Source organism: Azospirillum sp. TSH100 (assembly GCF_004923295.1).
Taxonomy (GTDB): Bacteria; Pseudomonadota; Alphaproteobacteria; order Azospirillales; family Azospirillaceae; genus Azospirillum.
This window is the reverse complement of the sequence record NZ_CP039636.1, coordinates 329,913-445,255: the sequence shown is the minus strand read 5'-3', so window position 1 is coordinate 445,255 and position 115,343 is coordinate 329,913. Positions and strand designations below refer to the sequence as shown.

The window sequence follows — 115,343 nt, the reverse complement described above, 5'->3', positions numbered from 1 at the left end:
CGAGCGGCCGCAGCGTGACGACATCACCCTGGTCGGTTTCACCGTTTCCCCGGCAGTCACGTCGGCGTCCACCGCCACGCGGGCGGACGCCGACGCATCCCCATCCCACCCCGTCCACCCGTAAGGCAGGTCGTCAAGGTACGATGAAAGGCAACGAACTCTTCAACCTGCAGGAGCTGCTGTCGCGGCAGAAGCTGCTGATCTGCTTCAGCGGCCCCTTCAGCCACAGCGTCATCGAGGAGCTGGGCAAGGCGGTCCGCAACCATCTGGAAAATGAGCGGATCGAGAAATCGGCGATCATGGATGTCTTCTCCGTCTATGTGGAGCAGGCCCAGAACGTCCGCAACTACACGGCGTCGCGCGAGACGCTGGGCCGGCCGATCCCGGCCAACAGCGGCATCGTGGTGATCGGCAAGGAGGACGATCACTACGTCGTCAGCTCCGGCAATCTGGTGGAGGCGGACGACGTCCCCGGGCTGTCGGCGATGCTGGAGAGGCTGCGCGGACTGGACAAGGCCGGCCTGAAGGCCGCCTACAAGGAGCAGTCGCGCAAACCCCGCGAAGCGGGCGCCAGCGGCGCCGGGCTCGGGCTGATCGACATGGCGCGCAAGGCCACCCAGCCGCTTGACTATTCGCTGCGCGCCGTGGACGACGCCTATTATTTCTTCAGCCTCGAAGTCCAGCTCTAAGAATTTACGGAACACGCATAATGGACAGATTGCGGATCGAAGCATCCTCCTGCTCTCCCCTGATCGATTTCGATCCGGAGGCCGGGCTTCTGCGCATCGACGGCGAATCCTATCCGGAAAATTCCTTCGATTTCTACGCGCCGGTATTCAGCTGGCTGGAGGAGTATCTGAAGGATCCCGCCCCGGCGGTGGTGCTGGATATCGGGCTGAGCTATCTCAACACCAGCAGCATCAAATGCATGATCGACGTGCTGGAGATGCTGGACGGCGCCCACCAGAAGGGTCAGACGGTGTCGGTGCGCTGGCATTACGACAGCGACAACGACCGCGCGCTCGACATGGCGGAGGAGTTCGCCGAGGACGTGTCGCTGCCTTTCGAGATTCTGGCCCACTGATGGCGCACTGAGCACCAGGGATGACGATGCGGTCGCAGGAACAGGAGCTTCGCCAATGGGTTCAGCGGCTGGCCGAGGATCCGGCCAATGCCGAAAACCCGCTGCTGGCGGAATTCCAGATGCTGGCGGAACGGCATGGCAAACTTCTGCGCCAGTTCCGCAAGATCGCCAAGATCAGCGACCGCCTCCAGACCGAGACCAAGGAGATGGCACGCCAGCAGCGTGAGTTCGTTCTGATGGTCAGCCACGAATTCCGCACGCCGCTGGCGATCATCGACAGCGCCTCCCAGCTGCTGGAGCTGGAGCCGAAGCTGCCGGTTTCGGCAAGGCCGCGGGTGGGCAAGATCCGCAACGCGGTCCAGCGGATGCTGCATCTGATCGAACGCTGCCTGACCCACGACCGGCTGGGCGCCGCGGCGGCGCGGCCGACGGCCTTCGACCTCGCCGCGATGCTGACCTCGCTGGTGGGCGAGATGGCGCCGACCGCCTCAGGGCACCGGATCGAGCTGCATGGCGCCGACCGGCCGGTGCCGATCCCCGGCGACCGCGATCTTCTGGCCGTCGTGTTTTCCAACCTGCTGGAAAACGCCGTCAAATATTCGCCGAACGGGGGAACGATCCGCCTCGACCTCTCGGGCGGCGGCGGGGCCGGCGAGGGGGGGGGCGAAGGCCAGGTGACGGTGCGGATCACCGACGAGGGGATCGGTGTCAACGCGGCCGACGCGGCACGGCTGTTCGACAAGTATTTCCGCGCCTCCAACGCCGCCGGAACCACCGGAGCCGGGCTCGGCCTCCATCTTGCCCGCTGCATCGTCGACACGCATGGCGGCGGCATCTCGGTGGCGAGCGAGCCGGGCTGCGGATCGGCCTTCACCGTCCGGCTGCCCGTGGCGCGCGCCGCAGCGCCGGCGGTCGTTCAGGCGGACGCGGTTCCGGTGACGGAGACCTCGTCATGACCGGCGGCAACGGGGACGGCAACGGGAACGACGGCATGGCGCTGACGGGTTTGCCCAGGCGCTGGGCCTTGCGGCGGGGAACGGTGGGCATGATGCTGCAGGAACAGAAGCTTCAGAACTGGCTCGCCCGCCTTGCGTGCCACGAGGACTATGCCGACCATCCGCTGATGGACGAGTTCCGCGCGCTCGCCGACGAACATATGAAGCTGATGCGGCAGCTGACCAAGATCGCCAAGATCAGTGACCGTATGCAGACCGACACCCGCCAGATGGCGCGGGCACTGCACGCCGCGTCGCAGACCGATCCGCTGACCGAGCTGCCCAACCGGCGCCACATGATCGAACGGCTGGAGGCGGAGCTGTGCCGCGTCGGCCGCAGTGGCGGCGGCTTCGCACTGATCATGCTGGACATCGACCATTTCAAGGAAGTGAACGACGCCTTCGGCCACGCCGCCGGCGACGTCGTGCTGGTGGAGACCGCCGGCCTGCTGCGCCGGAATCTGCGTGCCCACGACCTGTGCGCCCGCTGGGGCGGGGAGGAGTTCCTGATCCTGCTGCCCGACACCGATCAGCTCCAGGCCGAGATGGTGGCGGAGAAGCTGCGGCAGATCATCGCCCACCGTCCCATCGCCCATCAGGAACACAGCATATCGGTCACGCTGAGCCTGGGCGTCGCCGCCTATCGCCAGGGCCGGAGCGCCGACGCCTGCATCCAGGCGGCCGACGACGCGCTCTATATCGCCAAGCGCGCCGGCCGCAACCGCTGGGTGGCCGCGGCTTAAGACTGCGCAGAGGCCGTCGCGGAAGCGACCGCCACGCCGATGTTCAGCTCCTCCAGCTGCGCCAGGGCGCCGGCCATGCCGGTGGCGACCAGATCGGCGTCGGTCTCGGCGCTGGCGCGCTCCGGCACTTCGGCCTCCGGATGGGCGCTCCACAGGCAGAGCAGGATCGGAACGCGCGGGCCGAAATGCAGGCGCAGGCGGCGCAGCATCCGCCGGCAATGGCCCAGCGCCGCCGGGTTGAGCGAGGACAGCACGACCGCATCCACCCCGGCGGTGCCAAGGCTGGCGATGGCGCGGGCGGATGCCTTCTCGCATTGAATAACGTCGGCCTGGATGCCATGGCCAGCCAGCAGAAAGGCGAAAAGCCCGGCCGCCGCCTCGTCCAGACTGTTGCGGGCCCCGACGCAAAGCACACGCGGTGCGGCGGCCGCAGGGACGGTCGTCTCCGTCAGTTCGTCCAGCAGGCTTGCCATGCCCTCGGCCACCGCCTGCCGGCCGTCCGGGTTCAGGCTGCCGCGCTGGCGGTCCTGCTCGGCAAGCGAGAGGGCGGGCAGCAGCAGCCCGTCGGCCAGCTCGACCGGGCTCGATTTGCCGAGCCGCTCCTCGGCAAGCTCGGTCGCCTCGGCGGGATCGCGGGCCAGCAGGCGCTGGTAGATTTTCGCCTCGTCGGGCAGGACCGGGCGGTCGCCCAGCATCACCTCCAGGAAATGCAGCTGCGGCACATGGCGGCCGAGCACCACGAGGCAGACGGTCAGCGGCGTCGCCAGCAGCAGGCCGACCGGCCCCCACAGCGTCGTCCACACCACCGCCGCGATGATGATGGCCAGCGAGGACAGGCCGGTCGCCGTGCCGTAGAGCCAGGGCTCCACCACATTGTTGGAGAACAGCTCCACCGCCACGAACAGGGCGATGCACAGCAGCGGCAGGGTCCAGCCGGTGTCGACCGCGAAGGACAGCAGGATCGGAAAGGCCGAGGCGATCACCGGTCCGAGGAAGGGGATGAAGCGCAGCACCGTCGCCAGCAGCCCCCACAGCAGCGGGTTCGGCACGCCGAGCAGCCAGAGCCCGACGCCGATCGGCAGGCCGTAGGTGACGTTGACCACCACCTGCATCAGCAGATAGCGGCTGACCCGCTCGCCGGCGTCGTTCATCGCCTCGGTCGTGCGGCTGAGATCGCCCGAGCCGACCAGCCGGATCAGGCGGTCGCGCAGATCCTCCCGCTGCAACAGCATGAAGATCGTGAAGACCAGCACCATGCCGGCCGTGGCGATCGGCGTCATCGCCGGGCCGAGCACCCGGCTGACGAGATCGAAGACACCGGTGTCGGACTGGTCGATGCGGACGGGCACCGGGTCGCGGTGCGGCGGTGCCGCCGGGCCGGATTGCGGCGCAGGAGCGACGCCGGGCTGCGGACCGGCCGTGGCCGCTGCGGTTGCCCGTTCAAGCTCCTGCTGGAGATCGCGGAAGGCGTCGGTCGCCTGCTTCAGCGCACCACGGTCGCCGGCAGACGCGGTGGCGCCGCGCAGGGACTCGATCTTGCTGTGGATGTTGCGCTGGTAGGCCGGCAGATTGTCGGCGAGATCGCCCAGCTGGCTGCCCACCACCGCGCCGAAGCCGGTGATGGCGAGGAACAGTAGGACCACCACCGCCAGAACCGACGGCACCCGGCCGAGACGCCAGCGCTCCAGCCGGCTGACGATGGGCGTCAGCACGAAGCCGAGCAGCACCGCCAGCGCGATCGGCATCAGGATGTCCGCCGCCACATAGAGCGTCACGACGATCAGCGTGATGATCAGCAGGATGGTCTGGGTGGAGGCGGGCGGAGCGGCCTTCGTCACCGCGATGGGGCGTGCCTGCAGACGGCGGGCGGTGTCCTCGGCCATGATCGTCGGGCTTTCCGGAAAGGAGATTGCCCGACAAGAACACCGACCCTGCCCGCCCGTTCCCTCGCCTGCCCCACAGCGGCGGCACGGTGACGCCAACCGTCAGGGAAGCGGCTGCTGCTGCGTAATGCAGTGGATGCCGCCGCCGCCGCGGACGATGTCCAATGTTGCGATCTGCACCACCTCGCGGTCGGGGAAGGCCTTGCGGACGACGCGGAAAGCCTCGTCGTCGGCCGGATCCTCGAAGGCCGGCATGACGATGCCGCCGTTGGCGATGTAGAGGTTGGTGTAGGAGAGGGTCAGACGCACGCCGTTCACGTCGCGGCGGGCAGGCTGCTGGACGGTGATGACCTCCAGTTCGCGGCCCTTCGCATCGCGGGCGCGCTTCAGACGGTCCAGATTGTCCTGGAAGATCTTGAAGTTCGGATCGCCCGGATCATCGGTGGTGATGGCCATCACCACGCCGGGGCGCACGAACAGCGCGATCTCGTCGATGTGGCCGTCGGTCTCGTCGTCCTGATAGCCCTGGCCCAGCCAGATCACCGTCTCGACGCCGAGATGATCCTTCAGTTGCCGCTCGATCTCCTCCCGCGACAGGCCCGGATTGCGGTTGGGGTTCAGCAGGCATTGTTCGGTGGTGATCAGCGTCCCCTCCCCGTCGACATGGAAGGAGCCGCCCTCCATCACCAGCGGAGCGGAGAAACGGGGGAGCTTGAGATGGTCGAGGATCAGGCGGCCGACCTGCTGATCCTTTTCGCAGCCCTCATAGTTGCCGCCCCAGGCGTTGAACCCCCAATGGACACCGGCCAACCCACCCTTGCCGTCGACGACGAAGCTGGGACCGGTGTCACGAATCCAGGAATCACTGATCGGCAGCGGCAGGATCTGGATGCCCGGCCCGCAGGCCAGCGAGGCCTCCGCGACATCCGCCGGGTCGCACACCATCGTCACCGGCTCGAAGCGGGAGATGGCCTGCGCGACCTCGGCATAGGCGTCGCACGCGGCGTCGAAGGCGCCCTCCGGCCAGGTTTCGGGCCGGCACGGCCACGCCATCCAGCACCCGCTGTGGGGGGCCCATTCACCGGGCATGCGGAAGCCTTGGCCCGTCCCTTCACCCGGCGGCATCGGGGCGTTCGATGTCGTCATGCGTCGATCCCTCTACGCTTTTAAAAGTCCCAGCCTGCCCTTCGCAGCCGCAACACCAAAGAAAGGTCGGCAACCGCGTGGGACCGGGACGTTTTTTATCCCAATCCACCCTAACCACGGGAGCGCGGGTTTGGCAATCGCGTCCACCGCAGCGGGCACTTGGCCTTATGGCAGAGCAGCCTTATGGCAGAGGGACTTTTAAAAAGACGCGGAAGACAGTCGCGTCGGCATGCCGGAAGAGGGAACCGGCATGGGTCCGGGCTAGCGGCCGGACGGCGGGCGCAGGGCGCGGCGGGCGGTGACCGAACGGGTGGTCGAATAAGCAGTGGAAACAGGACTGAAGAATCCGAGTCTCAACAAGGGGAACCACAGGAGCGCGCGCATGGCACGGCCTCTTTCGCTGTTGACGATGGCTTCAACATAGCAAAAGAAACGGGCAATTGCCATCCACGGCGGCAGAGGTCTGCTGCGCGCGGATGGATAGGTCTGCGGACCCGTGGCGGAAAGCTTGCTCGCGCGCCGATCCCGTTAAGGAACTTTTCTGGATGGCCGCTTGACGGAAGATCCGTTTGGCCGGCCTGCGCCACAGCGTCCGTTCGGCACATGTGACAAGCACTGCAAATGCAGAGAAATCCATTCCGAGGATTAGGGTGCGGTGCGCTACGCAAAAACCAATGTCAACCCACCAGAGCAGTGATTGCGACTCACCGCAAAGTCATGCAAAAGAAAAATACACACATCGGTGTGGTATTTATTTGAAAATTTTAAATCAACGTTATCGCGAATATCGTTTGACGACATTAATGTTATCAAAATATCTTTGAAAGAAAAAGAGAAACTATTCCGCAATATCCTTTCGGAACGGAAATCCACCCGATTTCCGAAGGCCGATTACCTATTGACGTCACTTTCTCCCACATGGATCGCAAGGGATAATAGTGTCATGATTGAAAACACCAACCGACCGCGGTGCGACGGCTCGCGGCCCAATATCCTGCTGATCTCCGTCGATCAATACCGCTACCCGCGCTTCTCCTATGGCCCCAAGGGCGGGCTGGCGGAACCGCTGAAGCGGATCCTGGGATTCCGGGGCGAGGCGGATGTGGGCGAGAATGACTATGCTCCGTTCTTTCCCGGCCTGCTCCGGTTGCGCAAGAACGCGGTGGCGCTGCACAACCACACCATCGCGTCCAGCGCCTGCACCCCCAGCCGGGCGGTGATGTTCACCGGCCAGTACGGCAACCGCACCGGCGTGACCCAGACCGACGGCATGTTCAAGGACGGCAACGCGGCGCGCTTCCCGTGGCTGAAGGCCGACGGTCCGCCCACGCTCGGCCATTGGATGCAGGCCATCGGCTATTCGTCCCATTATTTCGGCAAATGGCATGTCAGCGACCCGGCCGGCCATTCGCTGGCCCGTTACGGCTTCTCCGATTGGGAGCTGTCCTATCCCGAACCCCATGGGGCGGCCATCAACAACCTGGGCCTCTACCGCGACGCCGGCTTCGCCGACAATGCCTGTCTGTTCCTGCGCCGCCGCGGGCTGGCGCTGCCCTACAATTACGGGGTTTCGGCGGACGAGGCGCGGCCCGGCCCCGGCACCGCCGCCACCGATGCGGCCGAGCGCCCGTGGTTCGCGGTGGTGTCCTTCACCAACCCCCACGACATCGCGACATATCCCACGGTGATTTCGCAGGCGCTGCCGCCGACCGACCCGCAGAGCACGGCGAAGAGCCAGCCGGTGTTCGGCCCGCTCGACGTCCCCACCCAGGGGCAGCTGTCGCACCCGCCGACCGAAGGCACCATGGCGATGCCGCTCAATCCGCAGGGCTTCCCGCAGGATTGCGCCGGCCCCATCCCGACCTGGGACGAGGATCTGTCGACCAAGCCGTCCTGCCAGTTCGACGCCGCCTACAAGATCGGCCTCGCCCTGTCCGCCAAGGCGAGCCACGGCGCCGTCAGCGCCCTTCCGGGCGGGACCAGTCCCGACGACGACTGGAAGGCCGCGGTGGCGATGGCCCTGAAATTCACCATCCCGTTCCAGCTCTCCGAGGATCCGGAGGGCTACAGCATCCAGCTCCTGCAATTCTATGCCTGGCTGCATTCCCAGGTCGATCCGCAGATCAACCGCGTGCTCCAGGCCTTGGAGGATTCCGGGCAGGCCGACAACACCATCGTCCTCTTCGTGGCCGACCATGGCGAGCTGGGCGCGGCCCACAACATGATGCTGGAGAAGTGGCACGTCGCCTATGAGGAGGCCGTGCATGTGCCGATGGTGGTGCGGTTCCCGACCTCGATGGGCGGCGACGAGGACACGCTGAGGCATGTCGATGCCGTGACCAGCCACGCCGACCTCGTGCCCACCGTGCTGGGCCTGACCGGCGTCGGCGAGAAGGCGCTGGGCGAGGCGGCGGCCAGGCTGGCCGGGCGCCACAGCATGGCGCCGCTGCCCGGAATCGACCTGACCCCGGTGCTGAAGACCCCCGGCACGCCGGTGACCTACCCCAACGGCGAGCCGCGCGAAGGCGTGCTGTTCATGACCGATGACGAGGTGACCCAGCCGATGGACGGCGGCCGGCTCACCCAGCCCGACTATTACGGCGCCTACGAGGTGTACTGCCAGACCGTCGAGGCCGTGCGCGCCGGCGGCTTCAGCGTCAAGAGCGTGCCGGAGCTGGCCCCCGGCCCGGTGCGCCAGCCCAACCACATCCGCTGCGTGCGCACCGAGAACGCCAAGCTGGCCCGCTATTTCGACCCGGCGAACCCGCTCCTGCTGGAATGGGAGATGTATGACCTGACCCGGGATCCGAACGAGGTGACAAATCTCGTGCAGGTGAAGGGGCGGGCCCCAACGGCGCGCACCGACCTGGAGAATCTGCCCGGCTGGTATGACGTGGCGGCGGTCCAGGCCGAAGCCGACCGCCTCGCCGCCCTGCTGGTCGATGTGGAGCGGCGGGCGGGGCTGGACGCGCACCCCTCCGTTACGGTGGAACGGCCGGTGCCGGCATAAGGGGAAGGCGGGGGCCCTGGAAACGAAGGCCCCCGCCCCGTACCGGCCGGACACCCGAAAGGCTGGAGCCCATCGGATGCCTCAGCTGGCATCTGATGGGCTCCAAACCCACAAGGCTGCAATCAGCCGTTCTGGATCGCCATCTGTTCGTCGCGTTTGCGCTGCCGTTCCTGGCGGGCCATGACGATGCTGGCGATGAAGATGCCGGTCGCCACCACCAGAACCATCAGCGTCGCCAGGGCGTTGATCTGCGGGCTGATGCCGAATTTCACGCTGGAGAAGATCACCATCGGAAGCGTCGTCGATCCGGGGCCGGAGACGAAGCTCGCCACCACCACGTCGTCCAGCGACAGGGTGAAGGCCAGCAGCCAGCCGGCGACCAGCGCCGGGGCGATCAGCGGCAGGGTGATGACGAAGAACACCTTGGCCGGCCGGGCGCCCAGATCCATCGCCGCCTCTTCCAGGCTGCCGTCCATGCCGGCCAGCCGCGACTGGATGACCACCGCGACGTAGGACATGGTGAAGGTGGTGTGGGCGATGGTGATGGTGGTGACGCCGCGCCCGTCGGGCCAGCCCAGCCATTGCTCCATCGCCACGAACAGCAGCAGCAGCGACAGGCCGGTGATGACCTCCGGCATGACCAGCGGCGCGGTGATCATGCCGCCGAACAGGGTGCGGCCGCGGAACCGTCCGAAGCGGGTCAGGGCCAGCCCGGCGCAGGTGCCGAGCAGGACCGACAGCGTCGCCGACACCGCCGCCACCTGGAAGGACAGGAAGGCCGCGTCCAGCAGCGCCTCGTTGTGGATCAGCTCGGCATACCATTTGGTCGAAAAGCCGCTCCACACCGTCACCAGCCGCGACTCGTTGAAGCTGAAGACGACCAGCAGCGCGATGGGGACATAGAGGAAGGCATAGCCGAACAGCAGCGCCCAGGACAGGAATCCGATCCGCTTCTTCATCGTCCGGCCTCCGCCTGTTTGCCCTGCACATGCTGGAAGATCATGATAGGGATCACCAGCACCAGCAGCAGCGCGATCGCCACCGCCGAGGCCACCGGCCAGTCCCGGTTGGCGAAGAACTCGTTCCACAGCACGCGGCCGATCATCAGCGTGTCGGGGCCGCCCAGCAGCTCCGGCGTCACGAACTCGCCCACCGCCGGGATGAAGACCAGCAGCGAGCCGGCGATGATGCCGGGAAGCGACAGCGGCAGCGTGATCGACAGGAAGGACCGGAAGGGCCGGGAGCCGAGATCGGCCGCCGCCTCCAGCAGGCTGGGGTCCATCTTCTCCAGCGTCGAATAGAGCGGCAGGACCATGAAGGGCAGATAGCAGTAGGTCATGCCGATATAGACAGCCCAGTCGGAATAGAGGATCTCGACCGGCCCGCTGGTGAGGCCCACCCATTCCAGCAGGTTGCTGATGACACCGTTGCCCTTGAGGATGCCGATCCAGGCATAGATGCGGATCAGGAAGCTGGTCCAGAAGGGCAGGATCACCAGCATCATCAGCGGCCCGCGCCGCGCCGGATCGGCCTTGGCGATGGCATAGGCCATGGGATAGCCGATGGCGAGGCACATCAGCGTGGTCACCGCCGCGATCCGTAGTGAATTCAGGTAGGCGAGAATGTAAAGGTCGTCGCCGCCCAGCCGGAAATAGTTGCTGATGTTCAGCAGGATTTGCAGCTTGGAAGTGCCGGCGTCCTCGTCCCGCAGCCAGTCCACCAGCGACGAATAGGGCGGCTGGGCGATGATCGATTCGGAGAAGCTGATGCCAAAAACGATCAGGAAGGGCACCAGGAAGAACAGCAGCAGCCACAGATAGGGGATGGCGACGACCACGCCGCGCCCCCACAGTCCGATCCGGCTGAGACCGGAAACGAGGACGGAGACGGCCGCGTTCATTGGGTCAGCACCACGCCGGCGAACGGGCGCCAGCTCAGCGTCACCTCGTCCTCCCAGGTGATCGGCATTTCGGTGCGGCGGGTGACGTTGGGGGCGGTGACACGCACCGTCTTGCCGGTCGGCAACTGCACCAGATAGATCGACACGTCGCCGAGATAGGCGATCTCGCGCACGATGCCGGTGGTCTGGTTGCGGCCGTCACCGGCAGCAACCGGCTCCTTCGACAGCGCGATCTTCTCCGGCCGGATGGCGACGGAGACGGGGGAGCCGGCCGGCGCCGGGGTCGCGTGGGCGATCAGCAGTTCGCAGCCCGCCTCCTCCGACGCGACCAGGACCTGATCGCCTTCGGTCGAGACGACGCGGCCGTCGAACATGTTGATCGACCCGATGAACTCGGCGACGAAACGGCTGTGCGGGTATTCGTAAATCTCGGTCGGCGTGCCGACCTGCGCGATGACGCCGTGGTTCATCACGGCGATACGCGAGGACATGGTCATCGCCTCTTCCTGGTCGTGGGTCACGACGATGAAGGTGACGCCCAGCTTTTCCTGGATGTTGACCAGCTCGAACTGGGTTCGCTCGCGCAGCTTCTTGTCGAGCGCGCCCAGCGGCTCGTCCAGCAGCAGCAGCTTCGGCCGCTTGACCAGCGAACGGGCGAGCGCCACGCGCTGGCGCTGGCCGCCGGACAGCTGGTGCGGACGGCGCTTGGCGAAGGCCGACAGCTGGACCATCCCCAGCATCTCGGCCACGCGGTCGCGGATCTCCGCCTTCGCCACCCCGTCCTGTTTCAGGCCGAAGGCGACGTTCTGCTCCACCGTCATGTGCGGGAACAGGGCGTAGGACTGGAACATCATGTTCACCGGCCGCTCATAGGGCGGGATGCCGGCCATATCGACACCGTCGATGTAGATCTTGCCCTCGGTCGGCTGCTCGAACCCCGCCAGCATGCGCAGCAGCGTCGTCTTGCCGGAGCCGGAGCCGCCCAGCAGGGCGAAGAACTCGTTGCGGTAGATCGACAGGCTGACCTCGTCGACCGCGACGAAGTCGCCGAAGGTCTTCGTCACCTTCTCGATGCGGACATAGGGGGTCTGGCCCGCGTCCTGCCACGGTTCCAGGCGGGTGGGCTTGCGAATCGGCTGACCGGCCATCCGGTATCCTCTTTCAAGACAACGCCCCGGCCGCTCCCCATCGCTGGGGGTCGGCCGGGGCGGGCCAGCGCCATGGGTCGGCGCTTCTCAGGGTTCCCGGCTTACTTGCCGGTCTTGACCTTGGTCCACACGCGGGTGCGGGCACGGTCGGTGGCCTGCTTGATCTGCTTCAGCGAGAACAGCTTCAGCTTGCTGTCGGCCGGCAGGAAGATGCCGGGGTTCGACCTGATGTCGTCGGCGACCATCGGCAGCGAGGCCGGCACCGCGTTGGCGTAGCTGACCTTGTTGGAGATGTTCGCCATGTTGGCCGGGTCGAGCACGAAATTGATGTACTCGTACGCGCCGTCCTTGTTCGGCGCATCGGCCGGAACCGCCAGCGTGTCCCACCAGACCTGCACGCCTTCCTTCGGCGTGATGTATTCGACCTTGGCGCTCTTCGCCTCGGCGGCGCGGGCGGCGCCCTGGATGGCGTCGCCGTTGTAGGCCATCACGACGCAGGCGTCCCCACCGGCCAGGATGTTGATGTTCTCGCCGGTGACGAAGCGCTTGATGTAGGGGCGGACCGCCATCAAGGTCTTCTCGACCTTGTCCAGATCCTCCTTCTTCTCGGAGTTCGGGTCGAGGCCGAGATAGTTCAGCACCGACGGGATGACGTCGATGGCCGAATCCATCACGGTGATGCCGCAGGCCGCGACCTTCTTCGCCACTTCCGGCTTGAAGATCAGGTCCCAGCTGTCGAGCGCCACGTCGGGGGCGACGGCCTTGATCTTTTCCGGAATGACGGCGATGCCGACGGTGCCGCCGAGATAGGGCACGGCGTACTTGTTGCCGGGGTCGGAATTCTCCAGCAGCTTCAGGACCTTCGGGTCGATGTTCTTGTAGTTGGGGATCTTCGACTTGTCGAGCGGACCGACCACCTTGGCCTGGATCAGGCGTGACAGGGTCGGCTCGGCGGTCGGCACGATCACGTCATAGCCGGACTTGCCGACGAGCACCTTCTGCTCCAGCAGTTCCAGGCTGTCGTACAGGTCGACCTTCGTCTCAGCGCCGGTGGCCTTGGTGAAGTCGGCGAGGGTCGTTTCACCCAGATAGTCGTTCCAGATGTAGATGTTGACCGGCTTCTTGGCCTGGGCCATCGCCGGGCCGGCGATGGCAACCGCCGCGACCGCGCCGATGAGGCTGAGAGCGAGTTTTTTCATGATTTGCCCCGACCTGTTCGTGAGTGTTGCGGGCGCCGCCACATCCCAACGGCACACCCGGCTCGCGGGCGCTATTGCACCCACGCCCGGGCATGTTGTCAACGGTTTGGGTCGAGGTTCCAATCACCTGCGGGTCGGGCCGGGAAAACAGGGCGCGCGCCGCGCCAGGAGTGGCGACCGGCCGCGCTCCCCAGCGGGTGAAAGACCCGCCTGAAGGGAAGCGCAGCCGGCAAAGGAAATCCTTTCCTGGTCTGAAGCCTTCCGGCCGGCAACCGGGCCACCAATCCTTCAAATTGCATACGCCAGTATTTTAACTCGCGACTATGTCGCCAGTTATAGACCCGGCATTTCTCCGGTCAATGCAGCAATTGTCGCAGTCTGTTTCAATCATGAAAGATGGAGCGGCGAAATTCGTTGCCATACCACAGTACGATCAAAGAAAAGGAAGCGACTCGGTATTTTTGGTTAATATAAGATTACCATTCGTGTTCACTGTATATCGCAACCATTCTCTTACATCTGTCAGGAGGCGGCTGAAATTCTCCACCCCTTCAGCTCTGCGCGGTCAGCACCACCCCCAGCACCACCAGCAGGGTGCCGATCAGACGGGTCAGGCTCATCGTCTCGCCCAGCAGCAGGGCACCGAGCGCCAGCGTGACCAGGAAACCCAGCCCGACGAAGGGATAGGCCATGGTGACGTCGACCTTCGCCAGCACGGCCAGCCAGACCACCATGCCCAGCCCGTAGCAGGCCAAGCCGGTGAGGATGTGCGGCGTGGCGGCGACCGACAGGGCGATCCGCCCGGCCTCCCCCCGCGCGAGCGCGGTCGACACCGCCGGGCTCGACATGCCGATCTTCAGCGAGATCTGGGCGATGGCGGACAGGGTGACGCTCAGCAGGATCAGTCCGACGACGGCGATGGGCATGGGAACTCCGGAAGGATGAGGGGAACGGCGCATCAGGCGCGGCCGAGGGGCGTCACGCCCGACCAAGGATCAGGGCGACGCCGCAGACCAGTCCGATGGCGAGGCTCCACTTGTCGCGGGCGGCGAACACCACAGGGTCGTCATGCATCAGCCCGCGATGGGTCTGCAGCCACACCCGCCCGATCCAGAAGAGCAGCAGCGGGCAGATGATCCACAGCGCCTGCGGCTGGTCATAGACCCGCCCGACCTCCGGGCTGTTGATGTAGAGCGCCATCACCAGCACCGACAGGAAACCTGCCGAAACGCCGATGGATTGCAGCACCGGCATGTCGGCGGTCACATAACCGCGCCCCTCCGCCTGCCCCAGCCCGAGCTTTGCCATGCTGTCCATCTCGGAATAGCGCTTCACCATGGCGAGGCTGAGGAACAGGAACATCGAGAAGGCGAGCAGCCAGAAGGACGGGACGATGGCCGTCGCCGTGGCGCCGCCCAGCACCCGCAGCGAATAGAGCCCGGCCAGCAGCATCACGTCCCAGATCACCCGGTTCTTGGCGAACAGGTTGTAGAACAGCGACGAGGCGGCATAGGTCGCCAGCGCCGCCAGGAACAGCGGCGGCAGCGCCAGCAGCGAGAGGACGAGGCTGGCCAGCAGCAGGCCGGGGATCAGCGACGGGCCGAGGTCGAGCGGCAGGTCGCCGGCGGCGAAGGGACGGCGGCACTTGCGCGGATGGCGCCGGTCGGCCGCGAGGTCGAGCAGATCGTTCAGCACATAGATGCTCGACGCGCACAGCCCGAAAGCGAGGAAGGCGGCGGCGGCCTGCAACGTCGGGCCGACCTCCCCCAGCTTCTGGCCGGCCAGAAGCGGGACGAAGACCAGCAGGTTCTTCAGCCACTGGTGCAGGCGCAGCGCCTTCAGGATCAGCAGCAGGCGCGGCCGGCGCGGGGTGGCGATGGTCTCCAGCGGGCACAGGCTGGCGGCATGGCGCACCACGGCCGCCGACGCATCAACCGCGATGCCGCGGCGGGCGGCGCGCCAGACCGCGTAATCGGCCTCATCGTTGCCGATATAGTCGAAGATGCCGGAGGGAACCTGCGCCCGGATCGCCGCCAGCTTCTGTTCGCTCTTCAGGTTCAGGCCGTCGCTGCTGGCCAGCACCTGATCGAACAGGCCGAGATGGAGTGCGATGGCGTCGGCGTAGCGGTGATGGGCCGCGGTCGCCAGCACCAGCCGCCGACCGCGCCTGCGCTCCGCCTCCAGCCTTTGCAGGACGGCGGGGTTGTATACGAGGCCGGCCGGGTCGATCTCCACCCGCCGCGCCAGTTCCGCCTTCAGCCGCGCCTTGCCGCCGGCCAGCCAGACCGGCACCAGCAGCGCCGCCCAGGGCCGGGCCTTGATCAGGCCGAACAGCGATTCGTAGAGAAGATCGGTCTTCAGCAGCGTGCCGTCGAGGTCGACGAACAGCGGCGGCTCCTCCCCGGCGGCCGGCGGGATGGACGCTCCGGCCACGGTTGCACAGGGGATGGCGACGATGGAGGGCGAGGGGGCGGCAGCGCGCCCGGCCGGCGCGGGGACACCCCAGAGGGCCGCGGCGGCGCGGTCGTGGCGGCCGGCCAGCACGATGGTCAGGCCCAGAAGCATCAGGGTGGCGAAGAACAGGTAGGATTGCAGAATGTTCAGCGGCGTGTCGGCCAGCGCGTTGACCGGCCAGAACAGCACATTGCCGGCCAGGAAATAGGCCGCCGCCAGCAGGCCCGCCGCCCCGGCGGGACGCCGCAGGCCGGGCTCCAGCAGGATCAGGAAGGCCAGCGCAAAGGCCGGCAGCAGGATGCCGAAATGATGCACCCAGGCGACCGGCGACCCCACGGTGAAGCAGATGCCGGCGACGACGAAGGGCAGGATCCGCTCCGCCCCGCGGTCGCGGCGGCGCCACAGCAGGCCGAACCCGACGAAGATAAGGCCGGAGACCTGCGTGGCGATATGGACCACCGGGTGGTAGGGGGCGAAGGCCTCCGCCGACCAGTCGAGGTTGTTTCCGTTGCGCAGCAGGCGGTTGACCAGCCCGTTGACGGTCTGGTTGACGTGATAGCTCTCGCCATGGCGGCCGATGAACAGCAGGACGTCGAGGTAATCGACCATCGGCGCGAAGCCGTAGAACAGGGTCGCCAGCGCCACGCCCGGCACCACCACGGCGGTCCAGCCCGCCGCCATCCGCCAGTCGCCGCGGATGACGGCCCAGACGAGGAACAGCGACATTTGCGGCTTCATCAGGGTCGAGGCACCCAGCAGCGCCCCGCACAGGGCCCGCCGGTCGCGCAGCAGGGCGATGCAGGCGAAGACGAAGGCGGCATTCAGCCAGACCTGCACCTGACCCAGCGAGAAGGCCTTCAGCACCGGGTAGAAGCACAGGGTCGCGACGAAGCCGAAGCCACCCAGCAGCACCTGCGTCAGCCGGTCGTCCCGCGCGCCGGGCAGGCGCAGGCGAGCCGCCATTTCCAAGACCAGGATCGCCATGCCGGCGGCGGTCGCCAGCACGAACATCAGGTTGATCCGCTCGAAGGCCACGAGATCCAGCACCCCCAGCGCCTTCATCGCCTCCAGCGGCAGCAGCGAGGTGACGGGGTACTGGAACTTGATGTGCTGCTTGAAGAACACGCCGTCATAGACATTCTCACCCGGCCGTTCATGCAGCCAGTCGAGTGCCGCGATCATCGGATCCCAGCTGTCGACCGGGATCAGATCCGGGTTTTCCAGAACGAACAGGTTCTGGATGTCGGTCAGGTTGCTGGCATGGCCGCCGCGGTGCAGCGCCAGCCCCAGCAGCCCGGTGGTCAGCACGATGAACATCGACGCGATGAGAAGGATCCGCTGGACCCGGCCGATGCCGTGAAGGCCGGCTCGGCGGGACGGGATCGCGGGGTGCATGCTCATGCCTGGCCATCCCTCGGTTTCGGCGGGACGATGCATCCGACGGGCCCCTGCAACGGTTGGAATACCGTGGCGGCCAAGAGCAGATCGTCGTCCGTGACTGTTGTCCGGAGAAAAAGACCAGATCGGCCGGCGGCGAACGGCCGGCCCGGCACTCACATCACCCCATCTCTTCCCGGACAGGGTCGAAAATACACTGTGGAGTCGCTTTGAAACTCTTCCATTCCGTGTGGAAGACGCCATCAACGGGGGAGAGGCAGCCTTGCGCTTTTACGCCGGGCCCACGCGATCGCGCGGCGCGGTGGTGGCAGGACGAGGCGATCGGCGAACGATCGGACGCGGGAGCGGGCTCTTCGGGGTACGGCGGCCGGAACGGGTCAGCGCTGATAAGCCCGTCCATAGCGGACCTCGAGCCGGCTCTGCACATGCTCGAAGATCAGGGACAGCATCCAATAGACCACCGCGGCGGTCAGCAGCATCTCGACATAGCGGTAACTGGAGCGGCCATAGGACTGCGCCAGGAAATTGATCTCCCACAGGCCGGTGACCGAAACCAGGGACGAATCCTTCAACATCGCGACGAACTGGGCACCGGTCGGCGGAATGACGAAGCGGGTCGCCTGCGGCAGGATCACCGTCCAGGCGATCTGCCGGCGCGTCAGCCCGAGCGCCATCGCCGCCTCGCGCTGGCCGGGAGCGACCGACTGCACGCCCGCCCGGAAAATCTCGCTGAGATAGGCGCCGTAATTCAGCGACAGCGCCAGCACGCCGCAAGGCAGCGCCGCCGGAACCGGTCCCAGCTGCGGCAGGCCCAGATACAGCAGCAGCAGTTGGACCATCAGCGGCGTGCCGCGGAAGAAGGAGCCGTAGAAGGTCGCCACCCCATAGGCGACCGGATTGGCCGACAGCCGTCCCACGGTCGCCAGAGCGCCGATGACGATGCTGAGCGCGATGGACAGCAGGCAGATCAGCAGCGTCAGCGCCGCCCCCTGCAGGAACCCGCCTGGTGTCAGGCGCAGACCGAGCAGGAACGGCAATTTCTCCGCGATCAGCGCGAATTTCAGATCGAAACTCTGGAAGAACGCCAGCAGCAGGAGTGCGAGCGCACCCCAGACGACCGCCACCTTGATCCTGAATCCAGCCTGCCGCCCAGAAGCCGCCGCCGCAACACCGTCCGTCATCCCGTCCATCCGCCTGCGCCCCGGCGGCCCGAGGCCCCGTCGCCGGGACCACGCCGCCAGGGTCCTTCACTCGACCCATCAACCCGTGATGTCGATGCCGATCCATCGCTTGGAGATGGCCGACAGTGTTCCGTCGGCCTTCAGCGCCTCGATGGTCGCCTTCACCTTTGCCGACCATGCCGCATCGCCCTTTTCCACCGCAACCCAATTGGGCTCGGCATAGAGCTTGTCCGACACGATCTTGAACCGGCCAGTGGCGTCGATGCGTTCCTTGGCGGTGATGTAATTGGTGATGACCGCATCCAGCCGCTTGCCGCCGCCGAGTGCCAGATCCTGGAAGGCCACGGTCTCGGTCTCATAGGGCGCGACCGTCACCTTGCCGAAGGGGAAGCTGGGCTGCTGGGCGTCGGGGGCGGTGATCTTCAGCGTCTGCTGGAGATACGCCTCGTAGGAGGCGCCGGACTGCGCCGCCACCGTCTTGCCGGTGATGTCGCCGATGCCCTTGATCCGCGTCTCATCCTTGTGGACCACCAGGACGGCGGGCGACTCATAGTACTTCACCGGGAAATCCAGAACCTCGGCGCGCTCCGCCGTCGGGGTCATCGAGCAGATGCAGATGTCCCAGCGCCCCCGCCAGTTTCCGGCGGCGATCACCTCCCAGGCCGGGGTATCGATCGACAGCTTGACCCCCAGACGCTCGGCGAAGGCCTTGGCGACGTCGATGTCGAATCCGACCAGCTCGTTCTTGTCGTTGATGAAGGAGAAGGGCGGATAGTCGTTCAGCAGGACGAGCTTCACCTCGCCCCGCTTGGTCACGCGGTCCAGGATCTCCCCTGCCCATGCCATCGGGATGGCGGCCTGGATGGCGACGAAGGCGGCCGCCGCGATGGCGAGTCGTTTCAACATGGAATTCCCCGTAAATTATGCGTTATATGACAATCATTCTCCAAGCTATTTATATAGATTGTCAACGCCCTTCACTTTCGATTAGGACAATCTTCGAACGAGACGCCGCTTGCAACGGAGCATGGAATGACTGAGGGAACGATCATACTGGATGGCGGCATGGGCCGGGAGCTTCAACGCATCGGTGCGCCGTTCCGCCAGCCGGAATGGTCGGCGCTGGCCCTGATCGAGTCCCCCGACCATGTCCGGCTGGCGCATGAGTCCTTCGCCCGCGCCGGCGCCGATGTGCTGACCACCAACAGCTACGCCGTGGTGCCCTTCCACATCGGCCGTTCCCGCTTCGACGACCAGGGGCTTGCCCTGGCAGACTGCGCCGGCCGGCTGGCCCGGTCGGTGGCGGACGCCCATGGCGTCAGGGCGGCCGGTTCGCTGCCGCCGGTCTTCGGCTCCTACCGCCCGGACCTGTTCATGCCCGAACAGGTCGACGCGATCCTGCGGGTGCTGGTTGATGGGCTGGCGCCCCATGTCGATGTCTGGCTCGCCGAAACCCAGAGCGCGCTCGACGAGGCGCGGGCGGTGCGCCGCGTCCTGGGCGACGACGCCCGTCCGCTCTGGCTTTCCTTCACGCTCGACGACACCGATGCCGATGCGGTGGCGGAGGGGCGCAGCGCCCCCACCCTGCGCTCGGGCGAGTCGGTGGCGGAGGCGGCGCGGACCGCCGCCGGGCTGGGGGCGCAGGCCCTGCTGTTCAATTGCAGCCAGCCGGAAGTCATGCGGGTTGCCGTCGAGGCGGCGCGGGCCCAGCCGGAGGCTGCCGGGCTGCGGATCGGTGTCTATGCCAACGCCTTCCCGCCCCAGCCGAAGACGGCGGCGGCCAATGACGGGCTGGATCCGATCCGTGATGATCTCGACCCGGCGAGCTACCTGCGCTGGGCCGAAAGCTGGGTGGAGGCGGGAGCCTCCGTCGTCGGCGGCTGCTGCGGCATCGGTCCCGACCATATCGCCGCCCTCGCCGGCCGGCTGAAAGCGGGCGAGTCCCGCGTCGGCTGAGCCGGACCGGATGCCTGCGATGGCCGGACGGGGAGTGCGGCCCCCCGCCCGGCGTCCGCTCAGACGTTCAGCAGCAGGTTCTCCCGCTCCCACGAGCTGATGACGCGGTTGTAAGCCTCATACTCGGCCTGTTTCACACAGGCGACGGCGTCGATGAAGCGTTCGCCGAGGATTTCCTTCAGCGGCTTGCAGGCGTTGAACTTGGTCAGCGCTTCGGACTGGTGGCGCGGCAGGGTGAAGGCGAGGCGGTAGGCCGAGCCCTTGATCGGGTCGTTCGGCTCCAGCCCCTGGGTCATGCCGATATAGCCGCAGGCGAGCGACGCGGCGATGGCGAGATAGGGGTTGGCGTCGGCGCCGGCCACCCTGTTCTCCACCCGGCGGGCGTCGGGCTGGGAAACCGGAACGCGCAGGCCGGTGGTGCGGTTGTCGCGGCCCCAATGCACGTTGATCGGCGCATCGGAGTTCGGCACCAGCCGGCGGTAGCTGTTGACGTTCGGCGCCAGCAGCGGCATCACGTAGGGCAGGTATTTCTGCAACCCGGCAATGTGCGCCATGAACAGGTCGCTGTCGGTGCCGTCCGGGTTGGAAAACAGGTTGCGGCCGCTGTCGGTGTCGACCACCGACTGGTGGATGTGCATGGCGCTGCCGGGTTCACCCTGCATCGGCTTGGCCATGAAGGTGGCGTAGATCTGGTGGCGGATCGCCGCCTCGCGCGCCGTGCGCTTGAACAGGAAGGCCTGGTCGGCCAGCTCCAGCGCGTCGCCATGATTGAAGTTGATCTCGATCTGGGCGGCGCCGGCCTCGTGGGTCAGCGTGTCGATGTCGATGTCCTGCTTCTCGCAGAAATCATAGACCGCCTCGAAGATCGGGTCGAATTCGTTGACGGCGTCGATGCCGAAGGCCTGCCGGCCGCTTTCCATCCGGCCGTTGCGCCCGACGGGCGGCACCAGCGGGTAATCGGGGTCCTTGTTGACCTGGACCAGGAAGAATTCCAGTTCCGGCGCCACCAGCGGCTTCCAGCCGCGTTCCTCGTACAGCGACAGCACGCGCTTCAGAACATGGCGGGGCGACACGTCGACCGGCTTGCCGTCGGCATAGACGCAGTCGGTGATGACCTGGGCCGTCGGCTCGGTGTACCAGGGGACGAAGCGGATCGTGCGTTCGTCCGGGATCATGTAGATGTCGGAATTCTCGTCCGAGGTGATGTCCTCGTCCTCGGGGAATTCACCGGTCACGGTCTGGACGAAGATCGCCTCGGGCAGGCGCAGGCCGCGGTCGCGCAGGATGCGGAGGAATTTTTCGGCGGGAACGATCTTTCCCCGCGCGATGCCCGACATATCGGGCACAAGACATTCGACTTCGGTAATGCGGTTCTTCTTGATGAAGTCTTCCATAAAACCCATGGGTATGGCGGACCGCTCCGGGCGATGGGCAGCCCCCTCCGTGCTGTTGACGACAGCGACACTATGACGCCGTTCCGGCGGACCGCGCCAGAGGGTTCAGCATGATGCTTTGGTGAAACCTCCGCCTTTCCGTTGACCTCCCCGGCCGGCTGGGACTTAACTGCGGCCATGCCGAAAGCGTCATACCTGAACAGCTGGTACGCGGCCTCCGCCGCTCCCCGCGCCGACCACCCGATCCTGGAGGGAGACGCCGCCTGCGACGTCTGCATCGTCGGCGGCGGCTACACCGGCCTGACCGCGGCGCTGGAGCTGGCGGAGCGCGGCTTCGACGTCGTCCTGCTGGAAGCGGAACACTGCGGCTGGGGCGCATCGGGGCGCAACGGCGGGCAGATCATCACCGGCTACAACAAGCCGATGGCGACGATCGAAGGCTGGGTCGGCAAGGACGACGCCCGCCGCCTGTGGGAATTCGGCGAGGAGGCCAAGGCCCAGCTGGCCGAACGGGTGGCGCGCCACGCCATCGCCTGCGACCTGACCTGGGGCTTCGCCTATGCCGCGCTGAAGCCGCGCCACATGCAGGATGTGGCGGCGCTGGAACACGAGATGCGCGACGGCTACGGCTATGACAGGGTGCATCGGCTGGATCGCGCCGGCATCCGCCGCCATGTCGGAAGCGACGCCTATATCGGCGGCCTGCTGGACGAGGGCAGCGGCCATCTGCACCCGCTGAACTACGCGCTCGGCCTCGCCCGCGCTGCCGACGCCGCCGGGGTGCGCATCTTCGAGAACAGCCGCGCGCTGGCCATGGACAGCGGGGCGAAGCCCTGGGTCCGCACCGAACGCGGCCGGGTGACGGCGAAACATCTGATCCTGGCCGGCAACGCCTATCTCGGCGGGCTGGCCCCGGCGCTGGACCGCAAGATCATGCCGGTGGCGACCTACATGATCGCCACCGAACCGCTGGGCGAGGAGCGGGCGCGGACCCTGCTGCCGACCAACATCGCGGTGTCGGACATGAAGTTCTCGCTGGATTATTTCCGCCGCTCCGCCGACCATCGGCTGCTGTTCGGCGGCGGCGTCAGCTATTCGGGAGTCGACGGGCCGGGTCTGAAGCAGGCGATGCGGCTGAAGATGCTGGCGATCTATCCGGAGCTGAAGGACGCCCGCGTCGCGTATTTCTGGGGCGGCCGGGTCGCCATCACCATGAACCGCATGCCACATCTGGGCCGGCTGTCGCCGACGACGCTGTACGCCCACGGCTATTCCGGCCATGGCGTGGCGCTGGCCGGCATGGCGGGCCGGCTGATGGCGGAAACGGTGAGCGGCACCGCCGGGCGATTCGACGTGTTCGCCCGCCTCCCCCACACCCCCTTCCCCGGCGGTCGGCGCTTCCGCACGCCGGCTCTGGTCCTCGCAATGATGTGGTTCCGTCTGCGCGATCTGCTGTAGGCTGGGGAAGCAATCCACGGCCGTCCCCTCCTCTCCCCCGCCGAGTACCGTCCCAGCCCATGACCGACATCTCCAGCAGCGACGAGACGCCCCCCTCCGCGGATAAGGATGCCGCTCCGGACGATGCCATCGCCGAGAAGGCCGCGCAGGAGAATGTCCTGGTCCAGCCGATGCGGGACACCCATTTCGATTTCCAGCACAAGGTCTTCAGCCTGCCGGGCGCCTTCTTCTGCCAGGATCCGAACAGCAAGGACGCGGTGCTGAACATCCTGCTGGGCGATCTGAAGGTGGCGCTGGCCTTCCCCACCCTGATGGAGTCCTTCCAGATCGAGGAGGGCTGCCACGACGCCCGCCTGCTGGAGATCATCGAACAGGGTCTGGCCTTCGTGAAGCAGATCCGGCCGGGCGAGGAAATTCCCGGCGAACTGCTTGACGGCCGGGCCTCCTGGTCGGTGGAGGACAGGCACCGCATCGCCGCCAAAGGGCGGCTGACCATGCAGATCGTCTCGTCCTTCACCGGCAACGAGATCATCGTTTCCGACCAGTCGCAACTGGAACAGCTGCTGGATGATCCGCAGACGCACGAGAAGATGAAGGCGGCCTTCGCCAAGATCGCCGAGCGGCTGAAGCTGACCAACAATGCAGAACAGTACCTGACCGACCGCATCGACGATCTGGCACAGGAGCTGTCCTATATCGAGGCGCTGCGCGACCGCTTCCGGCATATCCGGCGCATCGATCAGGCGATGGGCAAGCTCGCCACCATCTACCGCACCGACCGGACCTTCTGCAGCGAGCTGAACCGGATGCAGGGGTTGATCCGCAAGCCGGTGCGCGAATACGACATGATCTTCGATCAGGCCGACGCCCAGACCGGCGACATCGTCGGCGCGTTGCGCAACTTCCACCCGACCGTGCAGTTCATCCGCAAGATCCGCGACGACCTGCGCGCCAAGCTGCTGGAATGGGAAGACCTGCTCCGCGGCTGGGACGACATCTCGATGGAACGCTCGCCGAAGGTGGAGGCGTTGCAGAAGCAGACCTACCGGTTCCTGGCGAGCCGCTACATCGAGACGACGGTGTGGAAGCGGGGGGGATGAGGGGCTGACTTCGCCCTACCCCCTCACGCCACCCCCCGCAACTCCTCCGCCCGGCTCAGATCGACGCTGACCAGCTGGGACACGCCGCGCTCCACCATCGTCACGCCGAACAGGCGATCGACGCGCGCCATGGTCAGGCGGTGGTGGGTGATGATCAGGAAACGGGTGTCGCCCTGCCGGGCGATGTCCTCGACCAGATCGCAGAAGCGGCCGACATTCGCCTCGTCCAGCGGAGCGTCCACCTCGTCCAGCACGCAGATCGGCGCCGGGTTCGACCGGAAGACGGCGAACAGCAGCGACAGCGCCGTCAGAGCCTGCTCGCCGCCCGACAGCAGCGAGAGCACCTGGAGCTTCTTGCCCGGCGGGCTGGCATAGATCTCCAGCCCGGCATTCAGCGGATCCTCGGCGTTGACCAGCTCCAGATAGGCCTTGCCGCCGCCGAACAGGCGGGTGAACAGCTCCTGGAAGTCGCGGTTGACCACGTCGAAGCTGGCGACCAGACGTTCGCGCGCCTCGCGATTCAGGCTTGAGATGCCCTGGCGCAGGCGGGCGATGGCGGCGGTCAGATCCTCGCGCTCGCCATGCAGGCCGGCGATCTGGGCGTCCAGCTCCTCCGCCTCGATCTCGGCGCGCAGGTTGACCGGCCCCATATTCTCGCGCTCGCGCGTCAGCTTGTCGAGCCGCGACTCCACCGCCGCCGCGTCGGGCATCGGCTCGGCGGGGTCGAGATCCGCGGCGGCGCGGGTGTCCTCCGGCCGGCAGTCCAGCCGTTCGGCGATGCGTTCCGTCAGAGTGCGTTCCTGCTGCTGGGCGGCCGAGACGGCAGCCTCGGCGCGGGCACGCGCCTCGCGGCCATCGGCCAGCGCCGCTTCGGCATCATGCAAAGCCTGCTCGGTCCCGGCCAACCGGGATTCGGCGTCGGCCAGCGCCTCGGCGGCGCGCTTGCGGTCGCGGTCGGCCAGGGCGATGCGGTCGAGGAGATCCTGGCGCTCCGCCGCGATCTCGGCCGGGCGGCCCGACAGGATGGCGATCTCGCCTTCGGCCTCCGCCGAGCGCTGACGCAGTTCGGCGACACGGCCGCCGGCCCCGGCGGAACGGGTGTCCCAGGAAGCGGTTTCCGCCTGGATGGCGGCCAGACGCTGACGCCGGGCCTGCGCCTCGCGGGTCAGGCGGTCGAGCGCATTCTGCCGTTCGGCCAGAACCGCGCGGCGTTCGGCCAGGGCGGCGCGCTGGTCGTTCACCCGTTCCCGCCCCTCGCGCGGGTCGGGCAACGACTCCAGCAGTTCCAGCGCCTCGTCGCGGAGGGCGGCGGCTTCGCCTTCCTCGGCGGCAAGCCGCTCCACCGTCTCCACCAATGCTGCGAGGCGGGAGGACGCGGCGTCGGCCTCGCGCGCCAGCTTGACATGGCGGTCGCGGGCGGCGTTCAGCGCGGCGAAGCCCTCGCGTACCGCGTCGCGGGCGCGGCGGTCGGCCTGGGCAGCAGCCTCCACCGCCAGTTTGGCGGCGTCGAGCGCCTCGCGCGCCAGATCGACCTGTTCCTCGGCAAGCTCCAGCTCGCCACGCAGTTCGGCCAGCCGGTTGCGCTGCTTCAGGCGGATGGCGGCGGCGGTCGGCGCGCCGGCCTGGACGGTCAGCCCGTCCCAGCGCCACGCCCCGCCGTCGCGGCTGACCAGCACCTGCCCCGGCGTCAACGACTGGACCAGCGCCATACCCTGGGCGGCATCGGCGACCACCCCGATATGGGCGAGGGTACGGGCGGCGGCCGTCGGCCCCTGCACATGGTCGGACAGCCGCTCGGCACCCGCCGGCAGCGGCGCCACCGCGTCATAGGCGGGCAACTGGCGCCAGTGCACCGGCGCCGCCTCGTCCAGCGGTGCCGTCAGCGCGTCGCCGAGGGCGGCGGCGAGTGCGCCTTCATAGCCGGGCGACACCGTCACCGCATCGACCAGCGGCGGGAACAGCCCGCCCGCCCCGGCTTGCAACAACTCGGCCAGCGCGCGCTCCTCGGCGCGCAGCTTGGCGCGGGCGCTTTCCGCGGCGGACAGCGCCTCGCGGGCGCGGGACTGCGCCGGTTCGGCCTCCGCCTTCGCCAGTTCGGCGGCCTCGGCGGCGTCGCGGGCCTGCTCCAGCCGCTGCTCGGCCAGCTCGACCGCCAGTTCCGCCTCCGACAGGTCGGCGCGGGCGGCGATTTCGGCTTCGAGCGCAACGCGCTGGGCCTGCTGCTCGGCCAGCCGCTTGGCGAGGCCGGCGGCGCGGGTCTCCAGTTCGGCGGCCTGACGCTGGGTCGCGGCGCGGCGGGCCTCGTCGGTGGCGACCGCTTCGGTCAGCCGGGTCAGTTCGCGGTCGCGGGCATCGACCTGCTCGCGCGCCTCCGCCAGAGCCTCGCCGGCGGCTTCCTCCAGCATCTCCTCGTCGGCCTGGGCCGCGATCAGCCGGTCGCGCTCGGCCTCCAGCCGGGCCAGCGCCTCGCCGGCATCGGCGGCCAGCGCCTCCTCACGGCCGAGATCGCCGGCGATCTGGCGCAACCGGGCCTCCAGCGCGCGCTGCTGGTCGGCGACGCGCTTTTCCTCGGCGTCGAGCTGTTCGCGGGCGATCACCAGCCGTTGCAGGGCGGAAGCGGCGCGCGCCTCGTCCTGGCGCTTCTCCGGCAGGCCGGCGGCGGCCTCGGTGCGGCGGGCGGTCAGCTGGGTGACCGCCAGCATGCGGTCGCGCACCGCGGCCTCGGAGGCTGCAAAGGCGGCATGGGCGCGGGCGCGCTCCTCCTGCGATGCCAGCCAGCGCAGGTGCCACAGCACCGCCTCCGCCTTGCGGATCTGGTCGGACAGGTTGCGGTAGCGGGAAGCCTGCCGCGCCTGCTTCTTCAGGCTTTGCAGCTGGCTGTCCATCGCCCCGATCACGTCGTCGAGGCGGGTCAGGTTGCCCTCCGCCGCCTTCAGCCGCAGTTCGGCCTCGTGCCGGCGGGAATGCAGGCCGGTGATGCCGGCGGCCTCCTCCAGCAGGGCTCGGCGGTCCTGCGGCTTGGCGGAGATGATCTGCGCCACCTTGCCCTGGCTGACCAGGGCCGGCGAAGCGGCGCCCGACGCGTTGTCGGCGAACAGAAGCTGGACGTCGCGCGCCCGCACCAGCTTGCCGTTGATCCGGTAGTCGGAACCGGAGCCGCGCTCGATCCGGCGGGTGATCTCCAGCTCGTCATGATCGTTGAAACCGGCCGGCGCCGTGCGCGACCGGTTGTCGACCGCCAGCGTCACCTCGCCCAGATTGCGGGCCGGACGGCTGGAGGTGCCGCCGAAGATGACGTCGTCCATGTCGTCGCCGCGCATGCGCTTGGCCGAGGTCTCGCCCATCACCCAGCGCAGCGCCTCGACCAGATTGGACTTGCCGCAGCCGTTGGGACCGACGATGCCGGTCATGCCGGGTTCGATGACCAGATCCGTGGCATCGACAAAAGACTTGAAGCCCGACAGGCGGAGACGCGTGAACTGCACTGGGGACGAACCTTTGGTGTACCGGGCTTTGAGGAGGTGCCGCGTTCGGGGCCGACCTAGCCTGGTCCCGAACGCGGCGGCCTCTTACTTCAACAGCTTGTCGATCGCCTTCGAGAACTCCTCGAACGACTGGGCGCCTTCGATGCGGGCCTTGCCGTCGTTGAGGATGAAGGTCGGGGTGGCTTCGACCTTGTACTGGTTCTGGCCGGTCAGGCGGCTGTTCAGGATGGCGTCGGCCAGCTCCTTGTTGGCGAGGCAGGCGTCGATGGTCTCCTGGCTCATGCCGGCCAGCTTGCCGTACTGGCCCAGCGCCTTGGCCGGATCCGACGCGCGGCTCCAGGTCGCCTGGCTCTTGAACAGCACGTCGGTCAGCGGATAGTAGCGCTCGGCCGGGGCGCAATGGGCCAGCATGCTGGCACTCAGCGCCGCCTGATCGAAGGGGAAGTCGCGGAAGATCAGCTTCACCTTGCCGGTGTCGATGTAGGCTTCCTTGATCTTCGGCAGGATGTCGGTGTGGAAATGGGCGCAGTGCGGGCAGGTCATCGACGAATAGTCGAGGATCGTCACCGGCGCCTTCGGGTCGCCCATGACGCGGTCGGCCATCAGCTCCGACACCGGCGGCAGGGTGGCCGCCGCCTGTGCCGCCGTCGGCGCCGCGGTCATGGCGGTGCCGAACGCGGCGGCGAAGCCCATGGCGAGAAAGCCGCTCAGCGCGAAATATCTGCGTCCCAGAATTTTGCGGTTCACTTTGCCCTCGTTGCTACCAGATGTTGACGTATAGACAATGAAGCACCGGTGCGTCCAGCCGGGCGGCTATCGCGCAGCCCGTTTCGGACGGGCCATCAGGGAGCGGCCGAAGCGTTCCAGCGTGGCGCGCAACTCCTCGTCCTCGATGGCCGCGGTAGTGGTGGTGATGCCGATCTCCTCGTCCATCGTCAGCGCGCGCGGGCGCACCACCGGCGACGGGGATGAGGGCAGGGCCGCGTGGATCAGCTTGATCTTGGCGACCGCGCGGTAGCCGAAGAAGCTGTTGATCCGCTCGATGATCTGCGGTTCCAGATGCTGCAACTCCAGCGCGATGGCGCCCATGGCGCGGATGTGCAGGGTCGCCTCCTCCCGCTTGCCGCGGGGGAAGCTGAGCTTGTCCGGGGCGGTGCGCAACGACAGCTGGTGGCCGACGATCGACGGCCAGTCGGTGATCAGCGCACCGAAGGCAAGCCCGCGCTTGCCCAGCACCTTGCCGGCGACCTCCGGAACGGATTGGCCGATGCGACGCGGTCCGGTCATGCTCTGCGATCACTCCTGTGCGGCACCGGCCTTGGCGACCGGTTCCGGGTCATGTGGGTTGGCCGCACCCTAGCGCAAGCGTGAGCCGATGCCCAGCATCCGGCCGGGGATCGACCGGACACTGGGCCTGGAACTGCGCCGGGAACTGGGACGGGCGCCTGCCCACTCCCTTCCCTCGACGCTCCGGACCCTCTATTTCTTCCCATCATGATTCCAGATTCCATAGAGGCCGCCCGGCGGCTGCTGTCCTGGTACGACCGCCACCGCCGCGACCTTCCCTGGCGCGCCAAGCCGGGGGAGACAGCCGATCCCTATCGGGTCTGGCTGTCGGAGATCATGTTGCAGCAGACGACCGTCCCTGCCGCGGCCCCCTATTTCCGCAACTTCACCGAACGCTGGCCGACCGTGCGCGATCTGGCCGACGCGCCGCTGGACGATCTGCTGGTCGCCTGGGCCGGGCTCGGCTACTACGCGCGGGCGCGCAACCTGCACAAATGCGCCCGCGTGGTGGCGGACCGGCATGGCGGCCGGTTCCCGGACAACGAGGCGGCGCTGCTGGAGCTGCCGGGCATCGGCGCCTACACCGCCGCCGCCATCACCGCCATCGCCTTCGGCCGCAGGGCCACCGTGGTGGACGGCAATGTCGAGCGGGTGATCGCCCGCATCTTCGCGGTGGAGGAGCCGCTGCCGAATGCCAAGCCGACCCTGCGCCGGCTGGCCGCCACCCTGACGCCGGACTTCCGCCCCGGCGACTATGCCCAGGCGATGATGGATCTGGGCGCCACCATCTGCACGCCGCGCAAGCCGAAATGCATGCTCTGCCCGTGGGCCGATTACTGCGAGGCACGTGCCGCCGGCATCGCCGAAAGCCTGCCGCGGAAGGTCGCCAAGGCGGAAAAGCCGACCCGGCGCGGCGTCGCCTATTGGCTGCTGAATCCCGATGGCGCCGTCCTGCTGCGCCGCCGGGCGGAGGAAGGGCTGCTGGGCGGCATGGCGGAGGTGCCGTCCACATCCTGGGGACCGGAACTGCCGGGCGAGACGGCGGTGGCGGCGCAGCAGCCGCTGCCCGCGCGCTGGCGCCGGCTCCCCGGTCTGGTCCGCCATACATTCACCCATTTTCACCTGGAGCTTGAAGTGGTCGTGGGCCAGGCTGGCGCCGATTGGCATCAGGCCGACGGCAACTGGGTGGCGGTCGACCGGCTGGGCGATCACGCCCTGCCGTCGGTGATGGTCAAGGTGGTGCGCCACGCCCTCTCGAATGCGTGAGTTGGGCGCGTGAGATGGGCGGGCGTCCGATGGAGTGCCGATAAGAATGCCGCGTGCGATGATCGCCGCCCTGGCCGTCCTGCTCAGCCTATGCGGCGGGGTGCTGGCCGCCCCGCCGGCGGGAAAGGACGGGAAGGCAGGGGTGGCGCTGGTTCTGGCGCTCGACGGATCGGCCTCGATCACCACCGGCGATCTTGAGTTCCAGTTGCAGGGCCATGCCGCCGCCTTCCGCGATCCGGCGGTGGCCGACGCGCTGGCTGCGGCTGGGACGCGGGTGACGCTGGCGGTCTATTCCGGACCAAGCAGCCTGCGGGTGCTGATCCCCTGGACCGCGCTGGACAAGCCGGAGGATGCCGGCCGCTTCGCCGACCGCATCGACGCCCTGCCGCGCGGCTTCCAGGGCGACTCGACGGCCATCGGCAGCGCCATCGTCGAGGCGGCGAAGCTGTTCGACCGGGATGGCAAGGCGCCGCGGCAGGTGATCGACATCGTCTCCAACGGCTTTTCCAACAGTGGGATCGATGCGGCCGATGCCCGTGACCGGGTGACGAAGCGTGGGATCGTCGTCAACGGCCTCGCCATCCTCGACGAATTCCCCTGGCTGGAGGAGTATTTCGAGGAGAACGTGATCGGCGGGCCGGGCAGCTTCGCCAAGAGCGCCATGGACAAGGACAGCTTCGTCGCCGCCTTGCGGCAGAAACTGATCCTTGAAATGGTGACCCTGCCGGATCACATGCCCAGCCGAAGCGTCGCCACGCAGTAGGCGGCCGACAATAATTCCAAGCGTGTGAGGAGCGGGACGAGTGGAGCGCGTCGATTTCCTGGTGGTCGGGGCCGGCATCGCCGGTGCCTCCGCCGCCTATGAGCTGGCGGCACATGGCCGGGTGGTGGTGCTGGAGCGCGAGTCGCAGCCCGGCTATCACTCGACCGGCCGCTCGGCGGCGCTCTACACCCAGACCTACGGCCCGGCGCCGATCCGTGCCCTGACGGTGGCGAGCTGGGATTTCTACACCGGCCCGCCGGCCGGCTTCGCCGAGCATGCCATGCTGACCCCGCGCGGCGTGCTGATCATCGGGCGCGGGCATGAGGCCGACCGACTGGATGCCGAATACGAACAGGGCCGCAGCCTGACGCCCTCGGTGGAGCGGTACGACCGCGAACAGGCGCTGGCCCGCGCGCCCTTCCTGCGCCCGGACTATGTCGCCGGCGGCGTGTGGGAGCCGGATGCCCGCGACATCGACGTGCATGCGCTGCACCAGGGCTATCTGCGCGGGCTGAAGGCGCGCGGCGGCCGGGTGGTGACCGACGCCGAGGTGTGGGCGCTCGCCCGGAAGGACGGGCTGTGGGTGGCGGACACCAGCGCCGGCAGCTTCAAAGCACCGGTGGTGGTGAACGCCGCCGGCGCCTGGGCGGACAGGCTGGCGGCGCTGGCCGGAGTGGCCACCATCGGGCTGGTGCCGAAGCGGCGCACCGCGATCACCTTCGATCCGGTGTTCGAGGATCCGTCCGACAAGACCGGGCTGGACGGTTGGCCGATGGTGTCGGACATAGCCGAGACCTTCTACGTCAAGCCCGACGCCGGCCGTCTGCTGGCCTCCCCCGCCGACCAGACGCCGATCGAGCCCTGCGACGTGCAGCCGGAGGACATCGACGTCGCCATCACGGTGGACCGGCTGGAACAAGCCTCGCGCTTCTCCGTTCGCAGATTGGCCCACCGCTGGGCCGGCCTGCGCAGCTTCGTCGCCGACAAGGTGCCGGTGGTTGGGTTCGCGCCGGACGCGGAAGGATTTTTCTGGCTGGCCGGCCAGGGCGGCTACGGCATCCAGACGGCGCCGGCCATGGGACGGGTGGCGGCCGGGCTGGCGACCGGCCGAGGCCTGCCCGAGGACGTGCGGGTGCTGGGCGTGACCGAGTCGGACCTGTCGCCGGCCAGGAAGCGGTGATCGGCGGTCCCCTGTCAGGGTTTTGGAGGCGTGCGATGCATGTGCGTCGGTCGGTGAAGGGACGGATGGCCGGGCGGGCGCTGGGCGTGTTGGCTCTGGCTGGCGCCGGGGCGCTCGGCGGTTGCGCCAATCCCGCGGCGGACGAGGCGCTGGTGGCGCAGACCGCGCTCGTCGGCATGCCGAAGGAGACGCTGCTGTCCTGCGCCGGGGTACCGGAACGGCAGGCCAGCGTCGACAACCGCGACTTCTTCACCTACCGCAGTTCCCGCATCGTCTCCTATCCAGGTCCGCCGCCGGTCGGCTTCTACGGCGGCGGCTGGGGCCGGCCCTATTACGGCTTCGGCCCCGGCTGGCCGTCCTATGGCTATGAAGTCAACAGCTTCGACTGTGAAGCAACTTTCAGTTTGAGGAATGGCGTGGTCGAGCGCGTGGTGTATGGTGGAGCCACCGGCGGCTCTGCGCAACTTGGTCAATGCTATGCCATCGTCCAGAACTGCATGGCGCTGATTCCGCAACGGATCATCAAACCAAGCCCTTGATTTCCTTGTCCATGCGACAACTCGTCACTGTTGCATAGCTGCTGCATCAGGAGAGGAAGGGTTGTAGACCCCCTAGTACCCTTACACGGTGTCTGGTAATAGCTCCATTGGCTGATGCCACAGAACAGCAACAACGCATTGCCTGGAGCAGACCCCATGACCATCCTGTCGCGCGCCGCCGCCGCCCTGCTGGCGACCTCGGCCCTCGTCGCCATCGCATCCCCGTCGCTCGCTCAGGACTTCAAGGGCAAGTCGGCCGGCGACATCGTCGTCCGTGCGCGCGGCCTGGCCGTGGTGCCCCAGGAAAAGGGCACGATCAACAACACGACGCTCGGTGACGTCGGCTCGGCCAAGGTCGGCAACGACTATATTCCGGAAGTCGATTTCTCCTACTTCTTCACCGACAACATCGCCGCCGAGCTGATCGCCGGCACCAGCCGTCACCGCGTCAAGGGCAACCTGATCGCTGCCGCCGGTGGCGTGACCGAAATCGGCAAGGTGTCGCTGCTGCCGCCGACCCTGACCGTGCAGTACCACTTCCTGCCGAAGGAACGCATCAGCCCGTACGTCGGCGCCGGCGTCAACTACACGCTGTTCTACAACGAGGATGCGGCGAACAACCCGAATGCCGGCGGTCTGCGCATCACCGACACCAACTACAAGAATCGTTTCGGCTGGGCCCTGCAGGCCGGTGTCGACGTTGCCCTGACCGGCAACTGGTCGCTGAACTTCGACGTCAAGAAGATCTTCCTGAAGACCGACGTGACCGCCAACGCCCGCGTGGGCACCGCCGTCCTGCCGGTCACCTCGAAGGTCACGCTGGACCCGTGGCTGGTCGGCGTCGGCGTCGGCTACCGCTTCTAAAAACGGGGTTCAGGGATCCGGCAACGGACCCTGCCGTTCGACAGGCGACCTCTCCCATCCGGGGGAGGTCGTCTTTTTCTTTTTACCATCAGTCTTGCGGATTGTACGGTTATTCCCATGATTCCGTTATCGGGGTTATCGGAAGGGAGGCCGTACCGTCATGCATGTTGCAGCCGTTTTGAAGCGCAAGGGCAGCCGGATCGTTTCCGCCGCACCGGATGACAGCGTGGCCGCCGTCACCCGGCTGCTGACCGAACATCGGATCGGCGCGGTGCTGGTGATGGGCGATGACGGGCAGCCGGTCGGCATTCTGTCGGAGCGCGATGTCGTCCGTGCGGTCGCCCGCGACGGGGCCGCGGCGCTGGACCGTCCTGCGTCCGACCTGATGACGCGTGAACTGATCACCGCCGCCCCCGACGACACCGTCGCCGACATGATGGCGGTGATGACCGAACGGCGCATCCGCCATGTGCCGATCGTCGAGTCCGGCCGGGTGGTTGGCGTGATCAGCATCGGTGACGTGGTGAAGGCCCGCATTGACGACGCCGAACTGGAGGTGGAATCGCTGCGCGGCTATGTCGCCGGCATGGGCTGATGCGGCCGGCACCGTCTGAAATGGAAAGGGCCCGCCGGAGTGATCCGGCAGGCCCTTCGTCCGTGCTCGCAAAGAACGTTATCAGGCCGAATGCGACTGCGGGAAGGCCATCGCCGCCTGGGTGCGGTTGCGCACGCCGAGCGACTTGAAGATCGCCGTCATGTGGATCTTGACGGTTCCCTCCGACAGACCCAGCTCATGCGCGATCTGCTTGTTCGACTTGCCTTCGCGCAGCCGGTCCAGAACCTCGCGCTGACGTTGGGTCAGCAGCTGCTCCAGCTGCGGATCGGTCGGCGGGATGACCGAGCCGCCGCGCTGGTCGGGCTCGATGCCTTCGCGCAGCACCGTCGCCGGCACATAGACGCCGCCCGAGAAGATCAGGTCGAGCGCGCTCAGCATGATCTTGACGCTGGAGGATTTCGGGATGTAGCCGGCGGCACCGTTTTCCAGCGCCTCCCGCACGTCGGATTGTGCTTCCGATGCCGACACGACGACGACCTTGGCGTTCGGCTGCCGGTCGCGCAGCATGCCGATGCCGGAAAAACCGGGCCATCCGGGCATGCGCAGATCGGTCAGGACGAGGTCGTAGGCCTCATCCTTAGACGCCGCCATATCCAGAAGCTCATCGAAATTGCTTGCCTCCGCAAAGGTAGCATTTTCGCGAAGCTGCTCAAGCAGACGGCGAAGACCTTCCCGAAACAGGACGTGATCATCACCGATCAGGATCTTCATCGCTCAAACTCCTGAACCATGCCTGCCCCTCCGGAAGACGCCCAAAGGGCTTGAGAAAAGGAGGGGGCTGTCGCCACCCGCATATTCCCTAAAATCCAAAGGATATAGCAGGCACCGGCCGAACGTAATCTCTATTGAGATGTAACACGCAGGGACGAGGACCGACAACCGGAAATTAACTTTTGTCACCGCGCGGAAGGCCTAACGGCAGGAGGCGACACTTCCCAGCAGTGATATTTCCAAAGGGCTATGACAATTTTAGGTCAATGTGCGAATGCGTGCCTGGACCTTGAAATTCCCAAAAAAGCAGCCGGTCAGTTGCCATGTCGCGGCACCTGACCGGCTTGGAAGTCGCGCGCCCCGGAGGACAGGCGGGCGCGGATCGCACAGTTCGTCAGAAAGCGGCGTCTTCCAGTTCCATCAGCGGCTTGGCGCCGGCGGCGATGGTGATGAACAGGCTGTTCGTCTGCGGCAGCAGCTTGGTCATGTAGAAACGCGCGGTCTTGATCTTGGCCTCGTAGAAGCTGGCGTTGCCTTCCCCGGCGGCGAGCTTTGCCTGCGCCTTCTCCACCATGGTCAGCCAGCTCCAGCCCAGCGCGACCAAGCCGAACAGGCGCAGATAGTCGCTGGCGGCGGCGCCGGCTTCCTCCGGATCCTTCAGGCCCTTCTGGGCGATCAGGGCGGTGGCCTGTTGCAGCTTGGCGAAGGCCTTGGCCAGCGGCATGACGAACTCGCCCAGTTCATCCTTCTCCATCGCCGCCTCGATGTCGCGGCCGACGGGGTGGAAGAAGTGGCGCAGCAGGCGGCCAACGTCCTGCGGCAGCTTGCGGCCGACGAGGTCGAGCGCCTGGATGCCGTTGGTGCCCTCATAGATCTGGCAGATGCGGGCGTCGCGGACATACTGCTCGACGCCGGTCTCCCAGATGAAGCCGTGGCCGCCATGGACCTGCACGGTGATGTTGGCCGACTCGAAACCGATGTCGGTGAACAGCGCCTTGACGATCGGCGTCATCAGCTGGACGAACTCGTCGGCGTCGCGGCGGGTGCGGGCGTCGGGATGCTTCTCCGCCACGTCCAGATGATAGGCGACCAGCGCGCCGAGCGCGCGGGCGCCTTCGCCATAGGCGCGGGCGGTCAGCAGGTTCCTGCGCACGTCGGGATGGACGATGATCGGATCGGCCGGCTTGTCCGGCGCCTTCACCCCCGACAGCGACCGGCCCTGGAGCCGCTCGCGGGCATAGTTGACGGCGTTCTGGTAGGACACCTCGGCCAGACCCAGCCCCTGGATGCCCACGGCCAGACGGGCCGCATTCATCATCACGAACATGGCGCGCATGCCCTTGTGCGGTTCGCCGACCAGCCAGCCGGTGGCGTCCTCGAAGTTCATGACGCAGGTCGACGACGCCTTGATGCCCATCTTGTGCTCGATGGAGCCGCAGGCGACGCCGTTGCGGGCACCCGGCGTGCCGTCGGCGTTCGGCATGAACTTCGGCACCAGGAACAGGCTGATGCCGCGGGTGCCGGCCGGGGCGTCGGGCAGGCGGGCCAGCACCAGATGCAGGATGTTCTCGGTAAGGTCATGCTCGCCGGCCGAGATGAAGATCTTGGTGCCGGTGATCTTGAACGACCCGTCTTCCGCCGGCACCGCCTTGGTGCGGATGATGCCGAGGTCGGTGCCGCAATGTGGCTCGGTCAGGCACATGGTGCCGGACCAGGTGCCGTCGACCAGCTTCGGCAGGAAGCGCTGCTTCAGCTCGTCGGAGCCGTACATCGCAAGCGCGTTGTAGGCGCCGAGCGACAGGCCGGGATACATGCCGAAGCTGAGGTTGGCGGAGCAGATGAACTCCTCCAGCATGATGTTGACCAGCTTCGGCAACCCCTGCCCGCCATAGGCCGGGTCGCAGGCCAGACCCTGCCAGCCGGCCTCGATGTAGGTGCTGTAGGCCTCCTTGAAGCCCTTGGGCGTGCGGACCTCGCCATTCTCGAAATGGCAGCCCTCGCCGTCGCCGGACTGGTTCAGCGGGAACAGAACCTCCTCGCACAGCTTGGCGCCTTCCTCCAGCACCTGCCCGACGAGTTCCGGCGTGGCGTCCTCATAGCCCGGCAGGGCCGACAGCTTGTCCAGCCCGACGATCTCGTCCAGGACGAAGCGCACATCTTCTAGCGGAGCCTTGTAGATCGGCATCTCTCGTTCCTCCCCCTCAGTTCCGCAGCGGCTTGCCGGTGAGCAGCATGTGCTCGATCCGGTCGATGGTGCCGCCGGTGCGCACCAGACCCATGAACGCCTCGCGCTCCAGCCGCAGGATGTGGTCCTCGCCGACCGGCTTGGAGATGTCGGCCTCGCCGCCACCGCTCAGCACCTCGGCCAGGGCGGCGCAGACCACCTTGTCGTGCGGCGTGACCTTGCCCTGCAGGGCGAAGCCTTCCACCGCCAGTTCCATCGCCGCCTTGGCGCTGGGGCCGGGCAGGACGTAGGAGGTGGTCTTCTCCGGCGGCGTGTAGTCCGCCGCCAGTTCCAGCGCCTTGGCCTTGGCGTCGGCCAGCAGCCGGTCGCGGTTCATGGTGATGCCGTCGGTGGCGCGGAAATACAGCAGCTCCTTGGCCTCTGCCGCCGACTTGGCGACGGTGGCGGTGCTGATGATCTCGAAGGCCTTGGCGATGCCGGGCATCGGACCGCGCGGCGCCTTCGGGTTGGCCTGATGGCGGGCCAGCATCTCGGTGCAGCCGCCCCAGGCCGGGATCAGGCCGACGCCGACCTCGACGAGGCCGACATAGGTCTCGGCATGGGCCTGGACATGATCGGAATGCAGCAGGATCTCGCAGCCGCCGCCGAGCGCCATGCCGCTGGGCGCCGCCACCACCGGGAAGGGCGCGTATTTCAGCGCGCGGTAGGTGCGCTGGCCGCCCTCCACCATCTCCTCGATCTGCGGCCACAGGCCGATGTTCAGCGCGAACAGGGCAAGGCCCAGATTGGCGCCGACCGAGAAATTGTCGGCCTCGTTGTGGATGACCAGCGCCTTCCAGTCACCTTTCCCATCGCCGATCAGGCGCATCGCCTTCTCGTAGGCGGCCATGATGTCGCCGTCGACCGCGTTCATCTTGCTGGTGAACTCGACGCACAGCACGCCGTCCCCGATGTCCCACAGGCTGGCGGAGCCGTTCTTCCACACCGGCTTGCCGGCGGCGCGCTTGATGTCCGACAGCAGCAGCACGCCGTCCGGGCGCACGACGGTGTCATAGACGCCGGATGTCGTCAGGTGCTGGAGCTTGCCGCCCTCCACCCGGTAGAAGGGGCGGCCGGCGGCGGTCACGACCAGCGCCGGGACCGGGATCCCTTCGGAGCGGCACAGCTCGGCGAACCACTCGGTGCCCAGCCGGTCGATCAGCTCGAACGGACCCTGCTTCCAGTTGTAGCCGAGCCGCATGCCCTCATCGACGGCGACGATGCTGTCGGCGATCTCCGGCACCAGGCTGGCGGCATAGGCCAGCGTCTGCGCCAGGACGCGGCGGGCGAAGCGGCCGCCCTTGTCCGGGTGCTCGCACAGCTTGCGCAGGTCGCGGCCGGCGGCCGACACACTGTCGAGCCGGGCCTTCTCCGACGGTGCATAGTCGCCGGTCTGGAGGTTGACCGATTCCTTGACCTTGCCGCCGCCGGCCTTGTTGATGCGGTAGAAGCCGCCCTTGCCCTTGCGGCCGGTGTAGCCCTCGGCGATCATCTTCGTGATGACCGGGTGCTCGCGCATCTGGCCGCGATAGGCGTCGTTGGCCGGCAGGGTCGCCGACATGCTCTTGGCGATGTGCGGCATCAGGTCCAGCCCGACCAGATCCATCAGGCCGAAGATTCCGGTCTTGGGGATGCCCATCGGACGGCCGCCGACGGCGTCGGCCTCCTCCACCGTCAGGCCGAGATCGACCGCGGCATTCACCGCCGCCTGGATCCAGAAGACGCCAATGCGGTTGGCGATGAAGCCCGGCGTGTCCTTGCAATGGACGACACCCTTGCCGAGCCGGCGGTCGCAGACGTCGGCGATGCCGGCCAGCGCATCGGCGCGGGTGTCGGCGCCGCCGACGATCTCCAGCAGCCGCATGTAGCGCGGCGGGTTGAAGAAGTGGGTGATGAGGAAGTCCTTGCGGAACTGCCCGCTCTGCCCCTCGGTCAGCACCGCCAGCGGGATGGTGGAGGTGTTGGACGACACCACCGAGCCCGCCTTGCGCACCGGGTCGATGCGCTTGTAGAGGTCGGCCTTGATCGCCGGGTTCTCGACGATGGCCTCGACGATCCAGTCGACGTCGGCCAGCAGGGCCAGATCATCCTCAAGATTGCCGGGCGTGATCAGCTTGGCGTTCCTGGGGTGCATCAAGGGGGCCGGATCGGTCTTCAGCAGCTTCGCCACCGCGCCCTTGGCGATGGCGCTGCGGTCGGCACCTTCCTTGGCAGGGATGTCGAGCAGGACGCAGGGGATGCCGGCGTTGGCGAAATGGGCGGCGATGCCGGCCCCCATCACGCCCGCACCGATCACGGCGGCGCGTTCGATCTTCATGGTCGTTTCCTCCCCGATCCCGTTGCTCAGACCGCTTCCAGGATGGTGGCGATGCCCTGGCCGCCGCCGATGCACTGGGTCGCCAGCGCGAACTGCTTGCCTTCGCGCTTCAGCAGGGCAGCGGCCTTGCCGGTGATGCGGGCGCCGGTGGCTCCCAGCGGGTGGCCGAGCGCCAGCGCGCCGCCGTCCGGGTTGATGCGGGACGGGTCGATGTCGAGGTCGCGCATGCAGGCGATGGCCTGGGACGAGAAGGCCTCGTTGATCTCGATGATGTCGATGTCGTTGATCGACAGGCCGGCACGGGCCAGCGCCTTGCGGGTGGCCGGGACGGGACCCAGCCCCATCAGCTCCGGCGCGCAGCCGGCGACGGCGACCGAGCGGATCTTCGCCAGGATCGGCAGGCCGTTGGCGCGGGCATACTCCTCCGTCGTCACCAGCACGACCGACGCGCCGTCGGTCAGCGGCGAGGAGGTGCCGGCGGTCACACTGCCGTCGGCGATGAAGGCCGGCTTCAGGCCGGCCAGCCCTTCGGCATTGGTGCCGGGACGGATGCAGCCGTCCTTGTCGACCAGACCGGCCGGGGTCTGGATGCCGACGATCTCATCGGCCAGACGGCCGGCGGCCTGGGCCTCCGCCGCCTTGGCGTGGGAAGCGACGGCGAGCGCCTCCTGCTCGGCGCGGGAGATGGCGTATTTGCGGGCGACATTCTCCGCGGTGATGCCCATCGAGCAGTAGGCCTCGGGGTAGGAGGCCTTCAGCGCCGGGTTCGGCATCGGGTTGAAGCCCATGATCGGCACGCGGGTCATCGATTCGACGCCGCCGCAGACGAACACCTCGCCGGCGCCCATCTGGATCGCGCCCGCCGCCTGATGGATCGACTGCATGGAGGAGCCGCAATAGCGGTTCACCGTGGTGGCAGCGGCGGTCTGCGGCAGCTTGGCCAGGAAGGAGATGCTGCGGGCGACGTTCAGCCCCTGCTCGCCCTCGGGGAAGGAGCAGCCGACGATGACGTCCTCGACATCCTCGGTCTTCAGGCCGGTGCGCTCGACCAGCGCCGCGATGACGCGGGCCAGCAGATCGTCGGGGCGGACCTTGGTCAGCTCGCCCTTGTGGGCGAAGGCGAAAGGCGAACGGGCGTAACCGGCGATGACGACCGACTTCATGAGTGCTTCTCCTCCATGTCCTGCGTCTCCGTGATGCCGTTGCGGCGAAGATGCTCGGAGATCTGGGTGTCGATGGTGCACAGCTCCGCCAGCGTCTGTTCGACGTCGGCAAGCTGCTGTTCAAGCGCGGAAATCCGGCGGCGCGCGATCGTGCGCATGTAGCGCATCTGTTCGATCTGGGCGTCGTCGGTGTCGTAGAGGTTCAGGAAATCCTTGATCTCGGCCAGGCTGAAGCCCAGCCGCTTGCCCCGGCAGATCAGCGCCAGCCGGGCGCGGTCGCGGTGGCCATAGACGCGTGCGCCTCCAGGGGCGCTGCCGATCCGCTCCGGCGCCAGCAGCCCTTCATCCTCGTAATGGCGGATGGTGCGATGGGTCAGACCGAACTCTCCGGCCAGTTCGCCGATGGCGAGCCGCGGGCCGGACAGGCGGCTGTCGCCCACCCCCTCCCCCGTCTCCATCATGCCGTTGCCGACCGAAAGCCGATCCACTCCGTCCGCTCCCTTCCCTGACGTTTACGTAAAGGTAAAGTCGATGCCGCTTGCTGTCAACAGACTTGTTGACCATGCCAACCAGTTGGCGGGCCAGCAGGCCGGGACCATGGGATGGCGACTGTTCAGCCACTGACAGGTGCGGCGCGCCCGCGCAGTGACAGGATGCCACGCCCCGCTCCTGTCTACGGCTGTGGCAGGCTTTCCGGTGAACGCATGCGCACGCCCCACGTCCCGTTTCAGGCCCTCTGCCGGATGTGGGAAGCAGGGACGGCGAAAAACAGACGGCCGGAAGGCCGTGACGGGTTCAGGGCGGGTTTAAATAGCTCTCACGCGGATCTGGACAGGGGACAGGAGACAACCCATGTCGGCGCGCACCATCGTATCGTTGGGCGTCTGGATACTGGCCATGGTGCTGATCGGCACCATGACGGTCGGCCTCGCACTGGCCTTTTACCTGATGCTGACCGTGGCTTGCGCCGTGGTGGCGGCGGGCCTGACCCTGCTCGCCCGCCGGCGGGAGAATCACCGGGGCGAGCAGAGCTACCTTTAGGCTCTATGCGCCGCTCGGGGGCGCCGATTCCAGCGCCCCTTTCGCTTGTGCCCGCCTTACTCCGGCAGCACGCGCAGCCGGGACACGGCGGTGCGGGCGGACAGGTGGGGACGCTGGAGATCCTGCACCTGGGCACCGGGGGCCGCGAAATCGCCGGGGGTGACGGCGCGGACCAGATAGACCAGCCGGAAGCGGGGGGCCGCCTTGGGCAGGTCGACGGCGGCGAGGAAGCGGTCCTCGCGGAACTCGACATTGCGGGCGGCCGACAGCTCGCCGAGCCAGGACAGCTTGCCGAGCTGGCCGCTGTTGGCGAGCCGGACATTCTCGATCTCGAAGCCGGCCGGCAGCGGGTCGCTGACCAGCACCGAATGGTCGAGCGGGTCACCGACCTCGCCTTCCAGAATCACCACCAGCAGGTCGTTGTGGCGGATGCCGGCCGGATCGACGGGCCGGCCGGCCATGTCGAACAGGCGGCGGCGGATGGTCATCCCCTGCTCTTCCGCGCCGGCCGGCTGGTCGGGCACGCCGGCCACCGACACGGTCTGCCGGACCTCGCCGCCCAGGTTGCGGATGGCGGGCGGGGCCGTCGGGTCGATCGCCAGGATCTGCGGCTTGGCGTTCTCCACCGTCTGGTCGCCGATGGCGAGCTTCATCGGAGCGGCACGGTCGATCAGCGCCTTGGCGGCCAGCAGCAGCCAGGCCTGTTCCTGAAGGTTGGTGGTGCGGACGGCGGCGAAGGTCTTCGCCACGCGCTCGCCCGCCTGGAAGATGCGGTCGCGGTCGACCGCTCCACTCTCCGCCATCAGGAAGACCACGCCGGCCTCATCGCGCAGGGAGGAGCCCTGGTCACGCAGGCTGGCGGTCACCATGCGGGCGCCGGTCAGCTTGGAGAAGGCCTCCGTCGCCCCGGGCTGGTCGCCAAGCACGGCGGTGGCCGCGGCGATCTGCGCCCGGCCGAAGTCGGTCTGCAGCCGGTCCCAATAGTTCTCGCGGAAATAGCGCACCGCACCGGCATCGATCATCTTGGCCCGCGCCAGCACATAGAGCGCATAGGCCCGGCCCGGCAGGTCGGCGGTCTCGACCCAGGAATTGTCGATGGCCTGCTTCAGCCAGTCCAGACCCTTGCGGTAGGGCTGGTCGGGGATGCGGTAGCCCGCCGCCTTGGCCCGCCCCAGCACATCCACCGCATAGGCGGTCAGCCAGGGATCGAGATCGCCCTTCGGCGACCAGGCGGCGAAGGCGCCGTCGGTGCGCTGGAAGGTCAGCAGCCGGTCGACGCTGCGCTGGACGCGCGCCTTGATGCGGTCCTCCGGCGCGATGCCGAGACCGGCGGCCACGTCGCTCATCGACAGCAGCGGCAGGATGCGGCTGGCGGTCTGCTCGGCCCCGCCCGCCGCCGCGCGGTCGAGCGCGAAGAGCAGGCCCGGCACATCCAGGTCGGGCAGCGGCGCCACCGTGGCGCCCATCGAGACGGTTTCCGGCCGCAGACCGGCGCTGAGGTCGGCCGGAACGGTCAGGCTCCTGTCGGTCGGCAGGGCTGCGACGTTGCGGCGGGACACCAGCGGCGTGGCCGGACGCACTGTCACGTCCCAGCGGCGGGTGACGCGCACACCGTCGGGGCCGGTGACGTCGAGCGTGACATGGCCGGCCCCGACGGCGGTGGCTGTCAGCACCCGGCCGGCGGTCGCCCGCTTGCCGCGCGCCAGCTTCGGCACGGTCAGCTCGTTGCCCGAGTCGTTGTTGACGATGGCGACGGCCCCCTCGGCGGTCAGCGTCATGCGGTAGTCGCCGGACGGGCCGTTCAGGTTGTCGAGCGACAGCAGGACCTGGGCCGAATCACCGGGGGCGAGGAAGCGGGGCAGCACGGCGTCGGCGACGACCGGATCGCGGACCAGCATCTGGCTTTCGGCGTGGCCGATCCGCCCCTCGCTCCAGGCGACCGCCATCAGGCGCAGGCGCCCCTGGAAGTCGGGCAGATCGAACGGAACGGAAACCTTGCCGTCGGCACCGACGGTGAGGATGCCGGAATAGAGCGAGACCACCCGTTCCGATTTGGGCGGAACCAGCCCGGAGATCTGGCGCAGGCGCGGCGTCGGCTGGGCCTGCGGACGGGCGGCGTCCAGAGCGGCCGGGTCGATCAGGCGGCCATAGGAATCGCGCAGTTCCACCGTCAGCGGACGCTTGCGCAGATAGTGGCGGGCCGGATCGGGCGAGGGCTGGTCGGTCAGCTGCATCACCGATTCGTCGACCGCGGCCAGCGTGACGAAGGCCTGCTTGCCTTCGGCGACGCCGCCCACCGTGATGTCGGCGGTCATGGCGCGGCGCGGCTCCGTCTCCGCCGGGGCGGAGAGGCGGACATCCAGCGTGCGCGGGGCCTTGTCCATCGCCAGCCACGCCAGACCGACGGCGCGGCGCGGCGGCTTCTTCGACTGCGGGTCGGAGGTGGCGAAGGCGGTCGCCAGCACATGGGCGCCGCTGGTCCAGCCCTGCCCGACCGGGATTTCCAGGAAGGCGCCCTGCGGGCCGATGGCGCGGGTGACGGCATAGGTCACGCCACGGTCGGCCACCGCCACCAGCACCTGGCTGTCATAGGGCGGCTTGACGAAGACCCAGGCGCTTTCACCGGCGCGGTAGGCCGGCATCATCACCGAGACATCGACCGCGTCCGGCCGTTCACCGGCGGTCGGCGTCATCCACCAGCCGGCGGCGAAGCGGAAGCTGCTGGCGACGCCGGTCTTCGGATCGAACACCTCAAGGCGGTAGCGGCCGGCGGCGACCGGGGTTTCGACCGACGCCGGGGCGGCGGCCTGAGCCGACAGCGAGCCGCCGGTCACCCGCTGGTCCTTCACCGTGACCTTGTAGTCCCAGCGGCCGTTGGCCTCGTACCACGCGTAATCATACTCCTCCTCGAACAGCTCATAGGAGAGGTCGGCGCGGTCGGTCGGCTTGCCGTCGGGACCGACGGCGATCACGTCGAATCCGGCGGTGGCTCCCTCCGGCACGCCGTCGCCTTCAAAGCGCGGCTTGATGCCGATGGCGAAAGGCTGGTGGCGCACCGGCAGCACGAAGTCGCGGCCGACCGGACGGCCGCCGATGTCGAACAGGGTGGCGCGCACCACCGCCTCCAGCGGGCGGGTGCTGTCGGGCGGACGCGGCAGCTTCACCTTCAGGCGGGCCGAGCCGTTCGAATCGGTGATGAAGCCCGGCAGATCGGCGCGGGCCGGTTTCACCTCCTCCTGCACCAGACCGAAATGATAGCCCGGCAGGGTCGGATAGGGGTTGGCGGCGGCGCGCAGGGTCACCGTCAGCTCGCCCGGCAGGCCGGAGGCCGGGGCGCCATAGAGATAATGGCTGTCGAGCGCGATGTCGGCCTCGCCATCGGACGCCAGTTCCGTCGTCGGGGAGGCGAGCGCCACGTCCAGCCGCGGCGGCACGAAATCCTCCAGCAGGAACTCGGTCTTGCCGATCGCCGGGCCATCCGGCTCGGCATGGGCGGTGACGATCCAGTTGCCGGGATAGGCATTCATCGGCAGGTCGATGCGGGCGGCATAGCCGCCGGCCCCGCTGTCGGTCAGGCTGCGCCGCTCCACTTCGAAGCCGTCGGGGCGCAGGATACGAATGGTCAGCTGCTTGCCGGCCGGCGGCGGATTGAGGTCGCCGTCACGCAGCAGCGCGGTCAGTTGCACCGTCTCGCCCGGCCGGTAGATGCCGCGTTCGGTGTAGAGATAGGTGTCGAGTCCCCCGGCGGCCGGGCGGACGATGGTGGCGGCAGGCTTGTCCGGGGTCTCGGCCGGCGGAGCCCCGCCGGCGGTCAGGTCGAGAACGGCGAAGTCGCCGTCGCCGCGCGCGGCGAACAGCGCCTGGACCGGCTCTGCCCCGGCGGCGCGCAGGGCCGCGAGGTCGAAGCGCCCGAGCCCGTCGTCCCCGGTCTGCACACGCCCGAGTTCGGTGCCGTTGCGGGCGACCAGACGCAGGTCCACCCCGGCGGCCGGGGCCGCGCTCTGGGCGGAACGGGCGAACACCACCAGCGAATCCTCGCCGAGGATGGTGTTGAGGCCGAGGTCGGAGACGACGAACCACTGGGTCGCCTTGCGGTCCCAGCCGCCCGGCTTGATCTCGTCGGCACCGGCGACGGCGACATAGACGCCGGGATCGAGCTTGCCGAGCACGGCGTCGATCGGAAAGGCGGTGGTGACGCTGCGGTTGGGCTGGTTGCCGATGCCCATCTCGCCGCGCCAGACCTCCTGGCCCGACTTGTCCAGAATCTCGCCGATGTCGTAGTCGGTCATCTGCTGGGTGATGCGGCCGAAATAGATCTTCTCGACCAGCGCCCGGTCGGCGATGCGCAGCACCTGCAGCTTCGCCCGGTCCAGGTTGATCGAGCGCAGCGGCAGCCCTTCGGCCCCGACGCGCGGCAGGATGTAGCCGGCACCGCGAAAGGCCAATGACGGCTTGCGGTTGGGCACCTGCACCTCGCGGGTGTCGGCAGCCGGCAGGCGCTTGCCGTCGGCACCGGGAAGCCCGTCCTTGAGCGTGACGCGGTAGCTGTCGCCATGGCGCAGCCCCTCGACGCACAGCGTGCGGTCGCGGGCGATGGCGGCACCGTCGACCGCCGGCTCCACCGTGACATAGTCGCGGTAGTTGACGGCGCGCGAGCGCTCCAGCCGGTCGGTGAAGGTGAAGCAGGCCTGTGGCGTATCGCGCTCCGCCACCACCTCGACGCTCGACACGCCGAAGGGCACCGGCTCGGCCGGCGGGTCGGCGGCGAAGGTCTGGGATACGGCGAGCGTGCCGGAGCACGCGACAAGAACGGCACAGACACGCGCCAGCGCACGCAACATTCGAGACAGGCCCCAATTCCGCGGGTGGATCCGAAAGCACGAGGCCGGGGACAGCCCTGGCGTCGGCTCGGACCTGGACAAAACCGGCGCGGAGTATGCCCAAGCGGCGGGGGTTTCGCCATGGCTTTGCGGCGCCGCCGCGAAGATCGCTTTGGTTGCGGGCCGGAACGGCGGCTGCCCGGAAGGTCGGGAGGTAAATGTCAGGCGGCGAATTCCAGCGTGACCTGACTGCCCTGCCCCGGCCGGCTGTCGATGCGCAGGCTGCCGCCGTGCGCCTCGATCAGCGACTTGACGATGGGCAGGCCAAGGCCGATGCCGCGGCCGGGATGGGTTGTGAGGGCCGAGGTCTGGCCGAAGGGGATGGAGGCCTGCCGCAGCTCCTCCGCCGTCATGCCGATGCCGTTGTCGGTGACGCGGACGACGCAGCGGCCGTTGACCCCGCGCGAAACGCTGACCAGCACCCGGCCATTCTCCGGCGTGAATTTCAGGGCGTTGCCCAGCAGGTTCAGCAGCATCTGCTTCAGGGCCCGCTCGTCCGCACGCACCAGCGTCGGAGCCGGCGGGCGGTTGATCTCCAGCCGGATCGACTTCTCTTCCGCCTGGGAAGTGACGATGCGGATCGCCCATTCGGCGGCGGCGACGGGGTCGACATCCTCCATCAGCAGGGCGAACTTGCCGGCCTGGAGGCGTGACAGGTCGAGGATGTCGTCGATCAGGGTCAGCAGATGCTGGCCGGAGACATGGATGTCGCGGGCGTAGTCGGCATAGCGCTCCCCGGCGTTCGGCCCGAACATCTGGTCCTTGATGATCTCGGAAAAGCCGAGGATGGCGTTCAGCGGCGTGCGCAGCTCATGGCTGACGCGGGCCAGGAAGTCACGGTTGACCGCCAGCGCCGCCGCCAGCCGCTCGGCGTTGCGCTGCTGGACCAGCAGGAAGGCGGCGACCAGCAGGATGGAGATGCTGAGCAGCGCGGCGATGATCTGCATCTGCCCGCGCAGGCCGGCAATGGCGGCGTCGATGTCCTTCACCGCGATGCCGACGACGAGGATCAGCGGATAGCCCTCGACCGACCGATAGGCATAGGCGCGGCGGATGCCGTCGGCGATGCTGTCCTGCCAGAAAACCCCGCTCAACGACTGCTGGATGGACAGCCACAGGTTGGAACCGGTGCTGTCGAGCCCGACGGAATCCTTTCCGTCCTTTGAGCCGCGGGCCCGGATGATCCGGTCCAACCCGACCAGCGTGACCACCCCGTTGCGGCCGACATCGGCCTGCCGGTAGAAGCCGGACAGGTAATCGGGATCGACATTGGCGACCGCCACCCCGGCGAAATCGCCCGCCGCATTCTCCAGCCGCCGCGAGAAGCGCAACAGCGGGCGCCCGGTCGTCGAACCGCTGAAGGGCAGACCGATCCTCATCAGCGACCGCCCCTCTCCCTGGTGATAGGCGAGCAGGCCGGTGCCGTCGAGCATTTCGGGCGGTCCGCTTCCCTCGCTGCGGAACAGTTGGACGCCGCTGGGATCGAAGATGGTGAAGTGATGGATCAGGGCGGTGTCGTAGAGCCCGTCGTCGATGAGGCGGCGGGCGCGGGACAACCCGCCCTCGGCATAGCGTTCGGTGAAGGAGCGCAGCGTCGTGTCGACGTCATGCACGGTGCGGCTGGTGCTGCTTTCATAGGCACGGGCCGTCGTCTGGGCATTGACGATGGCCTCCCGCACCTGGCTTTCCAGCATGGAGGACGCCATCAGGGCATAGCCGCCCCACACCCCGGCCAGCGACAGGGCGGCTGCCATCAGGATGCCGTTCCGAACGGACGGCGTCCTGATGGAGGGGAACCGAAAGGTCGGGAGACGTGGCATCACCTGCGCTCCGCCGTTCCAACGCCCCCCGCACCGGTCCGCAATACCGGCTCATAACGTCAGGCGGAGACCGGCGGGGGTGAGGCCGATCTTCACACCAATCGGTTAAGACTTGTCAAATGTTCGTGCAGTTGGCCTATGAAATATTCGTATGTGTAAAGTTCTATCTAGACACGAAACGATTCCGCAGCCGGCCGATGGCGGTGTCGAGCACTTCATCCTTCTTTGAGAAGCAGAAGCGCACGACGTTGGTGGGGGCGTTCTCGACGAAGAAGGCGCTGACGGGGATGGCCGCGACCTTCGCCTCCGCCACCAGCCAGCGGCAGAAGGCCTGATCGTCGCCGTCGAAGCCGAAGCGGGAGATGTCGGCAGCGACGAAATAGGTGCCGGCGCTGGGCAGCACGTCGAAGCCGACGGCGGCAAGGCCGGCGGACAGCCGGTCGCGCTTGGCCTGGAGCCCGGCAGCCAGCCCGGTGAAATAACCCTCCTCCTTGCCCAGCCCGTAGGCGACGGCGGTCTGGAGGTTCGGCGCGGTGGTGAAGGTCAGGAACTGGTGGGCCTTGGCGACCGGCTGCAACAGGTGCGGAGCGGCGGTGACATAGCCGACCTTCCAGCCGGTCAGCGAGAAGGTCTTGCCGGCCGAGCCGATCTTCAGGCAGCGGTCGCGCATCCCCGGCAGGGTCATCAGCGGGATGTGGCGGCGGCCGTCGAAGACGATATGTTCATACACCTCGTCGCAGACGGCCAGCGCGTCGTGGCGCTGCACGAACTCGGCGATCAGCTCCAGCTCCGCCCGGTCGAAGACCTTGGCCGCCGGGTTCAGCGGGTCGTTGATCAACACCAGCTTGGTGCGCGGCGAGAAGGCGGCCTCCAGGTCGGCACGGCTGAAGCTCCAGTCCGGCGCCTTCAGCGAGACGAAGCGCGGCACGCCGCCGGCCAGCCGGACGATGGGCAGGTAGCTGTCATACATGGGCTGGAACAGCACCACCTCGTCGCCCGGATTGATCAGGCCGAGCAGACAGGCGGTCAGCGCCTCGGTCGCGCCGGAGGTGACCATCGTCTCGGTCTTCCAGTCGATCCCGAGGCCATAGAAGCGGCCGGCATGGGCGGCCAGCGCCTGACGAAGCTCGGGCGTGCCCATCATCGACGGATACTGGTTCCAGCCGGTCAGCAGCGCGTCGGCCGCGGCCTGCAGCACGTCGGCCGGCCCGCGATCGTCGGGAAACCCCTGGCCCAGATTGATCGCGCCATGCTCGTCCGACAGGCGGGACATGACCTCGAAAATGGTGGTGCCATAGCTGGACAGCAGCGCGTTGCCCGACTTCACCGGAAGACCTCCTCGTTCCAACGGATGCACAAGATGGCCGCTGCGGGGCGACGCTGTCCAGTGCCCGCTTCCGCAGGGCAGACCGCAGGCGGCGGCGGAGCGGCCATGGATCAACCATCGGATCGTTCCTGCGATCGCGGAGCATTGGAGACGCCCATGGTACGGCTGTTGCATGCTGAGGTACGTTTCCCGTTCCAAGGAGTGCCGGTCCGATGTCCTTCTTCTCCCGTTGCCGCGATGCCGCCCTGTCGGCTCTGCTCCTGTTCGGGCTGAATGGTCCTCTTCAGGCCGCGGAACCGATCAAGGAGCCGGTCAAGGTGAAGGTGTTCGTCGGTTCGATGTTCGAGATCGGCAAGAACACCGGCGACCGCGCCGGCGAGTTCCAGCACTGGTACGAGCGCTATTGGCAAACGGCCGAGCCGATTGCCGTCAAGGGCGCGCTGAATCCGGTCTACTGCAACGCCGACGGCGTGTGCGGGGCGGTGCTGGGCATGGGCAAGGTCAGTTCCTCCGCTTCGATGCAGGCGATCCTGCTGAACCCGCAGCTCGACCTGTCGCAAGCCTATTTTCTGATCACCGGCGTGGCCGGCACCCCGCCGTCGCGCGGCACCATCGGCGAAGTGAACTGGGCGACCTGGGTGGTCGACTATGATCTGGGCCACCGCTGGGCGCCGGAGGAGAACAAGCCGGGCGAGCCGACCTTCATGCCGCGCAAGGGCTATGAGGCGGTGCGGCTGTTCCCGATGAACCCGGCGCTGGTGTCCTGGGCGATGCGGCTGACCGCCGACACGCCGCTGAAGGACAGCGAGTCCGCACGCGCCTACCGCAAGCGCTATCCGCAGGAAACCGCGCAGCGTGCTCCTTTCGTAGGCACCGGCACGCACATGACCGGCGACACCTTCTTCCATGGTCCCGGCATGTCGGCGCAGGCGCAGTACATCGCCAAGCTCTACGGGGCCGACGACTATGTCATCACCGAGATGGAGGCGGCGGCGATCACACTGGTCATCAAGCGGCTGCAGGGCTCCGACCGGGTGATGAGCCTGCGCGGCGCGGTCAATTTCGACCAGGGCAACCCGAACGAGACCACGCTCCAGCATCTGGACCCGAAGCCCGGTGAGACCGCCGGCGGGTTCGCCGAGACGGTGGAGAATGTGGAACTGGTCGGTTCCCGGATGGTCGACCACATCGTCGGCCATTGGGACCAGTGGAAGGACGGCGTTCCGGCCCAGCCTTCCCCGTAAGTCCCGGCCGGGAGACCGCCCGCCCGACCGACCCGGCCGGCGCAGGCGGTTCAGCCGCCGTAAATCTTGCGCAGGCGACGGTTGCGCAGCTTCTGACGGACACGCTCGACCGGGCTGAACATGCGGGGGTAGCGGCGCTTGCCCCGCACGAACAGACGGCGGGCGTCGGCGGAGTTGCGCAGCACCAGCACGCCGCCAAGCAGCATCACCGGCAGGCCGCCGGGACCGGGAAGAGGGGCGATCAGCAGGCCGAGCAGGATGATCGTGCATCCGGCGCCGATCAGGGCCAGCTGTCGCACGCGCGCGAAAGACAGCGTCTGGGCGGTATCGGGAGGACTCATCTGCGGTTCGTCAGGCTCCATGCTTTCCATTCGCCTGCATATGGGCCTGGAGGAGCGGGTCGAAAAGGGGGGCCGTACCTTCGCGTCGGGGGATCGTCAATGCAGCGTGGGCACCGGCTCAGGCGGGGCGCTGCGCAGGCGGGAGGGGTCCAGTCGGCTGAGGGCCGCGTCGCGTTCGTCGGGCTTGGGTTCCCAGCCGAATTCGCGGATCAGCTGGTCGCGGGCGGCGACGGCACGGCGGGACAGGTGGGCGCAGTTGCCCTGGTGGGCGCCCTGGCGCGGCGGCGGACAACGGCGGTCGGCGCAGCTTTCCAGCATCAGACGGATCATCCGCTCGCGCTTGGCGGCGTCGACATAGCCCATCTGATCGAAATAGAGCTTGGTGAAGGCCAGTTCGGTGACGCGGGCTTGGGACTTGCGATCGCCGACGATCACCGCCGCCACCATCTCCACGCAGCGGCCGGCGAAATGCGGCAGCGGGGCCGTGCCATCGTCGGCGCGGTCGAGCAGGCTGCTCGGCAGATCGACCAGCCGGCCGGTCATGTCCTTCACCAGATACCGGCGCCACACCGACATATCAGCCTCCTGTCCGGCCAAGCCGGTCCACAAGCCGTTTCATGGGCCTTGCGATGGCAAAAGCCTACATCAGACTGGCAGGTGACGGAATATCGCAAAGCGGTGGGGCAAAACTGTGGCGCGGAGCGGACCGCCGTCTTGGGCCCGTTTACTCTTGCCGGAATGACCCGGAAGACGATCTCACGACGCCCCGCTTGCTTGTGATTTATGGAGCAAGCCGCCACGGGGCGGGCTCCCACTGATCGCAGCAACGCAAGGATGTCGCGTTAACAGAAATTTAATCCCCATCATTTTGCTGTTCACAACATGCTTCGTTTGTTCACAATAAAATTTTGGTGACACACTGCGATTACAACATTACCGTAATGATCGTTCAGATGTGTAGACACTGATATTTCAGAGGAGTGCCAAGCGAATGAAGATGTCTGTCAGGAAAACAATATTTTTCATGGCACCACTCCTGATTGCCGCCTTCTCCGCCAACATTCTCTCATTCTTTCTTTTAAGCAAAGCAAACGACTCTCTGTCATCTGCGCAGGCAACAAGATACAACTCGTATTTGTTGGCCGACGAACTGCGGCAAAGCTCCGACGATCTGACACGGCTTGCCCGCACCTATGTCATCACCGGCGACGCCAAATACGAAACCCAGTATTGGGATGTGCTCGCCATCCGCAATGGGCAGAAGCCGCGCCCACTGGCCTATCACCGGATCTATTGGGATTTCGTCGCCGCGTCCGGCACCAGGCCGCGCGATGACGGGCCGGCGGTTCCGCTCCAGACCCTGATGGAACAGGCTGGCTTCACCGCGCCAGAGTTCGGAAAACTGAAGCAGGCCCAGGCCAATTCCGACGGGTTGGTGAAGCTTGAAACCAAGGCGATGAACGCGGTCAAGGGACTGTTCGACGACGGGCGCGGCAACTACACCGTCAAGAAGGATCCGGATTTCGAACTCGCCCGCAACCTGATGCATTCAAAGGAATACCACGCCTTCAAATCGCAGATCATGGCCCCGGTCGACGAATTTTACGTTTTGCTGGAACAGCGTACGCACGGGGCGATCGACGCCGCGGAACGCAACGTGACGTTCTACCAGACGGTCACCGTGACGACGTTGGCCCTGCTGGGCATCATCCTGGCTCTGGCCGGCTGGATCCTGATCGTCCGGGTGTCCTCCCCGCTCGCCGTCCTGAAGGGCGCGATGAGCCGCCTGTCGCGCAACGAGCACGGCGTGCCGATCCCCTTCCTGGACCGCAGCGACGAGATCGGCGAGATGGCGCGCGCCACCGACATCTTCAAACGTGGACTGGAGGAAGCCGAAACCGCGCGCTCCACCCAGCAGGAGCGGGACCGGCTCCAGGACGAGGAAAAGCGGCGGGCGATGGCCAAGCTGGCCGACGAGTTCGAGGCGTCGGTGTCCCGCATGGTGGCGGAGGTGCGCGCCGCCACCGGCAGCGTCCAGGAGAATGCGCGCACCCTGTCAGCCACCGCCCAGGACGCGTCCCGCCAGTCGGACTCGATGTCGGAAGCCGCCCTCCACACCACCGAGAATGTGGAGGGGGTGGCGGCGGCGGCGGAACAGTTGGCCGCGTCGGTCGCTGAGATCGCCCGTCAGGTGTCCAGCGCCTCTTCGGTTGCCAGGAATGCGGTGAGCGAGGCCAACAGCACCAACGAAAGCGTGAAGGGGCTTGCCGCCACCGCGCAGCGCATCGGCGATGTGGTCAACCTGATCCAGGTGATCGCCAGCCAGACCAATCTGCTGGCGCTCAACGCCACCATCGAGGCCGCCCGCGCCGGCGAGGCGGGGAAAGGCTTCGCCGTCGTGGCCAGCGAGGTGAAGAATCTCGCCAATCAGACCGCCAAGGCGACCGAGGACATCCAGGCCCAGGTCAGCGCCATCCAGGAGGAGACCGCACAGGCCGTTCAGGCCATCGACGGCATCACCCGGACCATCGGCAACATCTCGAACATCACCGTGGCCGTCGCCTCGGCGGTGGAGGAACAGGGCGCCGCGACCCAGGAGATCACCAGGAACGCCCAGGAGGCGGCGCGCGGCACGCGGGGCGTGTCGGCCAACGTCGACGGCGTCACCGACGCGGCCAACCGCACGCGGCGCTCCGCCGACACCCTGCTGGCCGCCGCCGACACGCTGTCGAGCCAGAGCGCCGCGCTGAGCGGCGAAGTGGACAGCTTCGTGCGCAAGGTCCGGCAGCCCTGAGCAGGGGCTGGGACCGTTCCTCCGCGGTCATCGCGGCACGAGCGGCCAGAACAGGGCGATGGCCGCCGTGCCGATGATGACCACCATGATCGACAGCGGCAGGCCGAGCCGCCAGTAATCGCCGAAGCGGTAACCGCCCGGCCCCATCACCAGCGTGTTGCACTGGTGCCCGATCGGGGTGAGGAAGTCGCAGCCAGCGCCGATCGCCACCGCCATCAGGAAGGCGTCGGGCCGCAGCCCCAGATGGGTGGCGAGGCTGGCGCCGATCGGCGCCATCACCAGCACGGTCGCGGCGTTGTTCAGGAAGGGCGTCACCGCCATCGCCGCCACCATGATCATCGCCAGCGCCCCCACCGGCGGCATGCCCTGCGCCGCCTGCGACAGGAAGCCGGCGATCAGCTCGGTCCCGCCGGTGGTGCGCAGGGTCTCGCTGACCGGGATCAGCGACCCCAGAAGCACGAGGATCGGCCATTCCACCGCCTCGTAGGCGTCGCGCAGGCTGACCACCTTCAGTGCGGTCATCGCCACCGCCGCCCCGAAGAAGGCGATGGCGACCGGCAGCATCCCGGTGGCGACCAGCGTGACCGTCAGCCCGAGCACCGCCACCGCCGCGGCGCGCTTGGGCGTGCGGCCGATGGCGAGGTTGCGTTCGGCCAGCGGCAGGCAGCCCAGTTCCGCCAGCGTGTCGGCCACCGCGGCCTGCCGGCATTGCAGCACCACCAGATCGCCCGATTGCAGGCGGACCCGGCGAAGCCGCTGGCGGATCGGCCGGCCGCGGCGGCTGAGCGCCAGCAGGTTGGCGCCGAACCGCTCGCGCAGGTTCACCTCCTCGATGCTGTGGCCGATCATGGCGGAGCGCTGCTCCACCACCGCCTCGACCACGGCGATGTCGTCCTCGTTCTCCACCCCCTCCTGGTCCTTATCGTGCATCATGCGCAGCCCGGCGCGCTTGACCAGATCGGCCAGCGCTGTGGTGTCGCCCTCCAGCACCAGGATGTCGCCGGCGAACAGCACCCAATGGCCCGACGGCACGTAGCGGCGGTAGTTCTCGCGCACGATGGCGGCGACGGTCACCTCGCTCTCGCCCAGCGCTTCCAGCTCCGCCACGGTACGGCCGACGAACTGCGATCCGGCGGGCAGCCGGGCCTCCGCCGTGTAGTCGTCGATGTTGAAGGCCGGGCCGGCCCCCGCCGCCCTGCCCTTCGGCAGCAGCCGGTAGCCGACCGAGAGGAAGGCGACGCCGAACAGCGCGATCATCAGCCCGACCGGCGTGAAATCGAACATGTGAAAGGGCTCGCCGGTCATCTCCGCCCGCACGCGCGAGACGATGATGTTGGGCGAGGTGCCGACCAGCGTCATCAGCCCGCCCAGCAGCGAGCCGAAGGCCATCGGCATCAGCAGAAGCGACACCGGCGTGCCGGACCGCCGCGCCACCTGCACGGCGATGGGCATGAAGATGGCCAGCGCGCCGATGTTCTTGACGACGGCCGACAGCATGGTCACCGCCCCGGCCAGCACGGCGACCTGGGTCCAGACGCCGCTCATCCTTGCGGTCAGCGGGCGCATCGCCGCCTCCACCACGCCCGACCGGCCGATGGCGGCACTGACCACCAGGGCCGAACCGACGATGATGACGATGTCGTCGGAGAAGCCCTGGAACGCCTCCTTGGCCGGCACGATCCCGACGGCGACCGAGGCCAGCAGGGCGATCATCCCGACGAGGTCGTAGCGCAGCCGGTCCCAGATCAGCAGCGCGATCACCGCGCCGATGATCCCGAACGATAGCATCTGGTCGATGGTCATTGGGAAGGGACGCGTCCTTATCCTGTAATCCGGAGCCGGATCGGACAGGGGAACGCGGATCGTCGTCCGGTCAGCGCGCCGAACCCGACGCCGTCCCGTCCCCGCGGCCATTGCCCGACTTGCCGGAAGCCGGGCCCCCCTTCTCCGGGGACCGGGCGTCCCGCACCAGCCGGCCACACTGTGGCTGCTCATCACTGCCTGGGTCAAGGAAGGGCAGCACGCCGGCCAGGGGCGTCAGCAACACGCCCAGCGCCACCGCCGCAGCGCCGCGCGCCGCCGACTCGGTGGGATCGACGCCGATGTCGGGGTTGCCCAGCGTGCCGCCGACCAGCACCGGGACATGGGTGGCGAAGACCTGCGGCGACTTCGAATCGCCGACGATGCGCAGGTCCAGCGCCTCGTTGCGCAGGCTGATGCGGCCCTTGCCGGTGACCAGTGTTTCCGGCGTGTCGAGCACCAGCGCTTCGACCTGGGCGATGCCGTTCTGCACCGCCATGTTGCCGACCAGGCAGTTGAAAGGCATCGGCTTCGACCCGGAAATGACCACCCCCAGCGTCTCCAGGATGTTGGTCTTCAGCCCCTTGACCGCGAGGCTGGTGACCCGGCCGCCGTCCACCGCGACGCCGATCTTGCCATCAGAGGTCGCCAGCAGGTCGGCCACGGTCCTGCCGGTGCCGGCAAGCTGGATGCGGCCGGCCACCGTGCCGCCGATCTGCCCGGCGAAGGAGGTGTCGCTGAAGAAGGCGGAGAGCTTCATGGCGCGGATGTCCAGGTTGGTGCGCATCGCCGGCACCTTGCCCTTGCCGTCGAGCTGCACCGTGCCGGCGATCCTGCCGCCGCCGATGCCGAGCGTCAGCGGATCGACATGCAGGTCGCCGTTGGCCAGCTTGACCTGCATCTCCAGCCCTTCCAGCGGGGCGAAAGGTGCCTCCACCCGCTTGCCGCGCAGGCGGACGTCCATGTCGGTGTTGCGCAGCTTCTCCACCGGAATCGGCGTCGCCGGGATGACGCGGCCGTTGCCGCGCGTCGGATAATCGTCGCTGCCACGGGGCGAGGCGCCGATCAGGCCGGCCAGATCGAGCGCCGCCAGCCGGTTGGAGGTCAGATCGGCCTTCACCATCGGCCGGTCGCCGCCGGTATCGACCAGCACGTCGCCGGACAGGTCGCTCTCGCCAACCTTGCCGTTCATGCCGCGGAAGGTCCAGACCTTGCCCTCGCGCCCGAGATGGCCGGAGATGGCATAGGGCCGCGTCTTCGGTGTCGGGATGCCGACGATGGGGAAGATCTCCGCCATGTCGTCGCCGCTGAGCGCCACCGACAGGTCGACTCCCTCCATCTTCACCGGCTCGCCCACCGAGCCTTCGATGTGGCCCTTGGTCTTGCCGACGGCGGCGTCGATCTTCAGCGGATAGGGCTTGGGGTCGTCACGAAGATGGAGCAGCGAGCCGCCCTCCACCGCCAGGGTGAAGGGCTTGCCGGCGAAACTGCCCTTGCCCTTCAGCTGCACCGTGTCGCTGTCGTTGCCGCCGGTCGCGGTGTTGATGCTGTTGTCGATGTCGATGTCGCTGGTGGGGTCGCGGTAGTGCAGCCGGCCGTCGGCGATCAGCAGCCGCTCGATCACCGGGATGTCGCCGCGGTTGTCGGGGACTGCGGCTTGCTTCGCGACCTCCTTCTCCGCGTTGGGCGGGCCGAAATTCCAGTTGGCCTCGCCCTTGCCATTCTTCTCCAGGATCAGCTTCGGGCCCTGGACCTTCAACTCCGGCAGTTCCCAATCGCCGCGCAGCAACGGCCACAGGCGCAGCGTGGCGTCCAGCGCCTGGACCTCCGCCATCGTCCTGTCCTGCGCCCATTCGGCGTTGGCGACGCGCAGCCCTTCCAGATGGATGCGGATCGGGCTGCCCAGATGCACGCGCAGGTCGCCGTCGATGGCGACCTCGCGGTTCAGCGCGGCCGAGGCGCGGCGGGCGACAAATCCGCGGGCGTCGTTCCAGTCGAACATCAGCACCAGCGCGCCGATGCCGACGACGACGAGACCGGCGAGGCCGAGCAGACCGTAGCCGATCCATTTCACCACCGATCCCGCACCCGCTTTCATCCCCCCGGCCCTCCGCGCACCGCCCACTCCCTGACAACGGACGAAAGGGCGCAACAGCGGGGGCCGGAGGGGAGGATTACCGCAAGAGATCCGGGCGAACCGTCCGAAGGTGATATATTTACGTTGCCGCTTATATTGGATTTAACGCAAAATTCAGTATCGCAGCGCCGTAATCGACGACAATCCGACTCCGACACTTCCCCGCAGCCACGGCCGCAGGACACGATGCGTTCCCTGACCAATTTCGCCCCGTCCACGTTCGAGGAACGCGGCGCCGCCGTGGCCTTCACCACGCCGGTCCTGTCTCAGACCCGTGTGCGCAAGGACAGCCGCGACCAGCTGGAGGTGCTGGTGCCCAACCTGTCGGAAGGGCGCGGCGTCTATGTGGTTCCGTGGAAGTCGCTGCCGCTGGCCTTCCCGATGACGGTCCACGACCGGATGCTGCACGACCTGATCGCCAAGGCCGACGGCTGCTCGCCCGACGACATCCGCAAGGCGGTGCTGGAGGCGGCGCGCTGCGGTCTGGCCGGCGGCGGCGCGGTGGCGGCGGCCGAAGCGGCGCTGAGCGACGACGAGGACCAGCGGCTTCTGATCAACTATCAGCTGATCGTCGAGGCGCTGAAGGCGGTCGGGCTGGAATCGACGGAGATCCTGAAGGTCGGCCTGACCTCCGCCGAGGGACAGAAGCTGACGCGCGACCTGATGATGAAGGCGGCGCAGCGGCTGACGCTGGAGCCCAAGGAGCTCTACGGCCGCATCGCCGAACTGGCGGTGATGATGGAAGCCATCGGTCTGGCAAGCTCGCCCAAGCCGGCACGGCTGCGGCGGCTGATGCGCGACCTTCAGGGTTTCCGCGACAGCATGACAGACTGGGCGACCGACAACGTGTCGGAAGCGGCACCGATCGGCGGCTTCTGCGCCGAGGTGGCGGAACATACGGTCAACCATGCCCGCAACGTGATCGGCCAGTTCGATCAGGCGATGGCGTCCTTCGAGGTGCTGCTGCGCCAGTGGGAGACCAAGCGGCCGCAGATCCGCAAGGCGTCCAGCCGGCTGTCCTGGCTGCTCGACGGCTGGGAATACCTGATCCTGCTGTGGAACGATGCGCTGACCCAGGACCGCCACACCCAGGACATGGCCGTCCACGACATCTTCCGCGTCATCCCCCTGCTGCCCAAGGACGAGATCCGCGCCGACCAGGCGATGCTGGCCGAGAAGCTGATGTCCAGCCACAAGCGGTCGGTGCGCGCCTATGTCGACTGGCGCAGCGGCCAGCTCGACGTCGATCTGGTGATGCGGATCGAGACGCTCAAAGGGAAGGCGGCCTGACCATGGAGATGAGGGATCTGGTCGCGCTGGGCGACAAGCTGCTGGACATTGACGAGGCCAAGTTCCGGCAGGTCGTCGATCTCCTGGAGCAGATGAACGACCATCCCGACATCCAGCGCACGATCGCCGTGATCCGCCCACGGCTGGTCGAGCTGCGGCTGCACCGCCGGCCGACGCTGAAGCGCCTGTTCTGCGACCCGTTCGAGGATCTGTTCGAGGCGTTGGGCAAGGCCGACCCGGTACCGCTGAGCGTGATCGAACGATCGCTGATGAACAGCCTGTGGCCGCTGGTGGAGGCTGAGGTCGGCAAGGAAAGGCTGCGCACCTACCGCCCCGCCCTGCAGAACGGGCCGGACCGCAAGGCGCTGACAGAGGCCTTCTGGGCGGACTGCGCGGCGGCGGTGGCGAAGATCGCCGAGGGAGCGGTCGCCGGGCATTTCAGCGAAGCGCTCGACCTGAGGATGAATCCCAGCCGGACGCGGGCGCTGTCCGACATCGCCACCATCCTGTCGATCGCGCCGGAAGTGGCGGAGCTGAAGGCGGCGCTGTCGCCCAAGCCGGTGCCGAAGCTGCATGGCGACCATATGGAGGCGATCCAGTCGATCGGGCGCCGGATTTCCCGTGCCAACCCGGACGCGCTGAAGGTCTTCGTGCTGCTGGCCGCGTCGCGCCTGACCGATCCGTCGGTGCTGCTGAGCGGGCTGTGGGACATGGATCTGGGCCAGAAGCCGGCCGACCGCGCCAGCCTGTTCATGCAGCTGAGCAGCACTGTGGTGGCGCAGATCGAGGACCGGTCCCGCCTCTGGCAGGACGCGCCGGCCAGCGACCGCATGGCGGTGGCCGATCTGGCGCTCGACCTCGTCGCCAGCCTGGACGCCACCCGCGCGGCGATGGAGCAGAGCCGCAACAAGGAGTTCGACCAGCGGCTGAAGCAGGTCCGCAGCTCCGTCCATTCCATGGTGAAGACCCAGGTGCTTCAGGACGCCGATGCCGGCATCCTCGCCGCCATCGGCTGCCTGGACAACGGCGCCATTGGGGCCAGCGAAGGGCGGGCCCAGCTCGCCCAGGCGGAGAACCATGCCCGGGCGCTGCGCAAATGCGCGACCATCGCCGATTCGCTGGGGCTGCGCGGCGAGCTGCGGGAGATGACGCAGAAGACCACCACCTCGCTGTCGGAGAAGGCGCAGCAGGCTCTGACCGGTCCCGCCGGCAACAGCCGCACCGGCTACACCGCCATCCGCATGATCGAGCTGATTGCCGGACCGGCCGAAGCGACTAAGATCATGGACGAGATCATGAACGGCGGCCGGCGGTGACTCTTCCGGCCTCTTGCGGCTCGGGGAGTTGGGTGATGGGATCGGGATACAGCGGATGGGAACTGCCGGCGGAGGAGCGCGAGCGCCTGCTGGCCCAGGTTCCGCCGCGTTACGGCAGGCTGGTCGCCCACCATGTCACCCTGGCCTTCGGCGCCGGCCCGGACGAGCCGCTGCCCAGCGCGACCGAGGCCGAGGTGATCGGCTGCGCCGACGACGGCGAAGGGGTTCAGGCGCTGGTCGTCGCCATCGACGGCACCAGCGACCGGCCGGACGGATCGACCTACCACATCACCTGGTCGCTGGCGGACGGGCGGCAGCCGGCCGAATCCAACGACGTCATCCGCGACTATGGCTGGCGCCCGGTGGAGCCGACGACGGTCCGGCTGGTGCCGCGCTATTTCGGAGGCTGAGGCGGGGCCTCGTTTAAGAGGGTGAGGCGGGGCCTCACGGCACCTCCGCCACCCCCTCCGCCGCGACGCCGCGCTTCAGGCGCTGTTCGCGATAGACGATGAAAAGCCCGCTGCCGATGATGAGCGCCGCGCCGACCCCCATGCGGGCGGTGGGCGCCGTGCCCCAGACGGCGAGGTCGAGGATCACCGCCCACAGGATCGACACGTACTGGAACGGCACCACCACCGCCGCCGGGCTGAGCTGCAGGGAGCGGTTCATCATGGCGTGGCCGGCCAGCGCGGTGACGCCGAGCAGCCCGAGCAGGAAGAAGCCGAGCCAGCCCGGCGCCTCCCAGGTCCAGGGCAGCGTCACGCCACCGATCAGCAGGCCGCCGACCATCTGGTTGCCGACCAGCGTCAGGCTGGAGGCGGAGCGCAGGACGCGGGTGGAGATTACGCCGCTGGAGAAGATGAAGGCGCCGAGCAGCGCCACCAGCGACGGCCACAGGTCGAAGCGGCCGGTCGGGTTCAGCACGATGACGACACCGACGAAGCCGACCAGCACCGCCACCCAGCGGCGCCAGCCGACGCTCTCCCGCAGGACCAGCACCGACAGCGCGGTGACGATCAACGGCGCCGACATGTAGATGGTCATCACGTCGGCGAGCGGCAGATAGCCGACCGCCCAGTAGAAGCAGGCGACGTCCACCGTCATCAGCAGAACGCGCAGGACATGCAACGGCAGACGGTCGACGGCGAAGACGGCGGCGACACCCTCGCGCCGGATCATCGGCGCCAGGACGGCCAGCCCGAACAGGCTGCGCACGGCCAGAAGCATGGCGACCGGATGGTCGGCCACCAGCCATTTGCCGAGCGCGTCGTTCAGGGTGAAGAGCGTCATCCCGCCCAGCATCATCAGGATGCCGGCACGGGTGTCGGTCGCGGGTGCCGCGGTCATGGACAGATCCGGGAGTTGGTTGACGGCAGGGTCCGCGCGAACAGGCCGGAGACCTGCGCGGGAAGCGATATTGCGGGATTGACGGACGAACGCAACCCCCGCCCGGCGGGCAGGAGCGATGCGGAAAAACCCGCCGTCATCCGAAAAGGCGGGGTGTCATCGATAGGGCGCCTCCAGAACGGGCAGACGGTTGGTCTCCTTCATCTCCCGCAGGGAGAGGTTCGAGCGGATGCTGGCGACGCCCGGAAGCCGTCTCAGCACCTTGTCGACGAACCCGCTGTAATCGTCGAGATCGCGGGCGACGACGACCAGCAGGAAATCCGCCTCTCCCGTCGTGTTGTGGCAGCTGAGCACAGAGGGGCAGGACCGGATGACCTCCTCGAACGCCGCGGTCACCTCCTCGCCATGCTGGGTGCAGACGATCTGCACGAAGGCCATCACGCCGAAGCCCAGTTTCCGGCGGTCCAGCACGGCCTGATAGCCCCGGATCACGCCGCACTCCTCCAATCGCTTCTGCCGGCGCCAGCAGGACGCCTCGCTCAGCGCCAGCTGTTCGGCGAGCTTGGCGTTGGACAGTCGGCCATCCTGTTGCAGCCTGTCCACGATCGCGGCATCCATTTTATCCAGCGGGTCCATAACGAAGTCATCCTTCAGAATTTCAGGGATTTTCGAGGCATTCTTTCATATCGCCGCACCGTCCGGTTCTCAATTGAAAGCCAATTTCAGCACAACCGCCGTAGAATGACGGGACCTTTCCAGCAGGAGAACCCCCATGAAAGCGGTGGTCTACGAGGCGTTTTCCGCTCCGCCCCAAATCATGACCGTGCCCGACCCGACGCCCGAGCCGCATGGGGTCGTCGTCAGGGTGATGGCGACGGGGGTCTGCCGCAGCGACTGGCATGGCTGGGTCGGCCATGACACCGACATCCGGCTTCCGCACGTTCCCGGCCATGAGCTGGCCGGCATCGTCGAGGCGGTCGGCAGGGACGTGACGAAATGGACGGTCGGCGACCGGGTGACGGTCCCGTTCGTCGGCGGCTGCGGCGCCTGTCCCGAATGCCATTCCGGCAATCATCAGGTCTGCGACCGGCAGTTCCAGCCCGGCTTCACCCATTGGGGGTCCTTCGCCCAATATGTCGGCCTGCATCAGGCGGACATCAATCTGGTGCGGTTGCCGGAGTCGATGGACTTCACCACCGCCGCCAGCCTCGGCTGCCGCTTCGTGACCTCGTTCCGCGCCGTGGTCGACCAGGGCAAGACGTCAGCCGGCCAGTGGGTGGCCGTCCATGGCTGCGGCGGCGTCGGATTGTCGGCGATCATGATCGCCAATGCCGTGGGCGCCAATGTCGTCGCCGTCGACATCGCGGAAGACAAGCTCGCCCTGGCCCGCGCGCTCGGCGCCGTCGCGACCGTGAACGCGACGGAGGTCGGACAGGTCGCCGAAGCGGTCATCGAGATCACGCGCGGCGGCGCCCATGTCTCGCTCGACGCGCTGGGCCATCCCACCACCTGCTTCAATTCGATCGGCAATCTGCGCAAGCGGGGCAAGCATGTGCAAGTCGGCCTGATGCTGGCCGAGAACAGCACGCCCGCCATTCCGATGGACCGGGTGATCGCAAAGGAGCTTGAGATCCTGGGCAGCCACGGCATGCAGGCGCATCGCTACGACGCGATGATGGAGATGATCCGGTCCGGGAAGCTGTCGCCGGAGAAGCTGATCGGCAGGACGATCACGCTGGAGCAGTCGATCGACGCGCTGGTGACCATGGACCGGTTCGAGGGCACCGGGGTCACCGTGGTGACCGAGTTCTGAATGGCAAGCCGGAGAGTCAGTGCTTTCCGGCTTCCCATCCCTGCCCTCAGATCACGCCCTTCTCGCGCAGGGCCGCGATGTCAGCCTCGCCCAGCCCCAAATAGTCCGCCAGCACCGTGTCGGTGTGCTGTCCCAGCGTCGGCGGAGCGGTGTCGTGGACCAGCGGGGTGCCGCTGTAGCGGATCGGGCTTGCCACCGTCGGCACGCTGCCCTGGGTCGGGTGCGGCAGATCCTGGTGGATGTTGCGGGCCTTGACCTGCGGATCCTCGAAGACCGCCGCCAGATCGTTGATCGGACCGCAGGGCACGCCGACCTGCTCCAAGGCACTCAGCCAGTCATGGCTGTCGCGGGTGCGGATCAGCTCCTCCAGCAGGGCGACCAGTTCCTTGCGGTTGGCGACGCGGGCCGGGTTGGTGGCGTAACGCTCGTCCTTCGCCAGTTCGGGGCGGCCAGCGACCGTGCAGAACTTGGCGAACTGGCCGTCATTGCCGACGGCCAGGATGATGTGGCCGTCGCGGGTGGCGAAGGCCTGATAGGGCACGATGTTCGGGTGGGCGTTGCCGAGCCGCTGCGGCGCCTTGCCGCCGACAAGGCAGTTCATCGCCTGATTGGCCAGCACCGCCACCTGCACGTCGAGCAGGGCCAGATCGACCTGCTGCCCCTCGCCGGTGCGGTCGCGGTGGGCGAGCGCGCCCATGATGCCGATGGTGGCGTAGAGGCCGGTGAAGATGTCGGTCACCGCGACGCCGACCTTGACCGGACCGCCGCCCGGCTCGCCATCGGGCTGGCCGGTGATGCTCATCAGCCCGCCCATACCCTGGATCATGAAGTCGTAGCCGGCGCGGTTGCGGTAGGGGCCGGTCTGGCCGAAGCCGGTGATCGAGCAATAGACGAGGCGCGGGTTGACCGCCTTCAGGCTGTCATAGTCGAGGCCGTATTTGACCAGCCCGCCGACCTTGAAATTCTCGATGACGACGTCGGCCTGGGCGGCGAGCCTGCGGACAAGCTCCTGCCCCTCCGGCCGCTCGAAGTCGATGGTGATCGACCGCTTGCCGCGGTTGGTCGAGAGGAAATAGGCGGACTGGTCGCCGGCCCAGGGCGGACCCCAGGCGCGGGTGTCGTCGCCGGCGCCCGGCCGTTCCACCTTGATCACGTCGGCGCCGAGATCGGCCAGCGTCTGCGCCGACCACGGCCCGGCCAGCACGCGCGACAGCTCCAGCACCCGGATGTGCGACAAGGGTCCGGCCAAGGTGTCTTCCTCCTGAGTTATTGCCTCTCCCCCACCCTTAAGTCCCCTCTCCCCGGGAGGGGGAGAGGGTATACAGGGCGGGAGAGAGGGAGCCTATTACGCCGACACCAGTTCTTCCAGGGACCGCTCGATGATGTCCAGGCCTTCGTCGACCAGGGCGTCCGAGGCGGTCAGCGGGACCAGGATGCGGATGACGTTGGCGTAGGTGCCGCAGGACAGCAGGATCAGGCCCTTTTCCGCCGCCTTGGCGACCAGCGCCTTGGTCAGGTCGGCCGCCGGCTCCTTGGTCTCGCGGTCGGTCACCAGCTCCATCGCGACCATGGCGCCCAGGTTGCGGACGTCACCGATCACCGACAGGCTGTTGCGCTGGGCCATGGCGCGGAAGCGGCCGGCGATGCGCTCGCCCAGCTGCTCGCTGCGCTCGACCAGCTTCTCCTCCTCGATGACGTTGATGACGGCCAGCGCCGCGGTGGTCGCCAACGGGCTGCCGGCATAGGTGCCGCCCAGGCCGCCGGGGATCGGGGCATCCATCAGCGCCGCCTTGCCGGTCAGCGCCGACAGCGGGAAGCCGCCGGCCAGGCTCTTCGCCATGGTGACGAGGTCCGGCTCGATCCCGGCATGCTCGACGGCGAACATCTTGCCGGTGCGGGCGAAGCCGGTCTGGATCTCGTCGACGATCATGACGATGCCGTGCTTGTCGCAGACCGCGCGCAGCGACTGGAGGAAGGACGGGCTGGCGATGTTGAAGCCGCCCTCGCCCTGCACCGGCTCGATGATGATCGCGGCGACGCGGGCCGGATCGACGTCGGACTTGAACAGGGTGTCCAGCGCCTTCAGGCTCTCCGCCTCGCTGATGCCGCGATAGGCGTTGGGGAACGGCACATGGAAGATCTCGGCCGGGAAGGGACCGAAGCCGACCTTGTAGGGCACGACCTTGCCGGTCAGGCCCATGGTCAGCAGCGTGCGGCCGTGGAAGCCGCCGGAGAAGGCGACCACGCCCGGACGGCCGGTGGCGGCACGGGCGACCTTCACGGCGTTCTCGACCGCCTCGGCGCCGGTGGTGAAGAAGGCGGTCTTCTTCGGGGTCGGGCCGGGGACCAGCGCGTTCAGCTTCTCCGCCAGCTCGACGAAGCTGTCATAGGGCGTGACCATCGCGCAGGTGTGGGTGAAGCGGTCGAGCTGGGCCTTCACCGCCTCCATCACCTTCGGGTGGCGATGGCCGGTGTTCAGCACGGCGATGCCGCCGGCGAAGTCGATGAAACGCTTGCCCTCGACGTCCCACATCTCGGCATTCTCGGCACGGTCGATGTAGAAGGGCATGCCGGCGGAAATGCCGCGGGAGACGGCTGCCTCGCGACGGGCGACGAAGGACTGGTTGGTGGTCATGGTCTGATTTCCTTTGACTTTTCGGTCAGGCGCCGAGGCCGAGGCAGAGGTATTTGACTTCCATGAAATCATCGAGGCCGTACTTGGAGCCTTCGCGGCCGATGCCGGACTCCTTGACGCCGCCGAAGGGGGCCACCTCGGTCGAGATGATGCCTTCGTTGATGCCGACCATGCCGTATTCCAGCTTTTCCGCCACGCGCCAGACGCGGCCGATGTCGCGGCTGTAGAAGTAGGCGGCGAGCCCGAATTCGGTGTCGTTCGCCATGCGGATGGCGTCCTCTTCCGTCTCGAACTTGAACAGTGGGGCGACCGGCCCGAAGATCTCCTCGCGGGCGACGCGCATCTCGGTGGTGATGCCGGTCAGGATGGTCGGCTCGAAGAAGGTGCCGCCCAGCGCGTGGCGCTTGCCGCCGAGCGCGACGGTGGCGCCCTTTTCCAGCGCGTCGCCCATCAGCTCTTCCACCTTGGCGATGGCGTCGGCGTTGATCAGCGGACCCTGGGTGACACCCGGCTCGGCACCGTCGCCGACCTTCAGCGCCTTGACCGCCTCGGCCAGCTTGGCGGCGAAGGCGTCATAGACGCCGGCCTGGACCAGCAGGCGGTTGGCGCAGACGCAGGTCTGGCCGGCATTGCGGTACTTCGACGCCATGGCGCCCTTGACCGCCTCGTCGAGGTCGGCGTCGTCGAAGACGATGAAGGGGGCGTTGCCGCCCAGCTCCAGCGACACCTTCTTGACCGTGCTGGCGGCCTGCCGCATCAGCAGCTTGCCGACCTCGGTCGAGCCGGTGAAGCTGACCTTGCGGACGATCGGGCTGTGGGTCAGCTCGTTGCCGATGGCGGCCGGCTCGCTGCCCATCACGATGTTGAAGACGCCGGCCGGGAAACCGGCGCGCTCGGCCAGTTCGGCCAGCGCCAGGGCGGACAGCGGGGTGTCCTCGGCCGGCTTGACCACCACGGTGCAGCCGGCGGCCAGCGCCGGGGCGACCTTGCGGGTGATCATGGCGTTCGGGAAGTTCCACGGCGTGATCGCCGCGACGACGCCGATGGCCTCCTTCAGCACGACGACGCGCTTGTTGCCGGCGAAGGTCGGGATGACGTCGCCGTAGGCGCGCTTGCCCTCTTCCGCGAACCACTCGATGAAGGACGCGCCATAGACCACCTCGCCACGCGATTCGGTCAGCGGCTTGCCCTGCTCGGCGGTCATCAGCTGGGCCAGATCCTCCTGGGCGGCGAGGATCAGCTCGTACCAGCGGCGCATGATGGCCGCGCGTTCCTTGGCGGTCTTGGCCTTCCACGCCGGCAGGGCGGCGTTGGCGGCGTCGATCGCCTCACGCGTCTCGGCAGCGCCCATGTCGGACACTTCGGCGATGACGGCGCCGGTGGCCGGGTTGGTGACCGGGAAGCTCTTCCCGGAATCGGCCGCGCGCCACGCACCGTTCACGTAGCCCTTGGTTCGGAGAAGGCCCTGGTCGTTCAGCGACAGCATGTTCGATCCGCCCTGGATGAAGGAATGTGGAACCGGCCGGCCGCGCCCGGCGAAAACATCCTTGGCATTCAAGGGTTTCCTGCGCGGGGGCCTGGACCTTGGACAGAAGCCTACCATGTTTAATAAATTAAACAACCCCTGTTTAGCTGTTCATATTCTAATGACGGGGTTGCGCGAATGGGCTATTGCCTAGATCAGGTGAGGAGCAGGAGTCCGGTGATGGAATTCGATGTCGGCGCCAGGTTGAAGCAGATCCGCGAACAGCACGGGCTGTCCCAGCGGGCGCTCGCCCAGCGAGCCGGAGTGACCAACGGCACGATCTCCCTGATCGAGCAGAACCGCAGCAGCCCGTCCGTGTCGTCGCTGCGCAAGGTGCTTCAGGGCATCCCGATGACCTTGGCCGAATTCTTCTCCTCCGACGATTTGCCGCCGCCCGAGCAGATCTTCTTCAAGGGCGGCGAGCTGATCGAACTGGCCGGCGAGCTGAAGGGCACCGTCGGCCAGATTTCCTTCCGTCAGGTCGGCGACCTGCGCAGCCGCAACCTGCAAATCCTCCACGAACGCTACGCCCCCGGCGCCGACACCGGCCGCACCATGCTCCAGCACGAGGGCGAGGAGGGCGGCATCGTCATCAAGGGCCAGATCGAACTGACGGTGGGGGATCGCAAGCAACTGCTCGGCCCCGGGGATGCCTATTTCTTCGACAGCCGCGTCAGTCACCGCTTCCGCAACATCGGCGAAGAGGAGTGCGAACTCATCAGCGCCTGCACGCCGCCCTATCTGTGAGCGGCGTCGGGGAGGAGCGTCAGCCCCTCCCCGTCGACCACTCCCCTACTCCGCGTTCCCCTTCAGCCGCTCGTTGCGCCGGCGCAGGATTTCCAGCGTCGACAGCATGCAGACCGAGATCACCGTCAGCACCACCGCCACCGCGGTGATGGTCGGGCTGATGTTCTCACGGATGCCGCTGAACATCTCTCTGGGCAGGGTGCGCTGCTCGGGTCCGGCGAGGAACAGCACCGTCACCACCTCGTCGAAGCTGGTGGCGAAGGCGAACAGGGCACCAGACGCCAGACCCGGCAGGATCAGCGGCAGGATCACCTTGCGGAAGGTCAGCAGCGGCGGCGCCCCCAGCGAGGCGGCGGCCCGCGCCAGCGTCATGTCGAAGCTCTGCAGGGTGGCCGACACGGTGATGACGACGAAGGGCGTCGCCAGCGCGGTGTGGACCAGGATCAGGCCGAGATAGTTGCCGGTCAGCCCCAGCGGCGCGAAGAAGAAATAGACGCCGACCGCGGTGATGACGACCGGCACCACCATCGGCGACAGCACGATGGCCAACACCAGCGGCTTCCACTTGCTCTTCCACTGGGCCAGCCCCAGCGAGGCCAGCGTGCCCAGCGCCATCGACAGCATGGAGGACGCCACGCCGATGATGACGCTGTTCTTCAGCGCGTTCATCCAGCGGGCCGAGCCGAGGAAATCCTCGTACCAGCGCAGCGACAGGCCGGGCAGCGGATAGGTCAGGTAGGTGCTGGAGCTGAAGGAGAGCGGCACGATCGCCAGGATCGGCGCCATCAGGAAGATGAACACCAGCGTGGCGGCGACCACCGTCGTGATCCAGGCGATGCGCTGGCTGGCGGTCTGGGGAGAGTGGTTCGCGCTCAATTCTTCAGACCTCCCGTCGTCTGGCGGCCGAGCGCCAGCTTGCCGTAGACCACCGCCAGCACCACCGTGGAGAGCAGCAGAACCGCTCCCAGCGCCGAGGCGAGGCCCCAGTTGACCGTTTCCGTCGTGTAGAAGGCGATGAAGGACGAAATCATCTGGTCGGCCGCTCCACCGACCAGCGCCGGCGTGATGTAGTAGCCGATGGCCAGGATGAAGACGAGCAGGCAGCCGGCGCCGATGCCCGGAATGGTCTGCGGCAGGTAGATGCGCAGGAAGGCGGTCGTCGGCGGCGCGCCCAGCGAGGCGGCGGCCCGCATGTAGGCCGGCGAGATGCCGCGCATGACGCTGTAGAGCGGCAGGATCATGAAGGGCAGCAGCACATGGGTCATCGCCATGTAGACGCCGAAGCGGTTGTAGATCAGCCGCAGCGGTTCGTCGATCACGCCCAGCCATTGCAGCGAGCCGTTGACGATGCCCTCGCTCTGCAAAATCACGATCCAGGCGCAGGTGCGCACCAGCAGCGAGGTCCAGAAGGGCAGCAGCACGAAGATCATCAGCAGGTTCGACCGGCCGGTCGGCAGGTTCGCCAGCAGATAGGCGACCGGGAATCCGAGGATCAGGCAGAGCGCCGTGACGCCGAAACCGATGGTGAAGGTGCGGATGAAGACGTCGCGGTAGATCGCCTGATCCGGCGGAGCGGCCACGATGGCGCCATCCGCGTTGCGGGTCAGGTCGACCGCGGCCAGCAGGTAATAGCTGGTGACCGGACCGCTGGCGCTCTTGATCGCCGTCCAGCTCTCGCGCTCGCCCCAGGCCGGGGCGATCTCGATCAGCGTCGCCTTCGCGGTGCCGGGAGCGGGCTGCTCCTTCAGCTTGCGGCCGGTCGACAGCAGCGTCGTGCGGTAGCCGTTGATGATATAGTTCAGCCGCTTGGCCGCGACCGCCAGCGTTCCGGCCTCGCGCGCGGTGCGGATGTCGGCGGCGAGCGCCGCGAAGGCGGCCTCGTCGGGAAGACCCTGGCCGTTCCACTGCTTCAGCGCCGCGACGGTCTGCGGCATCACCTGCGGCACTTCCCAGTCGTCCGCCGACTTCCAGATCATGCCGGCGAGCGGCACGACGAAGGTGAACAGCAGGAAGGCCAGCAGCGGCAGCACCAGACCCAGCGCACGGAACTGCCGGGCCCGCTCGGCCCGTTTCAATCGACGCTTCAACGGCACGTCGGCGCCGGCAACGAATGCGGCTGTCATCGGCATTGTCCTGTTGAGAAGACGCTGAGCCTCAAATTCGGGACTATCCCCTCTCCCCCCCGGGGAGAGGGTTAGGGTGAGGGGGACGCAAGGCGTCCGGTCACCGAAGGGCGGAAAGTGATCCGCCGGAAAGTATAGTGGGGAGGCGCTTATCGGCCCGATGTGTGCCGCAGTGCATCCCCCTCACCCCGACCCTCTCCCGGGGGGAGAGGGGGTTTTCTGGGGTGTCGCTGGGTAAGCTTACTTGGCCGCCCACTTGTTGAAGCGTTCGGTCAGGCGATCGATGTTCTCCAGCCAGAAGTCGGTGTTGATCTCGATCGCGTTCTTCATGTTGTCCGGCGAGGTCGGGAGATCGGCCAGGACCGGCTTCGGCAGCAGCGACGGCGCCTTCTTGTTGGACGTGCCGTAGGCAATGCCTTCGGACAGCTTGGCCTGGTTCTCCGGCTTGCCGACGAAGTTCAGGAACTTGTAGGCGGCGTCCTGGTTCGGGCTGCCCTTCAGGATGACCCAGCTGTCGATGGTGAACAGCGCGCCGTTCCACACCATGCCGAAGTTCTTGCTTTCCTTCTTGTTGGCGGCGTCGATGCGGCCGTTGTAGACCGAGGTCATCGCCACTTCGCCCGAAGCCAGCAGCTGCGGCGGCTGGGCGCCGGCCTTCCACCAGACGATGTCGTTCTTGATGGTGTCGAGCTTCTTGAAGGCGCGGTCGACGCCGGCCTCGGTGCCCAGAACCTTGTAGACGTCGGCCGGAGCCACGCCGTCGGCCATCAGCGCGATCTCCAGCGTGGTCTTGGCGCCCTGGCGCAGGCCGCGCTTGCCCGGATACTTCTTGGTGTCGAAGAAATCGGCCCAGCCCTTCGGCGCGTCCTTCAGCTTGTCCTTGTCGTAGCCAAGCACGAAGTCATAGACGATGGCGCCGACGCCGCAGGCGTTGACGGTGGACGGCAGATAAGCATCCTCGCCGCCGATCTTGGAGTAGTTCAGCTTCTCGTACAGGCCTTCGTCGCAGCCCAGTGCCAGTTCCTCGCTCTCGACCTGGACGACGTCCCAGGTGGAGGCGCCGCCCTGGACCTTGGCGCGCAGGACGCCGACGCCGCCGTCCCAGGATTCGTCGCTCATCGGCGTGCCGGTGGCCTTGAACGGCTCGAAATACACCTTCTTCTGGACGTCCTGATAGGCGCCGCCCCACGACACGACGGTGAGGTCGCGGGCGCTGGCGGCCGATGACAGGGCCGTGAGGGCGGTGAAGGTCGCAGCGAAACCGAGAGCCACCTTAATCTTCGACATGATCCCCGTCCTTATTCGTCGTGGTTGTTGTTGCTGGAAGGCACCCTGGTTCTGAGAACCACGTCCTCAGACCGGATCGAGCGCCCGGCAGTCCTCCGGGCGGAAAGCGATGTAGACGTCCTGGCCCGGCGCCAGACCGGCATAGGAGCCGGCCGGCAGCTTGACCATGAATTCCGGGTTGGCCGGCGTGCTGAGCACCGCCAGCGTGTGGTCGCCGAGATAGATCAGGTCGGTCAGCGTGGCCGGCAGCCGGTTCATCGTGCTGTCGCCGCTGTCGCCGGTTTCGATCGCCACCCGTTCGGGACGGAGCGACAGCGAGGTGCGGTTGCCGGCGCCGCCGATGTTCACCGCCTGCGCCACCACCGAACCGCCGGCATCCAGCGCGACCCGCGCCCAGCCCTGTTCGATATTTTCGACAACGCCGCTCAGAACATTGTTCTCGCCGATGAAGTTGGCGACGAAGCTGTTCACCGGCCGCTCGTACAGCGCATCCGGGCGGTCGATCTGCTGGACGATGCCGTCGTTGAAGACCGCGATGCGGTCGGACATCGTCAGCGCCTCGCCCTGGTCGTGGGTGACGTAGACGACCGTCAGGCCCATCGTCTCGTGCAGGCGCTTGATCTCCAGCTGCATATGCTCGCGCAGGCGCTTGTCCAGGGCCCCCAGCGGCTCGTCCATCAGCACCAGCGCCGGGTTGAAGACCAGGGCGCGGGCGAGCGCCACGCGCTGCTGCTGGCCGCCGGACAGCTGGCCGGGACGGCGGTTGGCGAGGTTGCCGAGCTTGATCATGTCGAGCGCGGCCCTGACCCGCTCCTTGATCTCCGCCTTGGGAACGCCGCGCACCGACAGCGGGAAGGCGACGTTTTCCTCGATCGTCAGGTGGGGGAACAGGGCGTAATTCTGGAAGACCATGCCGATGTCGCGCTTGTGCGGCGGCGTGTTCTTGATCGGCCGGTCGCCGATGAAGATTTCGCCATGGGTCGGCACCTCGAACCCGGCCAGCATCATCAGCGTGGTGGTCTTGCCCGACCCCGACGGCCCCAGCAGCGTCAGGAATTCGCCCTTGCGGATGTCGAGATCGAGGCTTTTCACCACGAGATGCTCGCCATCGTAGGTCTTCTGCACCCCGGTGAAGCGCACCAGGGTCTCTGTCGTCGCGATCATCCCGCCGTCCATCCGTCCGCTCCCGTCACAGGCGACCTCGGGTCCGGGTACGCCACCCCGGTCCGGTCCGTCTTTCTGGCCCTGACGGTAACACGCGTTTAAGAAAATAGACAAGAGGAATGACTATGTTGTGATCAATTCAACGCTTTGCCGATTTTTTGTGCAATTGCGAAGGCGATGCCCACGCTTAGACCGGCAGTGTGCTCCAATCGCGTGCGATTGAGAAGGCCGATGATCGAGATAGCGGACATACGGCGGCGTGAAAATCAGTGTTTGCCATGAAAGCCGGGGCGAATCGCCGCAGGCGATCCGCCCCGCCCGGCTCAGCGCTCCCGACTCATTTCTGCTGGGCGGCCTGGCTGTAGACGAAGCTGTCGAAACCGTTCTCGGCGACGCGGAACCACAGCCGCTCCTGCTCCAGGAAAGGCTTCCAGCCGTCATAGACCTTCTTGAAGCGCGGATTGCTGGCCGCCAGCTTGTCGTAAAATTCAAACGCCGCCTTCTCGCAGGCCTGCATCATGTCGCGCGGGAAGGGACGCAGAATGGCGCCACCGCCGACCAGCCGCTTCAGCGCTGCGGCGTTCAGCGTGTCGTACTTGGCGATCATCCAGCTGTTGGCCTCCCAGCAGGCCTGTTCCAGGATGGTCTGGTAGGATTTCGGCAGCTGTTCCCAGGCCTGGATGTTGAACATCAGCGGGATCTGGGCGGAGCCTTCCCACCAGCCGGGATAGTAGTAGTATTTGGCGACCTTGTGGAAGCCGAGCTTCTCGTCGTCGTAGGGGCCGACGAACTCCGCCGCATCGATGGTGCCGCGTTCCAGCGCCGGATAGATGTCGCCGCCGCCGAGCTGCTGCGGCACGAGGCCGAAAGGCGTCAGGATCTGGCCGACCAGACCGCCGATGCGCATCTTCAGGCCCTTCAGATCCTCCAGGCTCTTGATCTCCTTGCGGAACCAGCCGCCCATCTGGGCGCCGGTGTTGCCGGCCGGGATGTGGTGGATGTTGTAATCCTTGAACACCTCCCGCATCAGCTCCAGCCCGCCGCCATGCATCATCCAGGCGATGTGCTGGCGCGTGTTCAGGCCGAAGGGCATGGCGGTGTCGAAGCAGAAGGTCGGATCCTTGCCGACATAGAAATAGGCCGCCGACTGGCCGCACTCGACCGTGCCGTTCTGCACCGCGTCCAGCACCTGGAGGGCCGGAACGATCTCGCCGGCGGCGAAGGTGCGGATCTGGAAACGGCCGTCGGTGGCGTCGGACACGCGCTTGGCGATGAACTCCGCAGCACCATAGATGGTGTCGAGGCTCTTGGGATAGCTCGACGCCATGCGCCACTTGATTTCGGGCTGGGAGGATTGGGCGATGGCCGGAGCAGCAACGGTAGCCGCAACGGTTCCGGCGGTCCCGGCGGCAAGGCCGGCACCGGCGCTGGTGAGGAACGCACGCCGTTTCATGATGAGGACTCTTCCCGATCTTATGGTTCGTTGGGCAGACATGATAGCGCAACCAACCGTTCGGGGAATCCCCCTTCCATGGGGGCAACACGGATAATGGAGAAGATTCTTGCTGCTGAAACGAAAAATCCAGCCGCAGCGGGCTGGATTTTCGGCGACGCAGCATTATTTGTTGTTTCGATCGCCTTTCAGGCGTTTCCTCCCTAAACTCGGGCCGCGGCTGTATTGCTAGCGGCCTTTTCCTTTTTACGCAATATGCTGAAAGTCAGCGTCGCAAACTTTTTTGGCGAACATACGCCTTGCGCGTGCCGGACACCACGCCACGATCCCTTTTGGGTTGAAAGCGACCGTTGAAGTCGGCGGCTGTGGTTCCGCTTGACCCATTATAAAGGTCAGGGATGATAGAGTGTCTTCACTGATCGTCCCCTCCGGCCCGGGCATGGCCGCCCGAAAGGATCAAGCCACGATGACGGCCGTTGGACAGCCGAGCGGCAACAGCGCCGAAGAAAGCACCAGCATCGCCCAGCGACGCAGCATGCCAGCCCGCCGGCCGGGCCGGATCATCGGCCTGCGGGCCACCGTGGCGGTGACCGTCGCCGTTCTGCTGCTCGGCTCGGCCCTGGTGAAGGGTCTGGTGGTCGGCAACGGCGCGGCCGACGCACTGGCCAAGGAAATCGGCAATACGATGACCGGGATGGCGCAATCGCTGGCCCGGCAGCTCGATTCGACCATGTGGGCGCGCGCCAACCAGATCGCCGCGCTGTCGCGAATCGACGCGCTGAAGGACCCGGCGGTGGCGCAATCGACCATCGACGAACTGAAGCGCCGCGACCCGACCATCGCCTGGATCGGCATGACCGATGTGAACGGCCGGGTGATGGCCGCCTCTAACGGCCTGCTGTTGGGAGCCGACATCTCCAGACGGCCGGTTCATCAGGAAGGCATGAAAGGCCTGTTCATCGGCGACGTCCACGAAGCCGTCGCCCTGAACGGCAAGGTCCCCTATCTGGTCGGCGAGACGCCGAAATTCGTCGATGTGTCCGCCCCGCTGCAAAGGGCGGACGGCACCACGGTCGGCGTGCTGGCCGCCCATTACAGCTGGGAATGGGCCCATGCCTCGATCCGCCAGCTGGTCGAGCCGCTGGCCGACCGCAAGGGGCTCACGCTCTATATCCTGTCGGCCGACGGCACCGTGCTGATCGGCCCCGATTCGGCCGTCGGCAAGCCGCTGCCGGTGCCGATGCTGACCGCCGGACTGCGCGACGGCTGGAGCCGCGAGGTCTGGCCCGACGGCGTCACCTATGTGACCGGCGTCGCCCACGGCAAGGGATTGCACGATTATGCCGGGCTGGGCTGGACCGTCGTCGCCCGCCAGCCGGCCGACATCGTCTATGCCGAAACCAACCGCCTGCGCGTGATGATCATCGGGTCCGGCGCGCTGCTGGCCCTGCTGTTCAGCGTGATCGGCTGGGTCGCCGCCGGCCGCATCGCCCGCCCGCTGGGCGCCATCGCCGACGCCGCCGAGCGGATCGGCAAGGGCGAGCGCGGCATGGCGATCCCCGATGTCGGCGGTGCGGCGGAGATCCGCCGGCTGTCGGTGGCGCTGCGGGAGATGGTCGACAGCCTGACCAACAAGGACGCCGCCCTGATGCGGCTGGAGGACATCGCCTACGAGGACCGGCTGACCGCCCTGCCCAACCGGCGCTATTTCGAGCAGTATGTCGAGGCGTCGACCGGCGCCGGCGGCGGGTCGGCGACGGTGATGTACATCGATCTCGACGGGTTCAAGCCGGTGAACGACCGGCTTGGCCACGATGCCGGCGACGTCGTTCTGCGCCAGATCGGCGGTCGCCTCGCCAGCATCTTCCGCGACGACGACGTGGTCGCCCGGCTGGGCGGCGACGAATTCGCCGCGGTGCTGCCGCGCCGCGCCGGGCGCCCGGCCCCCGACATGGAGGAGCTGGCCGCCCGCATCATCGCCACCGTCAACGAACCGGTGTCGTTCAACGGCGATGTCGTACGGGTCGGCTGCTCCATCGGCATCGCCTCCTGGCCGGAGGACGACAGCGACATGGCGACGGTGATGCGCCACGCCGACGCCGCGCTCTACAAGGCCAAGCGCGACGGGCGCAACCGCGCGGTGCGCTGGGTGCGGGCAGCGATGGGGGTGGGCGGATAGTGGGGGTCTGACGTCCCTTACAGCCCCCGCACCATCGCGTTCATGAAGCCCAGCTTCTCGATCACCGCCGCCGACAGGATGAAGGGGTAGAGGTCCGGCTGGCCCATGCTGCGGTTCAGGCTGTTCACCGCATAGGTCAGCGGCAGCCAGGGATGGATCAGATCCTCGATCCGCCTTGCCTTGTGGGGGTTGAAATCGACCTCCGCCTCCAACTCCGCCCCTTCGGTGATGCGGGGGCGGATCTTGAGACCGAAGGCGCGGGCGGTTTCCAGCGTGTCGACGATGTGCAGGTAATGCGCCCAGGTTTCGGCGAAATCCTCCCACGGGTGGGCGGTGGCATATGTGCTGACGAAGCCGGCTTGCCAGTCGGCCGGGGCGCCGTTCGCATAGTGGCGTTTCAGCGCCTCGCCGTAATCCTGCCGTTCGTCGCCGAACAGGGCGCGGAAGCGCTCCAGCAGGGCCGGATCGTCGCGCACCAGCCGGTCCCAGATGTAATGGCCGCTCTCATGCCGGAAATGGCCGAGCAGCGTGCGGTAGGGCTCGCCCATCTCGGTACGGCGCTTCTCGCGCTCGGCATCGTCGGCCTCGGCGACGTTGATGGTGATCAGGCCGTTGGCATGGCCGGTCAGCACCGGCGTCACCGTGCCGTCGGGAGCCACCGTGTCGGACAGGAAGTCGAAGGCAAGCCCCCCCTCCGGATTCTCGATCCGGGTCTGCAAGGGCAGCTTCAGGTTGGTCAGCGTGTAGAACAGGTGGTGCTTGGCCAGTTCCAGCCTGCGCCAGCGCGTCAGGTTGTCGGTATCGGACAGATCGGGGATGATGTGGTTGTGTCGGCAGGCGGCGCAGTGGGTGTCGGCGGTGTCGGCCGGCAGCATCCAGTTGCAGGCGTCGAGATCCGCGTTCGCACAGAATTTGTAGAGCGGCTCGCTGGTGGCGAGCGCGCTCCACACCCCGTCATGGTCGGTGGGGTCGATCGCCGACAGCGTCCCCGCATCCGGCAGATAGCCCAGCCGGTAGCCGCAGCGCTCGCACAGCGTGTTCTCGAAATAGAGCGGCTGGCGGCAGTTCTGGCATTCAAAGAGTTTCATGATGGGGATTCCGGGGCCGGGGGATCTCCTCTCCCCCCGGGGAGAGGGGGAGTTGGGTGTCGGTTCAGGTGGGCTTTTTCATGTCAGGCTTAGCCGCAGCCGCCGCTTCCACCTTTTCCGGCTCCTTCGTCTCCGCAGGTTCCACCGGTTCCTCGGCCTTCTCCTGGTCCGTACTCTCCTCGCCAAAGGACAGCGTCGGGCTTTCGGCGACGTTGCGCAGGGCGCGGGCGGCGCGGCGAAGCGCAAAGGAGGTCTTTCCCTCCGGTTCCAGCGCCAGCAGCAGCAGCGAGCGGCCGGTCACCATATAGCCCTCGCTGGTGTTGACGCGCGGCACCTCGTCCGGGTCGGTCAGGTTGGTGTCGACCAGACAGCGCCAGACGCTGCCGCCGGTCACCTCCGGCAGGGTAAACTCCACCACGTCATGGTGGGAGTTGATGACCAGCAAAAGCGTGGCGTCCATCGCCGGGCGCTTGATGCCGCTGGCCTGGGCGCGGCCGTCCAGCAGCATGCCCAGGCAGCGGGCGTTGCCGTCATGCCAGTGGCTCTCCTCCATCTCGTCGCCGGCGGGGGTCAGCCAGGTGACGTCCTTCACGTCGAACTCGGCGTTGTACTCGCCCGACAGGAAACGGCCGCGGCGCAGCATGGGGAAGGACTGGCGCACCGCCACCACGCGGCGGACGAACTCGATCAGGGCCTGACCGTCCTCGTCGATGTCGTCCCAGTTCAGCCACGCCGTCTCGTTGTCCTGGCAATAGGCGTTGTTGTTGCCGTGCTGGGTGTTGCCGAACTCGTCGCCGGCCAGCAGCATCGGCGATCCCTGCGACAGCAGCAGCGTCGCCAGCAGGTTGCGCTTCTGGCGTTCGCGGAGCGCCTTGATCTCCGGATCGTCGGTCGGCCCCTCCGCCCCATGGTTCCAGGACAGATTGTGGGAGTGGCCGTCGTTGTTGCCCTCGCCGTTCGCCTCGTTGTGCTTGTCGTTGTAGGAGACGAGGTCGTTCAGTGTGTAGCCGTCATGGGCGGTGATGAAGTTCACGCTGGCCCAGGGCTTGCGCCCGCGCTTGTCGAAGACGTCGGCCGAGCCGCAGAGCCGCGGCGCCACCTCCGGCAGCTTGCCCTCGTCGCCCTTCCAGAAGGCGCGGACGGTGTCGCGGAACTTGTCGTTCCACTCCGCCCAGCCCGGCGGGAAGTTGCCGACCTGATAGCCGCCGGGGCCGCAGTCCCATGGCTCGGCGATCAGCTTGACGCTGTTCAGGATCGGGTCCTGCAGGCAGCTGTCGAGGAAGCCGCCGCCCTCGTCGAAGCCGTAGGGCTCGCGGCCGAGGATGGTGGCGAGGTCGAAGCGGAAGCCGTCGACATGCATCTCCGTCGCCCAATAGCGCAGGCTGTCGGTGACCATCTGCAGGACGCGCGGATGGCTGAGATTGACGGTGTTCCCGGTCCCCGTCTCGTTGATGTAATAGCGCTTCCGGTCCGGGATCAGGCGGTAGTAGGAGGCGTTGTCGATGCCCTTGAAGGACAGGGTCGGTCCGCGCTCGTTGCCCTCGGCGGTGTGGTTGTAGACGACGTCGAGGATCACCTCCAGCCCGGCATTGTGGAGATGGGCGACCATCTCCTTGAATTCCTTGATGGCGTTGCCCGATGCCGCATAGCGCGGCTCCGGCGCGAAGAAGCCGATGGAGTTGTAGCCCCAGTAATTGGCGAGCTTCTTATCGACCAGATGCTGGTCCTGGACGAAGGCATGGACCGGCAGCAACTCCACCGCGGTGACGCCGAGCGAGCTGATGTAGTCGACCACCTCCTTCACCGCCATGCCGCCATAGGTGCCGCGCAGGCTGTCGGGCACCGCCGGATGCAGCCTGGTGAAGCCCTTCACATGGGTTTCGTAGAAGATGGTGCGGTCCCAGGCGGTGCCCGGTTTGAGATCGCGGCCCCAGGTGAAGGCCGGGTCGATCACCTTGCATTTCGGCATGAAGGGCGCGCTGTCGCGCTCGTCATAGGTCAGGTCGTCGCCCGATTCCATCACATAGCCGAAATGGGCCGGGTTCCAGCGGATCTCGCCGACCAGCTCCTTGGCGTAGGGGTCGAGCAGCAGCTTGTTGGGGTTGAAGCGGTGACCGTTCTCCGGCTCGTAGGGGCCATGGACGCGGTAGCCGTAGAGCAGGCCGGGACGGGCGTCGGGCAGATAGCCGTGCCAGATCTCGTTGGTGAATTCGGGAAGCTCGATGCGCTCAAGCTCCTCCTCGCCATTTTCATCGAACAGACACAGTTCGACCCTGGTCGCATGGGCGGAAAACAAGGCGAAGTTGACGCCGAGCCCGTCCCATGTCGCTCCCAGCGGAAAGGGCAATCCTTCACCTAGCCGCGTCGCCTGTTTCAGGATGTTTGCCATGGTCGCCCGTTTCTCCGCCTGGATCGAATGTCACGCTCGTCCCTCTGGACAGTGAGGAGCACGAGCCGAGCCTTCAACCCGGCCGATGGGCGCTTGTTCCTTCCTCCGTCACTCACCCCTTTGGGCTAGGACGGATTGCGTGCCCGGCGGCAGGGTGCGGCGCAGCAGGGCCGCCAGATCGCGCAGGCCGCGGTCGCGCGGATCGCTGACCCGCCAGACCAGCCCAACGACACGGCCGGGTGCAGGAGCGGCATCGGCCGATCCGCCGAAGGGACGATACTCCACCAGCCCGCCGACGGTGGCGGGACGGCCGTCCTCCCCGGTCGCCGCCAGCAGCGGCATCAGCGTGCAGCCCGCCCCGGCCGCCACCATGTGGCGCAGCGTCTCCAGCCCGGTGGCATGGACACCGCCGCCGCGCGCGCTGAGGCCGCAGGCGGCCAGCGCCTGATCGCGCAGGCAGTGCCCCTCCTCCAGCAGCAGAAGCTCCGCCGGATCGAGATCGTTCAGGGAGAGGGTGGGCGTGGCGCACAGCCGGTGGCCGGCGGGGTGGGCGAGCAGGAAGGGCTCGAAGAACAGCGGTTCGGCGACCAGCCCGTCGCTCTCCACCGGCAGGGCCAGCAGCACGGCGTCGAGCCGGCCGTCGCGCAGCTCCTCCAGCAGGGTTTCGGTGCGGCCCTCCGACAGGATCAGGGTCAGGTCGGGCCAGCCGTTGCGCAGCGGCGACAGGATGTGCGGGAACAGGTAGGGCCCCAGCGTCTGGATCGCCGCCAGCCGGAGCCGGCCGGTCAGCCCGCCGTCCGACCCGTCGGCCAGCGACAGCAGGCGGCGCGCCTCCTCCAGCACCACGCGGGCCTGGGCGACGACGGCCTCGCCGCGCGGGGTCAGCAGGACCTTGCGGCTGGTCCGCTCGAACAGGGCGAGGCCGAGGCCCTCCTCCAGCTTGCGGATCTGGGCGCTGAGCGAGGGCTGGCTGACCGCGCAGCGTTCGGCGGCGCGGCCGAAATGGCGCAGTTCGGCGACGGCGACGACATACTCAAGGTCACGCAGGGACAGGCCGGAGAGATTCATAGGCGGCGCCTATTGGTTCATTTCCTTCTATGTCTTGGATATATCGTTCAAGACGCCGGATAACCAGGGGCGAGACAATAACGCCACATCGAGCGACACCGCCTTCTGAGAGGATGACCCGGATGAGCACCCTGACCACCAGCTTCGGCCAGCCCGTTCCCGACAACCAGAATTCGCTGAGCGCCGGGCCGCGCGGTCCGCTGCTTCTGCAGGATTTCCACCTGATCGAGAAGCTGGCCCACTTCAACCGTGAACGCATTCCGGAACGCGTGGTCCATGCCAAGGGCGCCGGCGCCTACGGCACCTTCCGCGTCACCCGCGACGTGACGCCGTGGACGAAGGCCGCCTTCCTGTCGGCGGTGGGCAAGGAGACCGGCGTCTTCCTGCGCTTCTCCACCGTCGGCGGCGAGAAGGGCTCCGCCGATGCCGAGCGCGATCCGCGCGGCTTCGCGGTGAAGTTCTATACCGAGGAAGGCAACTACGATCTGGTCGGCAACAACACGCCGGTCTTCTTCCTGCGTGATCCGCTGAAGTTCCCCGACTTCATCCACACCCAGAAGCGCAACCCGGCCACCAACCTGAAGGACCCCATCGCGATGTGGGACTTCTTCTCGCTGTCGCCGGAGACGATGCACCAGCTGACCATCCTGTTCAGCGACCGCGGCACCCCGCGCGGCTATCGCCATATGGACGGCTTCGGCAGCCACACCTTCTCGTGGATCAACGCGGCGAACGAGCGCTTCTGGGTCAAGTACCACTTCAAGACCCGCCAGGGGATCCAGAACTTCACCGCCGAGCAGGCGGTGACGATGGCCGGCATCGACCCCGACCACGCCACCCGCGACCTCTACGCCTCGATCGAGGACGGCGACTTCCCGGCTTGGACCGTCTCGGTGCAGATCATGCCGGAGGCCGAGGCCGACGGCTACCGCATCAACCCGTTCGACCTGACCAAGGTGTGGCCGCATGCCGATTACCCGCTGATCGAGATCGGCGAGCTGGTGCTGAACCGCAATCCGGAGAATTTCTTCGCCGAGACCGAGCAGTCCGCCTTCAGCCCGGCCAGCGTGGTGCCCGGCATCTCCTTCAGCCCCGACAAGATGCTGCAGGGCCGGCTGTTCGCCTATGCCGACGCCCACCGCTACCGTCTGGGCGGCAACTATGCGCAGATCCCGGTGAACAAGCCGCAGGGCTGCCCGGTCCACAACTACCAGCGCGACGGCGCCATGCGCACCGACGGCAATGGCGGCGGCCGCCCGAACTACGAGCCGAACAGCTTCGGCGGCCCGGCCCAGACCGGTGTCGCGAGCGAGCCGCCGCTGCGCATCAGCGGCGACGCCGCCCACTATGACCACCGCGAGGGCAACGACGACTACGCCCAGGCCGGCGCGCTGTTCCGCCTGATCGGCGCGGAGGCACAGGAGCGGCTGATGGACAACATCGCCGGCACGCTGGGCAAGGCCCCGCTGTTCATCCAGCAGCGCCAGCTGAAGCACTTCCTGGCCGCCGACCCGGCCTATGGCGAGGGGGTAGCCAAGCGGCTGGGCCTGACCGTGGCGCAAGCCGCCGAGTAGCCTGAGCGTGACGTGAGGTTCCCGGCCCTTCCGCGGCTTTGCGGTGTGGCCGGGTTCGAGATGCCGTGCCCGTCCCCCCGGGCTGCGGCATGACTGCCGGCATCCAGCCGCGCATTTCCCCGACTGACTTGCAGCCCTCTTCCCGGTGACGGGGAGAGGGCTTTTTTTCTTGATCAGACCACTCTCCTTCCCCATCCAAACGGTGTGATCCCCGCTTGGGGGCAGACAAGGTGGCGGTCGGCGTCCTAAAGTCCGCCTTCAGCGCGACAGCTTCGATGACGGAATGGGACGGGACCGCGACACTGACAAACCCAAGGGAGACCAATCCAGTGGGGAACGATCAACCAGCGCCTTGACCGGCAAGGGGCTGGATACCCTGCTGGCGGCGGCGGAAACGCTGCCGCATGCGCCGGAGGATGCCTGGCGGCTCGACCTGCTGCGGGTGGCGCTGCGCATCGCCCGCTCCACCGAGGATATCGTCGACCTCGAACGCGCCAACCTCGCCTTCAAGGCGCTGCCGCGCCGGCTGCGCACCCCGCTGGTCGACCGCGCCGCCCTGCTGGCCCGGCGTGAGGCGGAGCGCGCCCAGATGGCCGAGGAACCGGAGGAGCAGCCGAAGTCCGGCGGGCTGCTGGGCGGGCTGTTCGGACGTGGCGGCGGGCGGCCGAGCCGCAAGACCGCCAAGGAACGGCTGCTGCGCGAACTGGCGACCCGGCGCGATCCGGACGATGATCGCGAAATCTGATGGCCCCCGGATCGCATCGCCGGACGGCAGATGACCGGACGGCCGCTTGCGCGTCCGAAGGACTCATCCGCGCCCTCCCCCTCCGCGTTCTCCGGCCGGGCAGAAGGTCACAGTCGGGACGGTTTACGGCGGGCCGGGAATGTGCAAAGGTCGCTACCTCCCAATTGGGCTTATCCAAAAGATCGAACTGAACGATGACCGGGGGTTCCGTGCGTCGCCTGAAGCCGTTGCTGACCTGCGCCGCCTTGACCGCCCTGCTGAGCGCCTGCGCCAGCGGCGGCGGCTCGCATCGCGTTGCCTCTCCGGAGGAGATCGACGCCCATGTCGCGGAGGCATCCAAACGGTTCGACATGCCGGAGCTGTGGATCCGCGAGGTCATCCGCCAGGAGAGCGGCGGGCGCACCACCGTCAACGGCAAGCCGATCGTCAGCAAGGCCGGCGCCATGGGCCTGATGCAGGTGATGCCCGCGACCTACGACGAGATGCGGCGCAAGCACAATCTGGGATCCGACCCCTTCGACCCGCATGACAACATCATCGCCGGCACCGCCTATCTGCGCGAGATGTACAATCTGTTCGGCGCGCCGGGTTTCCTCGGTGCCTACAATTGCGGGCCGGGCTGCTATGGCGACTATCTGGCCGGCAAGCGCAGCCTGCCGGGCGAGACCAGGCGCTACATCGCGTCGGTCGGCCCGCGGCTGAACCGCACCCCGGCCCCCAACGGCGCCGACATCGTGCTGGTCAGCGCCCCGCCTTCCACCTCGACCGATTCGCCGCCGGATTACGGTTCGCCCTATGCCCGGCCATCCTCCTCCTACTCGGCGCCGCCGGCAGCAGCGGCGCCCGCTTACACGGCGCCCGCCGAGACCGGCCGCCCGGTGCCGAGCCGGGCGCCCATCGCCGTTGCCGCCCTGCCCGCTCCGGCACAGTCCGCCCAGGCCGTGCGCGTGGTGGCGCCCGACACCTCGACGCCCGACGCTCCGGCACCGCGGCCGGTGGCGACGATGGCGGGTGCCGCGACCGCCGGCGGCGGGGTGTGGACGGTGCAGCTCGGCGCCTTCCGCTCGCCCGACGACAGCCAGCGCGTCATCGACCGCGCCCGCAGCACCATGCCGATGCTGTCACGCTCGCAACGGATCGTGCAGGCGGTGGACACCCAGACCGGGCCGCTCTACCGCGCCCGGCTGTCCGGCCTGTCGCAGCAGGATGCGGCCAGCGCCTGCAACGGGCTGGTCAACCAGGGCATGGCCTGCTTCGTGGTGGCGCCGGGGGCCTGACCGGCCCCCGGACAAACAGCGGTCAGCCTTCGCTGACGCGGCGGCAGCGGCGCTTGATGAGGGACAGCGCCTCTTCCGCTCGGTCGCCGGTCAGGTCGAAGCTCCGTTCGTCCAGCAGCACGCCGTCGGAGTTGTAGGCGCGCAGCTGCAAGCCTTCCGGACCCTCGCTCACCGTCACGTCGAGAACACCGTCGCCGGTCTCGTTGCCGGCGATGTCGAGGAAGTCGTTGACCTCGTCGAAGTTGGCATCCACCTCGTCCGGCCAGACGCCCTCGGCGGTAAAGTCCAGCAGGTCGTTCAGCCCGCCGACCGGCTCGCAGCGCTTGACCCGCGGGTCGGCGGCGGCGACCGCCTCGGCGAAGGCGGCCATCGACTGGCGGATGCGCTCCTGCTCGATCGGGTCGATCTCCATCTCCTGCCCTTCGCCGGCGAAGCCGAGGTTGAGCGGATCGGGCATCGCCTCGCCGTCCTGCTCGGCATCCTCCTCGATCACCAGACCGACGACGCTGACGAGGCGGATGCCGGTGTCGTCGGCGGAAGCGACCAGATCCTGTTCGCGCACGAAGGTCTCCGCCGCCTGGGTCGAGTCGATCAGGCGCCGCAGCAGGGTGCGGCGGTCGGCAGCCTCCAGATAGGACAGCGGTTCCGGGTCCAGCCACAGCGGCAGCAGCCGCATGTCGGTCGCCTTCTCCAGCAGCCCGGCCGAATCGAGCGCGCGTTCGATGGTGTCGACCGACGGCGGCTCGTCCAGCCGGCCGTCGACCTCCAGCGCCAGCCAGAACAGGGTCGACAGGGTCGGGTCGCCATGCTCGTCGGTGCTCTGCGCCGTTTCGGAGAAGGCCTCGACCTCATCCATGAAGTCGTAGCCCTCCTCCTCGCGCAGCTTGCCGACCGCGGCTTCGATCACGCCCTGGCGATTGGTGTCCAGAACCTCGTCCAGCAGGGCGCCGAAGCGTTCGTCGTTGTTGCGCCACAGCCGGACCAGCCGGTCGGCCGGCGTCCCGCTGAACTGGCCGCCCTTGCCGTTGACTCCGTCCTTCTTCGCCATGATGCGCCCGTTCCTTTCTGAATTCGCTCGTCCGGTCGGCGTGACCATAGGAGCGCCGCGCCGTCCTGTCGACCGCGATATGGTGACGGACAACCCGGCGGGGAGTGGTGCCCCGCGCAGCCCGGCAGCGACGATTGGCCCCTTCCGTCCGGACGGGAAAGGGGTAGGATTCCCGGTGTCCTCCACTCGGGTGAGCCGCCATGGCCGAACGTCCGGTTTTTCCCAAAGACTTCCTGTGGGGCGCCTCCACCTCCGCCTATCAGATCGAGGGCGGGGCCGAGGCCGACGGGCGGGCGCCCAGCATCTGGGACAGCTTCTGCAAGTTGAAGGGCCGGGTCGACAATGGTGACAGCGGCGACGTCGCCTGCGACCACTACCACCGGATGCCGCAGGATGTCGACCTGATGGCGGAGCTGGGCCTGCAGGCCTACCGCTTCTCCGTTTCCTGGCCACGGGTGCTGCCGCGCGGGCGGGGGGCGCCGAACGAAGCAGGGCTGGATTTCTACGACCGGCTGATCGACCGGCTGCTGGACAAGGGGATCGAGCCCTGGCTGTGCCTCTATCACTGGGATCTGCCGCAGGCCTTGCAGGATCTGGGCGGCTGGAGCAGCCGCGACAGCATCGGCTGGTTCGAGGATTACGCCGCCCTCTGCGCCCGGCGCTATGGCGACCGGGTCAAGCGCTGGGCCACCTTCAACGAGTTCTCGGTCTTCACCCTGTTCGGCTGGGCCTTCGGCTGGGGAGCGCCCAGCATCGCCGACCGCGCCACCCATTTGAAGGTGATCCACCACGTCAACCTCGCCCACGGCGCCGGGGTGGACGTGCTGCGCGCCCTGGTGCCCGATGCCTCCATCGGTGCGGTGCACAGCGTGCAGCCGATGCGGCCGGAGACCGACAAACCTGAGGATGTCGAGGCGGCGGCCCTGTTCGACGAGCATTGGAACCGCGCCTTTCCCGACGCGCAGCTGCTGGCCCATTACCCGCGCCGCATCGCCGAGGCGATCGAGCCCTATGTCCAGCCCGGCGACATGGCGCGCATCGCCCGGCCGGTGGACTGGTTCGGGCTGAACCATTACGCCCCGGTCTATGGCCGCCGGGACGACAGCCTGATCTGGGGCTTCGGTTTCGGCTCGCCGCCGCCGGGGATGAAGCGGACGGCCATCGACTGGCCCTATGACCCCGGCTGCTTCCGCGACACGCTTGTCGACCTGACCCGCCGCTACCGTCTGCCGATCTACGTCACCGAGAACGGCTATGGCACCAAGGCGGCGGAGACGCCGGACGCCGAGGGTCGCGTGATGGATGCGGAGCGTCTCGCTTACCTTCAGGCCTACATCGCGGCGATGGCGGAGGCGACGGGGTTGGGGGCCGACGTGCGCGGCTATTTCGTCTGGTCGCTGCTGGACAATTTTGAATGGGGCGGCGGCTACGGCACCCGGTTCGGGATCGTCCGGGTCGATTTTGAAACCCAGGCGCGTATCCCGAAGGAATCCGCGCGCTGGTATTCGGATCTGATCCGGGGGATGTGAGGGAAATGAGCGACCGATCCCCTCACCCCGACCCTCTCCCCAGGGGGGAGAGGGGGATATCACGCTCCCCCCTCGCGCTTACTTCAAAAACGGCAGGTTCAGCCCCTGCTCCTTGGCACACTCGATGGCGATGTCATAGCCGGCGTCGGCATGGCGCATCACGCCGGTGGCCGGGTCGTTCCACAGCACGCGCTCGACCCGCTTGGCCGCCGCGTCGCTGCCGTCGCAGACGATGACCATGCCCGAATGCTGCGAGAAGCCCATGCCGACGCCGCCGCCATGGTGCAGGCTGACCCAGGTCGCCCCGCTGGCGGTGTTCAGCAGCGCGTTCAGCAGCGGCCAGTCCGACACAGCGTCGGTGCCGTCCTTCATCGCCTCGGTCTCGCGGTTCGGGCTGGCGACCGAGCCGCTGTCGAGATGATCGCGGCCGATGACGATGGGGGCCTTCAGCTCGCCCGACTTCACCATCTCGTTGAAGGCGAGGCCGAGACGGTGGCGCTGTCCCAGCCCGACCCAGCAGATACGCGCCGGCAGGCCCTGGAACTGGATGCGCTTGGCTGCCATGTCGAGCCAGTTGTGCAGGTGCGGATCGTCGGGGATCAGCTCCTTCACCTTGGCGTCGGTCTTGCGGATGTCCTCCGGATCGCCGGACAGCGCCGCCCAGCGGAACGGGCCGATGCCGCGGCAGAACAGCGGGCGGATATAGGCGGGGACGAAGCCGGGGAAGTCGAAGGCGTTCTCCAGCCCCTCCTCCATCGCCATCTGGCGGATGTTGTTGCCGTAATCGACGGTCGGGATGCCCATGGCATGGAAGGCCAGCATGGCTTCCACCTGCACCCGCATCGACTTGCGCGCGGCGGCGGCGACGGCGGCCGGCTGGCTTTCGCGGGCACTCTCCCACTCCTCCAGCGTCCAGCCCTGCGGCAGGTAGCCGTTCACCGGATCATGGGCCGAGGTCTGGTCGGTGACGATGTGCGGCCGGGCCTTGATGTCGGTCTCGGCGCGGCGCGCCAGTTCGGGGAAGATGTCGGCGGCGTTGCCGAGCAGGCCGACCGAGATCGCCTCGCCCTTGGCACAGGCCTCGTTGATCCAGGCCAGCGCCTCGTCCAAATCGGCGGTGTGGCGGTCGAGATAGCCGGTGCGGATGCGCATCTCGATGCTGCTGGGGCGGCATTCCACCGCCAGCATGCAGGCGCCGGCCATCGTCGCGGCCAGCGGCTGCGCCCCGCCCATGCCGCCGAGGCCGCCGGTCAGGATCCACTTGCCCTTCAGGTCGCCGTTGTAATGCTGGCGCCCGGCCTCGACGAAGGTCTCGTAGGTGCCCTGCACGATGCCCTGGCTGCCGATGTAGATCCAGCTGCCGGCGGTCATCTGGCCGTACATCGCCAGACCCTTGCGGTCCAGCTCGTTGAAATGCTCCCAGGTCGCCCAGCGCGGCACGAGGTTGGAGTTGGCGATCAGCACGCGCGGGGCGTCGGCATGGGTGCGGAAGACGCCGACCGGCTTGCCCGACTGGACCAGCAGGGTCTCGTCGTCGTTCAGCGTCTTCAGCGTCGAGACGATGCGGTCGAAGCTCTCCCAGTCGCGGGCGGCGCGGCCGATGCCGCCATAGACGACCAGCTCCTGCGGCCGCTCCGCCACGTCGGGATCGAGGTTGTTCATCAGCATGCGCATCGGCGCCTCGGCGAGCCAGCTCTTGCAGCTCAGTTCGGGGCCGTGCGGGGCACGGATGACGCGCTGGTTGTCGAGGCGGGATGACATCTGGTGATGGCTCCTGATGGGAGGGATGTGCTTTTCGAGATTTTGCTTTGTCAGGCAGGCGGCAGTTGGAACCGCGCCCCCAGCCGGTAGCGGCTGCCGGGATGCACCAGCATCGCGACGGTGACGACGCGGCCCTGCACCCAGGTGCGGCGGGTGACGCGCAGGCAGGGCTCGGTGACGGGAATGTCGAGCAGGCGGGCGATCTCCGCCGTCGGCGACACCGCTTCGATGACGTGCTCGACCTGCGGCGAGGATTCCAGCCGGATCAGGTACTCGCCCGGCGTCTGGCGGGTGAAGTCCTGGTCCAGATAGTCGGGCGCCACAGCCGGGTTGACCCAGCGTTCCTCCAGCTGGACCGGCACGTCGCTTTCGCTGTGGACGACGATGGAGTGGAACAGCCTCGCCCCCACCGGCAGGTTGAAGCGGCGGGCCAGCCCGGCATCGGCAGCAACCGCGAGCAATTGCTCCACCCGGCAGGAATGGACGTTGCCGCGCTCGGCGATCTCGTCGGCGATGCTGCGCAGTTCCACCACGTCGGTGCTGGGCGGCCGTTCGGCGACAAAGGTGCCCAGCCCCTGGACCCGGGTCAGCAGCCCTTCGTCGGTCAGGTCGCGCAGCGCGCGGTGGACCGTCATGCGGCTGACCGAGAATTCCTCAAGCAGCTTGTGCTCGGATGGGATCTGGAAGCCTTCGGGCCAGTCGCCGGAGCTGATCCGGCGGCGGATGGCCTCCTTGATCTGGGCGTAGCGCGGCTGGGCGGTGGAGATGGTGTCGCTCATGCGGCCTCCGCTTCGATGCGCGGCTTGCGGACCACACCGCCATTCACCACCGCCATGCAGGGGTTGAGGCCGATGGCGTAGGCCAGTTCCGCCGGATGCTCGATGCGCCAGACCGCCAGATCGGCACGCTTGCCCGGCGCGATCACACCGCGGTCGTCGAGGCCCAGCGCCTTCGCCGCATGGCGGGTGATGCCGGCCAGCGCCTCCGCCGGGGTCAGCCGGAAGAAGGTGCAGCCCATCGACAGCATCAGCAGCAGCGAGGTCACCGGCGAGGTGCCGGGGTTGTTGTCGGTGGACAGCGCCATCGGCACGCCATGGCGGCGCAGCAGATCGATGGGCGGCAGCCTGGTCTCGCGCAGGGCATAGAAGGCGCCGGGCAACAGAACCGCCACCGTGCCGGCCTTGGCCATGGCGGCGACGCCGTCCTCGTCGAGATGCTCGATGTGATCGGCCGACAGCCCGCCGAACTCGGCCACCAGACGGGCGCCGCCCAGGTTGCTGAGTTGCTCGGCATGCAGCTTCACCGGCAGGCCGAGCAACTTCGCCGTCTCGAACACCCGGCGGGTCTGGGCGACGGAGAAGCCGATCCCCTCGCAGAAGGCGTCCACCGCATCGGCGAGGCCCGCTTCGGCGATGGCCGGCAGCGTCTCGGCGCAGATACGGTCGATGTAGCCGTCCGCGTTGCCCTTGAATTCGGGCGGCAGGGCGTGGGCGCCGAGATAGGTGGTTCGCACCTCCACCGGGCGGACCTGGGCCAGCCGGCGGGCGACGCAGAGCATGCGCGTCTCGGTTTCGGTGTCGAGCCCGTAGCCGGACTTCACCTCCACCGTCGTCACGCCCTCGGCCAGCAGGCTGTCCAGCCGCGGCAGGCTGGCGGCCAGAAGCTGGTCCTCGCTGGCGGCGCGGGTGGCGGTGACGGTGGACAGGATGCCGCCGCCGGCCCGCGCGATCTCCTCATAGCTGGCGCCGTTCAGCCGCATCTCGAACTCGCGGGCGCGGTTGCCGCCATGGACGAGGTGGGTGTGGCAGTCGATCAGGCCGGGAGTCATCCAGCCGCCCTGCCCTGAATGAACCTCGGTCGCCAGCGCGTCCGGCGCATCGGTCAGGTCGACGCGGCGGCCGACGAAGGCGATGCGTCCGTCCTTGATGCCCACCGCCGCGTCGGCGATGGCGCCATAGCCGTCGTCGCCGCTCATGGTGGCAACGGACAGGTCGATCCACAGGGAATCCCACGGCGCGCTGGTCGGCATCGGTTCGAATCCTTCTACTCGGTCCAGTCCCCTCTCCCCCCCGGGGAGAGGGTTAGGGTGAGGGGGATGCGTGGCGGCCCGTCGACAAAAATCCATCCTGTGCGTCCCCCTCACCCCAGCCCTCTCCCCGAGGGGAGAGGGAGATTAGCCCAGGCTTGGGAGAGGCACGCTAACGAAAGAAGGCTCTTGGCAGCAAGTTGCCTATACTTGTATAGTGTTGTCTATAATAGCGAGGGCGCCCTCATGAGCAACCTGTTTTTTGCCTCGGCGCTGCTGCCGGACGGCTGGGCGGAGGATGTGCTGGTCACGGTGGACGAGCGCGGCCGGATCGTCTCGGCAACGCCCGGCGCCGCCTGCCCGGCCGATGCGGAGCGCTTTGCCGGGGCGGCGGTCGCCGGCATCGCCAACCTGCACTCCCACGCCCACCAGCGCGCCATCGCCGGGATGGGCGAATCCTCCGGCGAGGGCTCCGACAGTTTCTGGAGCTGGCGAGAGGTGATGTACCACGCGCTCGACCGCATGGATCCGGAGGATTTCGAGGCGGTTGCCGCCCAGCTCTATGTCGAGACGCTGAAGGCCGGCTTCACTGCCATCGCCGAATTCCATTACCTGCACCATGACCGCGACGGCAGCGCCTACGCCGACCCGGCGGAGATGAGCCACCGCGCCATTGCCGCCGCGCGTGCCGTCGGCCTGCCGATCACGCTGCTGCCGGTTCTGTACAATGCATCGGGCTTCGGCGGCACCCCGCCGACCGCCGGGCAGCGCCGCTTCATCCACGACGGGGCAGGGTTCGCCCGGCTGACCGGGGCCCTGCGCAGCGCCTATGGCGCAGCCGACGACGTGCAACTCGGCATCGCCCCGCATTCCTTGCGCGCCGTGCCGGACGGGTTGCTGACCGAGACCGTCGCCGCCCATTCGCAAGGGCCGGTCCACATCCACATCGCCGAGCAACGCCGGGAGGTCGAGGACTGCCTCGCCCACCATGGCCGCCGTCCGGTCGAGCATCTGCTGGACACCCAGCCGGTCGATGGCCGCTGGTGCCTGATCCACGCGACCCATATGACCGAGGCCGAGGTGACGGGCGTTGCAGTCAGCGGCGCCGTCGCCGGCCTGTGCCCGACCACCGAGGCCAATCTGGGCGACGGCTTCTTCACCGCCGAACCCTACATGGCGCAGGGCGGGCGCTGGGGCATCGGGTCCGACAGCCACATCTCCGTCAGCCCGGTGGAGGATCTGCGCTGGCTGGAATATGGCGCGCGGCTGACCAGCGGCCGGCGCACCGTCCTGGCCGGCGGCCCCCGAGGTTCCACCGCCCGCCGGCTGGTGGAGGACGCCCAGGCCGGCGGCGCACAGGCGACCGGCTTCGAGGCCGGGCGCATCGCCGCCGGGCTTCGCGCCGACCTCGTCCTGCTCGACACCGACCACCCGCTGCTGGCGGCGCGAAAAGGCGACGCGCTGCTGGACGGCTGGATTTTCGCCGGCAACGCTCCCCTCGTGCGCGATGTGGTGATCGCCGGACGCGCCGTCGTCCGCGACCGCCATCACCCGCGCGAGGAGGAGATCGCCGACCGCTTCAAAAAGACACTTGGGAGACTTCTGGGATGAGCGAGAGCATCACTCTGGTTCCGGGCGCGCTGTCGCTCGACACGCTGCGCAGCATCTACCGCGACCGTCCGGCCCTGACGCTCGACCCGGCGGCCTATCCGCGGATGGAGCGCTCGCGCGCGCTGATCGACCGGATCGCCGGCGGCGACGAGGCGGTCTATGGCGTCAACACCGGCTTCGGCAAGCTGGCCCACACCCACATCGCCGCGTCGGATCTGGAGACGCTCCAGCGCAACCTGATCCTGTCGCACGCCACCGGCGTCGGCGCCCCGCTGGCCGACGGCGTGGTGCGGCTGATCCTCGTCATCAAGGCGGTCAGCCTCGCGGTCGGCGCCTCGGGCGTCCGTCCGGCGCTGGTCGACGCGCTGCTGAAGCTCTATGAGGCCGACGTGCTGCCGGTGGTGCCGGGCAAGGGCTCCGTCGGTGCCTCGGGCGATCTGGCGCCGCTGGCCCATCTGTGCGGCGTGCTGCTCGGCATCGGCCATGTCCGGGTGAAGGGCGAGACGCTGCCGGCGGAAGAGGGGCTGCGCATCGCCGGCCTGCCGGTCTTCGACCTGAAGGCCAAGGAAGGTCTTGCTCTCATCAACGGCACCCAGGTCTCCACCGGTCTGGCGCTCGCCGGCCTGTTCGAGATCGAGCGCACCTTCAAGGCGGCGCTGGTCGCCGGCTCCCTGTCGGTCGAGGCGGTGATGGGCAGCCATCGTCCGTTCGACGCCCGCATCAGCGCGCTGCGCGGCCAGCCCGGCCAGATCGCCGTCGCCGCCGCCTTCCGCGAGGTGCTGGCCGGCAGCGAGTTGAACGCCAGCCACCAGGGCCCCGACTGCCACCGGGTACAGGACCCCTACAGCCTGCGCTGCCAGCCTCAGGTGATGGGCGCGGTGCTCGACCAGATGCGGCAGGCGGCGCGCACCCTGGTGATCGAGGCAAACGGCGTCACCGACAACCCGCTGGTGCTGGTCGACACCGGCGAGGTGCTGTCCGGCGGCAACTTCCATGCGGAGCCGGTGGCGATGGCCGCCGACCAGCTCGCCATCGCCGCGTCGGAGATCGGCGCCCTGGCCGAGCGCCGCATCGCAATGCTGATCGACACCACCATCAGCGGCCTGCCGCCCTTCCTGGTCGCCGAGCCGGGGCTGAATTCCGGCTTCATGATCGCCCATGTCACCGCCGCCGCCCTGGCGTCGGAGAACAAGACGCTCGCCCACCCCGCCAGCGTCGACAGCCTGCCGACCTCCGCCAACCAGGAGGACCATGTCAGCATGGCGACCTTCGCGGCGCGGCGGCTGGGCGACATAGCCGGCAACGTCGCCGACATCGTCGGTATAGAGCTTTTGGCCGCGATTCAGGGGCTGGAGTTCCATCGCCCGCTGAAGACCACCGAGCGGCTGGAGCAGGCCATCGCCACCATCCGCGCCGAGGTGCCGCGCTATGAGGTGGATCGCTACTTCGCCCCGGATCTGGCCGCCATCGGTGCGCTGGTGCGCAACGGCGCGCTGGACCAGCTGATGCCGGTTTCGCTGGAGACCGCGCAATGACCGGCACCGTCTTCGATCTAGTGCGGGGCGAAGGGCCGCTGGTTGTCAGCATGCCCCATTGCGGCACCGAGCTGTCCCCCGGTCTGGCCGAACGGTTGACGGACGAGGCGCTGACCCTGCGCGACACCGACTGGCACATGCCGCGCCTGTACGGCTTCGCCGGGAACATGGGCGCGACGCTGCTGAGCGCGCGCTATTCCCGCTATGTCATCGATCTCAACCGGCCGCCCGACGGTGAGAGCCTCTATCCGGGACAGGCGACCACCGGCCTGTGCCCGGACATCCTGTTCGACGGCACGCCGCTCTACCGCGACGGGCAAGCGCCCGACGCGGACGAGGTGGCGCAGCGGGTGGAGGGCTATTGGCGCCCCTACCACGCGGCGCTGGCGGCGGAACTGGCGCGGGTGAAGGCACGGCACGGTTTCGCCCTGCTCTATGACGCCCATTCGATCCGCAGCCATGTGCCGCGCCTGTTCGACGGGCGGCTGCATGACCTGAATCTGGGAACGGCGCGGGGCACCAGTTGCGATCCGCAGCTGGCCGCCCGCGTCGTCACGGCGATGGAAAGCGCGGCGGCGGCGGAGGGGATGACCTGCGTCACCAACGGGCGCTTCGTCGGCGGCCACATCACCCGGGCCTATGGACAGCCGGCGGGCGGCGTCCACGCCATCCAGATGGAACTGGCGCAGGACCGCTATATGGACGAGGAGGCGCCGCCCTTCGCCTATCGCCCCGACCGGGCGGAAAAGCTCCAGCGCGTGCTTACAGCGGTGCTGGACGCCTTCACCGGCTGGCGACTGGCGCAAGGCTGACCCACGACGGGGGCGCGGAACCGCCCCCGCGTCTGCCGCGTTCCCCTGCGGCGCCAATCTTGCGGCGCGTCATGCAGGGGGCCGGCATTGAGCGACATCATCGGACAGAGCGGAGACCAGCGCGGCATCGAGAATCCGGGCGGCGGGATCGGCTATGGCGGACAGCCCGCTCCCGCTGCGCTTCAGCCGGCCCTGACCGCCGTCGACACGCTGGATGCGAAGCTCCACGACATTGTCACCTGCGATCCGGGTCCGATCAGCCAGGCGCTGGCAACCGCGGGCCATTACGTCATAAAGCGCCATGTGCTGATCCCCGGTTTCGCCATCGCCGGCCTCGTCGGTCTGCTGACCGGGCAGCCGGACCTGCGCCGGACCGGTGCCGTCGGCGTGGCCGGACTGGTGGCAACCGCCACGGCCAGCCGTTCGATCAAGCGTTACGTGAAGCGCCGACGCCCCGACGAATGCGAGCCCCGGCGCAAAGCGGGATGGCGGATCAGCGCCCGCTCGCTGCCGTCCGGGCATACGGCGAGCGCCTTCGCCGCAGCGACCGCACTCGCAACGGTCAGCCGGACGCCGGCGCAAAGCATGCTGATCTACGGAACTGCGGCAGCGCTCGCCAGCGGCCGGGTGGTGAAGCACCGGCATTGGGCGTCCGACGTGCTGGCCGGCGCCCTGCTGGGAACCGCGATCACGCTGGTGGCGCGGCGCCTGCTCGCACGCTGAGCCGTTACTTCTTCGGCAATGGCAGTGCGGTTTGCTCCGGCTTGGCGGGATCGGCCAGCCGCTTTGCGCGCTTGTTGCGCATCTCCGCCACCTCGCCGGCCTTCAGTGGCACGAAGCCATCCGGGCGCATGGCGTTGCCGACGATCTGCTTGAGCAGGTCGATGTTGGTGGTCTGCACCCGACGGCCTCGGCGGACCTGATCGAGGAACTTCTGCGACGGGGTCAGCACATAGTCGATGGCGTCGATGCGCTTGCCGACCTTGGTGTATTCCTTGTCGGCGATGTCGAGGATCCCCTCCTCCACCAGCGCGTCGACAGCGGCGGTCACCACGCGCAGGGTGTCGCGGCGGCGCGACCACTCGTTCATGCCGCTGTTCTTGATGATCTCGTCGGCGCTGATCGACACCGGCTTCGCCTCGTCATCGGCGGTATCGTATTCGATCGACAGGCGGTTGTAGAGCCAGCGCGACACCGGCGACTTCAGCTTCATCAGCCAGGCGTAGGAAACCGGCTTGAACTCCAGGTCGCGGATGGCGGCGGAGACCAGCGGATTGAATTCCAGATAGGTCTCCTCGACCCCGCCGTCCTCGTCGACCAGATCGGGGCGCGAGCGGATCGCCAGCACCGGGAAGGCGGTCGATTCCAGCAGGTTCTGCCCGCGGCTCTTCTTGCCCGGCTCGGCGCTGCCGCCGGTGGAGATGATGATGCGGGAGCGGGCCAGGATGGTCAGCGATTCGCGGATGTCCTGGATCGACAGGGTGTGATTGACCGATCGCAGCTCCCGCTGGATCTCATAGAGGCTGAAACGCATCTGCACCTTGTCGCGGTTCTCGCCGGTCAGCGACAGGCGCGAGCGGTCCATGGCGAGGCGTCGGACGACCTGCTCCACCACCTGTTCGCGCTCCGACGGGAAGATCTCCACTTCGACCAGATCCGGGCCGGCACCGGGGACGCGGTCGTCCTTCTTGGCGGTGCTGAGCCGATCGATACGGGCAGGTTGCACGGTCAGGCGGTAGTTGCGGCCGCGAAAGGCGAACTCGCGCCGCACCGACTTGATGAAGTTGTCCTTGGTGACCAGCTCGCCCTTGTCCTTGGCCGCCTTCTCCTTGTCATTGTCGCGGGAGACGAACACGAACCGCGGCGCCAGATCGTACAATGCGATCAGGTGCGATTGCGAACGGTCTTCCAGCTCGAACAGGATAAGCTGCGCGGCGCTGGTCGGGGCCATCTTGCTCATGAACGTCTCCGAAGGTCGGGAGTAACCATGGCGCGGCGGACCCGCCGGTGCAACAGAACGCGGTGAAATTACCGCATCCGGGATGGAGTGACAGCCCGCGGATATGGCGCTCCGCCCCGCGATGATGGAGCAACGGCCCGCGATCATGGAGCGATAGCCCGCGATTGGCGCATCGAGCCTCGTCTGACAGGGCCCGCAGCCGCGACTCCTTGAAGAATCGGGGAGAATCGGCCGCAGCCAGCCATCCGGCATCAGAAGCCGAACCGCGGGCTGCGGCTCCATGGCCGTCGGGAGCGGATGGATGAATGGCCGGATTGCTCGCGACCGCCGCTGTCAGCGGACAATCGCGGGCTGTTGCTCCAGGATCGCGGCGAGCAACGGCAGGCCAATCGCGGGCAAAAGCTCCATATCCGCGATCAAAGGCACCAGGATTCCGATTCGGCCGGACATCGCGGGCTAATGCTCCATGGTCGCGGGCAGGGGCTTTACGGTCGCGGGCTGTCGCTGACCATACGCGGGTTTCTGCTCCATGGGTCGGCCATGGAGTTGCTGCCCGCGATTCGACTCTGCCGCCCACCGCTCCGAATCCTCCCAGCCAATAGAGACGGCCAGCCATGCGGCCAATCTTGCGCTCATGGCGCGGAGGAGTATCGCCACAGATGATTGAGAACAGCACGAACCCCAACCGCACCGGCCAAAGCCGCACCGGACAGAACCGCTGGGGCCGGATCCCGGCCTGGTGGCTCGACCATCCCGACCTCGACGCCGACGGCCTTGCCGTGCTGGCGGCGCTCAGCACCTACGCCGACGAGGCGGGGGTGTGCTGGCCGTCGCAGGCGACACTGGCGGAAAAGCTGAAGCGCAGCCGGCCGACCGTCAACCGGATCCTCGGCAGGCTGGAAGCGCTTGGACTGGTTGGCATCGAACACCGCCGCTCGGCCAATGGCGGACGTCTGAGCTGCCGGTACCGGCTGGTTCTGCTGGCCGACGACAGGGTGGCCGACCGGGCCGGCGAGGGTGCGGGGATGGACAACCCCGCTGATTCAGCAATGGACTCCCCCTGTTCAGCAGCGAGTCACGAACAGCCTGAATCAGAACAGATTCCTGACACGCTCCACCGACGCGCACATGACGGGATCGCTGATCAAGGAAGTGCCAACCGGAAGATTGTCGGTGCCGCTGAACAGGTTCCGCAGGACTGGTTGCCGGCCCCGGCCGACCGGCACTGGGCGGCCGGGCGCTTCCCGGCCGTCGATGTCGATGCCCATGCTGAACGCTTCGTCCAGCAATGCCGCGCCCATGGCTATCGGTATCGCGATCCGGCTGCCGCATGGCGATCCTGGCTGTTGCAGGACGCCGGGCGTATGGCGCCACAGCCCGCGGCAGCAGTCCGTGAAGCGAAGAGCCGGGCAGGGCGCCGTTCAACATCGTCCGAGGCGACGATGGCTGCCGAACAACGCCTCTCGGCCTGGGCCAGCGTCGCCGCGCGCCTGAACGGCACGCCCTCCAACGCATCCGCCAATCCCTGGGGAGTCGCATGAGCAATCTCCATCCGTTTCCCGCATCGCCGGCTGCGCCGCCCAGCCTGCCGCTGCCCTTCGATCCGGCAATGACGCCGGCCTTGCGCAGCCGGATGCTGCGCGAGGCGTTGCCGGAGCCGTTGCGATGTCTGCTCGACCGTGGGCATGTGGGCCGTCACAGCCGGTTCACCGAAGATGGCTTCGCCGACGTGGTGGAGGACTGGACGCCGCCGGACGGCGTGACGCCGCGCCATGCCGCATTGGCCAGGAAGGCTCTCGCGGAAATCGACGACAGTATCCTGGCGCCGGCACCGGCAAACCATCTGCTCGGTCGGGTGCTGGCTCTGCTCAGCCATTTCCCGGCGAAGGCAACGACGCCGGAGGTGGAGCAATTGCTCGCGATGGACTGGGCCGACGATCTGGGAGAGTTTCCGGCCTGGGCCATCGATCAGGCGGCGCGGCGCTGGCGCCGCACCCGCAAATGGCGGCCGAGCATCGCCGAGATCCGCAGCCTGTGCGAAGAGGCCTGCGCCGTCGAACGCGCACTCGCCGACCAGTTGCGCGCGATCGCGATGGCCGGTGAGCGGGTTGGGGAAACTGGCGGTGGAGCCGGTGCTGTGCGGCCGATGCTGGCGTCGGCGATGCGCCGTATGCGATGATGGGGATGATTTCTGTCTTAGGGAGCTGGTCTGTGGCGGGGACGACACCCTGTCCGGGCACGGCGAAGCTAAGACATGTCTTAGATTTGCGTCACGGCCGCCCTTTGGTAAAAGGGGCGCACAGCCGATGGCGATAAGGGGCACTGCAATGGGCAACGACACGGGACACGGGCCGGTGAAGCGCTTGCTGGTCAATGGCCCGAAGGGCGGGATCGGCAAGACGACCCTCAGCCGCAACATCGCGGTGGCGGCTGCGCTGGACGGCTGCACGGTGGCGACGCTGGACCTCGATCCGCAGCGCAGCCTGACCAAATGGTTCGCCAAGCGGCCGGACGGCATGGCCACCATCACCCATTTCGAGGCCGGCATGACGCCGGTCGACATCCGCGCTGCCCTGGACGGCATCGCGGGCTTCGACCTGCTGGTGATCGACACGCCGCCGTCGATCGAGGACCATCCGGAGGAATTCAAGCTGCTGGCGCTGTCGTCCGACCTGATCGTGGTGCCGACCGGGCAGAGCGACGACGACCTCGATTCCGTCCGGCCCTGGATGCGCTTCGTCCGCCGCTATGGCAAGAATGCCGCTTTCGTGATGAACCGCGTCAAGCCGCGCACCCGCGGCTTCACCGAGGCGCAACGCAAGCTGCTGGGCGACGGCCGGATCTGCCCGGTCGAGGTGCCGGATTACGAGGACATCCAGTTCACCGCCGGCCGTGGTCTCGGCCTGCTGGAGCTGAAAGGCGGCAAGGGCGCGGAGCATGTCGCCGGCGTCTGGGCCTTCGTCCGCCATGAACTGGAGCTGGCGCAATGAGCGGGTTCAAACAGGTTTCCAAGGCCCAGGCCCGCCGCCACATCGCGGTGGACGAGCGGATCGAGCGCATGTCGGAAGCGACGGTCGACCTCGTCCGGCGCGAGGAGTTCGTCCAGGAAATCTCGACCCTCTGGCGCAGCGCGCAGGAGAAGTTCCTGCTGATCGGCCGCTATCTGGTCCAGGCGCGGGCGCGCCTGCCGCATGGCGAGTTCCAGGCGATGGTCGAGAATGAACTGCCGTTCGGCTATCAGGTCGCCTACCAGCTGCGCATGGTGGCGGAGGCGGTGGACAGCGGCCGCCTGCCAGGGGCGAAACTGCCGCCGAGCTATGCCACCGTCTACCAGCTGGCCACGCTCAACAGCGAACAGCTGCGGTTGGCCGACCAGCGCAACCTGATCCGGCCCGACGTCACCCGGCCGGAGATCGTCCGCTTCAAGCGCGACCTGCGCAACCGCGCCATCGACCATGTCAGCCGCCGCGAGGCGCTGGAGGCGGAACGTGATCGGCTGCGCGAGCGGCTGTCGGTGATCGAGACCGAACTGGCGACGCTGGACGGCCGGGACTGATCGACCGGCGACGGTGGTGCGGCGTGCGATGATCCGGAACGGGGATGAGTGAAGCATGCTGGACCTGAAGTCGCTGGAGACCTTCATCTGGACGATGCGGCTGGGCGGGTTCCGCCGGGCGGCCGAGCGGCTGAACACCACCCAGCCCGCCGTCTCCGCCCGCATCGCCCAGCTTCAGGACGAGCTGGGCGTGGTGCTGTTCGAGCGGGTCGGCCGCCGGGTGGCGCCGACGCCGCAGGCGATGGTCCTGCTGACCTATGCCGAGAAGATGATGGCGCTCAGGTCGGAGCTGCTGACCGCGGTGGCCGACCGCAGCGCCATTCGCGGCGTCATCCGGCTGGGCGTGGCGGAGACGGTCGTCCACACCTGGCTCAGCCAGTTGATCGAACGGTTGAACGCCTTGTACCCCGCCGTGTCGCTTGAGATCGAGGTCGAGACCTCGCCCAGCCTGCGCGATGCGCTCGCCCGGCACGAGCTGGACGTGGCGGTGATGCTTGCCTCCTACACCGACGTGCGCTTCAGGGCGATCCCGGTCGGCAGCTATCCGCTGGGCTGGGTGGCCAGCCCGGCTCTGCGCCTGCCGGAAGAACCGGTGTCGCTGAGCGATCTGGCGGCCTGGCCGATCATCACCTTCTCCCGCACCACCCAGCCCTACGGCGTGATCCGCGAGATGTTCTCCTCCGTCGGCCTGCCGGTGCGGATGTTCGGCAACAGCTCGCTCGCCAGCGTCGTCCGCATGGCGGTGGATGCGGTCGGCGTCAGCGTGATCCCGACGGTGATCGTCCAGCGGGAACTGGCCGAGGGGCGGCTGCGGCTGATCCGGTCGCAGGCGCCGCTGCCCGGCATGACCTTCTGTGCCGCCCATTCCGCCACCGCGGAGAACCATATGGCGTCGGTCGTCGCGGATCTGGCCGCCGCCGTGGCCGCCGAATACGAGGCGACGACAGGCAACGAGGCGCCCCAGATGGTGGAATGACCGCGGCAGAGCAAGCACAGACGGTCGGCGGGCGATTGATCGCCGTTGCTTATCAATCGAGATCAAAACATACGATTGGACGGACCCAAGACTGTTCGTGTCATCATCCTGTCAGAAGCGCAACCAAACAGCCGCAAAGGCCCGCGCTGCAAGCCACCAAGGCACTGAACAGAGGAGATTTCACGATGCGGTTCGCGGCAGCGATCACCGAACCCACCCGCACGCCCAAAGGCAACGCTTCCACCCGGCGCCAGACGATCAAGCGCATGCTTGCCGCGGCGGCCCTGCTGACCACGACCGCGCTGACCGGCATCGGCTTCGGCGCCGCCCCGGCCCATGCCGAGGATGAAATCCGCATCGGCGTGATCTATCCGCTGACCGGTGCCGCCGCCTCCACCGGCGTTGAACTGAAGGCCGCCGCCGAACTGGCCGCCGCCATCGTCAACAAGGAAATCCCCGCCCCGCCCGGTCTGGTCGCCGGCATCGGCCTGCCGAACCTGAAGGGGGCCAAGATCAAGCTGATCTTCGGCGATCACCAGGGCAACCCGCAGGTCGGCGCCACCGAGGCGGAGCGGCTGATCACCAGCGAGAAGGTCGTGGCGCTGACCGGCGCCTATTTCTCCAACGTCACCGCCACCGCCAGCCAGGTCGCCGAACGCTACGGCGTGCCATTCCTCAACGGCGAGTCCTCCTCCGCCTCGCTGACCCAGCGCAAGTTCAAATGGTTCTTCCGCACCACGCCGCATGACGACCTGTTTGTCGGCAACTTCTTCACCTTCCTCGGCGACATGGAGAAGAAGACCGGCGACAAGCTGCGCAGCATCGCGCTGTTCAACGAGAACACGCTGTGGGGCAACGAGACGACCAAGCTGCAGGTGAAGCTGGCGGAGGAGCAGAAGTTCACCATCGCCGAGAAGATCCTCTACCCGGCCAAGACCACCCAGATGACGTCGGAGGTGCAGCGCATCAAGGCCGCCGCCCCGGCGGTCATCATGCAGTCGAGCTATCTCGGCGACGCCATCCTGTCGATGAAGACCTACAAGGAACTGGGCTTCTCGCCGAAGATGCTGCTGGCCAACGACGCCGGCTTCAACGACAGCGAGTTCCTGAAGACCATGGGCAAGGATGGCGAGTTCGTCATCAGCCGCGAGGTCTGGGCGCTCGATCAGGCCGAACGCAACCCGCTGATCAAACAGGTCAACGACCTGATGCGGCAGCGCGCCGGCGTGAACTTCAACGGCAACTCTGCCCGCGCCTTCACCGGCATCGCAGTGCTTGCCGACGCGCTGGACCGCGCCGGTTCGACCAAGCCGGACGCCATCCGCGAGGCGCTCCAGAAGACCGACATCCCGGCCAGCGGCCTCATCATGCCGTGGAAGGGCGTCAAGTTCGACGCCAACGGCCAGAACGAATTGGGCCAGGGCATCATCGTCCAGGTGCAGGGCGGCCAGTATGTGACGGTGTGGCCGTTCGACGTCGCGACCAAGCCGGTCGTCTACCCGATGCCGGCCTGGGACGGCCGCTGACCACCGCTTCCTTCATCGGACTGCTGCTTACCCTTTCCCTTTCCGGAAACAGGGCAACCCGCCGCTTTCGCGGCGGGTAGGGCATCGGAGATGTACCGTCGGTCCCGCGCTTCGATCCACGATGCACCTCCTGCCCGGCGCCTTGGGCGCCACCCATTCCCGGATGAGGAAGGGGATTTTCCCGCACAGCTCCTCCGGCCCACCCTGACCGAAAAAGGGGTGCTGCGATGACCGCAGACATTCTCATCCAAGTGCTCGTCTCGGGCCTGCTGATCGGGCTGATCTATGCCCTGGTCGCGGTGGGCCTGACGCTGATCTTCGGCGTGATGGACATCGTCAATTTCGCCCATGGCGAATTCCTGATGCTGGGCATGTATGCCAGCTTCTGGGCCTTCGCCCTCTTCGCCATCGACCCCATCGTGGCGCTTCCCCTGACCGCGCTGCTGCTGTTCGCGGTCGGCGTCATCGTCTACCAGACGGTGATCCGCCGCATCCTGAAGGCGCCGATGCTCTCGCAGATCTTCGCGACCTTCGGCCTGATGATCCTGCTGCGCGGTCTGGCGCAGTTCTTCTGGAAGCCGGACCACCGGCTGATCCCCCACAGCCTGGTCAGCGGCAACATCGCGTTGGGACCCGTCCAGTTCGGCCTGCCGCAGTTCGTGGCGGCGCTCGGGGCCGTCGGCGTCACCGGTGCCCTATGGATATTCCTGCACCGCACCCGTCTCGGCACCGCGCTGGAAGCCACCGCCATCGACCGCGAGGCGGCCACCCTGATGGGCATCGACGGGCAGAAGATGTTCGCCCTTGCCTGGGGCATCGGCGCCGCCTGCGCCGGCCTGGCCGGCGGGCTGATCGCCACCTTCTTCCCGATCTTTCCGGAGGTGGGATCGAACTTCATCCTGATCGCCTTCGTGGTGGTCGTGCTGGGCGGCTTCGGCAGCGTCACCGGCGCTTTCCTGGCCGGCATCATCGTCGGCCTGATCGAGGTGCTGGGCGGTTTCCTGATCGGCCCGGAATACAAGACCGCCATCGTGCTGTCGCTGCTGCTGGTCGTGCTGCTTGTGCGTCCGCGCGGCCTGCTGGGGAAAGCCTGATGACGACCGGAACCAACTCCTCCCGCAAGGCAATGGGCACTGCCGCCCTGCTGGCGCTCGCCGCCGTCCTGCCGCTGGCGATCACCGAACCGTCGCAGCAGAATTTCCTGATCCTGATCCTGATGGGCGCCCAGATGGGCGTCGCCTGGAACATCGTCGGCGGCTATGCCGGTCAGGTCTCGCTCGGCCATGCGGTGTTCTATGGCATCGGCGCCTACAGCTCGACCATGCTGCTGACGGTGCTGGGGCTGACGCCCTGGATCGGCGCCCTGGCGGGCGGCCTGCTGGCTGCGGTCTTCGCGCTCGCCATGGGGTGGCCCTGCTTCCGGCTGAAGGGGCATTATTTCGCCATGGCGACCATCGCGGTGGCGGAGATCATGCAGATCCTGGTCACCAACAGCGACTTCCTGGAGGGTGCCGTCGGCCTTTATCTGCCGATGGACCGCAGCGGCTGGGGCTGGCTGATCTTCCTGTCCAAGCTGCCCTACTACTACGTCATCCTCGGCCTGCTGGTGCTGACGGTGCTGGTGTCCTGGGCGATCGAGCGCAGCCACATCGGCTATTATTTCCGCGCCATCAAGGACGAGCCGGAAGCGGCCCGCGCGCTGGGCGTCAGCCTGACCCGCTACAAGCTGATCGCGCTGTCGGTGTCGGCCTTTCTGACCGCGATGGGCGGTAGCTTCTACGCCCAGAAGGAGATGTTCATCGATCCGGGCTCCGTCTTCGCCGGGACGATCTCGATCAAGATCGCGCTGATCGCCATCCTGGGCGGGGTGGGCCGGCTGACCGGCCCGGTGCTGGGCGCCGTCATCCTCATCACCATCGAGGAATACAGCCGCACCCTGTTCGGCAGCACCGGGTCCGGCACCGACATGATCATCTACGCGGCCATGATCATCCTGGTCGCCGTGTTCAGCCCGTCCGGCGTGCTGGGCCTGCTGGGCGACCTGCGTCGCCACCTGCCCGGTGCCAAGCCGGCCGGGGGCAAGACCAGCGCCAAGGAGATCCGCCCGTGAACACCGCTCCCCTGCTTGCCGTCGACGGCCTGGGCAAGGCCTTCGACGGACTGGTCGCCAACCGCGACATCAGCTTCGTCGTCCATCATGGCGAGATCATCGGTCTCATCGGCCCGAACGGCGCCGGCAAGACCACCCTGTTCAACTGCCTCGCCGGCTTCCACACCCCGACCACCGGCCGCATCGCCTTCGAAGGGCACGACATCACCGGCTCCACGCCCGAAGCGGCCGCGGCGCTCGGCATCGCCCGCACCTTCCAGATCGTCCGTGTCTTCCAGTCGATGACGGCGCTGGAGAACGTGATGGTCGGCGCCATGCTGCGCAACAAGCGGGTGGCCGAGGCGCGCGACCGGGCGGAGCAGGAGCTGGCCTTCGTCGGCCTGTCGCACCGGGCGGACACCCCGGCGTCCGACCTGACGGTGTCGGAGCAGAAGCGGCTGGAGGTCGCCCGTGCGCTCGCCACCGAACCGAAGCTGATCCTGCTGGACGAGGTGATGGCCGGCCTCAACCCGACCGAGGTGCGCGAGGCATCCGCCCTGGTTCACCGCATCCACCAGCGCGGCATCGCCAGCATCATCGTCGAACATGTGATGGAGGGCATCATGCCCATCGCCCACCGGATGCTCGTGCTGGATTATGGCGCCAAGATCGCCGACGGCACCCCGGCCGAGATCGCCGAGAACCCGGCGGTCATCGCCGCCTATCTGGGGGAGTGACACGATGCTGCAACCGATGCTGTCCGAACCCGTCCGCCCCGTCGCTGTCGCACCCGTGGGCGAGACGATGCTGCAGGTCCGCAACATCCAGTCCAGCTACCGCCGCGTCCCTGCGATCCGCGACGTCAGCCTGACCCTGAACCGCGGGGAGATCGTCGCCCTGGTTGGCGGCAACGGCAATGGCAAGTCGACCACGCTGCGCGCCGTCGCCGGGCTGAACGCGCTTGACGGTGGGTCGGTCCTGCTGAAAGGCCAGGACATTTCGTCCGTCCCTGCCCACGAGCGGGTGAAGCGCGGGCTGGTCCTGGTGCCGGAAGGCCGCCGCCTCTTCCCGCGCCTGACGGTCGAACAGAACCTGATGCTGGGCGGCTTCACCAGCAGTGATGCGGCCAAGCGCGAGGAAACGCTCCAATTCGCCTACGACACCTTCACGGTGCTGGGCGAGCGGCGCAAGCAGCAGGCCGGCACCCTGTCGGGCGGCGAACAACAGATGCTGGCGATGTGCCGCGGCCTGATGAGCCAGCCCGACCTGCTGATGCTGGACGAGCCGTCCTGGGGCGTGGCGCCGAAGCTGGTGACCCGCATCTTCGAGACCATCCAGCTGATCCGCCGGCGCGGCATCACCGTGCTGCTGGTCGAACAGAACGTCCACCGCGCGCTGGAGATCGCCGACCGCGGCTATGTCATCCAGACGGGCCGCGTCGTGATGGAAGGCAGCGGCCAGGATCTGCTCGGCAACGACGAGGTGCGGCAGGCGTATCTCGGCATGTGAGAGAGCGTGGCCGTTGCCGGCCCCCAGCTCTTGCGGCCGTTGCCCTCTCCCGGGGCGGGAGAGGGGGATATATAAAACACCAAACCCCGGACCATTCCCATGACGACCACTCCCCTCACCCCCGCCGCCGAACGCCTGCGCATCCGCAGCGGTGCCAACAGCGGCCAGACCGCCGGCCTCGCCCCCGGCCATGTCCAGGCGAACCTCGCCATCCTGCCGGCCGACTGGGCCGGCGACTTCCTGCGCTTCTGCCAGGCGAACCCGCGGCCCTGTCCGCTGCTGGCGGTGTCGGAGGTCGGCGATCCGCGCCTGCCGACTCTCGGCCAGGACATCGACATCCGCACCGACGTGCCGCGCTACCGCGTCTATCGCGACGGCGTGCTGACCACCGAGCCGACCGACATCACCGACCTGTGGCAGGACGATTTCGTCGCCTTCCTGATCGGCTGTTCCTTCTCCTTCGAGGAGGCCCTGCTGGCTGATGGCGTGCCGGTGCGCCACATCGCGATGAACCGCAATGTGCCGATGTACGAGACCAGCATTCCCTGCACGCCGGCCGGCCGCTTCAGCGGCACCATGGTGGTGTCGATGCGGCCGATGGTGCCGAAGGACGCCATCCGCGCCATCCAGATCACCTCGCGCTTCCCGTCGGTGCATGGCGCGCCGGTGCATTTCGGCGATCCGGCCGCCATCGGCATCCGCGACATCGCCAAGCCCGAGCATGGCGAGGCGGTTCCGGTCGAACCCGGCGAGGTGCCCGTCTTCTGGGCCTGCGGGGTGACGCCACAGGTCGCGATCCGCACTGCCCGCCCGCCGATCGCCATCACCCACAGCCCCGGCACGATGCTGATCACCGACCTGCTCAACACGCATCTGTCGGTGCTCTGACCCCACTTCCCCCCGCTTCACCCCTGCATGACCGGCCGCCGCGCGGGCATTCCGCCCCGCGCGGAGACGGTGGAGGCTTGCCCGATGCCAACCCCGTTTTCATTCCGCCTGCTCTCTCCCAGTGTTCTGGGCACCGCTCTGCTGCTGACGGCCGTTGCGGCGCCGGCCTCCGCCGACCAGCTGCGCATGGTGGCGCTCAGCTTTCCGCCGCTCATCTACGACGACGGCGGCAAGCCGGCCGGCATCGCCTACGACATCGTGACCGAGGCGATGAAGGCCGCCGGGCACAGCGTCACGGTGGAGATCATGCCGTGGGCGCGGGCGCTCGACACCGTGCGCGAGGGCGGGGCCGACGCCATCTTCACCGCCTACAAGACGCCGGAGCGCGAACAGTTCCTGAATTACTCCACCCAGGTGCTGGTGCCGCAGGTGGTGTCGCTGTTCGTGGCGAAGGACAGCCCGGTCAGCTTCGACGGCGATCTGTCCAAGCTGGCCGACCGCAAGTTCGGCGTGGTCAACCAGATCAGCTACGGTTCCATCCTCGACGACGCGATCAAGGCCGGCGTGCTGCCGGCGGTGGAGAAATCCAACGACAGCGACAGCAACGTCAAGAAGCTGGTCTCCGGCCGCTTCGAGGTGATGCCGAGCAACCGTTACGTCGCGCAGTATTTCCTGAAGCAGGCTGGTGCCCTGGACCAAGTCAAGGAACTGACCCCGGCAGTGCAGGACATCCCCAGCTACATCGCCTTCACCAAGGCGCGCGACACCGGCAAGCTGCGTGACGAGTTCGACGCCGGCGTTGCGGCGATGAAGGCCAGCGGCGCCTATCAGCAGATTCTGGACAAATACGCCCGCTGATCTGCGGGCCGCTTTTCCCCTTCGACCAGCTTTCGAGAAGCCGCCATGAGCGTGACCACCCCGTTTCCGGCCCCCGTTCTGCGGGCGGCCGGCGACAGCGCCCTGATCGTCGAGTTGGGCGACGGCATCGCCCAGGACCTGAATGCCGCGGTCCATCGGCTCGACCGCCGCATCGCCGACGCCGATTTGCCCGGCATCGTGGAAACGGTGCCGACATACCGCTCGATCCTGGTGCAGTTCGATCCGGCGGTGACGGCGGCGGAGCCGCTCGGACAGGCCCTGCTGGACTTGGCGGCGGGACTGACGCAATCGGCGGCGGAACCGCAGCTGCGCTGGATCGTCCCTGTCTGCTTCGGCGGCACCCACGGCGAGGATCTGGACGAGGTGGCACGCCGCTCGGGATTGACGACGGAGGAGGTGGTGCGGCTGCACTGCACCGCCGACTATCGCGTCTACATGCTTGGCTTCTCCCCCGGCTTCGCCTATCTCGGCGGGTTGCCGGAGGTGCTGCACCAGCCCCGGCGCGAGAACCCGCGCATGCTCACCCCGGCCGGCAGCGTCATGCAGGGCGGGGCGCAGGCGGCGATCTCCCCCATCGCCATGCCCAGCGGCTGGCACCTGCTGGGCCGCACCCCGGCGCGCACCTTCGATCTTAAACGAGAGCCGCCTTTCCTGCTGGCGCCCGGCGACCGCATCCGCTTCACCGCCATCAGCGCCGCCGAATATGACCGGCTGGAGGGGATCAGCGGCTATCTGCCGGAGTGCGAGACGGTGACGCCCTCCGTCGCCCTGATGCAGGGAGCCGCCGCATGACCACCCATCTGCGTGTCGTCGCCGCCGGTCCCAGCTCCACCATTCAGGACCGCGGCCGGGTCGGCTATCAGCGGTATGGCGTCTCGGTCGCCGGGGCGGCCGATCCGCTGCTGCATGCCGCCGCCAACGCCCTGGTCGGCAACCGGCCGGGGGACGGGGCGGTGGAGTTCACCCTGGCCGGCGACAGCGTCGTGGTGGAAGGCGGGCCGGTGCGCATCGCCGTTGCCGCCGATGCCGAGCTGACGGTGGATGGCGAACCGGTGCCGGGCTGGACCAGCCTGCGCCTGAACGACGGCCAGACCCTGCGCATCGGCGCCTTGCGCGGGGGCATGCGCGGCTATTGGGCTGTTGAGGGCGGCTTCGCACTTCAGCCGGTACTGGGCAGCGTCGCCACCCACATACGCAGCCGTATGGGTGGGATGGATGGCGGGGCCCTGAAGGCGGGCGACCGGTTGCCGCTGGCGCTCGACCGGGCGGCGGACCGGGGAGAGCGCTGTCTCGACCCTTCCCTGCTGCCGGCGCGGAGCGGCCGCCTGCGCGTCATGCTGGGGCCGCAGCAGGATTACTTCACCCCGGCCGGGATCGAAGCCTTCCTTGAGGAGGACTATACGGTCAGCCACGAGGCCGACCGCATGGGCTGCCGCCTCGACGGCCCGTCGATCGAACATGCTCGCGGCTTCAACATCACCTCCGACGGCATTCCGCTGGGGGCGGTGCAGGTGCCCGGCACCGGGCGGCCCATCGTTCTGCTGGCCGACCGCCAGACCACCGGCGGCTATCCCAAGATCGCCTGTGTCGTCGGGCCGGACGTCGCGGCGCTGGCGCAGATGCGGCCGGGCGAGCGGCTGCGCTTCGCCGCCGTCGATGCGGCGGAGGCCGGCCGTATCCAGGCCCGCCATCGCGAACTGGTGGACGGTCTGCCGGCCCTCCTGCAATCGGCCGGCGGCTTCGCGCTCTATGACAGCGGCCGGCTGCTCGGTTTCAACCTGATCGGCGGCGCCGTCACCGGCTGGGACTGATCTCTCCTTTCCAACGCCCCAACACCCACAATGGAGTGGACCTGATGCTGCAGCGTGTGGGCCGTACCCTTGCCATGCGTGTCGTCGTTCCCATCGCCCTGATGGTCACCATCATCAGCGCGACCGGCATAGCCGCCGTCGTCACCGTCAACCGCGAGGATGCCCGCACCGCGTTGGAGGACCGGGCGGCGGTCACCGTCCGCGTCATCGCCGGCGGGCTGGCCGAGCCGCTGTGGAACGTCGATGCCGAGTCCGCCGCGGCGCAGTTGGCGGCTCTCACCAACGACCCTGACTATCTCGGCAGCCGGGTGCTCGATCCCAAGGGGCAGGTCTTCGCCAAGAGCGGCGACGTGTCGGACAGCGACCCGTCGGTGCTGGTCCGCCGCGCCGACATCCAGCGCAAGACCGGTGCTCGGCTGGACAAGCTCGGCACGGTCGAGATCCACCTGTCGCCCCGCCGCGCCGAGGGACAGGCGCGCGAGCGGGCGTGGCTGCTGGCCGGCGGCGGGCTGGCGGCGCTGGTCGCTCTCTGCGGCGTGCTGTTCGTGATGGTGCGCGGGGCCACCCGGCCGATCGTCAGGCTGACCGGGGTGATGACGCGGCTGGCGGCCGGCGAGCGCGCGGTCGAGGTGCCCTCGCTCGACCGCCGTGACGAGATCGGCCGCATGGCCGAAGCCGTTCAGGTCTTCAAGGAGCAGGGGGCCGCCAAGCAGCGTCTGGAGGCCGAACAGGTTGAACTGCGCCGGCAGGCGGAGGCGGAGCGGCGTGCCGCCATCGCCGCCGTCGCCGACGATTTTGAACGCCGCGTCGGCAGCGCGCTGGGCGAGGTGCTGCGCACCACCGACGGCATGGGTGTGGCGACCCGCAGCCTTGCCGGGGTGGCGGAGCACAACGGGCAGGTCAGCCGGCAGGCCGCCGGCAACGCGGCGGCGGTGAACGCCTCGGTCGACGGCATGGCCGCCGCGGTGGACGAGCTGGTCGCCTCCATCCGCGAGATCTCGGCCCAGGCCCAGCAGTCGCAGTCGATCGCCGACGAGGCGTCGCGTCGCGCCTCGAAGGCGACTGAACAGGTGGCCGGGCTGGTCCATGCCTCCGACCGGGTGTCGGCGGTGGTGACGCTGATCCACGCCATCGCCAAGCAGACCAATCTGCTGGCTCTCAACGCCACCATCGAGGCCGCGCGGGCCGGCGAGGCGGGGAAGGGCTTCGCCGTGGTGGCCGGCGAGGTGAAGGCGCTGGCGACCCAGACCGCCAAGGCGACCGAGGACATCGAGACGCAGATCCGCGCCATCCAGGGCTCCACCGGCTCCGCCGCCGACGAGATCGTCGAGATCGCCCGCGTGGTGGAGAGCCTGAGCCAGATCAGCGCGTCGATCGCCGCGGCGGTGGAGGAGCAGAACGCCGCGACGGCGGAGATCGGCCGGGGTGTCAGCGAGGCCGCGCAAGGCGTGCGCGCCCTGCTGGGCGACGTCAACGCGACGTCGGAGGTCGCCGGGCAGACCGGCGACGCCTCCAGCCAGTTGGACAGCGCCGCCGGCATGCTGACGGAGCAGATGGGAACCATGCGCAGCGAGGTTGCCGGCTTCATCCATTCCCTGCGACAGTCGGATGCGGCGTAAGACTGCCCAGTCCTTTTTTGTCAATGAACCGAGGGAAGCGCCATGCCGAGCATCGATCTGAACTGCGACATGGGCGAAGGGTACGGCGCCTGGACCATGGGCGACGACCGGGTGATGCTGGACATCGTCACCTCCGCCAACATCGCCTGCGGCTTCCATGCCGGCGACCCCACCATCATGGCCGACACCGCCCGGCTGGCCGGGGAGAAGGGGGTGCGCATCGGTGCCCATCCCGGCTTCGAGGACCGCTCCGGCTTCGGCCGCCGCGTCATGCGCGGCATCACGACCACGGAGGTCGAACGGCTGGTCGCCTATCAGGTCGGCGCGCTCCAGGCCTGCGCCGCCCTTTCGGGTCAGCGGGTGACCCATGTGAAGCCGCACGGCGCCCTCTACAACATGGCGGCGGTGGAGGCGGATCTGGCCGGCGCCATCGCCCGCGCCGTCAAGGCGGTGGACCCCGCCCTGCTGTTCGTCGTCCCGCCCTTGAGCGCAATGGAACGCGCCGGGCTGGATGTCGGCCTGCGCGTGGCGCGCGAGGCATTCGCCGACCGCACCTATGAGGATGACGGCACGCTAACGCCGCGGTCGGTGGCCGGATCGGTGATCCACGACCCGGTTCTGGCGGCGGCACGGGTGGTGCGGATGGTCCTGGATGGGGCGGTGGAAAGCCGCCACGGCACGCGGCTGCCGATCGTGGCGGACACCATCTGCGTGCATGGCGACACCCCGACGGCGGTCGCCATGGCGGCCACGGTCCGCCGCGCGCTGGAGGCGGCGGGGGTGGCTGTGCGGGCGGTCGGACGTGATTGATCCCAGGCAGGGCGTTGCCTCCGCCCCATAACTCGCCCATTACGCGAACATGCCTGCATTTTTGCGCCGCAGCATGCAAAAAAGCAGGTCACAGTTTTGTCAGAATTTTAGACGAACATCCCTCAAACCGGAAAGGATAGACCAAGACCATCTCGACAAAATGGATAGTCGAGCATCGGCCAAACAGCACAGGGCTTGCCAAATGAAACGAAGAATTTCCATGCCTGGTCTGGCGGCAATGGCGATTTTATCGGCAAGCGGTGCGTCTGCTGATGTCCTATACCAAAAGGACAGTTTTTCAGATCAACGACATTTCCTGGCCGTCGATGTCTCGTGGGGCGAGCTGGAGATCGGGCAGGCCGACAGTGCCCGCAACCGGCTGGTGGGGACGGCGGCCTTGCCGGCTTCCACCGGGGCCGGAAGCCGCAGCGCGAAGCTGACCTACTACACCCCGCCGCTGCGCGGCTTCGAGCTGGGCGCCAGCTATACGCCGATGCCGCGCGGCGCCGGCGACATGCCCGATCCGCGCGAAGCTTTGCATCTGGTGGAGGCGGCGGTGCGCAAGACCATCCTGATGGGCGGCATCAGCACCCGCTTTTCCGCCGGCACCAGCCGGGCGCGGGTGCGTGGCGACAGCCGCCGGCTGCCGCGCCAATCCTGGATCGTCGGCACCCAGTTCGTCTGGCGGAGCGTGACGCTCGACGGCGACCTGCGGCAACAGCAGGAGGCCGATGGCCTGTCGGTCCGCAGTTTGAACGCGGCGCTGGCCTATGGCCGCGGCGACCTGAGCCTGTCCTTCCGGGCAAGGCGGACACTGCCGGAGAATGGTGCTGCCAGCGACCATTACCTCGCCGATCTGGCCTATCGCATCACGCCGCGCTGGCAGGTGGTGGCCGACACCAACATCGACACCGGTGCGGAGACCCTGGGCACGGTGGTGAAGGTCGGCGCGCGGCTGGTGTTCTGAGCGATCAGCCAGCCAACAGGGCCGCCAGCCGGTCGGCCGCCTCGTCCACCTCCGCCGCCGTGCTGCCGCGGCCAAGGCCGAAGCGCAGGCTGGCATGGGCGTCGGCGGCCGACAGGCCGACCGCCAGCAGGACATGCGACGGCTCCCCCACACCGCTGTGGCAGGCGGACCCGGTGGCGACGGCAAGGTCCGGCAGATCGAGCAGCCGGTCGGCGGCGTCTATGCCGGGAATGGTGACGTTCAGGCAGCCGGCCAGCCCGTCCGTCGCGCCATTGCGGCGGATGCCGGGCAACCGGTCCCGCAGCCGCTGCCACAGCCGGTCGCGCAGCCCGCCGATGTGGCGGGCGTCCTCCTCCCGCCTCTCGCGCGCCAGCCGGCAGGCCGCGCCCAATCCGACGCAGAGCGGCGTCGGCAGCGTTCCCCCGCGCAAGCCCCGCTGCTGCCCGCCGCCGGCCGAGGCCGGCACCGGCCGGAAGGGCGGGCGGACGATCAGGGCGCCGACGCCCATCGGCCCGTAAAGCTTGTGGCCCGACAGGCTGAGCCCATGCAGGCCGAGCGCCGCCATGTCGAGCATCCGCGTGCCGAGGGCCTGCACGGCGTCGCTGTGCATCAACGCGCCATGGCGCGCTGCGACCGCCGCCAGTTCGGCCAGCGGCTGGACCGTTCCGACCTCGTTGTTGGCGGCCATCACTGAGACAATCGAAGAGTGCCGCATGTCGGTCAGGGCATCGTCGAGTGCGGCGGGATCGACCCGGCCGGCGCCGTCCACCGGCAGCACCGTCACCGGATGGCCGCGCCGCCGCAACTCCGGCAGGCAGCCCAGGACGCTGGCATGCTCCACCGCGGAGACGACGCCGCCGCCGCCCGCCGGTACGCCGCCCAGCAGGGCCAGCGCGTTCGCCTCGGTGGCGCCGGAGGTGAAGACGACCTCGCCCGGCTGGGCGCCGACCAGGGCGGCGACCTCGCCCCGCGCCTGCTCGATGGCGTCGGCGGCGCGCCAGCCGGCCGGATGGGCGGCGTGCGGATTGCCGGCCGCCTCCGGCCGCATCCAGGGCAGCATCGCCTCCAGCACCAGCGGGTCGAGCGGGGTCGAGGCCAGATGGTCGAGATAGATCATGGCGCAGTATCGCGCCTTTGCAGGCGGAAGGGGAGGGGGATGCCCGCCTCCCGCCGCCGCCGGACCATCACTGCGCCGGCTGGTCCGGCCGCTCGGCCGACTGGGCGGCGGCGCCGCTGACGCGCCAGATGGTGTTGCCGACATCGTCGGCGACCAGCAGCGCGCCCTTCCTGTCCAGGATCACGCCGACCGGGCGGCCCTGGGCCTTGCCGTCCTTGTCGAGGAAGCCGGTCAGCACGTCGACCGGCTCGCCCGCCGGCTTGCCGTTGCGGAAGGGCACGAAGATCACCTTGTAGCCGCTGGCCGGCTCGCGGTTCCACGAGCCGTGCTGGCCGATGAAGGCGCCCTCCTGAAGGTTCGGCGGCAGGTCTCCCTGACGCGAGAAGGCGAAGCCGAGCGAGGCGGTGTGCGGCCCCAGCGCATAGTCGGGCTGAATCGCCTTGGCG

Annotated in this window: 95 protein-coding genes (2 of these 95 cut by a window edge); 49 read left to right on the top strand and 46 right to left on the bottom strand. The window is 67.8% G+C overall.

Features of this window, described 5'->3' with window-relative positions:
• The 5 genes in view from E6C72_RS19735 to E6C72_RS19715 are tightly spaced (at most 20 nt apart) and all read left to right on the top strand, a layout consistent with a single transcriptional unit that may run on beyond the window.
• On the top strand, positions 1–124 hold the 3' portion of the coding sequence (locus tag E6C72_RS19735) for a SpoIIE family protein phosphatase (RefSeq protein WP_109085766.1). Its footprint begins 1,559 nt before the window's first position; 124 of the gene's 1,683 nt are visible here — the last part of the coding sequence; its start codon lies off the left edge, out of view; its stop codon occupies positions 122–124.
• 19 nt (positions 125–143) lie between these two features.
• Positions 144–689, top strand: a complete 546-nt coding sequence (locus tag E6C72_RS19730; RefSeq protein ID WP_109085767.1) for a SiaB family protein kinase — start codon at positions 144–146, stop codon at positions 687–689.
• Positions 690–709: 20 nt separating this feature from the next.
• Positions 710–1,084: a biofilm regulation phosphoprotein SiaC gene (siaC, locus tag E6C72_RS19725; protein ID WP_109085768.1), complete on the top strand. Its 375-nt coding sequence runs from the start codon at positions 710–712 to the stop codon at positions 1,082–1,084.
• A 20-nt stretch (positions 1,085–1,104) separates the two neighbouring features.
• Positions 1,105–2,040 (top strand): sensor histidine kinase KdpD, encoded by a 936-nt coding sequence (locus E6C72_RS19720; protein WP_109085769.1) that lies wholly within the window; start codon positions 1,105–1,107, stop codon positions 2,038–2,040.
• Positions 2,037–2,822 (top strand): GGDEF domain-containing protein, encoded by a 786-nt coding sequence (locus E6C72_RS19715; RefSeq protein WP_109085770.1) that lies wholly within the window; start codon positions 2,037–2,039, stop codon positions 2,820–2,822. Before E6C72_RS19720 ends, E6C72_RS19715 begins: the two co-directional genes overlap by 4 nt.
• Here the strand turns inward: E6C72_RS19715 and E6C72_RS19710 are convergent.
• Together E6C72_RS19710 and E6C72_RS19705 are read right to left on the bottom strand one after the other, a co-directional pair.
• The gene (locus E6C72_RS19710; protein WP_109085771.1) at positions 2,819–4,705 is read right to left on the bottom strand and encodes an AI-2E family transporter; all 1,887 of its coding nucleotides are present in this window, start codon (positions 4,703–4,705) and stop codon (positions 2,819–2,821) included. The two genes, E6C72_RS19715 and E6C72_RS19710, sit on opposite strands and share 4 nt — an antisense overlap.
• A gap of 102 nt (positions 4,706–4,807) precedes the next feature.
• Positions 4,808–5,851: an agmatine/peptidylarginine deiminase gene (locus E6C72_RS19705; RefSeq protein WP_109085772.1), complete on the bottom strand. Its 1,044-nt coding sequence runs from the start codon at positions 5,849–5,851 to the stop codon at positions 4,808–4,810.
• A 943-nt stretch (positions 5,852–6,794) separates the two neighbouring features.
• Between E6C72_RS19705 and E6C72_RS19695 the strand changes: the two genes are divergently transcribed.
• The gene (locus tag E6C72_RS19695; protein WP_109085774.1) at positions 6,795–8,861 is read left to right on the top strand and encodes a sulfatase-like hydrolase/transferase; all 2,067 of its coding nucleotides are present in this window, start codon (positions 6,795–6,797) and stop codon (positions 8,859–8,861) included.
• Positions 8,862–8,983: 122 nt separating this feature from the next.
• Here the strand turns inward: E6C72_RS19695 and E6C72_RS19690 are convergent, their stop codons facing one another.
• From E6C72_RS19690 to E6C72_RS19655, 8 genes are all read right to left on the bottom strand, one after another.
• Positions 8,984–9,820, bottom strand: coding sequence for an ABC transporter permease subunit (locus tag E6C72_RS19690; protein WP_109085775.1), 837 nt, complete (start codon positions 9,818–9,820; stop codon positions 8,984–8,986).
• Positions 9,817–10,761: an ABC transporter permease subunit gene (locus E6C72_RS19685; RefSeq protein WP_109085776.1), complete on the bottom strand. Its 945-nt coding sequence runs from the start codon at positions 10,759–10,761 to the stop codon at positions 9,817–9,819. Before E6C72_RS19685 ends, E6C72_RS19690 begins: the two co-directional genes overlap by 4 nt.
• Positions 10,758–11,909, bottom strand: coding sequence for an ABC transporter ATP-binding protein (locus tag E6C72_RS19680; protein WP_109085777.1), 1,152 nt, complete (start codon positions 11,907–11,909; stop codon positions 10,758–10,760). The genes E6C72_RS19685 and E6C72_RS19680 overlap by 4 nt, the downstream gene beginning before the upstream one ends.
• A gap of 101 nt (positions 11,910–12,010) precedes the next feature.
• Complete coding sequence (locus E6C72_RS19675) at positions 12,011–13,108, bottom strand: extracellular solute-binding protein (RefSeq protein ID WP_109085778.1); 1,098 nt, start codon at positions 13,106–13,108, stop codon at positions 12,011–12,013.
• 551 nt (positions 13,109–13,659) lie between these two features.
• Positions 13,660–14,034 (bottom strand): EamA family transporter, encoded by a 375-nt coding sequence (locus E6C72_RS19670; RefSeq protein WP_109085779.1) that lies wholly within the window; start codon positions 14,032–14,034, stop codon positions 13,660–13,662.
• A 52-nt stretch (positions 14,035–14,086) separates the two neighbouring features.
• The gene (locus E6C72_RS19665) at positions 14,087–16,963 is read right to left on the bottom strand and encodes a UbiA family prenyltransferase (protein WP_109085780.1); all 2,877 of its coding nucleotides are present in this window, start codon (positions 16,961–16,963) and stop codon (positions 14,087–14,089) included.
• Between the two features lie 374 nt (positions 16,964–17,337).
• A complete protein-coding gene (locus tag E6C72_RS19660; protein ID WP_247875704.1) occupies positions 17,338–18,141 on the bottom strand; it encodes an amino acid ABC transporter permease in 804 nt (267 codons plus the stop codon).
• 78 nt (positions 18,142–18,219) lie between these two features.
• The gene (locus E6C72_RS19655) at positions 18,220–19,047 is read right to left on the bottom strand and encodes a transporter substrate-binding domain-containing protein (RefSeq protein WP_199228749.1); all 828 of its coding nucleotides are present in this window, start codon (positions 19,045–19,047) and stop codon (positions 18,220–18,222) included.
• A 126-nt stretch (positions 19,048–19,173) separates the two neighbouring features.
• On the opposite strand from E6C72_RS19655, the gene E6C72_RS19650 reads away from it, so the two are divergent.
• Positions 19,174–20,097, top strand: coding sequence for a homocysteine S-methyltransferase family protein (locus tag E6C72_RS19650; protein ID WP_109085782.1), 924 nt, complete (start codon positions 19,174–19,176; stop codon positions 20,095–20,097).
• Between the two features lie 59 nt (positions 20,098–20,156).
• Here the strand turns inward: E6C72_RS19650 and E6C72_RS19645 are convergent, their stop codons facing one another.
• Entirely contained in the window at positions 20,157–21,500 is a 1,344-nt protein-coding gene (locus E6C72_RS19645; protein ID WP_109085783.1) for a glutamine synthetase family protein, read from the bottom strand.
• Positions 21,501–21,668: 168 nt separating this feature from the next.
• Between E6C72_RS19645 and E6C72_RS19640 the strand changes: the two genes are divergently transcribed.
• Both E6C72_RS19640 and E6C72_RS19635 read left to right on the top strand, forming a co-directional pair.
• Entirely contained in the window at positions 21,669–22,949 is a 1,281-nt protein-coding gene (locus E6C72_RS19640; protein ID WP_109085784.1) for an FAD-binding oxidoreductase, read from the top strand.
• Between the two features lie 59 nt (positions 22,950–23,008).
• The gene (locus tag E6C72_RS19635) at positions 23,009–24,049 is read left to right on the top strand and encodes a hypothetical protein (RefSeq protein WP_109085785.1); all 1,041 of its coding nucleotides are present in this window, start codon (positions 23,009–23,011) and stop codon (positions 24,047–24,049) included.
• Positions 24,050–24,072: 23 nt separating this feature from the next.
• Here the strand turns inward: E6C72_RS19635 and smc are convergent, their stop codons facing one another.
• The 3 genes from smc to E6C72_RS19620 all read right to left on the bottom strand — a co-directional run bounded on the left by smc (position 24,073) and on the right by E6C72_RS19620 (position 28,821).
• The gene (gene smc / locus E6C72_RS19630) at positions 24,073–27,534 is read right to left on the bottom strand and encodes a chromosome segregation protein SMC (RefSeq protein ID WP_109085786.1); all 3,462 of its coding nucleotides are present in this window, start codon (positions 27,532–27,534) and stop codon (positions 24,073–24,075) included.
• A gap of 84 nt (positions 27,535–27,618) precedes the next feature.
• The gene (locus E6C72_RS19625) at positions 27,619–28,281 is read right to left on the bottom strand and encodes a DsbA family protein (RefSeq protein ID WP_247875705.1); all 663 of its coding nucleotides are present in this window, start codon (positions 28,279–28,281) and stop codon (positions 27,619–27,621) included.
• Between the two features lie 66 nt (positions 28,282–28,347).
• Positions 28,348–28,821: a DUF721 domain-containing protein gene (locus tag E6C72_RS19620; RefSeq protein WP_109085787.1), complete on the bottom strand. Its 474-nt coding sequence runs from the start codon at positions 28,819–28,821 to the stop codon at positions 28,348–28,350.
• 207 nt (positions 28,822–29,028) lie between these two features.
• On the opposite strand from E6C72_RS19620, the gene mutY reads away from it, so the two are divergent.
• The 6 genes from mutY (at position 29,029) to E6C72_RS19590 (ending at position 34,028) form a co-directional block, all read left to right on the top strand.
• The gene (gene mutY / locus E6C72_RS19615; RefSeq protein WP_109085788.1) at positions 29,029–30,087 is read left to right on the top strand and encodes an A/G-specific adenine glycosylase; all 1,059 of its coding nucleotides are present in this window, start codon (positions 29,029–29,031) and stop codon (positions 30,085–30,087) included.
• A 46-nt stretch (positions 30,088–30,133) separates the two neighbouring features.
• The gene (locus E6C72_RS19610; RefSeq protein ID WP_109085789.1) at positions 30,134–30,850 is read left to right on the top strand and encodes a DUF1194 domain-containing protein; all 717 of its coding nucleotides are present in this window, start codon (positions 30,134–30,136) and stop codon (positions 30,848–30,850) included.
• Between the two features lie 40 nt (positions 30,851–30,890).
• On the top strand, positions 30,891–32,030 hold the full coding sequence (locus tag E6C72_RS19605; protein WP_109085790.1) for an FAD-binding oxidoreductase: 1,140 nt from the start codon (positions 30,891–30,893) through the stop codon (positions 32,028–32,030).
• A 35-nt stretch (positions 32,031–32,065) separates the two neighbouring features.
• Positions 32,066–32,569: a hypothetical protein gene (locus tag E6C72_RS19600; protein WP_247875706.1), complete on the top strand. Its 504-nt coding sequence runs from the start codon at positions 32,066–32,068 to the stop codon at positions 32,567–32,569.
• Between the two features lie 156 nt (positions 32,570–32,725).
• Positions 32,726–33,433, top strand: a complete 708-nt coding sequence (locus tag E6C72_RS19595; RefSeq protein ID WP_247875707.1) for an OmpW family protein — start codon at positions 32,726–32,728, stop codon at positions 33,431–33,433.
• A gap of 160 nt (positions 33,434–33,593) precedes the next feature.
• Positions 33,594–34,028: a CBS domain-containing protein gene (locus tag E6C72_RS19590; RefSeq protein WP_109085793.1), complete on the top strand. Its 435-nt coding sequence runs from the start codon at positions 33,594–33,596 to the stop codon at positions 34,026–34,028.
• An 81-nt stretch (positions 34,029–34,109) separates the two neighbouring features.
• Here E6C72_RS19590 and E6C72_RS19585 read toward each other — a convergent pair whose 3' ends face one another.
• The 5 genes from E6C72_RS19585 to E6C72_RS19565 form a co-directional block, all read right to left on the bottom strand.
• Positions 34,110–34,760, bottom strand: a complete 651-nt coding sequence (locus tag E6C72_RS19585; RefSeq protein WP_109085794.1) for a response regulator transcription factor — start codon at positions 34,758–34,760, stop codon at positions 34,110–34,112.
• A gap of 394 nt (positions 34,761–35,154) precedes the next feature.
• The gene (locus tag E6C72_RS19580) at positions 35,155–36,945 is read right to left on the bottom strand and encodes an acyl-CoA dehydrogenase C-terminal domain-containing protein (protein WP_109085795.1); all 1,791 of its coding nucleotides are present in this window, start codon (positions 36,943–36,945) and stop codon (positions 35,155–35,157) included.
• Positions 36,946–36,961: 16 nt separating this feature from the next.
• On the bottom strand, positions 36,962–39,301 hold the full coding sequence (locus tag E6C72_RS19575; protein ID WP_109085796.1) for a 3-hydroxyacyl-CoA dehydrogenase/enoyl-CoA hydratase family protein: 2,340 nt from the start codon (positions 39,299–39,301) through the stop codon (positions 36,962–36,964).
• 26 nt (positions 39,302–39,327) lie between these two features.
• Positions 39,328–40,464, bottom strand: a complete 1,137-nt coding sequence (locus E6C72_RS19570) for a thiolase family protein (protein WP_109085797.1) — start codon at positions 40,462–40,464, stop codon at positions 39,328–39,330.
• The gene (locus E6C72_RS19565; protein ID WP_109085798.1) at positions 40,461–40,952 is read right to left on the bottom strand and encodes a MerR family DNA-binding transcriptional regulator; all 492 of its coding nucleotides are present in this window, start codon (positions 40,950–40,952) and stop codon (positions 40,461–40,463) included. The genes E6C72_RS19570 and E6C72_RS19565 overlap by 4 nt, the downstream gene beginning before the upstream one ends.
• Positions 40,953–41,316: 364 nt before the next feature.
• Here E6C72_RS19565 and E6C72_RS19560 point away from each other — a divergent pair, with 364 nt between their 5' ends.
• The gene (locus E6C72_RS19560; RefSeq protein WP_109085799.1) at positions 41,317–41,505 is read left to right on the top strand and encodes a hypothetical protein; all 189 of its coding nucleotides are present in this window, start codon (positions 41,317–41,319) and stop codon (positions 41,503–41,505) included.
• A gap of 56 nt (positions 41,506–41,561) precedes the next feature.
• On the opposite strand, the gene E6C72_RS19555 is transcribed toward E6C72_RS19560, so the two are convergent.
• From E6C72_RS19555 to E6C72_RS19545, 3 genes are all read right to left on the bottom strand, one after another.
• Positions 41,562–46,346, bottom strand: a complete 4,785-nt coding sequence (locus E6C72_RS19555) for an alpha-2-macroglobulin (RefSeq protein ID WP_109085800.1) — start codon at positions 46,344–46,346, stop codon at positions 41,562–41,564.
• 200 nt (positions 46,347–46,546) lie between these two features.
• Positions 46,547–48,139, bottom strand: coding sequence for a sensor histidine kinase (locus E6C72_RS19550; protein WP_247875708.1), 1,593 nt, complete (start codon positions 48,137–48,139; stop codon positions 46,547–46,549).
• Positions 48,140–48,368: 229 nt separating this feature from the next.
• Positions 48,369–49,532, bottom strand: coding sequence for an aminotransferase (locus E6C72_RS19545; protein ID WP_109085802.1), 1,164 nt, complete (start codon positions 49,530–49,532; stop codon positions 48,369–48,371).
• 212 nt (positions 49,533–49,744) lie between these two features.
• On the opposite strand from E6C72_RS19545, the gene E6C72_RS19540 reads away from it, so the two are divergent.
• Complete coding sequence (locus E6C72_RS19540; protein ID WP_109085803.1) at positions 49,745–50,776, top strand: purine nucleoside permease; 1,032 nt, start codon at positions 49,745–49,747, stop codon at positions 50,774–50,776.
• A 50-nt stretch (positions 50,777–50,826) separates the two neighbouring features.
• On the opposite strand, the gene E6C72_RS19535 is transcribed toward E6C72_RS19540, so the two are convergent.
• Both E6C72_RS19535 and E6C72_RS19530 read right to left on the bottom strand, forming a co-directional pair.
• Complete coding sequence (locus E6C72_RS19535; RefSeq protein WP_109085860.1) at positions 50,827–51,117, bottom strand: hypothetical protein; 291 nt, start codon at positions 51,115–51,117, stop codon at positions 50,827–50,829.
• 96 nt (positions 51,118–51,213) lie between these two features.
• The gene (locus E6C72_RS19530) at positions 51,214–51,693 is read right to left on the bottom strand and encodes a hypothetical protein (protein ID WP_109085804.1); all 480 of its coding nucleotides are present in this window, start codon (positions 51,691–51,693) and stop codon (positions 51,214–51,216) included.
• Between the two features lie 562 nt (positions 51,694–52,255).
• On the opposite strand from E6C72_RS19530, the gene E6C72_RS19525 reads away from it, so the two are divergent.
• The gene (locus E6C72_RS19525; protein ID WP_247875709.1) at positions 52,256–53,911 is read left to right on the top strand and encodes a methyl-accepting chemotaxis protein; all 1,656 of its coding nucleotides are present in this window, start codon (positions 52,256–52,258) and stop codon (positions 53,909–53,911) included.
• 27 nt (positions 53,912–53,938) lie between these two features.
• On the opposite strand, the gene E6C72_RS19520 is transcribed toward E6C72_RS19525, so the two are convergent.
• Both E6C72_RS19520 and E6C72_RS19515 read right to left on the bottom strand, forming a co-directional pair.
• On the bottom strand, positions 53,939–55,714 hold the full coding sequence (locus tag E6C72_RS19520; RefSeq protein ID WP_109085806.1) for an SLC13 family permease: 1,776 nt from the start codon (positions 55,712–55,714) through the stop codon (positions 53,939–53,941).
• Positions 55,715–55,784: 70 nt separating this feature from the next.
• Complete coding sequence (locus E6C72_RS19515) at positions 55,785–57,809, bottom strand: AsmA family protein (RefSeq protein ID WP_109085807.1); 2,025 nt, start codon at positions 57,807–57,809, stop codon at positions 55,785–55,787.
• Positions 57,810–58,034: 225 nt separating this feature from the next.
• On the opposite strand from E6C72_RS19515, the gene E6C72_RS19510 reads away from it, so the two are divergent.
• The 3 genes from E6C72_RS19510 to E6C72_RS19500 are packed head-to-tail and all read left to right on the top strand — an operon-like array spanning position 58,035 to position 60,864.
• The gene (locus tag E6C72_RS19510) at positions 58,035–59,138 is read left to right on the top strand and encodes a hypothetical protein (protein WP_109085808.1); all 1,104 of its coding nucleotides are present in this window, start codon (positions 58,035–58,037) and stop codon (positions 59,136–59,138) included.
• A 2-nt stretch (positions 59,139–59,140) separates the two neighbouring features.
• Positions 59,141–60,454: a hypothetical protein gene (locus E6C72_RS19505; protein ID WP_109085809.1), complete on the top strand. Its 1,314-nt coding sequence runs from the start codon at positions 59,141–59,143 to the stop codon at positions 60,452–60,454.
• Positions 60,455–60,489: 35 nt separating this feature from the next.
• On the top strand, positions 60,490–60,864 hold the full coding sequence (locus tag E6C72_RS19500) for a hypothetical protein (RefSeq protein WP_109085810.1): 375 nt from the start codon (positions 60,490–60,492) through the stop codon (positions 60,862–60,864).
• A 34-nt stretch (positions 60,865–60,898) separates the two neighbouring features.
• Here E6C72_RS19500 and E6C72_RS19495 read toward each other — a convergent pair whose 3' ends face one another.
• Together E6C72_RS19495 and E6C72_RS19490 are read right to left on the bottom strand one after the other, a co-directional pair.
• Entirely contained in the window at positions 60,899–61,801 is a 903-nt protein-coding gene (locus E6C72_RS19495; protein WP_109085811.1) for a DMT family transporter, read from the bottom strand.
• A 156-nt stretch (positions 61,802–61,957) separates the two neighbouring features.
• Positions 61,958–62,419 carry an Lrp/AsnC family transcriptional regulator gene (locus E6C72_RS19490; RefSeq protein ID WP_247875710.1) on the bottom strand — a complete coding sequence of 154 codons (462 nt, stop codon included), beginning with the start codon at positions 62,417–62,419 and terminating at the stop codon, positions 61,958–61,960.
• A 154-nt stretch (positions 62,420–62,573) separates the two neighbouring features.
• Here E6C72_RS19490 and E6C72_RS19485 point away from each other — a divergent pair, with 154 nt between their 5' ends.
• On the top strand, positions 62,574–63,614 hold the full coding sequence (locus E6C72_RS19485; protein ID WP_109085813.1) for a zinc-dependent alcohol dehydrogenase family protein: 1,041 nt from the start codon (positions 62,574–62,576) through the stop codon (positions 63,612–63,614).
• 46 nt (positions 63,615–63,660) lie between these two features.
• On the opposite strand, the gene E6C72_RS19480 is transcribed toward E6C72_RS19485, so the two are convergent.
• From E6C72_RS19480 to E6C72_RS19470, 3 genes are all read right to left on the bottom strand, one after another.
• Complete coding sequence (locus E6C72_RS19480; RefSeq protein ID WP_109085814.1) at positions 63,661–64,863, bottom strand: CaiB/BaiF CoA-transferase family protein; 1,203 nt, start codon at positions 64,861–64,863, stop codon at positions 63,661–63,663.
• 96 nt (positions 64,864–64,959) lie between these two features.
• The gene (gene gabT, locus E6C72_RS19475; protein WP_109085815.1) at positions 64,960–66,249 is read right to left on the bottom strand and encodes a 4-aminobutyrate--2-oxoglutarate transaminase; all 1,290 of its coding nucleotides are present in this window, start codon (positions 66,247–66,249) and stop codon (positions 64,960–64,962) included.
• Positions 66,250–66,274: 25 nt separating this feature from the next.
• Positions 66,275–67,735 carry an NAD-dependent succinate-semialdehyde dehydrogenase gene (locus tag E6C72_RS19470; RefSeq protein WP_199228753.1) on the bottom strand — a complete coding sequence of 487 codons (1,461 nt, stop codon included), beginning with the start codon at positions 67,733–67,735 and terminating at the stop codon, positions 66,275–66,277.
• A gap of 219 nt (positions 67,736–67,954) precedes the next feature.
• On the opposite strand from E6C72_RS19470, the gene E6C72_RS19465 reads away from it, so the two are divergent.
• Positions 67,955–68,521, top strand: a complete 567-nt coding sequence (locus E6C72_RS19465) for a cupin domain-containing protein (protein ID WP_109085816.1) — start codon at positions 67,955–67,957, stop codon at positions 68,519–68,521.
• Positions 68,522–68,566: 45 nt separating this feature from the next.
• On the opposite strand, the gene E6C72_RS19460 is transcribed toward E6C72_RS19465, so the two are convergent.
• The 5 genes from E6C72_RS19460 to E6C72_RS19440 form a co-directional block, all read right to left on the bottom strand.
• Complete coding sequence (locus E6C72_RS19460; RefSeq protein ID WP_169055244.1) at positions 68,567–69,397, bottom strand: ABC transporter permease; 831 nt, start codon at positions 69,395–69,397, stop codon at positions 68,567–68,569.
• Positions 69,394–70,644, bottom strand: a complete 1,251-nt coding sequence (locus E6C72_RS19455; RefSeq protein ID WP_109085817.1) for an ABC transporter permease — start codon at positions 70,642–70,644, stop codon at positions 69,394–69,396. The genes E6C72_RS19460 and E6C72_RS19455 overlap by 4 nt, the downstream gene beginning before the upstream one ends.
• A 240-nt stretch (positions 70,645–70,884) precedes the next feature.
• Positions 70,885–71,931, bottom strand: a complete 1,047-nt coding sequence (locus E6C72_RS19450) for an ABC transporter substrate-binding protein (protein ID WP_109085818.1) — start codon at positions 71,929–71,931, stop codon at positions 70,885–70,887.
• A 66-nt stretch (positions 71,932–71,997) separates the two neighbouring features.
• Positions 71,998–73,107, bottom strand: coding sequence for an ABC transporter ATP-binding protein (locus E6C72_RS19445; protein ID WP_109085819.1), 1,110 nt, complete (start codon positions 73,105–73,107; stop codon positions 71,998–72,000).
• A 325-nt stretch (positions 73,108–73,432) separates the two neighbouring features.
• Positions 73,433–74,548, bottom strand: a complete 1,116-nt coding sequence (locus E6C72_RS19440; protein ID WP_109085820.1) for a TRAP transporter substrate-binding protein — start codon at positions 74,546–74,548, stop codon at positions 73,433–73,435.
• A gap of 466 nt (positions 74,549–75,014) precedes the next feature.
• On the opposite strand from E6C72_RS19440, the gene E6C72_RS19435 reads away from it, so the two are divergent.
• The gene (locus tag E6C72_RS19435; RefSeq protein ID WP_158280162.1) at positions 75,015–76,727 is read left to right on the top strand and encodes a GGDEF domain-containing protein; all 1,713 of its coding nucleotides are present in this window, start codon (positions 75,015–75,017) and stop codon (positions 76,725–76,727) included.
• Between the two features lie 17 nt (positions 76,728–76,744).
• Here E6C72_RS19435 and E6C72_RS19430 read toward each other — a convergent pair whose 3' ends face one another.
• The 3 genes from E6C72_RS19430 to E6C72_RS19420 form a co-directional block, all read right to left on the bottom strand.
• The gene (locus tag E6C72_RS19430) at positions 76,745–77,815 is read right to left on the bottom strand and encodes a putative zinc-binding metallopeptidase (protein ID WP_109085822.1); all 1,071 of its coding nucleotides are present in this window, start codon (positions 77,813–77,815) and stop codon (positions 76,745–76,747) included.
• Between the two features lie 64 nt (positions 77,816–77,879).
• Positions 77,880–80,204: a glycogen debranching protein GlgX gene (gene glgX / locus E6C72_RS19425; protein WP_109085823.1), complete on the bottom strand. Its 2,325-nt coding sequence runs from the start codon at positions 80,202–80,204 to the stop codon at positions 77,880–77,882.
• Between the two features lie 108 nt (positions 80,205–80,312).
• Entirely contained in the window at positions 80,313–81,272 is a 960-nt protein-coding gene (locus E6C72_RS19420) for a LysR substrate-binding domain-containing protein (protein WP_109085824.1), read from the bottom strand.
• Positions 81,273–81,394: 122 nt separating this feature from the next.
• Between E6C72_RS19420 and E6C72_RS19415 the strand changes: the two genes are divergently transcribed.
• The 3 genes from E6C72_RS19415 (at position 81,395) to E6C72_RS19405 (ending at position 84,868) form a co-directional block, all read left to right on the top strand.
• A complete protein-coding gene (locus E6C72_RS19415; RefSeq protein WP_109085825.1) occupies positions 81,395–82,846 on the top strand; it encodes a catalase in 1,452 nt (483 codons plus the stop codon).
• A 352-nt stretch (positions 82,847–83,198) separates the two neighbouring features.
• A complete protein-coding gene (locus tag E6C72_RS19410) occupies positions 83,199–83,591 on the top strand; it encodes a hypothetical protein (RefSeq protein ID WP_247875711.1) in 393 nt (130 codons plus the stop codon).
• A 194-nt stretch (positions 83,592–83,785) separates the two neighbouring features.
• Positions 83,786–84,868, top strand: coding sequence for a transglycosylase SLT domain-containing protein (locus E6C72_RS19405; RefSeq protein WP_109085827.1), 1,083 nt, complete (start codon positions 83,786–83,788; stop codon positions 84,866–84,868).
• A 22-nt stretch (positions 84,869–84,890) separates the two neighbouring features.
• Here the strand turns inward: E6C72_RS19405 and E6C72_RS19400 are convergent, their stop codons facing one another.
• The gene (locus E6C72_RS19400; protein ID WP_247875712.1) at positions 84,891–85,916 is read right to left on the bottom strand and encodes a hypothetical protein; all 1,026 of its coding nucleotides are present in this window, start codon (positions 85,914–85,916) and stop codon (positions 84,891–84,893) included.
• A 200-nt stretch (positions 85,917–86,116) separates the two neighbouring features.
• Here E6C72_RS19400 and E6C72_RS19395 point away from each other — a divergent pair, with 200 nt between their 5' ends.
• Complete coding sequence (locus tag E6C72_RS19395) at positions 86,117–87,445, top strand: GH1 family beta-glucosidase (RefSeq protein ID WP_109085829.1); 1,329 nt, start codon at positions 86,117–86,119, stop codon at positions 87,443–87,445.
• Between the two features lie 78 nt (positions 87,446–87,523).
• On the opposite strand, the gene hutU is transcribed toward E6C72_RS19395, so the two are convergent.
• Genes hutU through hutI form a run of 3 tightly spaced genes read right to left on the bottom strand, consistent with a single transcriptional unit; the run spans position 87,524 to position 91,235 of the window.
• On the bottom strand, positions 87,524–89,206 hold the full coding sequence (gene hutU / locus E6C72_RS19390; protein ID WP_109085830.1) for a urocanate hydratase: 1,683 nt from the start codon (positions 89,204–89,206) through the stop codon (positions 87,524–87,526).
• A 50-nt stretch (positions 89,207–89,256) separates the two neighbouring features.
• Positions 89,257–89,985: a histidine utilization repressor gene (gene hutC / locus E6C72_RS19385; protein ID WP_109085831.1), complete on the bottom strand. Its 729-nt coding sequence runs from the start codon at positions 89,983–89,985 to the stop codon at positions 89,257–89,259.
• Positions 89,982–91,235 carry an imidazolonepropionase gene (gene hutI / locus E6C72_RS19380; protein WP_109085832.1) on the bottom strand — a complete coding sequence of 418 codons (1,254 nt, stop codon included), beginning with the start codon at positions 91,233–91,235 and terminating at the stop codon, positions 89,982–89,984. Before hutI ends, hutC begins: the two co-directional genes overlap by 4 nt.
• A gap of 243 nt (positions 91,236–91,478) precedes the next feature.
• Between hutI and E6C72_RS19375 the strand changes: the two genes are divergently transcribed.
• The 4 genes from E6C72_RS19375 (at position 91,479) to E6C72_RS19360 (ending at position 95,913) form a co-directional block, all read left to right on the top strand.
• Positions 91,479–92,843 carry a formimidoylglutamate deiminase gene (locus E6C72_RS19375; protein WP_109085833.1) on the top strand — a complete coding sequence of 455 codons (1,365 nt, stop codon included), beginning with the start codon at positions 91,479–91,481 and terminating at the stop codon, positions 92,841–92,843.
• Positions 92,840–94,378: a histidine ammonia-lyase gene (gene hutH / locus E6C72_RS19370; RefSeq protein ID WP_109085834.1), complete on the top strand. Its 1,539-nt coding sequence runs from the start codon at positions 92,840–92,842 to the stop codon at positions 94,376–94,378. The genes E6C72_RS19375 and hutH overlap by 4 nt, the downstream gene beginning before the upstream one ends.
• Positions 94,375–95,190, top strand: coding sequence for an N-formylglutamate deformylase (gene hutG, locus E6C72_RS19365; protein ID WP_109085835.1), 816 nt, complete (start codon positions 94,375–94,377; stop codon positions 95,188–95,190). The genes hutH and hutG overlap by 4 nt, the downstream gene beginning before the upstream one ends.
• 87 nt (positions 95,191–95,277) lie before the next feature.
• A complete protein-coding gene (locus E6C72_RS19360; protein WP_109085836.1) occupies positions 95,278–95,913 on the top strand; it encodes a phosphatase PAP2 family protein in 636 nt (211 codons plus the stop codon).
• A gap of 4 nt (positions 95,914–95,917) precedes the next feature.
• Here E6C72_RS19360 and E6C72_RS19355 read toward each other — a convergent pair whose 3' ends face one another.
• A complete protein-coding gene (locus E6C72_RS19355) occupies positions 95,918–97,150 on the bottom strand; it encodes a plasmid replication protein (RefSeq protein ID WP_109085837.1) in 1,233 nt (410 codons plus the stop codon).
• A 659-nt stretch (positions 97,151–97,809) separates the two neighbouring features.
• Here E6C72_RS19355 and E6C72_RS19350 point away from each other — a divergent pair.
• The 17 genes from E6C72_RS19350 to E6C72_RS19270 all read left to right on the top strand — a co-directional run bounded on the left by E6C72_RS19350 (position 97,810) and on the right by E6C72_RS19270 (position 113,780).
• The gene (locus E6C72_RS19350; RefSeq protein WP_109085838.1) at positions 97,810–98,691 is read left to right on the top strand and encodes a helix-turn-helix domain-containing protein; all 882 of its coding nucleotides are present in this window, start codon (positions 97,810–97,812) and stop codon (positions 98,689–98,691) included.
• Positions 98,688–99,329, top strand: a complete 642-nt coding sequence (locus tag E6C72_RS19345; RefSeq protein ID WP_109085839.1) for a hypothetical protein — start codon at positions 98,688–98,690, stop codon at positions 99,327–99,329. Before E6C72_RS19350 ends, E6C72_RS19345 begins: the two co-directional genes overlap by 4 nt.
• Before the next feature lie 148 nt (positions 99,330–99,477).
• A complete protein-coding gene (locus E6C72_RS19340; RefSeq protein ID WP_109085840.1) occupies positions 99,478–100,140 on the top strand; it encodes a ParA family protein in 663 nt (220 codons plus the stop codon).
• Positions 100,137–100,706: a hypothetical protein gene (locus E6C72_RS19335; protein ID WP_109085841.1), complete on the top strand. Its 570-nt coding sequence runs from the start codon at positions 100,137–100,139 to the stop codon at positions 100,704–100,706. Before E6C72_RS19340 ends, E6C72_RS19335 begins: the two co-directional genes overlap by 4 nt.
• Before the next feature lie 55 nt (positions 100,707–100,761).
• Positions 100,762–101,682, top strand: a complete 921-nt coding sequence (locus E6C72_RS19330; RefSeq protein WP_109085842.1) for a LysR family transcriptional regulator — start codon at positions 100,762–100,764, stop codon at positions 101,680–101,682.
• A 185-nt stretch (positions 101,683–101,867) separates the two neighbouring features.
• The gene (locus E6C72_RS19325; RefSeq protein ID WP_199228751.1) at positions 101,868–103,208 is read left to right on the top strand and encodes an ABC transporter substrate-binding protein; all 1,341 of its coding nucleotides are present in this window, start codon (positions 101,868–101,870) and stop codon (positions 103,206–103,208) included.
• A gap of 227 nt (positions 103,209–103,435) precedes the next feature.
• Positions 103,436–104,302 carry a branched-chain amino acid ABC transporter permease gene (locus E6C72_RS19320; protein WP_109085843.1) on the top strand — a complete coding sequence of 289 codons (867 nt, stop codon included), beginning with the start codon at positions 103,436–103,438 and terminating at the stop codon, positions 104,300–104,302.
• Complete coding sequence (locus tag E6C72_RS19315; protein ID WP_109085844.1) at positions 104,302–105,318, top strand: branched-chain amino acid ABC transporter permease; 1,017 nt, start codon at positions 104,302–104,304, stop codon at positions 105,316–105,318. The genes E6C72_RS19320 and E6C72_RS19315 overlap by 1 nt, the downstream gene beginning before the upstream one ends.
• The gene (locus E6C72_RS19310; protein WP_199228752.1) at positions 105,315–106,034 is read left to right on the top strand and encodes an ABC transporter ATP-binding protein; all 720 of its coding nucleotides are present in this window, start codon (positions 105,315–105,317) and stop codon (positions 106,032–106,034) included. The genes E6C72_RS19315 and E6C72_RS19310 overlap by 4 nt, the downstream gene beginning before the upstream one ends.
• A gap of 67 nt (positions 106,035–106,101) precedes the next feature.
• On the top strand, positions 106,102–106,806 hold the full coding sequence (locus tag E6C72_RS19305; RefSeq protein ID WP_109085865.1) for an ABC transporter ATP-binding protein: 705 nt from the start codon (positions 106,102–106,104) through the stop codon (positions 106,804–106,806).
• 99 nt (positions 106,807–106,905) lie between these two features.
• On the top strand, positions 106,906–107,694 hold the full coding sequence (locus E6C72_RS19300; RefSeq protein ID WP_109085845.1) for a putative hydro-lyase: 789 nt from the start codon (positions 106,906–106,908) through the stop codon (positions 107,692–107,694).
• A gap of 84 nt (positions 107,695–107,778) precedes the next feature.
• Positions 107,779–108,552, top strand: coding sequence for an ABC transporter substrate-binding protein (locus tag E6C72_RS19295; RefSeq protein ID WP_158280163.1), 774 nt, complete (start codon positions 107,779–107,781; stop codon positions 108,550–108,552).
• Between the two features lie 45 nt (positions 108,553–108,597).
• Complete coding sequence (pxpB, locus tag E6C72_RS19290) at positions 108,598–109,365, top strand: 5-oxoprolinase subunit PxpB (protein WP_109085847.1); 768 nt, start codon at positions 108,598–108,600, stop codon at positions 109,363–109,365.
• The gene (locus E6C72_RS19285; protein WP_109085848.1) at positions 109,362–110,384 is read left to right on the top strand and encodes a biotin-dependent carboxyltransferase family protein; all 1,023 of its coding nucleotides are present in this window, start codon (positions 109,362–109,364) and stop codon (positions 110,382–110,384) included. Before pxpB ends, E6C72_RS19285 begins: the two co-directional genes overlap by 4 nt.
• A gap of 44 nt (positions 110,385–110,428) precedes the next feature.
• The gene (locus E6C72_RS19280; RefSeq protein WP_109085849.1) at positions 110,429–112,003 is read left to right on the top strand and encodes a methyl-accepting chemotaxis protein; all 1,575 of its coding nucleotides are present in this window, start codon (positions 110,429–110,431) and stop codon (positions 112,001–112,003) included.
• Positions 112,004–112,045: 42 nt separating this feature from the next.
• Positions 112,046–112,813, top strand: coding sequence for a LamB/YcsF family protein (locus E6C72_RS19275; protein WP_109085850.1), 768 nt, complete (start codon positions 112,046–112,048; stop codon positions 112,811–112,813).
• 316 nt (positions 112,814–113,129) lie between these two features.
• Positions 113,130–113,780, top strand: a complete 651-nt coding sequence (locus E6C72_RS19270) for a porin (protein ID WP_247882162.1) — start codon at positions 113,130–113,132, stop codon at positions 113,778–113,780.
• 4 nt (positions 113,781–113,784) lie between these two features.
• Here E6C72_RS19270 and E6C72_RS19265 read toward each other — a convergent pair whose 3' ends face one another.
• Complete coding sequence (locus E6C72_RS19265) at positions 113,785–114,897, bottom strand: cysteine desulfurase family protein (RefSeq protein WP_136700808.1); 1,113 nt, start codon at positions 114,895–114,897, stop codon at positions 113,785–113,787.
• A gap of 67 nt (positions 114,898–114,964) precedes the next feature.
• On the bottom strand, positions 114,965–115,343 hold the end of the coding sequence (locus E6C72_RS19260) for a sorbosone dehydrogenase family protein (protein WP_109443068.1). It continues 983 nt past the right edge of the window; 379 of the gene's 1,362 nt are visible here — the last part of the coding sequence; the start codon falls outside the window, past its right edge; it ends in the stop codon at positions 114,965–114,967.

Bases quoted from the DNA above. Each gene is read 5' to 3' on its own strand.
- E6C72_RS19645 (WP_109085783.1), bottom strand. From the start codon at position 21,500: ATGGGTTTTATGGAAGACTTCATCAAGAAGAACCGCATTACCGAAGTC.
- hutU (WP_109085830.1), bottom strand. From the start codon at position 89,206: ATGTCATCCCGCCTCGACAACCAGCGCGTCATCCGTGCCCCGCACGGC.
- E6C72_RS19510 (WP_109085808.1), top strand. From the start codon at position 58,035: ATGCGTTCCCTGACCAATTTCGCCCCGTCCACGTTCGAGGAACGCGGC.
- E6C72_RS19600 (WP_247875706.1), top strand. From the start codon at position 32,066: ATGCATGTGCGTCGGTCGGTGAAGGGACGGATGGCCGGGCGGGCGCTG.
- E6C72_RS19505 (WP_109085809.1), top strand. From the start codon at position 59,141: ATGGAGATGAGGGATCTGGTCGCGCTGGGCGACAAGCTGCTGGACATT.
- E6C72_RS19465 (WP_109085816.1), top strand. From the start codon at position 67,955: ATGGAATTCGATGTCGGCGCCAGGTTGAAGCAGATCCGCGAACAGCAC.
- E6C72_RS19665 (WP_109085780.1), bottom strand. From the start codon at position 16,963: ATGAGCATGCACCCCGCGATCCCGTCCCGCCGAGCCGGCCTTCACGGC.
- E6C72_RS19415 (WP_109085825.1), top strand. From the start codon at position 81,395: ATGAGCACCCTGACCACCAGCTTCGGCCAGCCCGTTCCCGACAACCAG.
- E6C72_RS19715 (WP_109085770.1), top strand. From the start codon at position 2,037: ATGACCGGCGGCAACGGGGACGGCAACGGGAACGACGGCATGGCGCTG.
- E6C72_RS19640 (WP_109085784.1), top strand. From the start codon at position 21,669: ATGCCGAAAGCGTCATACCTGAACAGCTGGTACGCGGCCTCCGCCGCT.
- E6C72_RS19690 (WP_109085775.1), bottom strand. From the start codon at position 9,820: ATGAAGAAGCGGATCGGATTCCTGTCCTGGGCGCTGCTGTTCGGCTAT.
- E6C72_RS19280 (WP_109085849.1), top strand. From the start codon at position 110,429: ATGCTGCAGCGTGTGGGCCGTACCCTTGCCATGCGTGTCGTCGTTCCC.
- E6C72_RS19445 (WP_109085819.1), bottom strand. From the start codon at position 73,107: ATGGACGGCGGGATGATCGCGACGACAGAGACCCTGGTGCGCTTCACC.
- E6C72_RS19275 (WP_109085850.1), top strand. From the start codon at position 112,046: ATGCCGAGCATCGATCTGAACTGCGACATGGGCGAAGGGTACGGCGCC.
- E6C72_RS19295 (WP_158280163.1), top strand. From the start codon at position 107,779: ATGCCAACCCCGTTTTCATTCCGCCTGCTCTCTCCCAGTGTTCTGGGC.
- E6C72_RS19300 (WP_109085845.1), top strand. From the start codon at position 106,906: ATGACGACCACTCCCCTCACCCCCGCCGCCGAACGCCTGCGCATCCGC.
- E6C72_RS19730 (WP_109085767.1), top strand. From the start codon at position 144: ATGAAAGGCAACGAACTCTTCAACCTGCAGGAGCTGCTGTCGCGGCAG.
- hutC (WP_109085831.1), bottom strand. From the start codon at position 89,985: ATGAGCGACACCATCTCCACCGCCCAGCCGCGCTACGCCCAGATCAAG.
- glgX (WP_109085823.1), bottom strand. From the start codon at position 80,204: ATGGCAAACATCCTGAAACAGGCGACGCGGCTAGGTGAAGGATTGCCC.
- E6C72_RS19490 (WP_247875710.1), bottom strand. From the start codon at position 62,419: ATGGATGCCGCGATCGTGGACAGGCTGCAACAGGATGGCCGACTGTCC.
- E6C72_RS19535 (WP_109085860.1), bottom strand. From the start codon at position 51,117: ATGAGTCCTCCCGATACCGCCCAGACGCTGTCTTTCGCGCGCGTGCGA.
- hutH (WP_109085834.1), top strand. From the start codon at position 92,840: ATGAGCGAGAGCATCACTCTGGTTCCGGGCGCGCTGTCGCTCGACACG.
- E6C72_RS19650 (WP_109085782.1), top strand. From the start codon at position 19,174: ATGACTGAGGGAACGATCATACTGGATGGCGGCATGGGCCGGGAGCTT.
- E6C72_RS19500 (WP_109085810.1), top strand. From the start codon at position 60,490: ATGGGATCGGGATACAGCGGATGGGAACTGCCGGCGGAGGAGCGCGAG.
- E6C72_RS19435 (WP_158280162.1), top strand. From the start codon at position 75,015: ATGACGGCCGTTGGACAGCCGAGCGGCAACAGCGCCGAAGAAAGCACC.
- E6C72_RS19680 (WP_109085777.1), bottom strand. From the start codon at position 11,909: ATGGCCGGTCAGCCGATTCGCAAGCCCACCCGCCTGGAACCGTGGCAG.
- E6C72_RS19350 (WP_109085838.1), top strand. From the start codon at position 97,810: ATGATTGAGAACAGCACGAACCCCAACCGCACCGGCCAAAGCCGCACC.
- E6C72_RS19420 (WP_109085824.1), bottom strand. From the start codon at position 81,272: ATGAATCTCTCCGGCCTGTCCCTGCGTGACCTTGAGTATGTCGTCGCC.
- E6C72_RS19345 (WP_109085839.1), top strand. From the start codon at position 98,688: ATGAGCAATCTCCATCCGTTTCCCGCATCGCCGGCTGCGCCGCCCAGC.
- E6C72_RS19635 (WP_109085785.1), top strand. From the start codon at position 23,009: ATGACCGACATCTCCAGCAGCGACGAGACGCCCCCCTCCGCGGATAAG.
- E6C72_RS19430 (WP_109085822.1), bottom strand. From the start codon at position 77,815: ATGAAACTCTTTGAATGCCAGAACTGCCGCCAGCCGCTCTATTTCGAG.
- E6C72_RS19520 (WP_109085806.1), bottom strand. From the start codon at position 55,714: ATGACCATCGACCAGATGCTATCGTTCGGGATCATCGGCGCGGTGATC.
- E6C72_RS19285 (WP_109085848.1), top strand. From the start codon at position 109,362: ATGACCACCCATCTGCGTGTCGTCGCCGCCGGTCCCAGCTCCACCATT.
- E6C72_RS19495 (WP_109085811.1), bottom strand. From the start codon at position 61,801: ATGACCGCGGCACCCGCGACCGACACCCGTGCCGGCATCCTGATGATG.
- E6C72_RS19265 (WP_136700808.1), bottom strand. From the start codon at position 114,897: ATGATCTATCTCGACCATCTGGCCTCGACCCCGCTCGACCCGCTGGTG.
- E6C72_RS19335 (WP_109085841.1), top strand. From the start codon at position 100,137: ATGAGCGGGTTCAAACAGGTTTCCAAGGCCCAGGCCCGCCGCCACATC.
- E6C72_RS19610 (WP_109085789.1), top strand. From the start codon at position 30,134: ATGCCGCGTGCGATGATCGCCGCCCTGGCCGTCCTGCTCAGCCTATGC.
- gabT (WP_109085815.1), bottom strand. From the start codon at position 66,249: ATGACCACCAACCAGTCCTTCGTCGCCCGTCGCGAGGCAGCCGTCTCC.
- E6C72_RS19530 (WP_109085804.1), bottom strand. From the start codon at position 51,693: ATGTCGGTGTGGCGCCGGTATCTGGTGAAGGACATGACCGGCCGGCTG.
- E6C72_RS19720 (WP_109085769.1), top strand. From the start codon at position 1,105: ATGACGATGCGGTCGCAGGAACAGGAGCTTCGCCAATGGGTTCAGCGG.
- E6C72_RS19575 (WP_109085796.1), bottom strand. From the start codon at position 39,301: ATGAAGATCGAACGCGCCGCCGTGATCGGTGCGGGCGTGATGGGGGCC.
- E6C72_RS19485 (WP_109085813.1), top strand. From the start codon at position 62,574: ATGAAAGCGGTGGTCTACGAGGCGTTTTCCGCTCCGCCCCAAATCATG.
- E6C72_RS19405 (WP_109085827.1), top strand. From the start codon at position 83,786: ATGACCGGGGGTTCCGTGCGTCGCCTGAAGCCGTTGCTGACCTGCGCC.
- hutG (WP_109085835.1), top strand. From the start codon at position 94,375: ATGACCGGCACCGTCTTCGATCTAGTGCGGGGCGAAGGGCCGCTGGTT.
- E6C72_RS19470 (WP_199228753.1), bottom strand. From the start codon at position 67,735: ATGCTGTCGCTGAACGACCAGGGCCTTCTCCGAACCAAGGGCTACGTG.
- E6C72_RS19620 (WP_109085787.1), bottom strand. From the start codon at position 28,821: ATGACCGGACCGCGTCGCATCGGCCAATCCGTTCCGGAGGTCGCCGGC.
- E6C72_RS19705 (WP_109085772.1), bottom strand. From the start codon at position 5,851: ATGACGACATCGAACGCCCCGATGCCGCCGGGTGAAGGGACGGGCCAA.
- E6C72_RS19515 (WP_109085807.1), bottom strand. From the start codon at position 57,809: ATGAAAGCGGGTGCGGGATCGGTGGTGAAATGGATCGGCTACGGTCTG.
- E6C72_RS19540 (WP_109085803.1), top strand. From the start codon at position 49,745: ATGTCCTTCTTCTCCCGTTGCCGCGATGCCGCCCTGTCGGCTCTGCTC.
- hutI (WP_109085832.1), bottom strand. From the start codon at position 91,235: ATGCCGACCAGCGCGCCGTGGGATTCCCTGTGGATCGACCTGTCCGTT.
- E6C72_RS19330 (WP_109085842.1), top strand. From the start codon at position 100,762: ATGCTGGACCTGAAGTCGCTGGAGACCTTCATCTGGACGATGCGGCTG.
- E6C72_RS19305 (WP_109085865.1), top strand. From the start codon at position 106,102: ATGCTGCAGGTCCGCAACATCCAGTCCAGCTACCGCCGCGTCCCTGCG.
- E6C72_RS19455 (WP_109085817.1), bottom strand. From the start codon at position 70,644: ATGACAGCCGCATTCGTTGCCGGCGCCGACGTGCCGTTGAAGCGTCGA.
- E6C72_RS19400 (WP_247875712.1), bottom strand. From the start codon at position 85,916: ATGGCGAAGAAGGACGGAGTCAACGGCAAGGGCGGCCAGTTCAGCGGG.
- E6C72_RS19550 (WP_247875708.1), bottom strand. From the start codon at position 48,139: ATGGCAGCCGCCCTGTCGCTGGCCGGGGTGTGGGGCGGCTATGCCCTG.
- E6C72_RS19340 (WP_109085840.1), top strand. From the start codon at position 99,478: ATGGGCAACGACACGGGACACGGGCCGGTGAAGCGCTTGCTGGTCAAT.
- E6C72_RS19585 (WP_109085794.1), bottom strand. From the start codon at position 34,760: ATGAAGATCCTGATCGGTGATGATCACGTCCTGTTTCGGGAAGGTCTT.
- E6C72_RS19320 (WP_109085843.1), top strand. From the start codon at position 103,436: ATGACCGCAGACATTCTCATCCAAGTGCTCGTCTCGGGCCTGCTGATC.
- E6C72_RS19555 (WP_109085800.1), bottom strand. From the start codon at position 46,346: ATGTTGCGTGCGCTGGCGCGTGTCTGTGCCGTTCTTGTCGCGTGCTCC.
- E6C72_RS19325 (WP_199228751.1), top strand. From the start codon at position 101,868: ATGCGGTTCGCGGCAGCGATCACCGAACCCACCCGCACGCCCAAAGGC.
- E6C72_RS19560 (WP_109085799.1), top strand. From the start codon at position 41,317: ATGTCGGCGCGCACCATCGTATCGTTGGGCGTCTGGATACTGGCCATG.
- E6C72_RS19675 (WP_109085778.1), bottom strand. From the start codon at position 13,108: ATGAAAAAACTCGCTCTCAGCCTCATCGGCGCGGTCGCGGCGGTTGCC.
- E6C72_RS19355 (WP_109085837.1), bottom strand. From the start codon at position 97,150: ATGAGCAAGATGGCCCCGACCAGCGCCGCGCAGCTTATCCTGTTCGAG.
- E6C72_RS19660 (WP_247875704.1), bottom strand. From the start codon at position 18,141: ATGACGGACGGTGTTGCGGCGGCGGCTTCTGGGCGGCAGGCTGGATTC.
- E6C72_RS19670 (WP_109085779.1), bottom strand. From the start codon at position 14,034: ATGCCCATCGCCGTCGTCGGACTGATCCTGCTGAGCGTCACCCTGTCC.
- mutY (WP_109085788.1), top strand. From the start codon at position 29,029: ATGATTCCAGATTCCATAGAGGCCGCCCGGCGGCTGCTGTCCTGGTAC.
- E6C72_RS19440 (WP_109085820.1), bottom strand. From the start codon at position 74,548: ATGAAACGGCGTGCGTTCCTCACCAGCGCCGGTGCCGGCCTTGCCGCC.
- E6C72_RS19695 (WP_109085774.1), top strand. From the start codon at position 6,795: ATGATTGAAAACACCAACCGACCGCGGTGCGACGGCTCGCGGCCCAAT.
- E6C72_RS19450 (WP_109085818.1), bottom strand. From the start codon at position 71,931: ATGTCGAAGATTAAGGTGGCTCTCGGTTTCGCTGCGACCTTCACCGCC.
- E6C72_RS19570 (WP_109085797.1), bottom strand. From the start codon at position 40,464: ATGAAGTCGGTCGTCATCGCCGGTTACGCCCGTTCGCCTTTCGCCTTC.
- E6C72_RS19685 (WP_109085776.1), bottom strand. From the start codon at position 10,761: ATGAACGCGGCCGTCTCCGTCCTCGTTTCCGGTCTCAGCCGGATCGGA.
- E6C72_RS19710 (WP_109085771.1), bottom strand. From the start codon at position 4,705: ATGGCCGAGGACACCGCCCGCCGTCTGCAGGCACGCCCCATCGCGGTG.
- siaC (WP_109085768.1), top strand. From the start codon at position 710: ATGGACAGATTGCGGATCGAAGCATCCTCCTGCTCTCCCCTGATCGAT.
- E6C72_RS19655 (WP_199228749.1), bottom strand. From the start codon at position 19,047: ATGTTGAAACGACTCGCCATCGCGGCGGCCGCCTTCGTCGCCATCCAG.
- pxpB (WP_109085847.1), top strand. From the start codon at position 108,598: ATGAGCGTGACCACCCCGTTTCCGGCCCCCGTTCTGCGGGCGGCCGGC.
- E6C72_RS19315 (WP_109085844.1), top strand. From the start codon at position 104,302: ATGACGACCGGAACCAACTCCTCCCGCAAGGCAATGGGCACTGCCGCC.
- E6C72_RS19395 (WP_109085829.1), top strand. From the start codon at position 86,117: ATGGCCGAACGTCCGGTTTTTCCCAAAGACTTCCTGTGGGGCGCCTCC.
- E6C72_RS19590 (WP_109085793.1), top strand. From the start codon at position 33,594: ATGCATGTTGCAGCCGTTTTGAAGCGCAAGGGCAGCCGGATCGTTTCC.
- E6C72_RS19375 (WP_109085833.1), top strand. From the start codon at position 91,479: ATGAGCAACCTGTTTTTTGCCTCGGCGCTGCTGCCGGACGGCTGGGCG.
- E6C72_RS19580 (WP_109085795.1), bottom strand. From the start codon at position 36,945: ATGCCGATCTACAAGGCTCCGCTAGAAGATGTGCGCTTCGTCCTGGAC.
- E6C72_RS19595 (WP_247875707.1), top strand. From the start codon at position 32,726: ATGACCATCCTGTCGCGCGCCGCCGCCGCCCTGCTGGCGACCTCGGCC.